Genomic DNA, 115,343 nt, shown 5'->3' with positions numbered 1-115,343 from the left:
CCGGAACGGTGGGGCTCACTCTCGATTTCGAAGGTGGCATGATACCGTCTATTGCCCGATTTTTCGCCAACTTCGGTGCCGCAGCGGTGCCGTACGCTGCCCTCTCCCAAACCCGAAACCCCTGGTATCTCTCATGGATGCGTTGAATCCTACGTCTGCCCCCGATCTGAATCGTGTACATGTAGTCTGTGCTGAGCCCTCGGTAGCTAACCACTTTCTGGCGGAGCTTCGTGATGTAGATGTGCAGCGCGACTCCCTGCGCTTCCGCCGCAACCTGCAGCGGCTGGGCGAAATCATGGCCTACCGCATCAGCTCCCAGCTTAGCTACACCACCAAAACGGTGCGCACGCCCCTGGGCCAGTCCAGCAGCATGCACCTCCACGATTTCCCGGTGCTGGCCACCGTGCTGCGCGCCGGGCTGCCGTTTCACCAAGGCTTTCTGAATTACTTTGATCAGTCTCCCTCCGCCTTTGCCGCGGCGTACCGCATTGAGGGCACCTCGCAGGTGCAGGTGCAGGTAGACTACCTCACGGCCCCCAGCCTGGATGAGCGGGTTCTGATTCTGGCCGACCCTATGCTGGCCTCCGGTAGGTCCCTGGTACAGACCTACCGGGCCATGCTGCGCTTTGGTACGCCCCGGCAGGTGCACATTGCCGCCGTTATTGCCAGCCCCGAAGGCGTAGCCTACGTAACACGGGAAATTCCGGAAGCTACGCTGTGGGTAGCGGCTATTGATGAAGGGCTGAATGAGCAGGCCTACATCGTGCCCGGCCTGGGTGATGCCGGCGACCTTTCCTACGGCAGCAAGCTGTAGGGAAATTGCCGAAAGCCGTTGGTTGAAAGCCTACCCTAAGCGGCTCCATCAGCCCCTGTCATCTGTTCATACATCATTTACAATCAGATGATCTGCCGGAACTATTCCGGCAGACTCAACCTGTTATCTTTAGTTGACGCTAGAATAGCTTTCTATTTCCATTCTCCGCACCGAAAACATCCGTGGTACCTCACGTTCTCAAATACGCTTCTGTTTTCCTGCTTAGCATGGTAAAATTCTTCGGCGGCCCGGTAGCGGGAGTTGCCGCCGGAGTGCCGTACATGGCCACCGTAGGCCTTACCGTAGCCGGTATGATGTCCAGCGTTATTCTGATATCGAGCATTGGCAAGGCCTGGGCCCTGCACCAGCGCCAAAAAAGGATTAAGAAGCGTAAGCCGTTGTTTTCCAAACGCTCCCGGCGCATCGTCATGATCTATTCCCGCTTTGGCATGGGCGGCATTGCGTTTCTCACGCCTATTCTGTTCAGCCCCATTGGTGGTACCGTTATTGCCACCCAGCTGCACGTGCCTCGCTTTAAAATTATGGTACACATGCTGTGGAGCGCCATTTTCTGGGGCTTTCTGTTTACCTCGTTGGCGGTCAGGTTCAGCCACCTGGCCATCTTTCAGCATTAAGCATCTTACACACAAAAAAAGCCGCTCCGGATATCCGGAGCGGCTTTTTTTGTGTGTCTGCAATCTACTTCCGACGCTTGGCCCGGGCCATGGCGGCTTTGGCGGCTTTCACGGCCGGCTTGGAGGCAGTCTTTTTAGAAGGATTGGCTTTGTTGCCCTTTTGGCTGCGGTTAGGCCCTTCCTTATAGGTTTTGCCGGTGCGCTTGTCAATGGTTACGCCGGGCTTTACATATTCCTTGCGCTCATGGAAAGCACCCAGGAAGGATGGGTCGTCGCGGCGGCGGCGCTCATCAATCTCCCGGTCCATGCCCTGCTGCTCGTCGAACTGGGTTTCCATCACCTTTACCTCCGGCGGCAGCGGCAGCAGCGGAATTTTCTGGTTGATGAGCTCCTCAATGCGGGCCATGTGGTGCATTTCGGCTTCGTTGGCGAAGGTGATGGCGGCACCCGTATGCTGGGCGCGGCCCGTGCGACCAATGCGGTGCACGTAATCATCATATATCAACGGCACGTCGAAGTTAATGACGTGGCTTACCTGGGGCACGTCGATGCCGCGGGCGGCTACATCGGTAGCCACCAAAAAGCGGATTTCCCCGGCTTTAAAGGCTTCCATGGCGTTGATGCGCACATTCTGACCCTTGTTGCCGTGAATGGCGCGCACCTCGCCGTGGGACTTGCGCTTCAGGAAGCTGGCCACGTTTTCGGCGTGCTCCTTAGTGCGGGTGAAAATCATGACCCGGTGGAAGGCATCCCAATCCAGGAACAGGTATTCCAGCAGGTTAATCTTGGTAAGCAGGTTGGGCACCTCATACAAGGACTGGGTCACGTTCTGGGCTGAGGTGGCGGCCGGCGTTACTTCCACCCGCACCGGAAATTCCAGGAATTCCTCGCTGAGCACCGATACTTTATCCGGCATGGTGGCAGAGAACAGCACATTCTGGCGCTTGCTTGGAATTACCTCCAGAATGCGGCGGATCTGGGGCATAAAGCCCATATCCATCATTTTGTCGGCCTCATCCAGCACCAGGGTTTTAATCTCCTTCAGCACCAGGTTGCCTTTCAGGTACAGCTCCATGAGGCGGCCGGGCGTGGCAATCAGAATGTCTACGCCCTTGGCAATGGTTTCAATCTGGGTTTTGGGGCCTAGTCCACCGTAAATGGCGAAAATGCGCAGGTCGGTGTGCACGGCCATCTTGCGTAGGTGGCTTTCCAGCTGCATGGCCAGCTCGCGGGTAGGGGCCAGAATCAGGGCCCTTGGGTTTACGCCTTGCGCGTATTTCACCTTCATGAGCAGCGGCAGGCCGAAAGCGGCGGTTTTGCCGGTGCCGGTCTGGGCAATGGCTAGCACGTCGTGGCCCGCCAGCAGCAGCGGAATGGTTTGCTCCTGCACGGGCGTAGGGTGCTCAAAGCCCGCTTCGGCTACGGCCGTGAGCAATTGCTTGTTGAGCTTGAAATCGGCAAACGCTGCCGGCTGGGGCGAATCAGACATAATCAGTAAAATGCTTTTGAATCTGCAAAGGTACGGGGAATACCGGCGGAAAGAGTCACAGAGGGTCAGCTTACTAGGCTTTTGCAATCAGCAAACCAGAAAAAAATCTACCGGAAACGCTTGTAATTTCTGCTTTAGGCGTTACTTTTGTCGCTCCATTACCAACCTGGTAGATATAGCTCAGCTGGTTAGAGCGTCGGATTGTGATTCCGAAGGTCGTGGGTTCGAGCCCCATTATTTACCCCAATGGAAGTCCCCGGAGAGAAATTTCCGGGGACTTTTTTGTTGATTAGAGCGTTGCCCCGGCAATGCACTCTTGCAGGCCTCACTTTATCCCTCCTTCTTATGAGTCTGGTTGTTATCGGCTCCGTGGCGTTTGATGCGCTGGAAACCCCCTTCGGCAAAACCGACAAGATTATTGGCGGCGCTGCTACCTATATCTCGCTGTCGGCGTCTTACTCGCTGAAGCCTGTGAAACTGGTAGCCGTGGTCGGCGACGACTTTCCGCAGTCAGATATCAGCCTGCTGGAAAAGCACGGAGTAGATACCGAAGGTCTGCAAATCAAGGAAGGGGAGAAGTCATTCTTCTGGTCGGGTAAGTATGCTAATGACCTGAACTCGCGCGAGACGCTGGTGACGGAGCTGAACGTGCTGGCCGATTTCGACCCCATTATTCCGGATGCTTACCAGGACTGCAAATACCTGATGCTGGGCAACCTGGCCCCGCAGGTGCAGCGCCTCGTTATTCAGCGCCTCGTGAACCGCCCCAAGCTCATTGTGATGGACACCATGAACTTCTGGATGGATGTGGCTCTGGATGAGCTCATCAGCACCATTGAAATGGTAGACGTGCTCAGCATCAATGATGAAGAAGCCCGCCAGCTTTCCGGTGAGTATTCTTTGGTGAAGGCGGCCCGCAAAATCATGGCCATGGGTCCCAAGTATCTCATCATCAAGAAAGGCGAGCACGGCGCGCTGCTCTTCCACAAGAGCAAGATTTTCTTTGCCCCAGCACTGCCGCTGGAGGAAGTATTTGACCCTACCGGCGCCGGCGACACCTTCGCGGGCGGCTTTATCGGCTACCTGGCCGCTACCGACGATATCAGCTTCGATAACATGAAGCGCGCCGTCATTCATGGCTCGGCCATGGCCTCGTTCTGCGTGGAGAAGTTTGGCACCGAGCGTTTGCTGCACCTCACGGATAAGGAAGTGGAAGCCCGCGAGCAGCAGTTTGCCGATCTGGTGAGCGTGATGCCTGTGGCTACGGTGTAACCAGAATTACCGGGCTGAGGAATCAGCCAACGGAAAACCCTGACCGGCCTTTTAGGCACCGGTCAGGGTTTTTTTATGCCCTGATTTTTGGCAACCTTTTACAAATGGTACGGTAGAAGGAATAGTCATTCACTTTAACAGTCAGTGCCATGAATAAGAAAGAATCGGACCTCGCCAACCAGAAAACGTCGGTGAACCCCGCTGCCAATACCAAGAAGAAAAGCACCCAGGTTCAGAACCCCAACGTGAGCAACGTGTCTACGCACGGTAATACCACCGATGGTAATACCCAAGGCAAAGACCCCGGCAAAAACGCCCATATCCGCAGCAACCCGCAAGGCAACAAGCCTATGTCGGTGGACGGCAACAGCAAAGTGGGCAAAGGTGGCGACTCGCGCCACTAATACCGGCTTATAGCCTTATCAAAAAAAGCCCCGTCAGTAATCCTGACGGGGCTTTTTTATGTTTGATAATCTGCAAAAGCTACGGCACCACGGCCAGGCGCATCACGCGGGTATCCACATCGCCATTGTCGAAGTAATCCTGCCCGAACAGGATGGTGCGGTTATCGAGCCAGCGCGGCTGGCTGAGGCCCCACTCCGTTTGGCGCTGCCAGAGCAGCCGCAGCTTCTGGCCCTGCACTTCCCATACCTGCAGGCCGCTGGGCTCGTAGCGGGCCAGCACATCGGAGTTGCCGCACACAAAATGCTGCCCGTCCGGGGATATAACCGGCGGGCTCCAGACTTTGGTACGGCGGCCCGTGTGCTGACTCACGAGCATGTAATATCCCCCTTCATACAAATGCACCGACACCAGCCATTGGCCAATGCTGGGAAGGGAAGCCACGTACTCAAAAGCAATATTGGTGTCATAGTCTTCGGCCGGATTATCCGTGAGGCGCACGGTGGCCCCACTGCTGGTACGCAGCAGCAGGCTGCGGCCCACCCGGCGGACGGTGGGGCCCGCCGTGCGCAGGCGGCGCTGCTCTTCCACGGATATATCCAGCTCGCCGTCATCTTCCGCGGCCGTGGCCGCCACCAGCCACGCAGGGTCGGGCAGGCGGTTGTAGACGGACGTAGGCGCGGGGTACAGCTTCAGCACCCGGCCACCTTCCAGCGTGAGGGTGTCTAGGTGGGCCCAGCGGTAGATGGGGCGGGGTTCCGCGCGCTTGAGAGAGGCGCCGCTGGGCTCGGGCTTGGCGTGCTCCTGGGGTTGTACCCGCAGGGAGCACGCCGCCAGCATACTCAGCGCCAGCCCCGACGAAAGGATGCGTACAGATGGCATCATAGGATCGAGAGCCAGTGCTTAAAAATCCTGCTTCAGCCACTGCCGGAAGCTGGCCTGCTGGGTGGGGGTGGCATCCGGCCGCTTCTCTACCGTAAGCTTCTGCCAGTAGCGCTGCTCCGGCTGGGCCTGCAGCGTAACCGTCAGCAGCTTGCTCTGCCGGAATACGGACACTTGGTACTGCATTTCCTGGTTGGCGGAAAGCAAGGACTGTAAGTTCATCGCTACGCGGCGGCCATTCACGGCCACAATCTCATCGTCTACGGTCAGCGCCGCCGCAGCCGGTGAGCCGGGTAAAATGTCGGTAACCTCGGTCCGCTCGTTTTTCACCACCGTCCGGAAGCCAAAAGTGCCTTCGGAGGCTGATGGATTTTCTTCGATCAGCAGCATACAGCCTACGGTAGCCAGGGCCTCCGCCAGCGGCTCTTCCAGCGCGGCGGTGCCGTACACGTAGTCGGAGAAATAGGCTTGCATATCCTGGCCGGCTACTTCAGTTACCACGCGCATGTAGTCCTGCTCAGTGTAGCCAATGCCTGGCTGGCCAAACTCCTGCCATAGGCGGCGCATCACATCATCCAGGCTGCGCTGGTGCTGGGAGACGTTCCGGATGGTGAGGTCGAGCAGCATGGCCACCAAAGCCCCTTTGTGGTACACGGATACTTTGCGGTCGGGTACGCCGGGCTTGTAGCCATCCAGCCAAAGGTCCATGCTGGCATCGGCCAGGGAAAGGTTGTAGCGGCCGTAATCGTCGTAATGCTTGCGCAGCACCGTGTTCAGCTCCTGGAAATACTGCTCCACAGTGCGGACGCCGCTGCGGGCCAGCAGATACTCACCGTAGTAGGTGGTAATGCCCTCAGCTATGTAGCAGGTGCGGAAGTAATTCTCGCGGGCGTAGTCGTACGGCTGCATCTCGGCGGGCCGAATGCTCTTGATATTCCAAGTATGGAACAGCTCGTGGCAGCTCACGCCCAAAAACTCCTTGTATAGCCCTTCCGTCATCAGCAGCTCCGCAGGACCCAGCGTAATTACGGTGGAGTTGCCGTGCTCTACGCCGTGGTAGTGCTTATAAGGCAGAATCTCATTCAGGAAATGATAGTCTGACACCGGAAAGCCCCCGAATAGGGTTAGCTGCTCTTCGGTGAAAGCGGCAAAGTCCTGCAGAATGCGGGACCAGTCCGGCGTACATTCACCCTGAATCCAAACGTAGAAGGGAATACCCTGCACTTGGTAGGTTTGATGCACCAGCGTAGGGCTGGCAATCAGGGGAGAGTCCACTAAATGGTCGAAGCTGCGGGCCTGGAGCGTGTTGGGGCCGCTTTGCGGGAGGCCGCAGGCAATTTGCCAGCCGGTAGGCAGGCCCAGCGTCAGCTGACAGGTTTCCTCCTGCCGCCCTTCTACGTACATCAGGCACTGCACCCCGTTCAGGTAGAGCTGGGTTTCATCCAGCCAGGAGCCGCCGGCATCCATCTGGTGGGCGTAGAAATTGTAGCGTACCCGCACGGTGCGACCAGCCGCGCCGCTTACTTCCCACCGGTCTTTGGTAAGCTTGCGGTAGGAGAGGAGCTCACTGGAAGTGGCATCTTCTACCACCACCCGCTGTATTTTCTGGGCGAAATTCTGCAGCTCGTAGCGGCCCGGCCGCCAGGCGGGTAATTGCAATTCCAGCGCGCCAGAGGCCGTATCGGGTACTTCAAAGGTTATCTGAACCTGCGCGTAGAACGTGAGCGGGTTCTCAAACGAAACGTAATAGTGAATCATGTAAGCGTGGGGGCGGCAGGGCAGAAAATCAGGAGTAAAGGTACGCCTATCCGGCTGATAAACGCGGGCTTACTTACGGGTTTGCCCGGCAGATAGTAGTACTTTTGTGAGGGACTTTTCCGGCATGCCGGGGAACTTGTTTGCGCTAATGCTGCAAAAAGCCGGTAGAAGCATTGCCATTTTCAAAACAAGGGCGTACCTTTGCCGGCCTTACCTGTTACTGAGTCACTTCACATATCATGAAACGTACTTTTCAGCCTTCGCAGCGCAAGCGCCGCAATAAGCACGGTTTCCGCTCGCGCATGGAAACCGCCAATGGCCGCCGTGTGCTGGCAGCCCGTCGTGCCAAAGGTCGCAAGCGCATCAGCGTATCCGACGAAGGCCGTCATAAGCGCTAAACCGCTGACGGCTGCCGCCGCTTTGCCCCCACCCATGGATGATACTACGTCGGGGGCGCGCTCTTATTCGTTTTCGAAAGAAGAACACTTGTGCCGAAAGAAGCTCATTGATGAGCTATTCGCGCGGGGTTCTTCTTTTGGTTTATACCCCCTGCGGCTGATATGGCTGCCTGTCCCCGCCGCTACTACTGCGCCGCCGCAGGTATTGGTAAGTGTATCCAAGCGCAACTTTAAGCGGGCCGTTGACCGGAACTACTTCAAGCGCCTGATGCGCGAAGCCTACCGGTTAAATAAATTTCGCCTCACGGAGGCAGCAGGAGGCCATAGCGTGGGCCTGCTGGCCATTATTTATACCGGCAAGGAAAAAAAGCCTTTTACGCTGGTCGAAAAAAAATTAATTTCAGGGCTAGAGCGTTTGTTGACAGATGCAACGCCGCAGGGCGGCGCGGTGTCTGGTTCGTAGGGTTGTTTACTTGCTACCTGCTCAGTCTATGCGTAAAAAATCTATTGCTGCCGGTCTTCTGCTTGGAGGCGCTGCTCTCCTCGTATCCTTTCGGTCAGCGTCCGACAACGAGCGCTACTTCGAAATTGCCAAGAACCTCGACATCTTCGCCACCTTGTTTAAGGAGGTGAATACCTACTATGTAGACGAGGTGCCGCCTTCCAAGCTGGTGAAAACCGGGATTGACGCCATGCTCAAGTCCCTGGACCCGTACACCAATTACATTCCCGAAGACGATATCGAGGATTTCCGCACCATGACCACCGGCCAGTACGGCGGCATTGGGGCCGTAGTGGTGAAGCGGGCCAACAAGACTGTTGTGCAGGCAGCGTATGAGGGCTACCCGGCCCAGAAAGCCGGCCTGCTGCCCGGCGACGAAATCCTGAACATCAACGGCGTGAGCCTCGAGAAAAAAACCAACTCCGATATCAGCAAGCTGCTGAAGGGGCAGGCCAACTCGCAGGTCAAGCTGATGGTGACCCGCTACGGGCAGGATGCGCCGGTAGAAGTGAACATCACCCGCGACAAGATTCAGGTAGACAACGTGCCTTACTATGGCATGCTCACCAGTGATATTGGCTATTTCCAGCTGGCCGGCTTTACGGTTGACGCCGGCAAGGAAGTTCGGCTGGCGGTAAGCAAGCTGAAAGAGCAGGGCGCCAAGAAAATTGTCTTCGATATCCGGGACAATCCCGGTGGACTGCTGAACGAGGCGGTGAATATCTCCAACCTGTTTGTGGATAAAGGCCTCGATATTGTCAGCACCAAAGGCAAAGTAACCGAGTGGAATAAGACCTATAAGGCCCTGGATACGCCGCTGGATACCCAGATACCCATTGCCATTATCACCAGCAACCGTTCCGCCTCGGCTTCCGAAATTGTGTCGGGGGTGTTGCAGGACTACGACCGGGCCGTGCTGGTAGGGGAGCGTACTTTCGGCAAAGGCCTGGTGCAGGCCACGCGCCCGCTCAGCTATAACTCCCAGCTGAAGGTAACCACCGCCAAATACTACATTCCCAGCGGCCGCTGCATTCAGGAAATCGACTATTCGCACCGCGCCGATGATGGCTCGCTGGGCAAATTCCCCGATTCCCTGCGCACTGCTTTCAAAACCCAAACCGGCCGCACCGTATTTGATGGTGGCGGAGTAGCGCCGGATGTGGAAGTACAGGAGCAGGATGTGGCCGAAATCACCCGCTTGCTGTTGCAGAAAAATTACGTCTTCGACTATGCCACGCGCTACCGCGCCGAGCATACCAGCATTCCACCAGCCCGCGACTTCAAGCTTTCCGATGCCGAGTACCAGAAATTTATTCAGTTTCTGCAGGGCAAAGACATCAGCTACAGCACCGAGGTAGAGAAAAGCCTGGCCGATGTAGTGAAGAAAGCCAAGGAGGAAAAGCACTACGACGACGTGAAGAACGAACTGGAAGCCATCCGGCGGAAAGTATCCACCAACAAAAGCAACGACCTGATTCGCTTTAAGCCCGAAATCCGGGAGTTTCTGGAGCAGGAAATTGTGTCGCGCTACTACTTCCAGAAAGGCAGCATTGAAGCCAGCTTTGATGATGACCCCAATATTCTGGCCGCCGTGCAGGTGCTGAATGAGCCCAACCGCTATGCGGCCTTGCTTAAGCCCGGCGGCAAAGCGGCCAGCGCTATGAAGAGTGCCGGTACGAAGTAAGGTTTGTTATACCTTTGTAATGAAAAGCAGACTCCTTATGAGTCTGCTTTTTTCATTCTGTGAGAGAAGTTGTTCTCCTCCGTTTTCGCTGCTTATGTCTTTTCTCATTCTCTCCCTCGAAACCTCATCCTCCATTTGCTCCGTGGCCCTGCACCGGGTAGCCGATGGTAGCCTGGTGGGGCAGTCGGAACTGCGGTTGGAGAAGTCGCACTCCTCGCACCTGAGCGTGCTGGTGAATCAGCTGCTGGAAAACTGCCAGTACACGTTGCAGGATGTGGCGGCCGTGGCGGTTTCTGATGGGCCGGGCTCCTACACCGGTTTGCGCATAGGAGCGGCCGCAGCAAAAGGCCTCTGCTTCGCGCTGGAAATTCCTTTGGTAGCTATCAGCACCCTGCAGGCGTTGGCTTATCAGGTAGCTTCCTACACGGCCCGGCCGGAGCAATACCTCTTTTGTCCCATGCTGGATGCCCGTCGTATGGAAGTATATGCCGCGCTCTACACCCACGAAGGCCAGGAAGTGCTGGCCCCCACACCACTGATTCTGGAGGAAACCACGCTGGCCGAACAATTAGCACACCACCGCTTGTTATGCTTTGGTAACGGCGCCGTTAAGTTTCAGCCGCTGGTGGCCGGTAATGCCCACGCCGATTTTCTGTCGGATATTCAGCCATCTGCGGTGGCAGTAGGGGCGCTGGCCGTGCAGGCTTTCCGGGAGCAGGACTTCCGGGATGTGGCCTACTACGAGCCGTTCTACTTAAAAGAAGTATACACCACTACCCCCAGGCCTAAGGCTTAGCACCAGGAGGCAAGCTGTCAAAAAATCTTTCCTCTAACGTCTATCAGCTATATAATGGAAGACACCCTTATCAACCGCGTCACGCAAAGTGCCCTCACTACGCTCAATCTGGAAGAATTTATTCATCCCGGTGAGCGGGTGGTATATGATATCAAGGAAAACCTGTTCCACGGCTTAATGCTGCGGGAAAAGGATTTCCGCGAGTTCATCAAAACCCACGACTGGAGCCAGTACGACGGCAAGAACGTAGCCATTATCTGCTCCGCCGATGCTATTGTACCTACTTGGGCGTACATGCTGCTGGCTTCCAAGCTGCAGGGCCATGCGCATCGGTATGTGTTCGGCAACCTGGAATCCTTGGAGCAGGAGCTGTTTCAGGAAGCCATTGCGGGCATTGATGCTGAACAGTACCGGGATGCAAAAATGGTGGTAAAAGGCTGTGGTGAGAAACCCGTGCCTACGTATGCTTACGTGGCTATTATGCAGAAACTTCTGCCGGTTGCCAGCAGCATTATGTATGGTGAGCCCTGCAGCACGGTACCGCTGTACAAGCGTCCGAAAGCCTGATTCGTCGGAAATTTTCCTGGCGAGGTCATCTAAAAGCTCCTGGCGTTATAAAACGGCAGGGGCTTTTTGCGTTGCTGAGGTTTGCATGGCCCCGCAGCAGGGTACTTCTGCATCGGCAAAAAGCAACTTTGCATCTTTGCCGGTAAATAGCTCTTATGACGCAACCCCAAAAAGCCGCTTACAAAATCAGTGTCATCACGGGCATTGCCATTGTTATTGCCAATATGGTGGGCACCGGCGTGTTTACCAGCCTAGGGTTTCAGATACTGGGCCTCAAAAGCGGGTTTGCGCTGCTGATGTTGTGGGCGGTGGGCGGACTCATTGCCTTATGCGGGGCGCTAAGCTATGGCGAACTGGCCGCGGCCATGCCCCGCTCGGGCGGCGAGTACCACTATCTCTCCAGGATTTACCACCCCGCGGTAGGCTTTCTGTCCGGTTGGGTATCGGCTACGGTTGGGTTTGCGGCTCCCACGGCGCTGGCGGCAATGGCTCTGGGAAAATATGCGCAAAATGTATGGCCCTCGGTGCAGCCGCAGGTGCTATCGGTGATGGTGGTCCTGCTGCTTACGGCAGTGCACGCCAGCAGCAGGCAGGCTGGCAGCCGCCTGCAGGTGCTGATTACGGCCATCAAAGTGCTGGTTTTGGTTGGTTTTATTGGCGCCGGGCTGCTGGCCGCTACCCCACAGCCCTTATCCTTTAGCCCCAGTGCGCTGGGCTGGCAGGAAGTGTTGAGCCCGGCCTTTGCCGTTTCCCTCATTTATGTGTCGTATGCCTATTCCGGCTGGAATGCCGCCGTGTATATGACGGGCGAAGTGGCCGATCCGCAACGGAATCTGCCGCGCATTTTGCTGATCGGTACCGCCGTGGTACTCCTATTATATATAGGGCTGAATTTCGTGTTCCTGTATTCCACCCCGCTCAATACTTTGGCAGGTCAGGTAGAAGTCGGTTTCGTGGCCGCCAATTCCCTGTTCGGTCCCGTTATTGGCCGCCTGATGGGCGGCGTTATTGCGGTACTGCTGGTATCCACCGTAAGCTCCATGATTTTTGCCGGGCCCCGCATTGTGCAGGTAATGGGGGAGGACCTCACCGGCCTGCGCACTTTGGCGCACGTCAGTAGGGCTGGCATACCGGTCCGGGCCATGCTGCTGCAAACCCTGCTCACCCTGGTCTTTATTCTGACGGCCACTTTTGAGCAGGTGCTTTTATACGCAGGCTTTGTATTGAGCCTTTTCACATTTCTCACCGTGCTGGGGCTGTTTATCCTCCGCTGGAAGCACCCGGCGCTGCCCCGGCCTTATCGGGCCTGGGGCTACCCCATTACGCCCCTGCTCTTTTTGGGCTTAAGCGGCTGGACGCTCCTTTTTCTGCTGCGCGATAAACCAATGGAGTCCCTGTACGGGTTGGCCACGGTGTTGCTGGGCCTGTTGGTCTATAAAGGCGTTAGTCGCCCGGCGAAGAAGCCAAACGCCGATGTTCCAATGCACTCTATATATAAGGAGTGAAAAAGCTGAAAAGCTAACTTGCCGCCCCATTCGTTTTTTCTTCCTAAGTACTCCCGCATGCGCATTTCCCTTTCTAGGCTTCTGGCTCCCTTCCTCTTCGTCGCGCTGACTGCCTGCTCTGAGCAAAAAACCACTGCCACCGAACCAGCGAAGCCCGCCTCGGCAGCTCCCGTTGACACTACAACGGCTCCAACCGTTGCGGCACCCGCCCCGGATACTACCGCTGTGCAGGATGTAGCGGCCTATCTGGCCGGCCAGCCCGTAAGCCAGCGCAGCGACCTGCGCCCACTTACGGCCCTTCCTGCCTGGCAGGCATTTGCCGCCGATGCCGATAAAAGCTGGACCAACTATCACAACACCCGCACCAACCGTATTCAGCAGTGGGCCGCCACCGAGCTGGATTCCGTACGCCGCAGCAGCTCCACCGTGTTCTACCCCTTTAGCGGGCCCGATTTGCTGAATGCCTATACCATGTTTCCCACGGCCCAAACCTATGTATTGGTAGGGCTGGAGCCAGTAGGCACAGTGCCCCGCCGCAGCACCCTGGAAAATCCTAAGCTGTTCAGCGCCATCAAAGCCTCTTTGTGGTCGGTGCTCAACTTTAGCTTTTTCCGCACTAATGATATGGCCGTCGACCTCAAATCAGTGGAGCTGGATGGGGCTTTGCCTTTGATGATGCTTTTCGCCACGCGCACCGGCAACCAGGTAACTGATATTCGCTACCTCCAGCTGAATACTCAGGGGCAGATGTCGGAAGCCGATACCATGACCATCCATCGGCCCGGTCCCAAAATCATTCCCGGCGTAGAAATGAAGCTGCGCGATGCCAAAGGCCAGGAGAAAACCGTGTACTACTTCTCCGCCGACCTTAGCGACTGGAAGCTGGGCACGACGAAAGACGCTATACTGCAGTATGTGCGCACGCTTGGGCCGGTAGTCACCTACATCAAATCGGCTACTTACCTCATGCACAAGCCCTATTTCAGCAAAGTGCGCAACCTGATTCTGGACCGCAGCAACTTTATCTTACAGGATGATTCGGGCATTGCCATGAAATACTTCCCCGCTTCCGACTGGCAATTCACCTACTACGGCACCTATAAGCGCCCCATCAACCTTTTCGCCAAGCATTATCAGCCCACGCTAACCCAGGTTTATACCGATTCGGTGCACCGGCCCCGCCCGCTGCCCTTCGGTACCGGCTACAACTGGCGGCAAAACGACTCCAACCTGCTATTAGCCCGCCGCACCAAAACGGTAGCGGAATAGCTTTCGGCCTACACTATATATATAGGAGTAGGCTGCGCAAATCCGGCAGCAAAAGAAAAGAGGCTGTGGCATGGTTGCCGCAGCCTCTTTTTGTTATTTAATGCCAGCAGGAGAGTAGTGGGATACCGTGCTTGCGTAAGGATCTATTGCCGTACTGGTCCTCGGTTCCATTATCCCTTTCCGGAATGTTTATGCCGCTAGCTTTTCGTCCATTCCTATTGTGGCTACTCCTATATATAGGGAGTACTTTCAATAGCCCTTCTAAATCTCCGGTTCCTCCAGGTTCCCTGGTACTACAAAGAGTCAACCGGCAGTTGCTCGACAGCCTGCTTCACAGCGATGCCCGCTTAGCGGAAGTGGTAACCCACGCCGATAAGTATGAGCTACAGATCATCTATACCCAAGTTAACCGCGACGCGCAGAACCGCCCGCACTTCACCCAGTACGATTACCACCTCAATGCCCGGCAGTACTTCAACCCCGCCAGCCTGGTGAAGCTGCCCACGGCTGCCTTGGCTCTGGAAAAGCTGAACCGCCTGCACCAACCCGGCCTCACCCGTCGCACACCTATGGCCACCGGCACCGCCTTCCGTTGCCAGACCCCCGCGCCATATATTCCTACCGCCGACTCCGACCAGGTAAACACAGTCGGCAACTACATCAAGCGCATGCTGCTCGTCAGCGACAACGTAGCCTATAACCGGCTCTACGAATTCCTGGGGCAGCGCCCGCTCAATGCGCGTTTGTGGGAGTTAGGTTACCCACAGGCACGCATCACCCGCCGCTTTGCTCCCTGTGATACGGCCGCCAACCGCCATACCAATCCTATAACTTTCCTCAATGCCACCACGGGGCAGGTTATCTATCAACAGCCCGCCGCCTTTAACCTACATTCTTTCCCCTTGCCATTAGGCAACATCCGAAAAGGCCGCGGCTACCAGGCCGGAGGCCGCATCATCTATCAACCCTACGATTTCACTACTGCCAACTACCTGCCGCTACAGAACGTGACGGATATGCTCAAGGCTGTTCTGTTCCCCGAAGCCACCCCGGCCGCCCAGCGTTTCCAGCTCACCCCCGATGATTATGCCTTCCTGCGCTATTATCTGCACAGTACGCCCCACGGCTCGGGTTTCTCGCGCTATCAAAGCCGCGCTTATTTCGATGCTTATAAGAAGTATCTCTACTACGGCCGCCAGCGCAACCAGCCAACTCAGCCCGGCTTACACCTATATAATATAGTAGGGATGTCGCATGGCTACCTATCCGATGTGGCCTATTTCGCCGATTCCACACACCAAAGCGAGTTTTTGCTCAGTGCAGTGCTCTACGTAAACCAGGATGGTATCCTCAACGATGGCGCTTATGAATACGAATCCATCGGACTGCCTTTCCTGAAAGCATTGGGGCAGGTACTCTATCAATACGAGGCCAGGCGCCCCCGCACGCACCATCCAGATCTGTCAGAACTCTTCGCTAAGGAAGTAGTCCGCTAGTTTTTGCTTCTCCTCGAAAATAGTCAGGTTATGCGAGAAGGGTGTAAAGTGCTGTTAGTCAGTTTTGATGAGGGTATCGTTCAGCTTCCCTAAGCTTGATAGTACCTGTTTCCATCAATTATTTGCTGTACGGGTTAGGAAATAGGGGAGAAGAGTCGCACTTTTGCACTCCCAAACCGGAACGCGGCAGGGCAAGCAGCTGAGAGGCTCCTGGAGAAAGTTTTGAAAAAGAAGTTGGAAATCTGGGAAAGGTTCTACTATCTTTGCAGCCCGCTTCAACCGGAAGCCGGGTACAATCCGAAAAAAAAGTTGTTTTCGGGCTTGCAAACGAAGAAAAGAAAAGCGTACCTTTGCCACCCGCTTCGACCGGAAGCCAGCAAGCAGCACGGAAAAGTTCAAAAAAGAAATTTCCTACTTCGCTTGCGAAACGAAAAAGGTTGCTTACCTTTGCAACCCGCTTCAACCGGAAGCGCTTGAGAGTGAAACAAGCCCAACCCGCTTCGAAAAAAACTTCGAAACCGGATTTGGAAAGCAGCAGAAAAGTTACTTACCTTTGCATCCCGCTTCAAACGGAAGGGGAAAACAAGTAAGGCAGACGAAAACGAAAGCTTCAAAATTATTTCGCTTTTCGCTTGTTAAACAGAAAAGGTTGTTTACCTTTGCATCCCGCTTCGAATGGAAGCCCGGACAGACTAACTAAAACACCCCGCTAGCCTGGCTAGCACACGGTTCTCGAAACGACGAGAGCACACGTTCTTTGAATGATTGGAATTGACAAATTTGGTAAGCGGTTTTCGAGCTTCGGCTTTGAAACCAACCAAGCGTAACAAACGAATAATAGCTCGTTAATACGGGTCGGATCAGCACTCGACATGGCTCTCTTTTCGAAGAGAGTAGCAAGTAATTTTACAATGGAGAGTTTGATCCTGGCTCAGGATGAACGCTAGCGGCAGGCCTAATACATGCAAGTCGAACGGGTGGTAGCAATACCACTAGTGGCGCACGGGTGCGTAACGCGTAACCAACCTGCCCTTGACTGGGGGATAGCCCGCCGAAAGGCGGATTAATACCGCATAAACCAACAGCCTGGCATCAGGCAATTGGTAAAGATTTATTGGTCAAGGATGGGGTTGCGTGACATTAGCTTGTTGGCGGGGTAACGGCCCACCAAGGCGACGATGTCTAGGGGACCTGAGAGGGTGATCCCCCACACTGGCACTGAGATACGGGCCAGACTCCTACGGGAGGCAGCAGTAGGGAATATTGGGCAATGGGCGAGAGCCTGACCCAGCCATGCCGCGTGCCGGATGAAGGCCTTCTGGGTTGTAAACGGCTTTTCTCAGGGAAGAAAAAGACCATGCGTGGTACACTGACGGTACCTGAGGAATAAGCACCGGCTAACTCCGTGCCAGCAGCCGCGGTAATACGGAGGGTGCAAGCGTTGTCCGGATTTATTGGGTTTAAAGGGTGCGTAGGTGGCCTTGTAAGTCCGTGGTGAAAGCCTCTCGCTTAACGAGAGAACTGCCATGGATACTGCAAGGCTTGAGTCCAGACGAGGTTGGCGGAATGGATGGTGTAGCGGTGAAATGCATAGATACCATCCAGAACCCCGATTGCGTAGGCAGCTGACTAGGCTGGTACTGACACTGAGGCACGAAAGCGTGGGGAGCGAACAGGATTAGATACCCTGGTAGTCCACGCCGTAAACGATGGATACTCGTTGCTAGCGATATACAGTTAGTGACTTAGCGAAAGCGTTAAGTATCCCACCTGGGGAGTACGCCCGCAAGGGTGAAACTCAAAGGAATTGACGGGGGCCCGCACAAGTGGTGGAGCATGTGGTTTAATTCGATGATACGCGAGGAACCTTACCTAGGCTAGAATGCGCGTGACCGGTTCAGAGATGAACCTTTCCTTCGGGACACAAAGCAAGGTGCTGCATGGCCGTCGTCAGCTCGTGCCGTGAGGTGTTGGGTTAAGTCCCGCAACGAGCGCAACCCCTACATTTAGTTGCCAGCGGATTATGCCGGGGACTCTAGATGGACTGCCTGCGCAAGCAGTGAGGAAGGCGGGGACGACGTCAGGTCATCATGGCCCTTACGCCTAGGGCTACACACGTGCTACAATGGACGGTACAGAGGGTCGCTACACAGTGATGTGACGCCAATCTCAAAAAACCGTTCTCAGTTCGGATCGAAGTCTGCAACTCGACTTCGTGAAGCTGGAATCACTAGTAATCGCGTATCAGCAATGACGCGGTGAATACGTTCCCGGGCCTTGTACACACCGCCCGTCAAGCCATGGAAGTCTGGTAGACCTGAAGCTGGTGCTCGTAATAGAAGCCAGTTAGGGTAGAACAGGTAACTGGGGCTAAGTCGTAACAAGGTAGCCGTACCGGAAGGTGCGGCTGGATCACCTCCTTTCTGGAGCGGTCCGACTCGTGAGTTGTTGCTCGCGTTACCTTTGGACTATCAAATTTGTCATTCCTTCATTCAAGATATTCACGGATTCGATGCCCTCATCGAAACCCGGGCTTGTAGCTCAGGTGGTTAGAGCGCTACACTGATAATGTAGAGGTCCCTGGTTCGAGTCCAGGCAGGCCCACTGTTCACAGTTGGGTAGGCCAACGGAACACGAAAATGGGGGATTAGCTCAGCTGGCTAGAGCACCTGCCTTGCACGCAGGGGGTCAACGGTTCGACTCCGTTATTCTCCACCAACACGAGACAGACCATTCGGGTCGTCTTCGGTGAGAATACCAACATATAGTAGTGTTTCTGGTAACAGGACAGTACTACGTTGTTTTCCAACTGGGAAAACAAACGTTCTTTGACGTAGTGTAACGAGTAAGAAAAAGTAATAAAGAGTGATTAACCTATGGTTAGTCACCCGAGCCCTCTCTAGCAATAGAGAGCTACAAGAAGTAAGCAAGGGCACACGGGGGATGCCTAGGCTCTCAGAGGCGATGAAGGACGTGATAAGCTGCGATAAGGCTAGGGGATGGGCACATACCAATTGATCCTAGCATTTCCGAATGGGGCAACCCCTTACAGTGAAGCTGTAAGACCTCGTGCATATAGCACCAGGGGCAAACCCGGGGAACTGAAACATCTAAGTACCCGGAGGAAAAGAAAATAACTAATGATTCCCCAAGTAGTGGCGAGCGAACGGGGACTAGCCCAAACCAGGGTGGTTACGGCCACCGTGGGGTTGTAGGACCACAACATCTGATTATCTAATCTTAGCTGAACGACGTGGGAAAGTCGGCCATAGACGGTGAGAGCCCGGTAAGCGACCTGATTAGGTACGGTAGTGGATTCCTGAGTAGGGCGGGACCAGAGAAATCCCGTCTGAATCCAGCGGTACCATCCGCTAAGGCTACATACTCCTGAGAGACCGATAGTGAACTAGTACCGTGAGGGAAAGGTGAAAAGAACCGGGAATACCGGAGTGAAAAGAACCTGAAACCGTGTGCTTACAAGCGGTCGGAGCCCTTTAGTGGGGTGACGGCGTGCCTTTTGCATAATGAGCCTACGAGTTACTCCTCTCTGGCAAGGTTAAATGCGTGGACGCATGGAGCCGCAGCGAAAGCGAGTCTGAATAGGGCGTAGAGTCAGAGGGGGTAGACGCGAAACTTTGTGATCTACCCATGGGCAGGGTGAAGGTTGGGTAAAACCAACTGGAGGCCCGAACCAGTTTCCGTTGAAAAGGATTTGGATGACCTGTGGGTAGGGGTGAAAGGCCAATCAAACTGAGAAATAGCTCGTACTCCCCGAAATGTATTTAGGTACAGCGTCGAGGTGAAGTTTCCAGGAGGTAGAGCTACCGATAGGACTAGGGGGTGTCACAGCCTACCGAATCCTGACGAACTCCGAATGCCTGGAAATATACTCGGCAGTGAGGCTTGGGGTGCTAAGGTCCCAGGCCGAGAGGGAAAGAACCCAGACCATCCGCTAAGGTCCCTAAATTCGGACTAAGTTGAACAAAGGAGGTCCAGTTGCTTTGACAGCCAGGATGTTGGCTTGGAAGCAGCCATTCATTTAAAGAGTGCGTAACAGCTCACTGGTCGAGCGACAGGGCATCGATAATACGCGGGCATCAAGTCCGGTACCGAAGCGATGGATTTGCACTATGTGCAAGTGGTAGGGGAGCATTCTAGCAGCGGTGAAGGTATCCTGTCAGGGGTGCTGGAGCGGCTAGAAAAGCAAATGTAGGCATGAGTAACGATAAGGCCGGTGAGAAACCGGCCCGCCGATAGACTAAGGTTTCCTGCTCAACGCTAATCGGAGCAGGGTTAGTCGGGACCTAAGGGTAAGCCGAAGGGCGAACACCGATGGACAGCTGGTTGATATTCCAGCACTTATGAAGTAGAGTGATGCAGTGACGCAGAAGTGAAAGTACCGCGGGCGGACGGAAGTGCCCGTTAAAGTGCGTAGGTATTGGGACAGTAGGCAAATCCGCTGACCTAGCTGAAACATGATAGTACCCCACGGCTTCGGCCACGGGGATAGTGTACCTAATCAGACTGCCAAGAAAACCTGCTAAGCGTTTACTGCTTTATAACCCGTACCGCAAACCGACACAGGTAGTCAAGGAGAGAATCCTGAGGCGCTCGAGTGAATCATGGCCAAGGAACTCGGCAAAATGGTCCTGTAACTTCGGGAGAAGGGACGCTTCCTCCAGCGATGGAGAAGCCGCAGTGAAAAGGCCCAGGCGACTGTTTAACAAAAACACATGGCTTTGCGAACGCGCAAGCGGAAGTATAAGGCCTGACACCTGCCCGGTGCCGGAAGGTTAAGAGGGGAACTTAGTCGCAAGGCGAAGGTTTGAATCGAAGCCCCGGTAAACGGCGGCCGTAACTATAACGGTCCTAAGGTAGCGAAATTCCTTGTCGGGTAAGTTCCGACCTGCACGAATGGTGTAACGATCTGGGCGCTGTCTCAGCCATGAGCTCGGTGAAATTGTAGTCTCGGTGAAGATGCCGAGTACCCGCCACGGGACGGAAAGACCCCGTGCACCTTTACTATAGGTTGACATTGACGCTGGGTAACACATGTGTAGGATAGGTGGGAGGCTATGAGCCAGCGGCGCCAGCCGTTGGGGAGCCAACGTTGAAATACCACCCTTGTGTTGCTTGGTGCCTAATCTTGAAAGGGAGACAGTGTCTGCTGGGTAGTTTGACTGGGGTGGTCGCCTCCAAAAAAGTATCGGAGGCTTTCAAAGGTCCGCTCAGTACGCTTGGTAACCGTACGCAGAGCGCAATAGCAGAAGCGGGCTTGACTGTGAGGCCGACAAGCCGAGCAGGGTCGAAAGACGGATATAGTGATCCGGTGGTTCCGCATGGAAGGGCCATCGCTCAAAGGATAAAAGGTACGCCGGGGATAACAGGCTGATCTCCCCCAAGAGCTCATATCGACGGGGAGGTTTGGCACCTCGATGTCGGCTCGTCACGTCCTGGGGCTGGAGAAGGTCCCAAGGGTTCGGCTGTTCGCCGATTAAAGTGGCACGCGAGCTGGGTTCAGAACGTCGTGAGACAGTTCGGTCCCTATCTGTGGTGGGCGTTGGATATTTGAGAGGACCTGTCCTTAGTACGAGAGGACCGGGATGGACCAGCCGCTAGTGCACCGGTTGTGGCGCCAGCTGCAGCGCCGGGTAGCTACGCTGGGATGAGATAAGCGCTGAAAGCATCTAAGTGCGAAACTCACCTCAAGATGAGATATCCCATACTAAGAGTCGTGGTAGATGACCACGTTGATAGGCACTAGGTCTAAAGCTAGAAATAGCACAGCCGAGGTGTACTAATGACTCGAACGCTTCTTGTGAAATAGCTCAACTCCTTTTTCTTACCCGTTACCTGCGTCAACGATTTGACAGCATACGTTTCACGTACTAGCTGACACCTTAATGGTGGCTTTAGCACGGGTGTTCACCTCTTCCCATTCCGAACAGAGCAGTTAAGCCCCGTAGCGCCCATGGTACTGCCTTCACCGGTGGGAGAGTAGGTCGCCGCCAACCTTTTTGATCAGAAGCCCCCCTCTGCGACCTTGTGCTGCGGAAGGGGGCTTCTGCCGTTTAACTGAGGTTCCTGCTTAGTCCAAGGCCAGGCGACACGGGAATCCTAGCGCTGTCTGGCTTCCGCCTGGGTGTGGGGGCGGACAGCACTTGGACTAATAATGCTAAGTAGATAGGCGGAGGCTATAAGCCATTAGCCTTTTCTTATTAAGTGCCATCACTCTATCCTGAAACCAAAAAGAGCCTTCCGCATCTATTGCTGCGGGAGGCTCTTTTTGGTTTGTACGCTGTGATGTTAGGATGATGCTGGACCAGCAATGACCTCAATCATATCAATTGGAGAAAGATATTGCTGGGCTAGTCGTTGGATTTGAGCAGCATCAATCGTGCTTATATCATGCAGGAAGTCAGTGTAGTAAGAGGCTGGTAGATTGAGGAAAACCAGGCTTTTATACTTATCACACTGTTCGAAAACCGTACTGAGCTCGTTGGCGAATTTGCCCTCCATGTAGTTCTTTACGGTTTTTAGCTCGTCAGCAGGCACTACTTTTTCTTGTAGTTTTCTGAGCTCATGATGAACTTCGGTGATGGTAGCCTGGGTACTCGCCGCATTTACATCTGTACCAATTACGAAGCTGGTGGCGTGCTCCCGGGGGCCTACGCTGGCGTAAATACCGTAGGTGAAGCCTTTATCCTCACGGATGTTTTTCATCAGGCGTGAGCCAAAATAGCCTCCCAGAATTTTAGCGAGTACCTGGAGCTTGTGCGTGTCTGGGTGGCTTGGGGCTGGCCACAGGCGTCCGATTCGCAGGGAGGATTGAATGCTAGCTACCGTCACATAATCATGCGGCAGGGAGGTTGACGGCGCAGTAAAGCCTGAAGCAGGTGCTTGGTCCTGGGTGATTGTGCTGCCTGTACCCACCATGGCCTGCACTTGTTCAATATGCTGTGCTTCAACATCACCACAAAGGAAAATTTCCGCTCCGGCTAACACGTAGGTTTGGTGGTGGAAGTTCTGAACATCACTTCCTTCAATGGCTTGAAAGCTGTTTTCATCGAAGACAACTCCATATGGATTAGTACTGCCAAATAGGTTGCGGGAGAACCGCTCGGCGGCCAGGTAGCTGGTCTTTTGGCGTTCTACCTGTACGTTCTGAATGGTGCGGGTTTTCAGCAGGCTTAAATCTGGCTCCGGAAAGGTAGGCTCGGTGAGCACATCGTTAACCAAGGGCAACAGCTTCTCTAAATGCCGTGTCAAGCAATAGAGCGTGAGCGTGGCCCGGTCGAAGCCCTGCTCGCATTCGAGAGAGGCACCATAGAAAGCAACCTCATCGGCAATCTGGCGGGCGGTGCGGGTACGCGTGCCTTCCAGCAGCATCCGGGCGGTGAGTAGGGAAATGCCGGGAGCAGGCTCGTACCATTTGCCGGCACGAAACACTACCTGGAGGCGTACAACGGGCTGGGCCGCGTTGTGGAGAACGTGCAGACGGCTGCCGTTAGGCAGTAAAAGCACGTCAGCCGCGGGCAGCGTTACACTGGCCAGCGGCTGAACGGGAGGGGCAACCAAGCGGTTGAGCATAGGCTAATTCGTGGGGGTCGGGGTGTCGGTGGCGCCGGTTGTGTTGGCGCCTTCGCCAAAGTTAAAGTGTAAAGAAAGCCGTAAGGTTTGGGAAAGGGGGTTATTCTTGTCGTTAGGGACCAGATAAGCCGCATCAACCCCAAACACCTGGTAGCGCAGGCCAGCACCTAAGCTGAGGTACTGCCGGGCCCCTTTCTGCGGGTTCTCATAGAAGTAGCCGGCACGAACGGCCAGCATATCTTTATACCAGTATTCTACCCCAGCAGAAAGGTTGATTTCCTGCATTTCTTCCTTAAAGCCGCCGGGAGCATCTGAAAAAGAGCCCAGAATGGCGCTTACAACACTTTTACCTGCTATTTCACGGTTCTTGGCATCAATCCGTACCTGCGAGGCTGAATCCGGATTCGCGCCCTCATAATAAGGGCTCGGTACCAGGAGCTTGTTGGCGTCGAAAGTAAAAGTAAGCTTGTTGTAGGGGTCCAGCTCTTTGGTAATGGCGGTACCTACTTTAAGATTGGTTGGCAGAAAGTTACCCTCCTGCGGATTGGTATAGGAAATCTTGTTGCCAATGTTGGAAATAGCGGCACCAAAGGCCAGGTTGTAATTCTGGGCGCCGATGGACACATCTTTGGTGTAGTATAGCCCCAGATCTACGGCAGCTGCATTACCAGGTTTGGTATCGGCATCACCGCCGGTGAGGTTGGAGTGGATAAAACGCGCCGCTACGCCTACCCCCAGGTTCTCGCTTAAGCGCTGGCCATAGGAAACGCTAAAGGCATATTCTTTCGGGTTGAAGTCGCCTTTTGAGTTGTTGTAAATATCCCGATACTGAATGCTGCCCAAATCGAAGTAAGTGAGCGAGGCACCAAAAGCGGAGCGCTGGCCTACCCGGTGATAAGCCGAAACATGCGCCAGGCCCATGTCATCAGTAATAGAGCGGAGCCAGGGCGTGTAGGAAGGGGATACGCTGGTATTGTACGGTACAAAGCCCAGTTTTCCGGCATTGTAGTACATGGAGTTGGCATCGGGCGAAATGGCGACTCCGGCTTCTCCTAACGCGGCGGAGCGGGAATCGGGGCTGAGCGTGAGAATGGGCACGGCCGTAGTAATGGCGTGGTCATCACGCTGCTGGGCCGAAGCGGCTACCGACAAGGTAAGCAGCCCGGTTGTGGTGAGAAAACTCAATCGCACAGTCAACTTCGACAACATATACATCAGAAAAGGTGGGTAATGGAGATGCAAGTAAGCAGGTTAACGCAAGAGCACAAGTTTTTCATACTTGCTTACCTGCGCGCCGTCGCGGGGTGAACGAACGTGAAGCCGATATAGATACACGCCGCGGGCAACTTGGTCATTAAATTCATCCCGGCCATCCCAACTGAGCGTACCTACGTGCGCGGGGCTGGCGGGGATTGACGTGGCCAGGGTCCGGATCAGCTTTCCCGTCACCGTGAAAATCTGTACCTGTACGTCCAGATCCTCGCCGTTGCGGTTGTGGTCAAAATGGAACGTGGTGGTGGTAGCAAACGGATTCGGGTAGTTCAGAATGTGCTTTAGCGCCAGCTTTTCGTTGCGGGCTACTATAAATTCCAGCTCCCGTTCCGTGGAGTTGTTGAACGTATCCCAGGCTTTAAACCGCAACACATGCGGGCCCGGCGCCAGGTCTTTTAACAGGTACCGTACGCGGCCGCTCCGAAAGTTATCGACATCGGCGGTATAATAGCTATTCAGCACTATAAGTTTGGAGGGGTCGTTGTCCAGCACCGCGGTTATTTCGTGGCCAATGCCGGCGCCGGCGGTGTTAATGCCGCTACTGTCGCTGAGCTGCGCCAGCAGCATGGTTTCGGAGCCGGTGAGGCCCCCAAACACGAAGGATTCAGAATCCAGGAACAGGCGCACCTGGGGCGGAATGGTATCGGCCTTGATATCGGAAGCCACGCTGCCCACCAGTACATCTTTGTTAGCGCCATGCGCATCAAGTCCCAGCTGGGGAGCGGCGGCGTATAAGCTGATTTTCCCGGGGCCTACGTTGTAGTTGATGTCGCGCGGGATTATGAACTCCAGCTGGAAGCGGCCGTCGCGCACGGTGGCTTTGCCATCGTACAGCACGCTTTCCTGTACCTGTATGGTTTGCTGCCCATCGTTGGGCTCATTGCCCAGGGTAAGCACGGGCGTCGGCTTATCGAGCACGGTTACCTGCACGGTGCCGGTAAAGGCCGTGGCCAGCGCACCGGTGCGGTCGGTTACGTCGCCGGCCAGCGCCACCTGGGACATGGCCTTGAGCGTATCGGTGGGCGTGGTGCTAAGGGTGCGGTGGTTCAGCTCACGCAGGGTGGCGGTATAGTTGGGGTAGGCCAGCCGCATGGAAGGGTCGCCAAGCAGGGCGAAGTTGCGGTTGTAAGCGCCCGAAACGCTCTGATTTTTCGTCCGGATCATTACCTCACCCAGGCGGGGCAGCCGGCCATTCTCTTCCTTGAAAACAGCATCGTAAAACTGCTGATTCAGGAGGGAGTTGTTGCCGGATAAAACCACGCGGGTAGTGGTCAGCAACCCAATGGCCCCACCGGCTACATCGGTCAGCGCTACCTCGCCGGCGGAGTCAAAACCGGGGTCATCATACGTGCTGAAATCGCAGGTGGCGGTGAGGAAAAAGGCCAGCCGCTGGGTGTTCTGCAGCTTTTTGATGGATTCGATGGTGAATATCTGTTCATCAGACCAAGCTTTGACGCCGCCGTGCCCGGTGTAGTTGACCAGCAGGGAGCCTTCTTCCAGACTTTGGTCGATGGCCCGGGCCGCTTCAGGGGAGCGTTGACCGCCGGCTACTGCCACCTGCGGATACATATCCAGGTACACCTTGTGCACATTGTAGGCCGGCTGTTTGGTGACAAGCTGATTGGCTAGCAGCTCGGCCCCGCGCAGGTGCAGATTAGTGTCGCCATCATCCGAAACGAAGGTGACGCGGTTGCGCCATTTCCCGAAGCTGGCGGGCTGATCGTAGGTAATCAGTTTATCCACTACCAGGCGGGCCTGGGCGGCGGAACGGGGCTGGTCGTTGGGCGTGCGCACCGGCAGGCGGCCGACGCCAATATCCAAGAGCTCGAAATCAGCATCCGAACTTTCCTTCCATTCGCCTTCCTCATCATCCAACAAGCCGAAATAGTCATCGGAAGAAAATGATATGCCCTCGTTAAAGGCCCGCGGAAAAATGCGGGCAAACGACTCATATGACTCGTAAACCGGTACGTAGTTCTGGTTATTCTTATCGGATATCTGCCGCTGGGACCAGTATTCGGGCAGAAACTTGGGGTCGTTGCCTGGGTCGGCTTTGTAATCGTAGGAAGCATCGCCGAAGAGCAGCAGCGCCATGCGGGCCGAGCCGGCAGGGCGCTGGTTGGTCTCGTAGACCATCTTCATAAAGTCGCGGATGGCGGTAATATCCTGCCCGCCGGAGCTGAACTCGTTGTATACCTGCTCGGTGGTGACGACCTGCACGTTCAGGCCATCGTGGCTGAGGCGGTGCGCGGCCAGGCGTTCTGCTTCGGCCCGGAACACGGGATGCGTCACGAAAACGGCATCCAGCTGATTGCCCTGGCTAAGGGCGTGCAGGTTCTGGTTGGCCACGCGGCCGAACAAGCGGGGCTGCGGAAAGCTGCTGCCGGTAAAGGCCACAAACTCCCGCAGCGAATCGGCGGGGGCGAGGAAGGTACTGTTGGAGAGGGGCCGCTCCTGGGGCCGGCGCGGGTTGGTGACGTCCCACACAGTAGCGCCCGTGGCATTGTCCAGGACAAACTCCTGCATACCGCCGGCAGTGGTGCTAGCCAGTGCCCGAAACTCCAGCGAGGGGCCGCTTAAGCGCAGCTTACGCCACGCCGTAATTTCCAGATAGTCGAGGTAGCCTTTCGCGGAGAAGTCGCCCCCGACATTATAGGTGAGACTTACCCGGAGCTCATTGGCGGTAGGAGTAGGGCTGCTGAAGGTGGATAGCTGCAGGTTGGCGGCCTCCGGAAAATAGTCGCCGCTGAGGCCCGGAACGGTTTGGGTGCCGATGGACTGCCCGTTGAGCGCCACCCGAAAGGCAGTGGCCCTATTGGCGGTGGCGGCGGTCAGGCTGGTCACCAAAACCGGCTCATTGGCCACCAGATCCGGAAAGGAAAAGCTGAATTCCTTTTGCACAGTGCTGGCATCAAACCCTTCGCCAAGCCATTGGCGGCCCGACTTCAGCAGGTTCACCAGATCAATTTCATGAAACTGATGATCGGGGAAGGTGGAGATGGTAGTGGTAGCGGGACCAGTGACGGGCGCGGCCGGTGCCACCCGCCGGCCGGGTGTGGCGCCTACCGTCAGGAAGTAATAGGCCGTATCGGTGTAGGTGTGGTAGAGGTGGCGGAAGGGACGCTGCTCGTTGGAGGTAGGCTCCCAGGTGTGCGGCCCGCGGGCGTAGAACAGCACGTATTCTTCGTCGCTAAGGGTGGCGTCGTTGTTGCCGGAAACGTAGATGGCATTTTCCACCAGGTCGTCGGGGCGAGGAGCGCTGTTCAGCTGGGGGAGCTGGCCAAAGGCGTTGCCATAGAGCTGCAGGCGGCGCGGGTCCAGGGTTTGCACATCCAGCCCCAGCGTGCGCAGCGTGGCTTTATCCAGCTTATAGATGCCGCTGGCCGGTACCCCAATCTTATACCATTGGCCCTGACTCAGGACTGAGTTGGCGGCGTAGACGTGGTGGCCGCCGCGGCGTGCCGCCACCGTTTCCCGGGTGGTATAGGAATAGGTAAACGAAACCAGCTTCTCCACCTGCCCGGTGCCGGCATTGCGCCGAAGAGGCGTGAGGGTAACCATGGTGCGCGCCTGCCGATTTTCCGTGCCGCTGGCGCGGCGAAGCTCGGGCGCGCCGGCAATAGTAGCAGCGCCCAGTACTTTGCTTTCGGCTGCCGTCAGCGGCTCATATACGGCATTCCGCAGCTCATCCGTCGCCACCCGACCATCGACACTAAACTGGTAGAAAGGCAGCAGGTGCCCGGGCCGAAAACCGGCTTCCGCAAACGTAGGAACCTGCCGGGTGCGGCCCTGGGGTAAATAAACGGTTTCGGTGCCTTGCCAATGCAGCGCTACCCGCAGCGCTTGGCCATCGGGAGACTGGGCCTGCCCGGCCCACGACCAGCCCAGCAGCATCCAGAGCAACAGCAACAGAGGACGACGGGGCATAAAAGTTTAGGTCAGCGGCAAAAGCAGGATAAAGGAAAAGGAAGAGGTGCTATGAACAGCGGCACCCGGCCGGCGGTTCATTCACCGCCGGTAGATAATAACTTCCTTCTCCGCAGAATATTGTGCGGCCTAGCTATAGCTGGGTTTCAGCATGGATAATGCTACATACAACAGCACAACCAGCGGAATGGCGGTAGCCTGAAGCAGCAGGATAAGCCCCACGGCCAGCAGCACAAAAATGAAGCGCAGAGAGTTATCCTGCCAGCTCATATTTTTGAATTTAAGGGCAAACAGAGGGATTTCGGCTACCAATAGATAAGACACCAGCAGCGTAAGCGGCAGCAGCACCCAGGCGTTCAGAATATAGGGCGTCAAACCAAAAGTATCATTGGCCAGGATAAGCGGGAGCGAAGCCACCAGCAGCGTATTGGCTGGCGTAGGCAAACCAATGAACGAAGTGGTCTGGCGGGTATCGTTGTTGAACTTAGCCAGCCGCAGCGCCGAAAATACTGTCACAATAAAGCCCGCGTACGCCAGCCACTGCGGCAGGCCAGCCGTGGGCAGCGCCTGCTGCAGCAGTATGAATAGGAATGCGCCCGGCACCACCCCAAACGACACCATATCGGCCAGCGAATCCAGGTCTTTGCCAATGGGCGAGCTGACGTGCAGGGCCCGCGCAATCAGGCCATCCACAAAATCAAACAGGGCCGCAATGCCCACCAGGTAAGCCGCCGCCTGCGGATTGCCCGCAAAAATCTGTACCAGCGCCAGGCAGCCCGCAAATAAATTAAGACAGGTTACGGCGTTGGGAAGGTGTCGTTTCAAGGGAAGAATCTTGGTGGTGGTAGAGGGTAGAGAGACAAGGGGAGCTCCTTACTGCAGGAACGGGTTGGAGCGGCGCTCCGCGCCAATGGTGGTAGCCGGGCCGTGGCCGGGGTACACCGTTACCTCATCGGGGAGGGAAAGTAGTTGGGTTTTGATGCTGCTGATAAGCGTGGCGTAGTCACCGCCCGGCAGGTCGGTGCGGCCAATACTGCCCTGGAACAGCACGTCGCCGCCAATGACGGTTTGCGTGGGGGCATGGTAGAACACCACGTGGCCGGGCGCGTGGCCGGGCGTGAAGCGTACCTGCAGCTCCGTGTTCCCAAAGCGGACGGGCTCTTCCGGCGTCAGGGTGCCGGTGGGCTCAGCGGGCTGGTATTGGGCAAAGCCATAAGATGGCGCATATGCCTCTACAGCGCGCAGGGTAGCAAAATCGGCCTCGTGCAGCAGGAAGGGTACTTTGTAAGTATCCAGCACAAACCGGTTGCCCAGCACGTGGTCGATGTGGGCGTGGGTATTCAGCAGCAATACCACGCGCAGCTTGTGCTCCTCAATATACTGCCGTAATGCCTGCTGTTCCTCGGTGGAGTAGCAGCCCGGATCTACGATGACGCACTCCCCGGTTTCATCCTGCAGGAGGTAAGTGTTTTCGGAAAAGGCGTTGAAAGTAAACCCGGAAACCAGCATGCGAAAAAGTCTGAAATCAGCCCAAAAACAGGCTCAATGGCGAGGTAAGTTACACATTCGGGCCGTACTTGTGTACCTTGGCCGCCATGAGAGAGTACTATGATTATCTGCTCATAGGCCACGGCCTGGCCGGTGCTACGCTGGCCACCGTGCTGCGCCGCCGCGGCCACCGGGTGCTGGTGCTGGATGCCGCCCCGGTAGATACTGCCTCCACCGTGGCCGCCGGACTGCTGAACCCCGTGGCCGGCAAGCGCCTGGCGCTGGGCTGGCGCGTGGCAGAATTTCTGCCGGCCGCCATTCGCTATTACCAAAGTCTGGAGCAGGAGCTGGGCGGGCAGTTTCTGCATCTGCTGCCTGTTCTGAAGCTGTTTTCCTCGGTAGCCGACCAGAACAATGCCATGGCCCGCAGCGCCGACCACCCCTGGCAGGAGTTTGTGGAAGAAGTTAGTGCCGAGCTGCCACCGCTGCCGGGCGTGCGGCAGGATTTCGGCGGCATGCGCATTCGTGGCGGAGGCTTTGTGCAGGTGCGCGAAATGCTGGCTGCGCAGGCCGAAAAAGGAGTGGCAGAAGGCTGGCTGCGCCGGGAAACTTTCGTGCCGGAACAGCTTGTTACCAATGCCACGGATGTCTGCTACGCCGATACGGTGCGGGCGGGCCGCGTTATCTTCTGCGAAGGTGCCGCGGCCGTGCACAACCCCTGGTTTAGCTGGCTGCCGCTGACCCCTAATCAGGGCGAGGTACTGGACGTGCACTGCCCGGGGTTAACTGAAGACCAGGTATTAAATAAAGGCGCTTACGTAGTACCGCTCGGCAACGCGCGGTTCCGGGTGGGGGCTACTTACCGCTGGCCGCCGTTTGCGGCGGGCACTACAGTGGAGGCCCGCACGGAGCTAAGCCAGCGCTTTGCGGAGGTAACCACATTGCCGTTTACCGTGTTGCAGCAATGGGCGGGCGTGCGCCCGGCCGTGCGCGACCGAAAACCCTTACTAGGCACGCATCCGGCGGAGCCTTTCCTGAGTATATGCAACGGTTTCGGTTCCAAGGGTGTGCTCATGGCGCCGCTGCTGGCCGAGCACTTCGCCGATGTGTTGGCGGGCACCACAGAAATGTGGGCCGAGGTCAATATTCGGCGCTTTCAATCGTTCTACTCTGCGGCCCATCCGGCAGCCGTAATATCTTCCTGATATTTTTTTGCTCTTTAGCTCGATGATGCACCTGTTTACTTCCTTTCGGCAACGGCAGCGCTTGCTCTCGATGGGCGGCTTGCTCACTGCCGTGTTGTGGCTGAGCACGCTCACCGGCACGGTGGCGCAAACGTCGCAGGAGCCGTTCGGACGGGTCCGGATTCAGTATAAAAAGTTTGACTGGAGCTATTTCTCCACCGCCAACTTCAACGTGTATTTCTACGCCGGCGGCGAGGCCACGGCCCGGCGCACGGCCGAGTACGCGGAAAAAGAGCTGCAGCGCATCACCTCGCTGCTTGGGTACTATCCCTACTCCAAAACCACGCTCATGCTCTACAACTCCGTCACGGATTTGCGGCAGAGCAACATCGGCCTGAACGATGACAAGTACCAGATGGGCGGCGAAACCGATTTGCTGCGCATGGACAAAGTGCAGATTGCCTTCCAGGGCCAGCAAACCCAGCTGAAGCGCGACGTAAGCTTTCAGGTAACGCGCGTGCTGCTGCACGACATGATGTATGGCGGCTCCCTGAAGGAAGTTATCCAGAGCAACTACCTGCTGCAGTTGCCCGATTGGTTTATCACCGGCGCGGCGGCCTACACCGCCGAAGGCTGGAGCGTGGAGATGGACGAGTACATGCGCGACATGACGCAGCAGATAGATGCCAACCGCCCGGCCCCGTTCTTTGCCCGCAGCCCTGAGCTGGCCGGGCAGAGCGTGTGGAACTACATTGCCGAGCGCTACGGCTACACCTCCATTCAAAATATTCTGAACCTCACGCGCATTACCCGCGACGTGGAAACCGGCATCAGCAGCTCGCTGAATGTGCCCTATAAAACCTTCCTGAAGGACTGGCTGGCTTACTACCGGCAGCTGAATGCGCAGCCTACCACGCCCTACACCACCCTGCCCGACGACAAATCCCGGCTGGTGAAGCGCAACCGGCATGAGGTGCAGTATTCGCAGGTTGCCCTCAGCCCCGACGGCCGGCAGCTGGCCTACGTGATGAACGACCGGGGCCGCTACCGGGTAATTGTGAGCAATGCTGCCACCGGCGGCAATCGGCACGTAGTACACCGCGGCGGCTACAAAACGCCCGATCAGCAGGTAGACCAACGCCTGCCCGTGCTGGCCTGGCGCAACAACAGCGAGCTGGCTGTGGCCGAAACCGATAGGGGAGTGATGAGCCTGCGGCTGCGTCCGGCCAATGCCGGGCCGGCCGGCCTTCTGGCGCGGGTGTGGGAAGGCCTGCCGTTTAGTGGGCGCGAAGGCTCTTCGATCTTAAGCCGATACACGCAGGTAATGGGCCTGCAATATTCCCCCGATGGCAAGTCTCTGGTATTTAGCGCGGCCGTAAATGGGCAGAATGACCTGTTTTTGCTGCGCAGCGGTAGCCGCACGCCCGAGCGCCTCACCAACGACCTGTTCGACGATGTGCAGCCCACGTTCCTGCCCAACGGGCAAGGCATCGTGTTCAGCTCCAACCGCTGGATGGACACTACCGGTCTGGCCAAAAACAACTTTGCCTACGTGGTGAATAACTACGACCTGTTCCTGTACCACCTGGATGGTCGTCCGCAGCCGGTAGAATCCCTGGTGGCTACCATTTCCAACGAAAGCGCCCCGCGGGCGCTGTCGAACAACGAAGTAGTGTTTCTGAGCGAAGAAAGCGGCGTGCGCAGCCTCTACCGCTACGACCTCACCACCAAACAACGTACGGCAGTTACCAACCTGCTGCCCAACCTGCGCAGCTACGACTACAGCGCCGTTTCCTCCACACTGGCGTATGTAGCCAATGACCGGGCCCGCCCCTTCGTCTTCTTAAATCCGGCCTACCCGCTGCCCACGGGCCTGCAGCTTTCCAAAACGGCGCGGCAGGAAATTCTGGAAGACCGCTCAAAGCCCGCGGCTCCCGCTCCGGCGCCCGCCCCGGGCGTGCAGGATACGGTGCCGCAGCCACTCGCCCCGGCCGACTCTACTCAGCAGCAACAGACGGCTCAACCACCCCAGGGGCAGGACTATCAGTATGAGGAAGACACGCCGGTTCGTACGCAGCAGCGCACGGCCCAGCAGGCCGGCACCGCACCACCCACCGATGGTATTGGCCTGGTAGGGCCCATCCGGTATGGCCGGCAGTTCAGCATCAACAAAGTAGTTTCCACAGTGTATGTTGACCCTTTGCTGGGCTGGGGGCTTATTGGGCAGGCTTCTATGTCTGACCTGTTTGAGGACCACCGCATCCGGGCGGGTATTTTCGCCCTCACCGATCTGCGCACCAGCAACATCTTCACGGAGTACTCCAACCTGCGCGGCCGCTACGACTGGGGCATGAGCTACCAGAAACAGTCTTACAGCGTGAGTACTGAACTGGGGGAAACCCGCTTTACCCGCCACGAGGTAGCCCCGCGCCTAGCCTACCCGCTGACGCCCAACCTGAGTGCACGGGTAGCGGCACGCTATGTAAATGTGCGCACCACGCGCCTGGATAAGCTTTCAGACCGGGACGTAGTAGAAAACTTCCTCGGCGGCAGCTCCGAGCTGGTGTTCGACAACGCCATTGCCACCGGCGTGAATATGTTGGAAGGCACCCGCATGAAAATCGGGGTGCAGATGCTGCACGCTACGCGGGATGCCAACCAGAGCTTCAACAAGTTCTTCGTGGATTTGCGGCACTACCAGAAAGTACACCGCCAGATTATCTGGGCCAACCGGGCCAGCTACGGCGAGTTCTTCGGTAAGTCGCCGAAAACCTTCCGGCTGGGTGGTATGGATAACTGGCTGAACAACAGCTACAATGGTCCGTCCGGTGAGGTATTCCGGGGCGAGCCCGCTAATGTGTTCTACCAGGAGTTTGTAACCAACATGCGGGGCTTTAACTACAATGCCCGCAGCGGCCCCAAATACGTGCTGTTCAACTCGGAGCTGCGCATCCCCATCATTCAGTACTTCACCAACAAGCCTATTGAGTCCGGTTTCTTCCGCAATCTGCAGCTCACAGGCTTTGCTGATGCCGGCAGTGCCTATTCCGGTGCCAACCCCTTCACGCAGGATAACTCTTACAACACCCAACTGCAGCCTAACCCCGGTAATGCCTTTTCGGCCACAGTGGTACGCTTCCGCAACCCGCTGCTGGTGGGCTACGGCGTGGGGGCCCGCAGCACCATTCTGGGCTTCTATGGCAAGCTGGATGTGGCGTGGGGAGAAGAGGATTTTGAGCAGAATGGCCCCAAGTTCTATTTCACGCTGGGGTATGATTTTTAACGGCTAAAGCCAGTGCCTCCGGAAAAATCCCTCGTCTGCCCCCGCAGGCGGGGGATTTTGGCTTTCTAGAGGGCAGCCGCTACATGACATTCGTCATAGGTAGCGTGGGGGTGCGGCCATCCGGGACTTGGGTTGTATCTTTGCCGTCCCGTTCACCACTCCTGTTGCCGTGCAGCTCATCCGTGAGATTTGGTATTTGATACAGAAGGACTTCCGTCTGGAATGGCGGCAGCGCGCGGCCCTGAGCGGCATGCTGCTGTACGTGGGCAGCACAGTGTTTGTGTGCTACATGAGCTTTGCCCTGCGCGGCGGCCAGTTGCCGGTACCCGCCTGGAACGCCCTGTTCTGGATTATTCTGCTCTTCACCGCCGTGAATGCCGTGGCGAAGGGCTTTCTGCAGGAAAGCCGCGGGCGCCAGCTCTACTATTATGCGCTGGTGCGGCCCCAGGCCGTTATTCTGGCTAAAATAGGCTACAACGCTATGCTGCTGCTGGGGCTTTCTACAGTAGGCTTTGGCGTGTATGCGCTGGTGCTGGGCAACCCCGTGCAGGACGTGCCGCTGTTTGTGGGCAACGTGCTGCTGGGCGCGCTGGGTTTTGCGGCCACGCTCACGCTGGTTTCCGGCATTGCCTCCAAAGCTACCAACAGTCACACACTCATGGCCGTGCTGGGTTTTCCAATTATGATTCCGATGCTGCTGTTGCTCATCAAAGTGTCAAAAAACGCCTTGGATGGGCTGGAGTGGGAAGCCAGCCGGGGCTCCATGCTCACGCTGGTTGCCCTGAATCTAATTGTGGGCGCGGTGTCCTATATCCTGTTTCCTTTTTTGTGGCGGTCATGAACCAGGCTGGCAGCTATAGGCTGTTGGCTTTTTGTTTTTATATATCCGAACTCTGTTGCCAGCTGTTATTCAACGTCTCTTTGCCCTCTTCACAAAAGGCTATTAGCCACTGGCTAACAGCTATCAGCTTATGATGAAAAAGAACTGGTGGAAAGTTTTGGCCGTGGTTCTGGTGCTGTACACCGCTATAGCGGGGCTGCTGATGCCGGTGCCGCGTCTGGCTATCCTCAACGAAACCATCCGCAACCTGTACTTCCACGTGCCCATGTGGTTCGGGATGACGATTATCCTGACGGCCTCCGTGGTGTTTTCCGTGCGCTACCTGCGCACGCCCACCAGCCGGCTGGATACTCTCTCGCATGAGTTTGCCAAGACTGGCATTCTGATGGGCCTCATTGGCCTGAGCACCGGCAGCATCTGGGCCCGCTTTACCTGGGGCACCTGGTGGACCAACGACCCCAAGCTGAACGGCGCGGCCATTGCCATGCTGATTTACGGCGCCTACCTGGTGCTGCGCTCTTCTTTTACGGATGAGCAGCAGCGCGCCCGGGTATCGGCCATTTACAACATCTTTGCTTTTGCCGCGGCCATGCCGCTGTTCTTTATTCTGCCCCGCCTTACCGATTCTCTCCACCCTGGTGCGGGCGGCAACCCGGCCTTTGCCCGCTACGACCTCGACAGTGATATGCGCCTGGTGTTCTACCCGGCCGTGATTGGCTGGACGCTGCTGGGCGTCTGGATTACGCAGCTGGCCGTGCGACTGTCGCTGCTCAAACAAAAAGTATATGAAAAACAGCTTGCGTAACGCCCTTCTGCTGGTGCTGGCTCTGTTGCTGCCTGTGCTGCATGCCGCCGCCCAAACTGCCACCGATACCCCCGAAATGGCCGATGCGCTGCGCCAGAGCGGGAAAATCTACGTGGTGGTAGCCGTCATCGTGGTTCTGCTGGGAGGCTTGTTTGCCTACCTCATTTCGCTGGACCGCAAACTAACCCGGCTGGAGAAAGAGGTAAAGTAGCTCTGAATCTGCTGGCGGCACGGAAGAATTCAAAGACAGAATTTGACTACTGCCAGATAGTAAATTATTCCGCCGGACCGACGGATTTATTCGGTCCTTTTTGGTTGTTCAGAAGAGTTGGCCCCGCAACGGCCGGCTTTGTGCTTTCCGCTCCGTAATACCATGAAAAAATCACACCTGCTTATCCTGACGGTCATTGCCATTGCCATCGGCATTCTGGTAACCACGGCCGGGGATGTAAGTCAATACGTGTCCTTCAAAGAGGCCCGCGACCTGGCCGCCGAAGGCAACAATACCAAAGTGCACGTAGTGGGCCGCCTGCCCCGCGACACCCAGAAAAATATCATGGGCCTGGAGTACAACCCCACGCTCGACCCCAATTATTTCGCCTTCACGCTGGTGGATACCAACCGCATTGCCCAGCGCGTGGTGTATTTCAACCCCAAGCCCCAGGACTTCGACAAATCGGAGCAGGTGGTGATTACCGGCGCCATGCGCAACGACGTGTTCGTGGCCGATAAGATCCTGCTGAAGTGCCCCTCGAAGTACGTGGAGAAAGACATCAAAGGCACTACCGCCGCACGGTAATTAGTAATTGATAATTAAGAATTCATAAGGGCGAAGCAAGTTTCTGTACAATGGTACAGTACCCCGGCGGCGACAATTCTTAATTACTGATTCTTAATTATTAATTAAGAAAATATGCTGAACACATTTATTGGCGACGCCGGACATCTGAGTGTCATTGTAGCGTTTGTGGCGGCCATTGTGGCTACCTATTCCTACTTCATGGCGGCCCGCGACCAGCCCCTGGGCTCGGCCGATGCCTCCTGGCTGCGGCTGGCGCGCGGGGCGTTTTTTGTACATGGTGCGGCGGTGTTCTCCATCATCATCTGCCTGTTCAATATCATTTATAACCACCGCTACGAGTACCACTACGCGTGGAGCCACGCCAGCAACCACCTGCCGGTGTACTACATGATTTCCTGCTTCTGGGAAGGGCAGGAGGGCTCGTTCCTGCTCTGGATTTTCTGGCACGTGCTGCTGGGCTTCGCCATTATGCGCTTCAACCGCCAGTGGGAAGCCCCGGTAATGGCCGTATTCGCGGGCGTGCAGCTGTTCCTCACGTCCATGATTCTGGGCGTGGTGGTGCTGGACCTGAAAATCGGCTCTTCGCCCTTTATCCTGCTGCGCGACTTCCTGACCGATGCGCCGGTGTTCCGCCTCAACCCCAACTTTGTGCCGACCGATGGTACCGGTTTGAACCCGCTGCTGCAGAACTACTGGATGGTGATTCACCCGCCGACGCTGTTCCTAGGCTTTGCCCTCACGCTGGTGCCGTTTGCCTTCGCCATTGCCGGCCTCTGGAAAAATGAGCTGACCAAGTGGGTGAAGCCGGCCATTACCTGGAGCCTGGTGGGCGGTGCCGTACTGGGCATTGGTATTATGATGGGCGCTTACTGGGCCTACGAAACCCTGAACTTTGGCGGCTTCTGGAACTGGGACCCGGTAGAAAATGCCGTGTACATTCCCTGGCTGGTGCTGGTGGCCGGGCTGCACGCCCTGGTGCTGTGGCAGCGCCGCCGCACGGGCCTGCGCACCGCGTTTGTACTGGTTATTTCCACCTTCCTGCTGATTCTCTACGCTACCTTCCTCACCCGCAGCGGTGTGCTGGGCAATGCCTCCGTGCACTCCTTCACCGACCTGGGCCTTTCCGGCCAACTGATTATTTACCTGGCTGCTTTTGTGGTGCTGGCGGTGGCTTTGCTGGTGGCTAAATGGAAGCAGATTCCGGTATCGAAAAAAGAGCTGACCACCTATAACCCGGAGCTGTGGGTATTCATTGGGGCTACGGTGCTGTGCCTGGGCGCGTTCCAGGTGCTGGTCACCACCAGCATTCCGGTGTATAATGCCTTCCTGGGTTTCCTGGGTATTAAATCGAATCTGGCGCTGCCCGCCGACCAGATTGCCCACTACACCAAATTCCAGCTGTGGATGGGCGTGGCTATTGCCTTCCTGTCCGGTCTGGGCCAGGTGATGTGGTGGCAGCGCAACGACAAGGAGAGCATGACCAACTCCCTTACCGTGCCGGTAGTGCTCACGCTGCTGGGCGCGGCCCTGGCTATGCTGCTGGTGCGCTACTTCGGGCACCCCATGAAGCCGGTGTATATAGTACTGGTAACGGCTGGTTTGTTTGGCGTGCTGGCTAACCTGAGCACTATTCTGATGCTGCTGAAGCGCCGGATCCAGCTTTCGGGCGGGGCCGTAGCGCACATTGGTATTGCCTTGATGCTGCTGGGTATTCTGGCCTCGTCCGGGTATTCCAACATTATTTCGCAGAACGTATCGGGACTGGTGTACTCCAAGGATTTCCCGGAGGACGTGAACCGCGACAACGTGCTGCTGTGGCGCAACGAAGCTGCCCCCATGCAGGGCTACGATGTCAGCTACACGGGCCAGTACTTTGATGTACCCGGCGTGCCCGAATACGTGAACAAAGACCTGCTTTTCCGCACCGACGACGAGTTCAAGGCCATTGCCCGCGCCGAGGTGAAACAGAACGACCGGGTGTACTATAAAGTAGGCGACACGCTCGAAATCCGGCCCGAAAACACCTACTACCGCGTGGAGTATAAAGAGCGGAAAACCGGCAAATCCTTCACGCTCTTCCCCCGGGCACAGGTAAACGAAGAAATGGGTGAGGGTCTGCTGGCTTCTCCCGACATCAAGAAGTTCTGGGACCACGACATCTACTCGCACATCAGCACCGTGCCGGACCCTTCCAAAGAGAAGGACTGGAGCGAAGTGAAAGAGCATGTGCTGGCCGTAGGCGACACCATTTACCTGAACGACTACTTTGCTGTGCTGCGCGCCATTGAGCCCGCCCACGAATCGGCTGGCCTGGGCCTGAAACCCGGGGACCTCGCTATTCAGGGCGACTTCATCGTGTCCGGTGAGAAAAAGCAGTACCATGTGCACCCCGTGTTTGTGGTGCGCGACAAAATGATTGGCCGTATTCCCGATGAGGTGGAAGACCTGGGCCTGCGCCTGTCCTTCAACAATGTAGACCCCACCAAAGGCAAGTTCACCTTCGGCGTGAGCACTACCCAGAAGGACTACATCATTCTGAAAGCCATGGAGAAGCCCTTCATCAACCTGCTCTGGAGCGGCACGCTGCTCATGGGCCTAGGCTTCCTGATAGCCCTGCGCCAGCGCAACCGGGAGCCCCACCGCCCCGAGGCTCCGGCCCGCCGCAAGCAGTCGGCCTCAGCGCAGGTAGCGTAGATTAAGCTGCACATTACTTTCAACAAAAAAGCCCGAACCACATTGGTTCGGGCTTTTCTGTTGCGCCTGCGTCAGAGATGCAGGCTAATAAATCAGTTAACAAAATACCTAGTGCTGCACCTGGATGGCCCGCACCGCGTAGCCATCGGCCGACTGCACTTTCAGAATGTAGCGGCCGGCAGCCAGGGAAGATACATTCAGGCGGGTGATGAAGTTGTCGCGGGCGGTGCCGGCGTACACGCGCTGGCCCAGCATATTCACGATTTCCACCTGCAGGGCGCCTTTGGCATTGGCACCGCGCACTTCCAGCAGCAGCTGGTCAGCCGCGGGGTTGGGGTAGGCACTGATAGCGCGGGCCAGGGCACTGGAGGCGGCCGTTACCTCAGCGGCTACCACCTGCACGTTCTTGACGTACATATGGAGGTGGCCCGTTTCAGTGGTTGTATGGAATCCCACGTGGTAGCTCCCGGTGGTAGCGGGCTCAATAACAGCCACACCCTCTGCGGGTACATACTCCTTGTTAGTAATATCAGTCTTGCTCCATAGCACTGTGTTCTGACTTTCCACCGTGGCGGCGCTGCCGTAGGAAACAGCCAGCGCATGAGCTAAAGAAGCGCTGAAACCATGGTAATCGAAGCTCACCAGATAACGGCTGCCGGCATTGAGCTGGAGTGGCGCGGTGAAAAACCAGTCGTCGGAAGGGCCAGTACCACCAGAAGTGGACTTCATAGCATTCTGGTAGTCCGCGGCGGGGTCCGGAGCTACTTCCCAGGTGTACTTGTATTCGTCCTGGTCGGGGTTGGCATTGAAAACAGTAACCCCGCATGGTAGCGTGCCCGCCGTCACTTTACTAAAATCGAGAATGTAGGGAATGGTAGCCGCTACTACGGGGCCGCATTCCGTTTGCACCGCAATGGGGCCTACAAAACCGCTGGTGCTGGTCTCGGAGCAGGCCGTGCGCACGTATACATCATACAGCGTACCGGCGGGCATGCCGGTCAGCTGGTAGGGGCTGGTCGTTACATTAGTAACAATAGTGCCTTGGCCGGTGCCGGGCATAAAGCCCTTCGGGCCATATTCTATGGCATAAGCAGGGGCGCCCTCCACAGTGGGGAAGGTCAGCGTTACGCCATCGGCGGTGATATCAGAAGCCGCCAGCTGTAAAGGCGCCAGGCAGGTGGGCACGTCTATGAGCTTACCCGTAATAACGAAGCGGCTGGTCAGGAACGGCAGGAGGTTGCTGCCATCCAGGGAAGCCTGAAAATAGGCATTGTCCCGCACCGGTGCTTCGGCCTGCTCCGCTACCACTTCGTAGCCAGCTTTACCTGTGAGAAGCGTTTGGGCTACTCCAAAGTAATAGTCCGTATTCGCGTCCATTTTGATAGGCGAATACAGGGTGAAAGTGTGCTCCAGCCCGAGGTCTTCGGCGGCAACCCGGTAGTTAGGCGAGCGGCCAATGATTTTGCCGGTAGCGTCCAGCACTACCCCGTACACCGTTTGGCCGGTGTTGAAGGTGCTGGTGCCCACCAGTATTTTGATGGCCTCAATAGCCTTCGGCTGTACCAGCGTGTGCCGTACCAGGGTAAGCCGCTCATCGTAGCGACGCGTGTTGACGAGGATTGGGGAATTATCGGAGTAGCTAAGCAGCGCGGGGGTTACCTCCTGCGTGAGCGTGAGCGTATTGCTGGTGTTATCATCATCGTTGGCGAGGCTTACCGTTACCTGGTTGGTGCCGCTCTGGGAAGGAGTATAGCCCTCAAACTCTACCAATGCCGATTCATACTGCGGCAAATCAATGGTGCGGGTGGTGGTAAATTCGGTGGCCCCGGTAACCGTCAGTGTCACTTTCAGGCCACTCAGAGCCTCTAAGCCCGTGTTGTTAATACGCGCAGTCACTTTGTGCGGCGATGCGCCGGTAAGGGGCAACTGACCCAGCGTATACACATTGAATACGGCGGCATCCTGCTGGGGCGTGGCTTTAAACTGATACGTGAGGCCAGCGGTGGGCAATTCCGTGCGGCGCATGCCAAAGGCATTGGCGTTGCTGGTGTACTTGGTATTGATGGCTTTGGCCGCTGCCCAGGTTGCCGTGCTGGTTTTGCCAACCATCACCTGCTGAAATTCCGCTATACCAGCACCCTTAATCCCCACACCGGCCAGCAGGGTGCTGACCGCATTACTGGTAGGTGTAATGGTGTCGTAGATAAACTCAATGGTATTGCTGGTTTCGTAGAGCTTTATCTGGAACGACAGGCTCTCATATTGGCGGAGCTTTAGTGCTCCTAGATCAGCTACGTTTTTCCACTGAATGGTGCATACCCGATTGGGTGCCGTGCCGGTGGTAGCCACGCGGTACTCAGGCGTTTTGGTAGAAGACCCGGCCAGACTTATGCTGAAGGGCGAAATCAGGTTGGTATCAGCAGGGTCTGAGCTGGTAATGGGTCCATTCGTGATACCTCCCTCAGTTTCTGCCCGGGAGGTTTTCGGCGGCTCAGTGCCGAGTCGCAGAAAACCGTTGGTATTAAAAATAAACTGGGTAAAAGTCTGCCCGTTAAACTGAAAGGCAAACCCAATCTCCTGCGGTGCCGAGTTAAAGGTTTCGGCATTGGGCAGCGTAATAACGGTGCCTTCGGTGCCCAGGTCAGTGTAAGTGCCCGCTAACAGGGAGAAACCGCGGCTGGAGTAGTTTAGCCGTTGGGCCCCGGCCGGCATAGCGGCCAGCAAAATCATCAGGCAGGTTACTGCCCGGCAGGAATGATGGAGTAAGGTGTACAGTTTCTTCATATAGCAAGAGAGTAGAGTTAGACTCAAATAAATCCTAAGCGCAAAGGTGCCGGTTTCACCCCGCATTCCCGCATAACTTTTTGCACCTTGTTAAGTTAGATAGGAAAATTCTGGGCTCAGAGAATAAGTTGATTCTTTCGGCGCAATTTTGTGCCCTCTATGACAAGCATTTCTGATTTTGAGCGGCGCGTGCTGGTAATAGGAGCGGGAAAGGTAGCCGCTCAGCTGGTACCGGCGCTGGCCCAGGCCGGCTGGGAGCTGGCCGGCGTATGGAGCCGCACGCCGGCCCATGCCGCCGCCGTGGCCGCCACCGTGCCCGGCACTCCCGCCCTTTCCTCTCTTGATTTTACCCTGCTGCCGCCCGCGGCCGTTTATCTGCTGGCCGTGCCCGATGCCGCTATTCCGGTGGTATTACAGCAGGCGCGGTTTCCGGCCGGGAGCGTGGTGGCGCATACCTCCGGTACGGTGCCGCTGGCGGTGTTTGCCGCCTACCCGTCCCTGCGCGGAGGCGTGCTTTACCCCTTACAAACCTTCAGCCCGGGCCGCAGCATCAACTGGGCACACGTGCCGCTATGCATAGAAGCCGCCGAGCCGGCCGCCGAGGCCCTGCTGCTGGCGCTGGGCCGCAGCCTGAGTCCTCAGCGTACCCAGCTGGTAGCCACACCGCAGCGCCAGGCCATTCATATAGCAGCGGTTTTCGCCTGCAACTTCACCAACCATTTGCTGGGCATCAGTCATCAGCTGTTGGCCGAGGCCGGGCTGCCTTTATTGCTGCTGGAGCCCCTGGTGCGCGAAACTATGGATAAAGCACTGAGCCATGCGCCCTTCAGCGTGCAAACCGGCCCGGCCATACGCCACGATGAGCCCACGCTGGCCGCGCACCGGGCGGCGTTGGCGGCCCATCCTGCCTGGCAGGAGCTGTATGCCCAGCTTACCCGGGACATTCAGCGCCAACATCCTCAGGGCCCGGGTATATCCAACGCGCAACTTTGATTCCGGGGGCTGCCTGCCTACCTTTGTGCCCGCAATTTGCCACTTTACCCCCACACCGTGAAAGCTGTTAATATCACCTTTAAATTCGAGGACGGACAGCCCGAGCAGACCCATGTGGCCGCGGAGGGAGAATCGGTGCTGGATGTTGCTCTGAACAATGGTATTCAGCTGCAGCACAACTGCGGCGGCGTTTGCGGCTGCAGCACCTGCCACGTATATGTGCTGCAGGGCGAGGCTGATCTGCCGGAAATCACCGACAAAGAAGAAGACTTCATCGACCGGGCCGCCAATCCTCGCATCAACTCCCGCCTGGGCTGCCAGTGCGTAGTACAGGGCCACGAAGACCTGGTTATTCTGGTGCCGCCGCAGGATTTTCTGGGCCACTAAATTTCAGTTTTTCATTCTGATTGGCCGGTTGCCCGTTTAGGCTGCGGGCCCCGGCCCATCAGCAACGGGCAACTGACCACTTTCAACCGAAATTAAGATGAATCATTTCGAGCCCCCCATCAAGTGGAGCGACCATGAGGATATTGCCATGGCGCTGTATGAGAAATTCGGCGACGACTTTTCCGAAGCCAAGATATACCGCATCCGCTTCACTGACCTGCTGGACTGGGTGCTGACCCTGCCCAACTTTGAAGGCACCCGCGAGCAGGCTACCGAAGGTCACCTGGAGCAGATTCAGGCCAAGTGGGTGTACGAGTGGCGCGACAACCAGAAATAAAAAGTCCGGGTCCGGCGCCTTTGTCCTGGCCTGGCAACCGTTGGTTGCTTTCCTAACCAGGACTTCGTTATCTTTTGCCAGGCTCTCCTTTGTTTATCCCGCTTGCATGTCAGTAGTTGTAGAAATGCCGGATCTATCGGCAGTGAAGGCCTTTATTTTGGATGTGGATGGGGTGCTGACCGATGGCACTCTGCTGGCGCTGAACTCCGGTGAGCAGGCCCGCGCCTTCCACATCCGCGACGGATTTGCTATCCGTCACGCCCTGCGCAAAGGCTACCGCATTGTGGTCATTTCCGGCCGCGAGGAAGAAGGCGTGCGCCGCCGGCTGGAGTCCCTGGACGTGCAGGATATTTACCTGGGGGTAGATGATAAGATGGTCATCTTCAACAAGTACATCAACCTGCACCGCCTGGACCCCGCCCACATTGCTTACATGGGTGACGATATGCCCGATGTGGAAGTAATGCGCCGTTGCGCCATTGCCGCCTGCCCCTCCGATGCCGCCACCGATGTGCGCGAAATCTGCAATTACATAGCCCAGCTACCCGGCGGCAAAGGCGCCGTGCGCGAGCTGGTGGAAAACGTAATGAAGTGCCAACAGACCTGGTAGAGAAGGTTTTATGGGTAGTTTTTGTGAATTTTTAGAGGTGAAAACACCAGTTGTGTTTTTATAAAATCCCTCTATCTTTACAAAATCATCCATTCACACTTTCTTATTCTTTTCATGAAAACAGGAACCGTAAAATTCTATAATGAGTCGAAGGGCTACGGCTTCATTACGGAAGACGGCACGAAGGAAGATTTCTTCGTCCATGTTACCGGCCTTAACGGGGGCCAGATTCAGCAAAATGACCGCGTGGAGTTTGAAACGCAGGAAGGCCGCAAAGGTGTTAATGCGGTGAATGTAAAGAAGGTGTAAGGCTCCGGCCTGACAAGTTTTTTGCTTACGGAAAGCCTCTCCAGTATGGGGAGGCTTTCCTTTTTTTGCGGCCGGCTGGTAGTACGCGGGTCATGTGGCATCTTTGTATCTTCCTCTGAGTTGCGTTTGCATATGGCTGCCTCGTTTCCTCCTGCTTCTGCCGCTACCGCGGCGCCTTCGGGTGCCGGGTTGCGGGAGCTATGGCGGCTGGTGCGCCTGCCCAACCTGCTCATCATCATGCTGTGCATGGTGCTGGTGCGCATTAGCCTGCTGCGGCCGCAGGTACCCCAGATAAAACCGCTGGACGTACCCTTTGCCCTCCTGATGCTGGCTACGGTATGCGTGGCGGCGGCCGGCTACATCATCAATGATTATTATGATGTAAAGATTGATGCCATCAACCGGCCCGAGCGCTTGGTGGTGGGCCGTGCCATCAACCGGCGCCACGCCATGCTCACCCACCTGATTTTGTCGGGGCTGGGTATTCTCATCAGCGGGGCGTTGTCTCCGCTGCTGGGGCTGGTGCACATGGGCTCGGCGCTGCTGCTGTGGGGCTACTCGGTGCGGTTTAAGCGGGTGGCTTTAGTAGGCAATGTGAGTATTGCTGCCCTCACGGCCGCCTCAGTACTGCTGCCGGAGCTGCAGCTGCGCACCGGCAACCAAGCCGTCTGGGCCTATGCGCTGGCCGCCTTTCTGCTCTCCGTGGTGCGCGAAATCATTAAGGATATTGAAGATATGCGCGGCGACGCGCAGCACGACTGCCGGACGCTGCCCATTGTGGCCGGCGTGGCGAAAGCCAAATGGGTGGCCGGCTTTTTCCTGCTGAACCTGGCCGTGCTCCTGACGGGAGCCATCTGGCAGAGCCTGCAGCTGCACCGCTGGGCGCTGGGTGCATGGTTGGGGGGCCTGGTGCTGCTGCCGCTGCTGGTTTTCTCCCGGCAGCTGGCCCGCGCCGACCGGAAGCAGCACTTTTCCCGGCTGAGCTTATGGTGCAAAATGCTCATGCTGGCCGGCATTCTCTCCATGCTGCTGGTGTAGGTAAGCTCAACCGTAAAACTTGGTTACGGCTGCTACGTTAGGAAAAGCGGCGGTGCCTTTTAGGTCCGGCTGCTCACCTTATGTATTCCCAAATCATGCGTAGAATTACCCTGTTGCTGGCTGCCCTGTGGCTGGCACCGGCCGCTTTTGCCCAAACAACTGCCCCTGCTTCCGATTCTCTCCAAGCAGCTCCGGCCGCGTCTGCCACCGGGCAGCCATCCGCCACGGCAGCTCCTACGCAGCCACCCAAAAATCCGGCAGACAAGCCCAGCTTTATTCCGGCCCCAGTGGCTTTCTATGAGCCGGAAACTGGCTTTGCGGTGGGCGCTACCTTCCTGCCCACCTGGCGGCACGGCCGCGACACCACCGTGCGCAAATCCAATGGCCGCCTGGGCGGCTGGTTTTCGCAGAAAAAGCAGCTGAACCTGCAGCTCTCGCACACCATCTTCACCCGCCAGGAGCGGTATCTGCTTATCGGCGACATTCAGTATTTCGACTACCCTATTTTCTTCTACGGTATCGGAAATGATACCCGCAAGGAGGATGAAAGCGAAATTTCCTACAAGCTTATCACCATCAGCCAGCGGGCGCTGAAGAGCATCCGGCCCTACACTTTTGTGGGCGCCCAGTACCGCTTTACCGATCTGCGCGATATTCAGTCAGACAGCCGCAATACCACCGATGGGCAGCGCCCCAACCTGCTGCGCACCCTGCCTAGGCGTGACACGCTGAAAACCCGCATTTCGGGCTTCGGGCCCACCTTTATCTATGATAGCCGGGACGTTATTCTCAGCACCTACAAGGGTCGCTATCTGGATTTGCAGGCCATCTTCAACACCAAAGGCCTGGGCAGCAACTACACCTTCACGCGCTACGTGCTAGATGGGCGCTACTTCCTGCCGCTGGGCTCCAATCGCACCATTTGGGCCAGCCAGGTAGTGGGTATGTTTCACAACGGCACCGTGCCCTTCCGGGAGCTGGCCAACCTGGGCGGCGTGAGCCTGCTGCGGGGAATTTACGAAGGCCGCTTCCGCGACCGGCAGCTGCTGGCAGCCCAAACCGAACTGCGCCATCATCTGTTCTGGCGCCTGAATGGTGCCGTGTTTGGCGGCATAGGGCAGGTAGCCCCCCATCTGAACGACATGTCCCTGGATGGTATCAAGCTGGCTGGCGGCGCGGGTATCCGCTTCCAGTTTAACCGCCGCGACCGGCTCAACATCCGCTTTGACTACGGCGTTGGCTCCGGCGGAAATAGCGGTTTGTATTTTGGCGTAAACGAAGCCTTTTAGAAACCGCGCAGGCAACGGCGGCGTGCAGTAGCTGGTCTGGGTTAAACCTGTACATTTAGCAACCTTCCCTCTCCCAACCACGCCCGCCGTATGCCCGCGTTTCAATTTGGGGCCGCGCTGCTGCTGAGTCTGCTCACGCTGTCCGCCGCTGCCCAGTCGCCCGCTACCGATTCGGTAGCCACCAGTGCCCCCATTAAAAAGCCGCGCCGCGTTAAAATTGCGGTGCTGCCCATCGTGTTTTCGCAACCGGAAACCGGGCTGGCCTACGGGGCCGCCGTGCTGCCCGTGTGGCGCTTTGGTGCCGATACCACCACCCGCAGCTCAAATGCCCGGGTGCTGGCCTACCGTACCCAGCGCAAGCAGTCCAGCGCCAGCCTCACCCATTCCATCTTTACCCCCGGCGAGCGGTGGTTTGTGGGCGGCGAGGCGCAGTACTTCAATTTCCCCATTTACTATTACGGCGTCGGCAACGACACCCGGAAAAGCGAGAAGAGCGACATTTCCTACGAGGTTTTTATCCTCAACCAGCGGGTGCTGAAACGCGTGCGGCCGGGCCTGTTTGTGGGCGGGCTGTATCGCCTCACCAACATGTATAATGTGCGGATTGACGATGCCCTCACCGACGACGGCACCCGCCCCAACTGGCTGCTGGAGCGTGACGCCCGCGAACGGCAGGCCACGCTTACCTCCGGCATTGGCCCCGCGCTGCTGTATGATACCCGCGACAATATCCTGAGTGCCCACCACGGCCGCTTCCTGGATGCCAGCGTGCTGTTCGCGGGCAAAACCCTGGGCAGCGACTATGGATTTACGCGCATGCAGTTTGATGCGCGGCAGTACTGGGTGCTCGGGCCGCTGGAAACCGAGCGCACTGTACTGGCCGGCCAGGTGCAGGGCATATTTCATAGCGGCGCGGTGCCCTTTCGGGAACTGGCCAACCTGGGCGGCGAGCGGATGATGCGCGGCATTTACGAAGGCCGCTTCCGCGACCGGCAAATGCTCTCGGCGCAGGCCGAGGTGCGGCAGCAGCTCTTCTGGCGGCTGCGCGGCGTGTTGTTTGGCGGGGTGGGGCAGGTGCAGCCCAAGGTCACTGATTTCCGCCCCGGCCAGTTTAACCTGGCCGGCGGCGCGGGTTTGCGCATCGATGTTAACCGCAAAGACCGGCTAAGCATCCGGATTGATTATGGCGTGGGCTCCGGCGAGTCCAGCGGACTGTATTTTGCCTTCAATGAGGCATTCTAGCGCGCCAGCCGCGTAAAATAGCAATCCAAAAACGGCTGATTGGCGTAAACCGAAGGTATGAACCTGGTGGCTTCCAATGTATTTCAGGAAAGCTGCGCCCTGCCTGAGCTGGCCGTGCCGGCATTGCAGCTTGAAGTGCGGCCTCATCCGGCTCTGGTTGCCAGTATTGTCATTCCGGCCAAAAACGAAGCGGAAACATTGCCCGCTACCCTTTCAGCCCTGGCTTCGCAGCTTGATCTGGAAGGTAAGGCCCTGACGCCGGCGCTATTTGAGATTATTGTGCTGGCCAATAATTGCGAAGATGCAACGGCGGCTGTGGCCCGGCAGTTTGCCGCCGCCCACCCCGCCCTGGCCGTGCACGTGGTAGAAGTACAGTTGCCGCCCTCGGAGGCGCACGTTGGGCGGGCGCGCCGTTTGCTGATGGATGCGGCCTGCCGCCGCCTAGAAGCCGTGCGGTGCCCGCAGGGCATCATTGTTTCTACTGATGCGGATACTATACCGGACCCCACCTGGCTGGCCACCACCCGGGCAGAAATAACAGTCGGGGCCGATGCCGTAGGTGGGCGGATTCTGGCGGCGGCTACCGCTCCGGTTGCCTGCCCCGTGCGGCGCTGCCATCTGCGTGACACGGCTTACCGCCTACTGCATGCCCGCCTGGAAAGCCTCCTCGACCCCAGCCCGACCGACCCCTGGCCCCGTCATCATCAGTTTTTTGGCGGCAGTATGGCCCTTACCCCCGCGGCCTATCGGCAGGTGGGCGGCTTGCCCGTGCTGCCCTATCTGGAAGACGAAGCCCTGCACCAGGCCCTTCTCTACCACGATTTGCGCGTGCGCCACAGCCCCTGGGTACGCGTGCACACCTCTGACCGGCAGGTGGGGCGCGTGCCTGTAGGCCTCTCCTGGCAATTGCGCGAATGGGCCCGGCTGAGCGGAGCCGGCACGGAGCCACTGGTGGAAAGTGGCCACTACCTCTACGCCAGTCTGGCGCTGCGGAGCCAACTGCGCCGTTTATGGCTTCGCCGCCCACCAGTGGCTCATGGCCCGCCCTACAATGCATGGTGGGTGGCAATGGCCGCCGCGCTGGCCTTTACTACCCCGGAGGTGATGCAGCAGTGTATGGCCGCGGAAACGTTTGGGCAGCTCTGGGAAATGGCCGGCGCGCAATGGCAGCGGCAACATCCGGCGGTGATGGTACCGTTACGGCAGGCCTTGTTGGAAGTGCGGCAGGTGGTGCAGCGGGAGGAGGCTAGGCTAACGGGGCCTTCTCCAGTAAATCAAGCCGGTAGGTTGCCTGCCGCTGCGCCAACAAATGCCGCCAGGGGCCAGAGTTCCCGGCATGCTGCAGAAAATAGTCATGCACCTGGTCGCCCGTAAGCGGATAATCATGCACCAGCGGTGTCCAGTGCACCAGCAGGAGATGCCCGCCAACGGGCAGCGCTGCCAGAATAGCCGCGGCGGCCTGCTCCAGATCAGGCACGGACCAGTAATAGCCTACTTCAGAAACCAAGATTAAATTGAAGCTGTCCTCCGGAAACTCCTCGGGCACCTGCATTCTCCGGATAGCTACTTGCGGCAGCCCGGCACAGCGGGCCCGGGCCTTGGCCAGCGCCGCCGCTGCTACATCCACTGCCAGCAAATAGCCGCAATACGTGGCCAGCTGAGCAGTAAGCACGCCAAGCGAACAGCCAATTTCAAACACCCGCTCATACCGGGCCCGGGGCAGCACTGCCAGCGTTGCCGCGTATTTCGCGTGCTCATAGGGACTGGTTTCGAAATCCCAGGGGTCGGTATTTGCCTGGTATACGGCATCAAAATAAGCCGGCGGCAGGCTGGCGTTAGGCGGGCTTTGAGCCATAGGGGAATGCATTTTCGGTGGGCGGTGGTACTTCCAGATAGGTTTCAAAAGGCTGCGCGAAGTGGGCCAGCATGGTGTCAGCCAGGGTAAAGCCAGTCGGGTCATCGTTAATGGGCCCGCCCGGCAGCTGGGAGGCGTGGGCTGCTATGGCCGCCTGTTTTTGCGCCAGCACCGATTGAATATCAAGCCGCCATCCGGTTACCTCTCCGGGCCGGGGTAAATCTTCCGGGGCCGCCCGCTCCCAGGCCCATACCAGATATTCTATTACCCGGAGAAGCGGGGTGAAACCGGCCAGGGCTAATTGCAATAGGGCATAGGCTGCCCGATGGTCGGGGTGGGGGTCGCGCCGCCACGGAACCAGTACTGTTTGCGGGGGCTGCGCGGCTAAAAATTGACGAATGGCCTGGGCCGGGGCCTCGGTTGCGGGGCCGGCACCGGGCACCGCCCCGTCCGGCAGGTTCAGGTACAACACCTGGGCCGGATTAACGCCCAGGCAGCGCAAAGAGGCTTCCAGCTCGGTTTTCCGCAGGGCCTGCCGGGCAGCGGGCGGAAATTTGCGGGAGTTGGGGTGCGACATGGTGCCATCACTCACCAAAACTACGCGTACGTCTTGCCCGGCCTGCCGCAACAGTGCCAGCAGCCCGCCGCAGCCCAAAGCTTCATCATCGGGGTGGGGTACTATAATAACGGTGGAGCCCAGCCCGGCCGCGTAAGCCGCCGGGTACAGCGGCAGGGAGCGAAATAGTGCGGTGGCGTCAGTCATGCCAGAGCTGGTAGATGGGTGTAGTATGCTGGAGCACATAGCGGCCGGCATCGGCCACGGCGGCATCGGGGGCGGGCTGGCGCAGGTAGTGCGTCAGGTCGCGGTGCAGGCGCTCAAAGGGCTCGGGCTGCAATAAGCCCCGGGCGCCCACACAGCGCTCGGCCAACTGCAGCACCCGCAGGCAGATTTCTTCCACGGCTGTGCGCACCAGGTTGGCATAGGCCACCGTAGCTTCTGCATCCGTTTCCGCCGCCGGGCGGGCGGCGTGGTGGGCGGCCCCGCTTAGCCACAGGTTACCGCTTTCGATGAGCATGGCCATTTCTCCCAGTCGCAGCCGCTGATAGGCGTCATCGGTGCGGCCCAGCTGCTGCAGAAAGCGGCGGGTTTCATCAAATACTGCCTCGGCCCCGCCCAATTGCACGGCCGCAAACCGAATAGCGCCGCCACTAAACCAGGGCTGTAGGTAATAGTCGCCGGGCTGGCCTACCAGCTCCTCCGGGCTGATTTCCAGATCAGAGAGGTCTGCGTGTAGGCTGGCGGTGGCCCGCATGCCCAGGGGCTGCCAGAAGGACGGATCGAGGACTGGTGACTGAATATCAGTAGGTAGCACAAACAACTGCCAGCCGCCCCCAGGCAGTGCCCCCGTAATAAGGGGGCGGGTGATGTGGCCGGCCCCCGAAGCAAAGGTTTTGCTGCCCTGCAGGCAGTAGCCGCCAGTGGGCAGGGGCTGCAGGTGCACGCCATCAGAAGCCTGGGTGTTCCAAACCCCGAATATATGGCCGGCTTGCGCGTCGCTCGCCCAGCGGGCTTGTTGCGCCGGGTGGGCAAAGCGCTGGATAAGCTGTAGGGCGTTGACGTGGCCCTCGTAGATACGTCCTACGGCCAGGTTGCCGCGCCCAACATGCTTTAGGATGTGTAGTAGGGTAAGGGTATGGGCGGGGGCCATCAGGTCAGCCCCGGCATAGGCCCGGGGCAGCGGGGCCGTAAGCAGACCGGCCGTGCGCAGCCAGTCAAACTCCTGGGAAGGAAACCTACCCACCTTATCAGTCTGCGGGGCCTGGGCGGCTAAGCGGGGCGCGAGGCGGGCGGCGGCGTCCAGTAGCGATTCCAGGGAAGGCAGAGGCGTCAGGGCGGGGGGTGAAGGGGAGGAAAGCATAGCGAAGTGCAGCAAAAGCCGCTACCCCGACTTCCTTGGGTAGCTCAACTATAACCTGAGAAAAGCCGCAAGGGTTGTGCAGCAGCGAAATAACCAGGGCAAGTGGGGGCTGCTTTACCCGAGGAGGGTTGATTTTCCTTGGCGCGGGAACAAATCGGGTAATGGCTTGCCCCACTAAGCCTGGGCTGCCTACCTTCGTGCCGTCGTTCAGCCCAACCTTTTCTTGTTATGATGCAGCCCATTCGCTCCGCCCTGGTTTCCGTGTATTACAAAGACCGGCTGGAACCCCTGATTGAGGTCCTCCGTCAGCATGGCGTGCAGCTGTACTCCACGGGCGGCACCCAGAAGTTTATTGAAGACCTGGGCGTTCCGGTTACGGCCGTGGAAAGCCTGACGGGCTTCCCCGAGGTATTTGGCGGCCGCGTGAAAACCCTGCACCCCAAGGTATTCGGTGGTATTCTGCAGCGCCGCCACGAAGCCAGTGACCGGCAGGAAGCCGAGCAGCACCAGATTCCGCCCATCGACCTGGTAATTGTGGATCTGTACCCCTTCGAGGAAACTGTAGCCTCCGGCGCGCCGGAGCAGGACGTCATCGAGAAAATCGATATTGGGGGCATCTCCCTGCTGCGCGCCGCCGCCAAGAACTTCCGCGACGTGCTGGTGGTAAGTAGCCGCGACCAGTATGCTGCCGTAACCGAGCTGCTGCGCGAAAAGAACGGCGCCACTGAGCTGGCCGACCGGAAACAGTACGCGGCGGCCGCTTTTGATGCCACTTCGCACTACGACACGGAAATCTTCCGCTACATGAGCCGCGGCACGGCCCTGGAAGGTACCGTTCTCAAAATCAGCCAAAAGCCTGCCACCGCCCTGCGCTACGGCGAAAACCCCCACCAGTCCGGCACTTTCTACGGCGACCTGAACGCTCTTTTCGACCAGCTTCACGGCAAGCAGCTCAGCTACAATAACCTGGTAGATGTGGATGCGGCCGTATTGCTGATGCAGGAGTTTGAGGCCGATGGCCCGGCGGCCTGCGCCATTCTCAAGCACACCAATGCCTGCGGCGTGGCCCAGGCGGAAACCCTGCAACAGGCCTATCTCAACGCCCTGGCCTGCGACCCGGTATCGGCCTTCGGGGGCGTCATCATCGTGAATAAGCCCGTGGACGCGGCCACCGCCGAGGAGCTGAACAAGCTGTTCTTTGAGGTGCTGATTGCGCCGGAGTTTGCGGCCGATGCCTTGCCCATCCTGCAAAGCAAAAAAAACCGCATTCTGCTGCGCCAGAAGCCGGTGCAGTTCTCCGCCAAGCAAGTGAAAACCCTGCTGAACGGCATGATTGAGCAGGACTTCGACCGCCAGACGGAAACCGCCCAGGATTTCCGCACGGTTACCAAATCGGCCCCCACGGCCGAGGAAACGGCGGCGCTGGAGTTTGCCCTGAAAGTGTGCAAGCACACCAAGAGCAATACCATTGTGCTGGCACGCCCCGGCCAGCTGCTGGCTTCCGGCGTGGGCCAGACCTCCCGCGTGGATGCGCTGCGCCAGGCCATTGAAAAAGCCCGCTCCTTTGGGTTTGACCTGCATGGGGCCGTTATGGCTTCTGATGCGTTTTTCCCCTTCCCCGACTGCGTGGAAATTGCCGGCGAAGCCGGCATTCGGGCAGTGGTGCAGCCCGGCGGCTCCATCAAAGACCAGGACAGCATCAACGCCTGCGACCAGTTGGGCATGGCCATGGTGCTGACGGGCGTGCGCCACTTCAAGCACTAGTAGAAAAAAAAGTTTCTGTCCTAAATTTCAGGAAACTACCTGATGAAAAGCCCCTGTTGCCCGTGCTGGCAGCAGGGGCTTTTTCACTTTCCGAAGCTTTAGGTGTTGCTCCGGCAGGAATGCAATGCTCTGCTCACAATGCCAAAGTACTATAAGCCGTTCTTCCCTGAAATCTGTTTACTTTTGCACCTCTTTTAACGGGCGCAACCCGCCCGTTTTCATTCATTTGCCGCTACTCAATGGGTTTCTTCAATTTCCTGACCAGTGACATTGCCATCGACCTGGGAACGGCCAACACCCTCATCATTCACAACGATAAAATCGTGGTGGATGAGCCGAGCATCATTGCTAAAGACCGCACCACCAATAAAGTAATTGCGGTAGGCCGCCAGGCCCAGCAAATGCACGAGAAAACCCACGATAACATCAAAACCATTCGTCCGCTGAAGGACGGCGTAATTGCCGACTTCCACGCCGCTGAGGAGATGATTAAGGGGATGATTAAAATGATTGATACCCGGAACCGGCTGTTTCAGCCGTCGCACCGCATGGTTATCTGCATTCCCTCGGGCATTACGGAAGTAGAAAAGCGCGCCGTACGTGACTCCGCCGAGCACGCCGGCGCCAAGGAAGTCTGGATGATTCAGGAGCCCATGGCCGCCGCCATTGGCATCGGTATCGACGTGGAGCAGCCCATCGGCTCCATGATCATCGACATAGGAGGTGGTACCACCGAAATTGCGGTTATTGCCCTGTCCGGTATTGTCTGCGACCAGTCCATTAAAACCGCCGGCGACGTGTTTAACCAGGATATTCTGGACTACATGCGCCGCCAGCACAACCTGCTGATTGGTGAGCGTTCCGCCGAGCGCATCAAGATTGAAGTAGGCGCCGCCCTCACGGAGCTGGATGAAACGCCCCCGGACTTCGAGGTGCGCGGCCGCGACCTGATGACCGGTATTCCCAAGGTTATCAAAGTAACCTCTTCCGAAATTGCCATTGCCCTGGATAAGTCGGTGGCCAAGATTGAAGAGGCGGTACTGAAGGCGCTGGAAATCTCCCCGCCCGAACTGTCGGCGGATATCTACGAAAACGGCATTCATCTCACCGGCGGTGGCGCCTTGCTGCGCGGCCTGGACAAGCGACTGGCTGCCAAAACCAAGCTGCCTATTCACATTGCCGAAGACCCCTTGCGCGCCGTAGTGCGCGGTACGGGCGCCGCCATTAAGGATATTCAGGCCTTCCGCAGCGTGCTGCTTACCTAATTCTGAGGATTGAAGTATGAGTTCTGAATTGACTGTTTATGTAGTCAGAGGCTAGGGCCAGATCTGATGACTGGTCAATTCAGAACTCACTTTTTCTACTTCAGGAGTACCCCATGAGAAATCTTTTCACCTTCCTTTTCCGCTATCGGGGGGCGCTGGTATTTGTGCTGCTGGAGGTGATAAGCGTGTTTCTGCTGCTGCGCAACAGCTCGTATCAGCGGGCGGCCTTCTTCAACTCGGCCAATGAGTACACCGGCCAGATGCTGGCCCTGCGCACGCAGGTGTATGATTACTTCCGGCTGCTGGATGTAAACCGCGCGCTGGTGGCCGAAAATGCGGATCTGCGCGAGCAGCTGTATCCCACCACTTTATCGCGCCGCGAAGCCCCCGTGCTGCCCGTCAGCCAGGACAGCATCACGCAGGCCCGCCTGCAGGCCAAAGGCCGGCCCGATTCGCTGCTTTTGGGCATGCGCAACCTGCCGGTCGCCGACCCGGAGTACCCGCTTACGCCGGCCCGCGTCATCAGCAATACCCTGCAGCGCGTGGATAACTACCTGACTCTGAACGTAGGCAACCGCGAAGGCATCAAGCCGGGCATGGGTGTTATTGCGGCTTCGGGCGTGGTAGGACGGGTGAAAGTGGTCAGTGAGCACTATGCTACGGTAACGTCCCTGCTGCATTCCAAAACCACCATCTCGGCCAAAATACTGCGCGACGGCACCTTTGGCAGCATCAAGTGGCTGGGCGACGACCCCAAGCACGCCCTGCTGGACTACATCCCGCGCCAGAACAAGCTCATGCGCGGCGATACTATCGTGACCTCGGGCTACAATGCCGTGTTCCCGGAGGGCGTGATGATTGGAACGATAGATGGTTTCCGGCAGGAGCCGGATAAGAACTTCTGGACGGTGCAGGTACGCCTGGCCACCGATTTCTCAAACCTGACCTACGTGTACGTAGTGGGTAGCCGCTCGCAGGCCGAGCGGGACACGCTGGCCGTACACGCGGGCATAAAGCCGGAAGGAGCTACCCGCTGATGCAAGGAGCCGTTGGTACCATCATTATTCAGCTGCTGCGGTTTGCGCTTTACCTGGCGCTGCAGGTATTTGTAGTAAGCCGGCTGGCGCCCGATGGCCTGTTTGGCCTGGGCTGGTGCTTTCTGTACCTGGGCTTTCTGCTGTTTCTGCCCATCAACACGCCCATTGTACTGCAACTGGTGCTGGGCTTTCTGATGGGTATTTCGCTCGATATTTTCTTTGATACCGGTGGCGTGCACGCGGTGGCCTCCGTGCTGGTAGCGTACCTGCGGCCGTGGGTGCTGCGCCTGCTCACCCCGCGTGATGGCTACGATGCCGCCGACTCCGTGAATATCCACCGCATGGGGTGGCAGTGGTTTATGGTTTACACGGTATTGCTACTGGGGATTCATAATGCCGCCTTCTTCTTTGTAGAGCTGGGCGGCCTGCGTTCCATTGGCCTCACCCTGGGGAAGATTATCGTCAGCACCCTTTTTACAGGAATTGTGCTACTCATTATCCAGCTGGTTTTCTTCTCTACTCGGCGCAGCAGCCGGTAAGCCTACCGGCTTTGTGGGCTGTTTGGCTCCTGGGAACTGAGGAGGGGGTGCTGACCGTTATGCAGAGGAAATTTGCTGTTGATTGTGTTGTATGCCCCCATTCTGCCTGCTTGCCGGCTAAGTATTGTTACCTGCTAAGCGGCCACCGCTTACCTTTGTAAATCCGGCCATTAGGCCGTTGCTGCGTACCGTTAGTTTTCTCTGTTTTGCAATATCTCGAAGGCCGCAAATACGTGGTTCTGGCCATCTTCCTGGCCGTAGCATCGATATTTGGCGCCCGCCTTTTCTACATTCAGGTGCTGGACGGCAGCTACAAGCTGGCCGCCGACCGGAATACGTTGCAGCGCATCGTACAAACGCCCTATCGGGGCCTGATTTACGACCGCAACGGCAAAATACTGGTGCAGAACACGCCGGTGTACGACCTGATGGTGGTGCCGCGCGAAGTAAAAACCCTGGATACCGCCCGGTTTTGCCAGCTCCTCCAGCTACCCGTAGAAGAGCTGCGGGAAGCGCTGCTGGCCGCCAAAATCTACTCCCGCGTGAAGGCCTCACCGCTGGTGCAGAACCTGAGCACGCCTGAGCTGGCCGCCATTCAGGATAACCTGATGGATTTCCCCGGCTTCAGCATTAAAGCCCGCATGGCGCGCTCCTACCAGGATACCCTGATGGCCCATGCCCTGGGCTACGTGGGGCCGGTGTCGCCGGCCATGCTGGAGAAGCCAAAATACGCCAAGTACCAGGCCGGCGACAACCTGGGCATCAGTGGTCTGGAATCGTTTTACGAAAACGAGCTGATGGGCCGCCGGGGTGTGCAGTACCGCATGGTGAATGTGCGCGGCATTGAGAAAGGCGCTTTCCGGGGCGGCGAGTTTGATACGCTTTCTGTGGCCGGGCAGGACCTGCACACCAGCATCGACCTGGAGCTGCAGCGCTACGGCGAGCAGCTGATGAAGGGCAAGCGTGGCTCCGTGGTGGCCATCGACCCCAAAACCGGCGAGATTCTGGCCTTCGTCTCGGCCCCGTTCTACAATCCTACCCAACTCACGGGCAAGGGCTTGGGCAACCGCTATATGGACCTGCTAAATAACCCCGAGCGGCCCCTGTTCAACCGCCCACTGATGGCTACCTACCCGCCGGGCTCGGTGTTTAAGCTGGTGAATGAGCTGATTGCCCTGCAGGAAGGGGTGGTGACGCCCTCTACCGGCTTTCCCTGCAACTGGAAGCTGGTGCGCTGCACCCACCGCCACGAGAACCCCAGCAACCTGAGCATTGCCATTAAAAACAGCTGCAACCCCTACTTCTACCAGGTAATGCGTGCTACTGTGATGCGCGGCCGCTCCAGCAAGAAAAACCAGGATGCGGCCCTGGGCCTGGCCGACTGGCGGCAGAACGTAGTCAGCTTTGGCTTGGCCCAGCACCTGGGCGTGGATTTGCCGGGAGAGCGAATGGGCCTGATTCCTTCCCCCAATTTCTACGACAAGCGCTACGGCAAAAACCACTGGAACTTCCGCACCGTGTACTCCCTGGCCATTGGGCAGGGCGAAATTGGAATTACGGGCCTGCAAATGGCCAATATTCTGGCCACCATTGCCAACCGGGGCTATTATTACCCGCCGCACTTTGTGCGGAGAATTGGGAAAGGCGGTCCGCGGCCAGAGTATCAGGTAAAGCACGTGACCACCGTAGACCCCCAGTATTTTGAGGCGCTCATTCCCGGCATGCAGGCCGTGGTGGATGGGGGCCGGGGCGCTACCGGCAGCTTTGCCAGCCTGGCCAGCCTGGGGATTTCCGTGGCCGGTAAAACGGGTACCGTGCAAAACCCCCACGGCGAAGACCACGCCACGTTTGCAGCGTTTGCCCCGGCCGAAGACCCCAAGATTGCTATTGCCGTGTTTATCGAAAACGCCGGCTTTGGCGGGGTTTCGGCCGCGCCGCTGGCTTCGCTCATGATGGAAAAATACCTGCGCGGCAGCGTGTCTCCGGGGCGTAAGCCGTGGGAATACTGGGTGATGAACGGCAAATTCATCAGCAAAAAGAAACACTAACGATTCCGGCCGGCAACGGCTTCTTTTCTCTTCAGCTTTCCATTGTTATGCCCGCACCGGCGCGCTATTCTCGCAGTATAGATTGGGTTACCGTGGGGCTGTATGCCTTCATGGTGCTGCTAGGCTGGCTGAACGTGTACGCGGCCAGCTACTCGCCCGACGCGCCCAGTGGCCTCTTCAATTTCGACTTCAACTACGGCAAGCAGCTGGTCTGGATTGGTACTGCCGTGGTGCTGATTGTTATCCTGCTGGTCATCGACTACAAAGCCTACGACACGCTGGCCTACGTGCTCTATGGGGGCATGATTCTGCTGCTGCTGCTCACGCTGTTCATTGCCCGGCCCATTGCCGGGTCGCGCTCCTGGCTAGAGCTGGGGCCGGTGCGCCTGCAGCCCGCGGAATTTGCCAAGTTTACCACGGCCCTGGCCGTTTCGCGCTATATGGCCAGCATCAACCTGCGCCACCAGAACTGGCGCGACCAGCTGATCTTGGCCGGTATGACGCTGCTGCCCGTGGTGCTCATCATTGCATCTAATGAAACCGGCCAGGCGCTGGTGTACGGCGCCCTACTGCTGGCCTATTTCCGCGAGGGCATGTCGCCTCTGATTCTGATTATCCTGGCCTCGGCCGGCATCATTCTGATACTGGCGCTGCTGGTGCCCACCCTATGGCTGCTGGGGGCTTTTACCCTGATTCTGGTGCTGGTGTTCGTGTTTAACACGCGCATTTTCCGGCACCATCTGCCGGTAGCGCTCAGCGTGTGGGCCATTGTAATTGGGATGGTGTTTGGGGTGAACTACTTCTTCAACAGCGTGCTGCACGACTACCAGCGCAAGCGCATTGAGGTGCTGCTGAACCCCTCCGCCGACCCCTTGGGCGTGGGCTGGAACGTGACGCAGTCCAAAATTGCCATTGGCTCCGGCGGCTTCACCGGCAAAGGCTTCCTGCAAGGCACCCAAACCAAGTTCGACTTCGTGCCGGAGCAAAGCACCGACTTCATTTTCTGCACCGTAGGGGAGGAGTGGGGCTGGCTGGGCACCATTACCGTAGTCATTCTCTTCGTGGCGCTGCTGTCGCGCATTCTGTACGTGGCCGAGCGGCAGAAATCGGTATTTGGGCGTACGTATGGGTACTGCGTGGCCAGTATTATCTTCTTCCACTTCAGTATCAACATTGGCATGACCATTGGCCTGGCGCCGGTGGTGGGCATTCCGCTGCCGTTTTTCAGCTACGGCGGCTCATCGTTGTGGTCGTTTACTATACTGCTGTTTATTCTGCTGGCTATTGATGCCTACCGCAAGCAGGATCTGAACCGGTAGTAGGGCACAGGCTGCCCGGCGAATCAGGATCAGAGGCGCGTTTGTGCGGCCCGCTGCACCCTGGTAAGCACCAGCGCCAGGGCAACCGTGAAGGCTGGCGCCATCAGGTAGGCCATCCGGGCCAGCTCGCCGGAAAGCATCATGTGTACCGCCACTACCGCGCCCAGCATCGCGCCGGCCCAACCCAGCGGCCGGGCCCATTCCCGGGCCGGCACCAGCAGCAAAGCCAGCGTGGCAAACCCAAACACGCTGAACATTTCGCCTACTCCCTTCACCGAAAACAGCCGACCCAGCGAATAAGCCACGTTTTCAAAGTGGCTTAAAGCATTGTGCACGCTGGCGCTGGCGGGGGTGCCGGCGCCAGCGTCAATCCAGTGCCGTACCGCCAGGGTAAGCGCACCGGCTACCGCCAGCCAGGCTAGCTGCACCGGCCAACGGCCAGCGCCGCGCCCAAACACCAGCAACCAAGGCACCAGAAACACGAACGATTCCTTGGCCAGCGGCCCCAGCAGTATACAGGCCACCAGTGCCGCCCGCGAGTGGCTCACGGCCGCGTAGAACCCCAGCGCGAATACCAGCAGATACAGGCTATCCACCATGGGCAGGCCGGCAGTGTACACGGCCCAGCGGCTGCTCAGCACCAGCGCCGCGGCCAGCGCGGCGGATTCCCGGGTAACGCCATAGCAGCGGCTGCTGCGGTACCAGAAGAGGCCCGCGGCAGCCAGCACCAGAGTATTCACCACGTAAAAAGCCAGTCGCAAGGGCCACTCCGAGGCGGCCCGCTGCGGCCACACGCGGGCATACACGCGCTCCAGAGGCCAGGCCATGGCCGCCGCCACGGCGGGCACCAGCACCCGGTAGCGGCGCGTGATGCTTACGCCCCGAAACTCGCCCCGGGCCACGCTCAGGTAGCTGCGCGTGTCAGGGGAGTGCGAGAAATCGTAGTGCACGTACATGGTGTAAGCGGGGCCGGCCAGCACGCCCACGGCCAGCCCATACACCAGCAACAGCCGCTGCCAATGACGCCGCAGCAGGTAGGGCCAGCCCAGCGCCGACGTTTCCATCGGGCCGGCGTGCCTATTCAAACTTCCGGTCTATCAGCCGCAGAAGCTTGTTTACGTGCTCTTCCTTGCGCACCCAGCCGTATTGCTGGGCCAGGTCTTCCTGCACGAAGCGGCGGGCAGTGGCCGCGTCGGGCATGGCATCCAGCTTCTGAATGGCGGCATGGTATTCCATGTTCTCGCCATTGAACAACTCATTGATGAAGCCAAAACGCTGGTTGATGGAAATAGCCTCCCGCAAAGACTCTACTTTGGGCGCTTTCTCCGCCAGGGTAGCCGCCGTACGCTCCGTGCGCAGCGTTTCAGACAAAGGTGGCGAGGTACGCTCCGTTTTCAGCTTTTCATAGAGCGGCTTTTCGGCGGCGGCTGGAGCCAGGGTTTCCGCCGCCACCTCAGGGCGCTCTGGTTCCGGCTTGGGAACTGCCGGGGGCTCTGACGCTGCAACCTGGGGAGCCGGCGCCGGCGCAACCGGGGGCACCGGCGTGGGCTGGGGCGCTACGGGTGGGGTAGCGGCTACCGGTGCCGCCGGGGTAGGCATAGTGGCTTCTTCTTCCCGCAAGTCTATTTCCGACAAAGGCAGCAAGGCACTTAGCTCATTTACCACGGTTTCCAGCGGGTGCAGGGTCTGGTAGTTGGCCTCCTGATACTGGCGGAACTGCTTGAGCAGCTCTTCCCGCGGCAGGGCAGTAGTAGCGGGCAGACTCTCCAGAAAACCCTGAAAAAGGGGCTTTTCTACCTCCATGTAGCGCACACCTTCCAGAAGTTGCTCCCGGGTAGCGGCCGTGCGGCCATGCAGCAGCTTTTCATCAAAGCCCACCACCGGGTCAGCGGCTATGCGCAGGGTATCCGTCACGGCCCGGGCTAACAGAGGCTCAAATACCTCCCGGCCCAGCCGGATGCGGCGGGAAAGCACGTTCATAAACTGGGTAAGCGCCTGCCGCACCTCCGCATCTTCAAAATCGAAGTAGGGGCTGCGCAGATTGGCCATTTCCTCCGTCCATTTGGCCAGCAGCTGCTGCACCACAAAGAGGTTTACCTGCCGCACCGGCGTAAAACGCAGCACGGCCGGCCCATCCAGCAGGGCCCCCGGCTGGGGACCAAAATATCGTTCACAGAGCAGGGCGGCCAGGCGGCGGCCGTACTCTTCGAGTTTGGGTTGGCTATATTTGTCCTTCATCGCAAGCCTTGTTCAGGCGGGAAAGTTAGAGAAAGATGCCCACACTGACGGTGCAAAATATGCCCGGCGCCACGCTGGAGGTGCCAGCCGGCGCTACATTACTGGCAGCCTTGCAGGCCGCCGGCCACGATTGGATGCATGCTTGTGGGGCGAAAGGGCGCTGTACTACCTGCCGCATTATGGTGCAGGAAGGGGCTGACCTCCTAACGCCGCCAACCGATGCGGAGTTGCGTTACCGGGCTGCCGGCCGCCTGCTTGCCACCGAGCGCCTCACCTGCCAGGCACGCCTGCCCGCCGGCCACGTAACGGGCCGCGTGCCCCTGGCTACCCAACTGCCCCACCAGCAGTATACTAAGTAGCGAAGAAGTAGCGCGAAGCTCCGGCTTCGCGTATGAGCGAAGCGAGTAGCAGGCATCTGCTCAACGCGTAGGAACTCGCGTTGCTCGTACGCAAAGCTCCAGCTTCGCGCTACTCTGCGCGCTACAATTCACTTTGCATCTTACGTCCTGTTACTCTGACCGTAAGCGGAGGCCGGGGTATTTTCCGTTTGAGCTTAGCCGCTGAAAGCCGTACTTTAGAGTTCCGAGAGCTGTCAGGCCACTGACAACCGCCCACCGAAAACTGAATACTCTGTGTTTATTGAACCCCGTGTCGGCAATGCCCGTGAAACGCCCCGCCGGGGCTGGATTGAAGTTGTGTGCGGCTCTATGTTTTCGGGCAAAACGGAGGAGCTGATCCGGCGCCTGAACCGCGCCCGCATTGCGCGGCAGCACGTCGAAATCTTTAAACCCGCCCTCGATACCCGCTATCATGAGCTGGATGTGGTATCGCACAACGCCAACAGCATCCGCTCTACGCCGGTGCAGCTGCCAGAGGAAATGCTGCTGCTGGCCAGCGGCTGCGACGTGGTGGGGATTGATGAGGCCCAGTTCTTTGATGCCTCCGTGGTAGACGTCTGCATTCAGCTGGCCAACCACGGCAAGCGCGTAATTGTGGCGGGCCTGGATATGGATTACATGGGCAAACCCTTTGGCGCCATGCCCGCCCTCATGGCCGTGGCCGAGTACGTTACCAAGGTGCACGCCGTGTGTGTGCGCTGCGGCGAAATTGCCAGCTATTCCTTCCGCATTGCGGCCTCCGAAGATAAAATTCTGCTGGGCGAAACCGACTCCTACGAAGCCCGCTGCCGCCACTGCTTTCTGGAAGGCCTGAAGGATAAGTCGGAAGAAGCCGAGGCTACGGGCACGACCATCAAGCACCAATAGCCGGCTGCTTTACGTTCTTCTGGTTTTTTCCTCACGCTTGCTGCCTTTGCTGATGCTGCACTTTGTACACTGCCTGCGTTGGGTTTTTGCCGGACTGGTAGCCAGTCTGCTGGCCGCCGGCGGAGCGCTGGGGCAGAGTGCAGTAGGATTCGGCGACTGGCAACTGCACCTGCCGACCAACCGGGCTAATGCGGTGGCCGATGCCGGCAACCGCGTGTATGTGGCCACCGATGACGCCTTCCTGCTGTTTGATAAGGAGCTGAAAAGCATCCGGCTGCTTTCCCGCCGCGACGGCCTGCATGAGGTAGGCGTGCGCACGGTAGCCTATGATTCCCTGACGCAGTCGGTGCTGGTGGTGTACCGCAACGGCAACCTGGATTTGCTGCGGCCCGATGGTTCCATCCACAACCTCACCGACATTCTGCGCAAGCAGCTGCCCGGCGAAAAAGTCATCAACAGCGTCTATTTCAATGCCCGGCGGGCGTACCTGTCCGGCAGCTTTGGGCTGGTAGTGGTGGATATGAACCGGCTGGAAGTGCGCGATACCTACACCAATATTGGCCCGGGCGGCGAGGCAGTGCGCGTGTTTGCCACCACCGTGCTGCACGATTCACTGTACGCTGCCACCTCCCACGGTTTGCTGCGCGGCCGCCTGACCGATAACCTGGTAGACTACCATAGCTGGCGCACCGATGCCGGCGGCTCTGCCCGCCCCGGCGAGCCATACCGCACCCTAGCCACCCAGGATGAGCAGGTGTACGCGGGCGTAAACAACATCGGCCTACACCGCTTCACCGGCAAGGAGTGGGTGCCGCTGGGGCCGCTGGCCGGCCATGAGTACCGGCAGTTGACGCCTTCCGCCGCGGGGCTGCTGGTCGTCAGCAATGTGGGGGTGGCATTGCTGGACCGCAATGGCCAGGCGCGTTCGTATACGCATGCCCTGATCCAGAACCCGCAGGCCATAAGCCGGGCCCGCGACGGAGTGCTGTACATAGCCGATAACGGCAATGGTCTGCTAGCTGTGACGCCCGATGGTCAGCAGGTGAACAGCTATGTCACCAACGCTCCGGCCTCCGTGCGGGCATTCAGTATTCTGACGGAGCCCAACGGGCGCGTCACCGTATTTTCGGGCGGATACGGCGACCGGTATCTGCAGGCCGAAATCTACGATGGGTTTTACGAGTATGCAGATGGCCGCTGGCAAAGCACCACGCCCCAAACCCTGCCTGATCTGGCCCAGTACCCCCGCCCCAAAGACCTGACGCGCGGCGTGCGCACCCCCGATGGCACCTTATATATCGGCAGCTACGGCAACGGGCTGCTGGAATGGAAGGGGCCGGGCAGGTTCCGGCTGTTTAACCCGGTCAGCAATCAGCCTAACCCCTTGCTCAGCGTTATTGCCGACCCCAACTATACCCGCATAACTGATGTGGCGCTGGATGCCGATGGCAACGTGTGGGTAGTGAACCGGCACGAAGCCCCCAACACTTCGGGGCTGTTCCTGTACCAGCCCGCCACCCAGCAGTGGACGACGATACCGTATTTTTCCGGCGCCGAAAACCTGGACCGTATTGCCATTGATGACAACGGCTATGCCTGGCTGACCGAGGCCCGCAAGAATGGCCGGGGGCTGGTGGTGTATGATCGGAAAACCCAGGCCCGCCGACTCTTTACCAAGGAAGATGGCGGCCTGCCCGCCTTGGAGCTGTATGATGTGGTGAAAGACCGGGCCGGTGATATTTGGGTAGCCACCATTTCGGGCGTGGTCGTGTACAACGACCCCAGCCAGGTGTTTCTGCCCGGCAGCCCGGGGCTCCGGAAACCCCTTGTGCGCCGTGGAGATGGCAGCGGTTATGATTTGCTCTTCACGGAAGTGGTAAAAACCATTGCCGTAGATGGCGGCAACCGCAAATGGTTTGGTACCGATAACGGCCTCTGGCTGTTCAATGCTGACGGCGACGAGGCCCTGCAGCACTTCACCACCGCCAACAGCCCGCTGCCCTCTAACCGTATTGTGGATGTGGCCGTGAATGATAAAACCGGGGAAGTATTTGTAGCTACCGAAGCCGGGCTGGTAAGCTTCCGGGGCTCGGCTACCGTAACGGAGGGCGCCCCCAGCTGCGCCAGGGTATTTCCCAACCCGGTACGCCGTAATTTCACGGGCCAGGTGGGTATTTCCGGGCTGGCCAACAATGCCGTGGTTAAGATTACGGATGTGGCCGGGCAGCTGGTGTACCAAACGCGCGCCAGCGGCGGCACCGTGGTCTGGAACCTGCAGGACTACAATGGCCGCCGGGTACAGTCGGGCGTCTATCTGGTGCTCAGCTCCGATGCCGACGGCCAGAATGGCTGCATCAGCAAAGTAGCTGTGGTGGAGAAGTAATTCCGGAAATAGAACGAATGAGCTGAATGCCAAGCGCCGGAGTTTTGTTATAGTATACTAAGCCCGTAAATGCCTGTAATAGGCAGGCTCTGCTATTATTTATATTCTTCTGATTTTCAACCTGCTGTATGCTCATTAAAACCCGTGGCATTGTCCTAGGCTATATCCGCTACCGCGAAACGTCCATTATTGCCCGCGTGTATACCGAGCGGCTGGGGCTGCAGACGTACGTGGTCAATGGCGTGCGCAAGGCCAAGCCGCCCGGGCGTATTGCGCTGTTTCAGCCCTTTACCATGCTGGAGCTGGTGGCGTACACCTCCCGCACGGGCGGCATCACGCGCCTGTCGGAGTTTCGGTGCGCGGAATCGTTTTCGTCTATTCCTTATGATGTGCGCAAGAGCAGCGTGGCGCTGTTTCTATCAGAGGTACTAAGCCGCACGGTGCTGGAGGAGGAGGAAAACGTGCCCCTGTTCACCTTCCTGCACGATTCTATCCTGGCCTTCGACCAGCAAAAGGAGGGCTTTGAGAACTTTGCCCTGGCCTTTCTGCTGCGCCTGGCTTCCTACCTGGGTTTTGGGGCCGAATCGGGCCAGGAAATCACCTCTCAGGTGGCCTTTGCCGGCGCCGCACCCACTACCGCCGCCGACTCCGGCCCAACCGTTCTGCGCTTTCAGGAGTTCGACCAGTATTTTGATGAGCTGATGCGCGACCCCGGCAGTGCCTCCGTGCCCAACGGCCGCATACGCCGGGAGCTGCTCCTGGTGCTTATTCGCTACTATCAGCTGCACATTGAGAAGCTGGGTGAGATACGCTCCCTGGCCGTACTTTCCGAAGTGCTGGCCGAGTAAATCCGGAACGGAAGTCCGTTAGAGGTCCTGATGATTTCTAGCTCATCTTCCATAAAAAAGCCCCGCTATAGAAACAGCGGGGCTTTTTTGTGTTTGAATTTTCTTCTGGTCAGACTACTTCACCTTAACTACCTGCAGCTCAAAGCCGAGGTTGGTGTTGGGGGGAATGAGGTAGCGTTGCTGCTCATCGTCGGGCAGGAGCACGCCCTTTTTGCCGTAAGCCAGCGGAGCCGGGATATATACCCAGGCCCGGGTGCCCTCCGGCAGCAGCGCCAGTACTTCCTCCCAGCCGGCAATTACCTCTTTCCGGCCCAGCCGCAGGCGCACCGGCTTCCCTTCTTCCGCCGAGGACTCGAACATGCGCCCACTGGGCAGAAAGCCAGTGTAGTGCACATAGACTACCTGCCCCTTGTTAGGAACGGCACCCGTGCCGCGCTCATGCACCACGTAGCGCACGCCGCTGGCCAGTTTCACGGTGTCAGCGGCAGTACCTGGAGTCTGAGCGGAGCTCAGGCGGGCAAGGAGCAGGAGAAAGACCAGCAGGGCCAGTCTTCCGGTAATCCGGCAGATGCGCATGGCTTAGCGCTGGCTGAGCAGCTGCATATCAAATACCAAAGGCGAATCAGGAGGAATGTTGCCTCTTGCAGTAGCGCCGTAGGCCAGGTAAGAAGGGATGAGCACCAGCTTGTGGTCACCTTTTTCGTCGCCTTTGCCATCCTGGCTGTCACTGGCTGCTTTCATCAGGAGCACGGCCTCTTCCCAGCCGGGGATAACCCCGCCGGCGCCTACCATAAAGCTAAAGCAGCCGCATACCGAACCATTATCAAACGAGCTGTCGAACTTAGTGCCATCCAGCAGCTTGCCAATGTACTGTACCTGCAGGGTTTTGCCCTTCACTACGGCTGGGCCGGTACCGGCTTCCAGCGTTACAATGGAAATGCCTGACTCCGTGGTCTGTACCTGGGAAGCAGAGTAATTGTTGGTGGTGAGCCATGCCTGAATGGAGGCCATATCAGCCACTTTCTGCTCCTCCTGGTGCTTCTTGGCGGCTTTAATGTAATCCGGCTCGGAGCTACCGCAACCGGAAAGTAGGGGCATAGCGGCTGCCAGCAGCATCACCAGCGAACGGAGAAGGAAGGAGCTTTTCAAGGAAAAGGAGCGTGCCATAGTATGAAGAAAAAAGCCGCGCCGCTAGTAGGCGGCGCGGATATGAGATTCTACTAACCCAGGAGGGGCAGCTTAGCGGCCCATAGCCGGACCGCCCTGTGGAGCAGCCGGTGCGTTCTGAATGTCTACCAGCTCCACATCGAAGCGCAGGGGAGCATCAGCAGGAATATCGGTGCCAGCGCCGCGCTGCCCGTAGGCCAACGACGAAGGAATGAGCAGGGTGCCTTTGGTGCCTTTGCTGAGCAGGGCAATGCCCTTATCCCAGCCTGGAATTACCTGACCCACGCCCAAGGGGAACTGAATTGGCTTGCCCTGGTTGCTCTTGGCCGAAGAGTCAAACTCTTTGCCATCGAGCAGGGTGCCTTTGTACTGCACCGATACCAACTGACCGGTTTTAGGCTTGGCGCCCGTGCCGGCGGTGTTTACAATGTAGTAGATGCCATCGGGGCTTTTCTGCGCCTTCAGGTTGTTCTTCTTGATGTAGTCCTGCAGAATTACGTCGTCCTTCTTGAGCTGCTGCTCAGCGTAGGCCATCATTTTCTGCTGCTGCTCGGCCATCATCTTCTGCTGCTCTACCATGGCTTCGTCGCGCGTCATCAGCTTAACAGCCTTGGCGTACACAGTCATGGTGTTGCCGGCTTTCTTCATGAAAGGCGGAACGGGAGTTTTGAAGGAGCGCGCAAAAATGGTATCCAAGTTAAAGCGGAACACGCCGCTGTCGCCGGGCTGCAGCATGGAAATAGCTTCTTCCAGGCCGCCTTTGGTGGTAACCTCCTGCAGCGGCACCATAACTGGTACGCCCTGCTGCTTGCGGGAGTTGAACAGTACCGAGTCTTTGGCAGTGCGGTACTCTACTTCCAGGGAAATGATTTTTCCGATCCGGCCTTTGTAAGTCGTGTCGCTTTCACTTAGCTCTTTGGAAGTGAATTTACCGCCCTCATTCTTGAAAAGCTTGTATTCAACTCCTGATTTGGTTTTGGCAAAGTCCCCGCTGCCTTTGTTGCAGGAGTATAGGCTAATAGTACCGGCAGCCAGGGCGAGGTACAGAAATTGGCTGGTAGAGCGCATGAAAAGGAAAAGAGGATGGAGAATAAATTTCAGGCAAGTTACGCCGAAGGCGGCGCAACTGCCAAAGGACTCGTGACGAGCTGTGTCTGGTATTGCGGCAGCAGGTCGAGGAAGCGTTTTACGGTGGGTTCCAGGGGCTCGTAGCTGATGCCGCCGGCGGCATTGTGGTGGCCGCCGCCGTTGAAATGCTTGCGGGCAAACTCGTTCACGGAGAAATCACCCACGGAGCGGAAGGAAATCTTCACGGCCTGGCCCCGGTCAATGAGAATGGCGGCAAATACCACGCCTTCAATGCTTAAGGCGAAGTTAACCAGGCCTTCGGTGTCGCCGGTTTTGGAGTCGTACTGGCGCAGCTCGTCCTGGGTAATGGCAATGTAGGCCGTGTTGTATTCGCGCAGTACCGTGAGCTTGTCCTTGAGCACAAAGCCCAGGAAGCGCAGGCGCATTTCGGAGTGCGAGTCGTAGATGCGGCGGTGCACGTCGCTCAGATTAATGCCGGCGTTCAGCAGCTCAGCAATAATCAGGTGCACGTTGCGGGAGGTGCTGGGGTGGCGGAACGAGCCCGTGTCCGTCATAATGCCCGCGTAGAGGCACTCGCCAATGCCTACGTCAATCAGGTTCTGGTCGCCCAGGTCCCGGATTACTTCAAACACCAGCTCGGCCGTAGCGGCAGCTTTGGGGTTGGAGAAATCCAGGTCGGCAAACTGCTCGGGCTCCAGGTGGTGGTCGATAAGCACTTTGGTGCCGGGGGCGTGGCGGATGTACTCGCCCATCTCATTGATGCGGCCCAGGCAGCTGAAATCGAGGCAGAAAATAACCTCGGCGCGGTTGATGATGTCCCGCACCTGGGCATCGTTCTGGTTGCGCTCATAAATGATTACGTCCTCGTTGCCGGGCATCCAGGCCAGGAAGTTGGGGTAATCAGAGGGCGTAACCACCGTAACGTGGTGGCCTTTTTTGCGCAGGTAGCCAGCCAGGCCCAAAGACGAGCCCAGGGCGTCGGCGTCGGGTTTGTGGTGGGTGGTGATAAATATCTGCCTGGGCTGGGCTAACAGCTCCCGCAGAGCGTTTATATCGTGCATTTGCTGCTGATAGGTGGCTGAAATCCGGTGATTTACGCCGTGTACAAGGGGGCAAAAATCGGAAATAATCCGGGTTTCAACAAACCGGCCTCCTGATTGGTGCGTCAACACAGCACAATACGGGTAGCCAAATAATAATTGAACCGGGTGACCGAGGCGCAAAGGTAGTCAGGAAAGGGGCTGCGTGTTCTGCCGGGGCCATTCTCCCGGCCAACAGCAGGGGCCGCCGGGCAGGGGGGCGGGCCGGAGATTTTTACGCATGATGCATTCTTCGTTTTCAATCGGCTACTTTTGCGGCCGCAAACTTCTTTGCTTGCCCCCTGTCAATTCATTTTAACCCAACCATAAGAAACCACATGGCCACGAACCGCACGTTCACGATGATTAAGCCCGATGCCACCCAGGAAAACCACATTGGTGGCATCCTGAACATGATGGAAGAAGGCGGGTTCCGCATCGTAGCCCTGAAAAAAGTTCTCCTCACGCCAGAGCGTGCCGGTGAGTTCTACGCCGTACACAAAGAGCGCCCCTTCTACGCCGACCTGGTGAAGTACATGTCGTCGGGCCCCATCGTAGCTGCTATTCTGGAGAAGGATAACGCCGTTGCTGATTTCCGCACGCTCATCGGGGCTACCAACCCAGCTCAAGCTGCTGAAGGCACCATCCGTAAGAAATACGCCAAAAGCATTGAGGCCAACGCCGTACACGGCTCTGACTCCGATGAAAACGCGCAGATTGAAGGTGACTTCTTCTTCGCTGCCAACGAGCAGTTCTAGGCTTAGCCGCAGAAGCTGACTACAGCACTCTGTTTTGGCTTCACTATAGCTGAATCAAACAAAAAACCCGTCTGGCAAGCCGCCAGACGGGTTTTTTGTTTGCTGAAAACAGGCTGTTTATAAACTGGTTTTATACCGATTTAAAACTGGGTTATCCAGAAAGCTGCTTCTGATTCAGGGAAGCTGTATTCTCTCAAGCCAGCTGCAAAAGCTGCCGTCAGCGGGAGGAAAGATAGTAGTTGAAACTATGCCTGCTCCACTGTAAGCAGAGGTTCCACTTTTGTGGTATCAACAGCGTGCGGGTCGTGCTTGTGTTTGAACATAATGACGAACAGCACCGCAATAACCAAGGAGTAGCCGGCGAAAGAAAGCCAGATGCCGGGCCAGTCTTTAGTGTTGTCGGGGTTGGTGAAGAAGTGCTGGATAACCAGGCCGCTGACGGAGCTGCCCAATACCGCTCCAAAACCGTTGGTCATCATCATAAACAAACCCTGAGCACTGGCCCGGATGGCCGGCTTGGTTTGCGTCTCCACGAACAGGGAGCCCGAGATGTTGAAGAAATCGAAGGCCATGCCGTACACGATGCACGAGAGGATAATCATCCAGAGGCCGGAGCCGGGGTTGCCGTAGGCGAACAGGCCAAAACGCAGTACCCAGGCAATCATGCTGAAAAACATCACCTGCTTGATGCCAAAGCGCCGCAGGAAGAACGGAATAGCCAGGATAAACAGCGTTTCCGAAATCTGCGAAATCGACATGATGATGGCCGGGTATCGCACGGCCAGCGTGCCGTTGTAAGCAGAGTTCTGATCGAAATCGTGCAGGAATACGTCGCCGTAGGCATTGGTGAGCTGCAAGGCCGCGCCCAGCAGCAGCGCGAAGAGGAAGAAAACAGCCATCTTCCGGTCCTTCAGCAGCGCAAAGGAGTGTAGTCCCAGCGCATCGGCCAGCGACTTGCTGGACTGATTAGCGCCCTGCGGCGGGCAGGCGGGCAGCGTAAACGAGTAAATGCCCAGCAGGAAAGCCGCTCCGGCTGCCACGTAAAACTGGCTGGCGGAAGTTTCAATATGCAGCAGGCTCACCGTCCACATGGCCACAATAAAACCCACGGTGCCCCATACCCGGATAGGCGGATAGTCCTTTACAACATCCAGGCCTTCCTTTTTCAATACCGAGTACGACACGGCAATGGACAAGGCCAGCGTGGGCATGTAGAAAATCATGTTCAGCAGCATCACCCAGAACATGGTGCCGGGGTCGTTGACGGAAGGTACCATCATCAGCACGGCTCCGCCCAGAATGTGCAGAATGCCGAAAAGCTTTTCGGCGTTGAAGTACTTATCGGCCAGAATGCCCATGAGCGAGGGCATAAAAATGGCCGCAATACCCATGGTAGAGAAAATGGCCCCAAACTCAGCTCCCGACCATTCTTTGGTTTTAAACCAATATGCCCCAATGGTTATCAACCACGAACCCCAAATAAAGAATTGCAAGAAACTCAATACAATAAGACGCAGCTTAGTGTTCATGCGGGGCAGTTTTGGGGAAAGTAGGAGGTACGTTTTGCACCTAAAGATACAAGAAAACTTCCCAGAGCCGACAAAACAAACCCCGGTAGAAAGGGCTATTTAGGAGCAAAAGCAGCGGTTCTATCTCATGGCTTCCTGTGGGTTCAGGCAGCGTTTTACCGGCGCGGTGAGCAAAAGAAAAGCCCTTCTACCAGGGGTAGAAGGGCTTTTCGGGCTTAATAAGCCAGGTGGTTAGCGCGCAGCCTCCGTTTCAGCCAGCACCGGGTAGTCGGTGTAGCCCTGGTGGAAGCCCTCGGGGCCGGGGGCATAGAACGTAGCCTGGTCGGCCTGGGCCAGCTCAGTGCCCTGCTCCAGTCGCTCCGTGAAGTCGGGGTTGGCAATGAAGCCCCGGCCGAAAGCTACGAGGTCGGCGCGGCCGCTCTGCAGGTCGGCTTCGGCCCGCTCTACATCGTAGCCACCGCTCAAAATGAGGGTGTTCGTGAATTGCTCGCGGATGCTGGTAACCAGGGCGGCGGGCACCTCCGGGGCGCCCATGCTGCTGTGGTCGGCCAGGTGCAGGTACACCAGGTCCAGCTTTTGCAGCTCAGTGGCCAAGTGCAGGTACAGGTCGTTGAGGTCGTCGTAATTAGAGGCTACGTCGTTCATACCGCCGTGGGGCGAGAGGCGGATGCCGGTGCGCGCGGCGCCGATGGCTGCTACCGTAGCCTGGGCAATTTCCAGGGCAAAGCGGGCGCGGTTTTCGGTGCTGCCACCGTACTCATCGGTGCGCTGGTTGCTCTGGGGGTTCAGGAACTGGTCAATCAGATAGCCGTTGGCGCCGTGGATTTCCACGCCGTCGAAACCAGCTTCGATAGCCAGCTTAGCCGAGGTTACATATTCCTGCACTGCCTGCTTTACTTCCTCGGTGGTGAGGGCGCGGGGCGTTGGCTGTGGCTTCATCTGCTCCTGGTCGGTCCACATGTCGCCGGCGGCAGCAATGGCCGAAGGGGCAATGATTTCCGCGTCAGCAGCCATGTTCAGGGGGTGCGAAATGCGGCCGGTGTGCATCAGTTGTACAAAAACGCGGCCGCCTTTGGCGTGCACGGCATCGGTTACCAGCTTCCAGCCGGCTACCTGCTCCGGGGTAAACAGCCCGGGAATACGGGCATAGCCCAGGCCGTTGGCGGAAGGCGCAGTACCTTCGGTAATGATAAGGCCGGCCGAGGCACGCTGGGCGTAATATTCTGCCATCAGGGCATTGGGCACGTTACCCAGCGCGCGGCTGCGCGTCATGGGAGCCATAACTATATGATTAGAGAGGGTAAGCTGGCCCAGCTGGGCGGGCGAAAAAAGCTTAGAAGCCATATCGGAAAGTCAAAGGTTAGTTAGAATACAGACGCTATAAAGCATCAATTCATTCAAATGTTTGGATGAATTACGGGAAATTTTTTTTCAGGTTTCAGCTCAGGCCTCCTAAAAACGAAGCCAGCTCCTGCATAGCCCCCCGGTTCAGGGTTACGCTCACGCAGCGGCCGTTTTTTTGCAGCAGCACCAGGCCGCTATCGGCCAGAATTTTCAGGTGATGGGATACGCAGGGCTGCGACAGGCCCGTGAGCTCCTGTACCTGCGCAAAGGGCAGCGTGGGCTGCTGGCTCAGAGCCAGCACAATGCTAAGACGGTATTTATCAGACAGCGCCCCTGCCGATTTGGCCACAAGTTGGGTATCCATAGGGAAGAAAGATATACTGAAATGGAAAAGGATAAACGGCTATAGCTACAGGCAATAAGGGAAAGGTAAGCTTCTAATATTTTGATAAAGTTGTAGTAAGCAGAGCAACAATCACACCGAATGTTTGGTGCATAAGTGCTGCCTTTTCAGAACCTGAAAGTACAAGGAAAGTACGACGAGAACGATAAAATCTACCGGCGGGGTTCAGCGCAGACAGCGCTGAACAGAAAAACGGACCCGGCCGCATGCGCAGGCCGGGTCCGTTTATAAGTCCGCAGAAATCATCCGCAGCGGCGGATTAACCTGCCTCAGCGAAGCGGCGGTTTACTTCATCCCAGTTAATGAGATTGTAGAAGGCGGAAATATAGTCGGGACGACGGTTCTGGTAGTGCAGGTAGTAGGCGTGCTCCCACACGTCCAGGCCCAGTACCGGAATGCCTTTGCAGCCGGTGTCGGGCATTAGCGGGTTGTCCTGGTTGGGGGTAGAGCAGATTTGCACCGAGCCATCGGGCTGCTTGCACAGCCACGCCCAGCCGGAGCCGAAACGGCCCACCGCGGCTTTGGTGAATTCTTCTTTGAACTTCTCGTAGCTGCCGAAAGCCGAGGTAATGGCCTGGGCAATAGCGCCGGTAGGCTCACCGCCGCCGTTGGGGCTCATAATAGTCCAGAACATCGAGTGGTTCCAGTGGCCACCGCCGTTGTTGCGCACGGCTACCGGAGCGGCCGCAATGTTGTGCATCAACTCTTCCAACGAATGGTTTTCCAACTCCGTGCCGGCAATGGCGTTGTTGAGGTTGGTTACATAAGCCTGATGGTGCTTGGTATGGTGGATTTCCATGGTCCGGGCATCAATGTGCGGCTCAAGGGCATCGTAGGCGTAGGGTAGCGAGGGCAGTTCGAAAGCCATAGGGTAAGGAGTTTTAGTGAAGGATGGAGGGAATTAACTACTAACCGCCGCCGGGCCCTTAGGGTTACGGTGGGCGGGCAGCGGCAACGCCAAAAGTAGATTATTTACGCTTGCGGGCGAAAAACTCCTGCATCAGCGCCGCGCACTCATTAGCCATAATGCCGCTGACCAGCTCTGTGCGCGGGTGCAGCAGGTTTCCGTGCCGCCGGAAGCCGCGCTTGTCCTCGGGGGCGCCGTACACCACGCGCTTTACCTGGGCCCAGAAGCTGGCCCCGGCACACATCACGCAGGGCTCTACGGTAACGTACAGGGTGCAGTCGGAAAGGTATTTGTTGCCCACGTGGTTGGCGGCGGCCGTGAGGGCCAGCATTTCGGCGTGGGCGGTAACGTCGCGCAGCTTTTCCGTCTGGTTGTAGGCGCGGGCAATAATCTGCCGGTCCATCACCACCACGGCGCCAATCGGAATTTCCTCTTCCACCAGGGCATACTGCGCCTGCTTGAGCGCTTCCCGCATGTACTGCTCGTCAGAATAAAGGGAAAGAGTCACGGAAAAAGGATGTGGATAAGTATTGTGGATATGTGGATAATTGACAGAATAAATTTTCACATAGCAGGAAAATATTCTGCTTATCCACAAGCGGCCGGGGGCTATTTCATGGAAATGCTCTGCATAACGGCCTGCGCCGTAGGCTGCCATTTGGCCTGATCATCGGCCGGCGCCGTGAAGGTGAAGACTGTCAGCTGGTCGCCATCAATGGCATACTGCACCATCTGGTAGCGCCGGATGGGGGCCAGGTTGCCATTGCGGCGCGTGTCGGAGAGCGTAGAAACGAATTCCAGTACCACAAAGTCGCGCTTGTTGATGGTGCGGACATCTTCGGCCAGAAACTCCACCTTGGTGTACATATTCTGAATGCTGGCCTTGTAGATTTTCAGCAGCAGGCCATAGTCCTGGCTGGTGAAGGGCGTTTGCTTCTGAGCCACGCTCAGATCGATGCGGCCGCTGGGGTCGCTGAACACGGCCAGGGGCTTGCGCGGGGCCGGAAACTTGGCGGCAATGCCTTCATCAGGTAGCGGAATAAACCCAGCGGGCACGCCCAGACTAATACGGTTATTAACAGCGGTTTTCTTGAGCTTGGGACGAGGGCCGGCTAAAGCGGTCAGCGTGAGCAGCAAAACCAGGAACAGAGACGAAAAAAGACGAAGTTTCATAAGACAGGAAAGAGGAAGATGCCAGGCGGCCAAGCGCTGCGGTGCTGCAATCTGGGTGAAAAACGGGAAAAGCAGGTGCGGGCATGCGCCTTGCTAAAGAAAAGCCTCCGCAACCAGGCTGGCTGCGGAGGCTGAAAAATCGGTAACTGAAACGGTTAGCGGCGGTTCTTTTTCTTTTTGGTGTTGCTGCTGGCTACGGTGGGGTATTTAATGCGCACTTTCTTCCAGTACACGTAGTTGCCGGTTTTGGCTTCTACCAGGTAGGTGCCGGCCGGAATACGGCCCAGGTCTACGGGCTGGCCGGTGTTGTTGGCAGGGTCCAGCGGGGTGGTGTAAATCGGCTCGTTTTTGTAGTTGGTCATCACCAGCGTGCCGGGCACCGTGAACTGCTGCGTAAAGCTGAGCAGAATGGTGTTGGTACCGGCGTTGGGGTACACATCAATGCCGGAGAGGGTTTCTACTCGCCGCACGGGCCCGTTGAGCACCACGGAATCATTGCCGGAGCTCTTCGATTTTACGGAAGCATCTTCGTCCTTGGCCTTGGTTTTAATTTTGGTCTGAGCCTGTGCGGCAGAGAAGCTGAGAGCAGTAGCGAGAGCGAGAAGTGCGAAACGTTTCATAATAAGTAGAGAAGGCTAAGGAAGCGGGCATGCACCCGTACACAGCCCTTTGCAGAAGTCGGGCCAAACTTGAAAAAGTAGCTTTTTTAAGCGTATACGCTAATATTTCAACAAGTGTGACTAAGATGGCATACAACAGAAAGCCCAGTCCGTAACGACTGGGCTTTCTATCAGGTTCCGGATTCTGGTTTATACCTTTTTCTCGGTGGGCGCTTTCACGTTGTCATCGGGGTTGCGGTCTATCAGCTTATTGAATGGGTCGATGCCCACGCGCTCCGGTTTCTGGGGGGTGGTGAACTCCAGATGGTTGAGGCCGGGCTTGAGGCGCTGCTTCTGCACCAGCAGGGGCACATCCAGCCACTTGCCTTTTACTTTTTTGCGGCCCAGCACGCCCACCTCAATCAGGTCACGGGACTTCAGGTCGGCCGTTTCATTGCCGAGGGAGTCGGCGTAGAGCTTCTTGGTATCCACGGTAAACTGCACGCGGTACTGGCCGTTGGGCAGCTTGCGGTAGGAGGCCGAGTCTACCTTGTTTTCATAAAGCGTGATGCGCTCAAACAGGTCCGTCACCAAATACTGCAGCGAATCGGGCGTGTGCTTGCGCAGGTAACCCACAAACTCTACCGAGTTGGTGAACGGGGCGCGCTGGTAAGCCACTTTGTCGCGGTATTCCTTAATGGCGGCATTCACGGCCGCTTCGCCGATGTAGTCCTGCAGGGCATACATCACCAGGGAGCCTTTGCGGTAGTGGATGTAGGGCTGGTTTTCTACCAGATACAGCGGCACTTCTTTTTTGCGCTCCGTGCTGCGGCCCACCAGGTAGGTGTTCAGTTCAAACCGCAGAAACTTCTTCATTTTCTCCTCGCCGTAGAGGTGCTTCATCACCATGAGAGCCCCGTACTGGCTCAGCGTTTCCGACATAAGCGTGCCGCCCTGCACGTTGCCGCCGATAATCTGGTGGGCAAACCACTGGTGGGCCACCTCGTGGGCCGTAACGTAGAGCGGGTAATCAATGTCTTTGGGGTCGGTGGAGTCTACATCGGCAATAAAGCCGATGCTCTCGGAGAAGGGAATGGTGTTAGGAAAGCTTTGGGCGAAAGAGCTGTAGCCGGGAAACTCCAGAATGCGCACCTGCCGGTGCTGGTAGGGGCCAAAGTGCGTGGTGTAGTACTCCAGGCCCTTTTTCACGCCGGAGGCCATGCGCTTCAGGTTATACTCGTGGCCCGGCTGGTAGTAGATTTCAATGGGAATATTCTGCCACTGGTCCTTATACACGGCGTAGCGCGCCGAGAGGAAGGAGTAGAAGTTGAGGATGGGCGCATCCATCTTGTAGTGGAAATACCGGCGGCCATCTTTCGTCCACTCTTTCTGCAGGTAGCCCGGGGCAATGGCAATCTGGTCGGGCGTGGTGCTTATGGTGGCTTCAAACCGAATCCAGTCCCCGTCGTTGCCGATGTAGGTGTTCATGCGGGCCAGCGAATCGTTTACCCCGGCCATGCGGGCCTTCGGCAGCAGGCCCTGCTCTTTGCGGGTGTCATCGGAGCTCAGCTCCACGGCATCCTGGTAGCCAATGTGGGGCAGCATCTGGGAGTTGTTCACGAAGGTGCCGTTGTACACCACGTTGGTGCTGAGCTCTTCGTTTTTGAAGCCGGGATTGGTGTACGCCAAATCGAAGTTAAGCTGCACGGAGTCGCCGGGCTGCAGGGCCTGGGCCAGGCGCACAATGCGGTAATCGATGTCGCCAATCTGGTCGTGCAGCACTTCCTTGCCGGCGCGGCCCAGGGCCAGCTGCTTTATCTCGGCTTCCGAACTGCTGACGAGGTGCACCGAGTCGATGGGCTGCCCGGAGCGGTTGAGCAGCCAGTAGGAGCCCCGGAAGCGGATGTCGCGCTCCTGCGGAAACAAATCGGCCTGAATATTCACCGCCACAATGCGCGGCTGGGGCCGTTTGGCGTAGCGCTTGTAGGTTTTCTCATAGCGGGCCGTCAGCGCCTCCTCCTCATCCGAGGTGCGGTAAGAGTTGAGCACGTTGGTGTTGTAGAAGATATAAGCGCCCAGGCCGGCAAAGGCCAGCAGCGCTACACCCGCTACCACGCGCAGGGCCGGCGAAAAGCTGGAGCGCACCTGCTGCCAGCGCCAGGAAAAGCGGGTTTCGGTGCCGCGGGGCCAGAGCAGGGAGCTGGCCAGGGCCAGCAACACGGCAAACATGGCCCAGTACGCTTTAAAGGTCAGGAACGGCAGCACAAAGTGCCCGTAGCCGTTCATGGCCGAGTATGGCGTGCCGGGGGCCGAGTTGAAGGAGTACAGGTTATGCTCCAGCCCCAGCGTGCTCTGAAACAGGTTGAAGGCATAATACAGAATCATGATGAAGTGCCCGAGGTACTTGTTGTTGGCCAGCACCTGCACCAGCATGGCCAGCACGCACAACATCAGCATGCCAACCAGCCGGAAGCCGAACAGCTCTTTCAGGTACACATCCAGCTCATAGTTGAAGTAGCCTTTCAGCGTCTGCAGCAGCAGTCCGCACACCAGCACCACGGCCAGCAGCACCACCTGAATGAGCATGAGCGCGCCCAGCTTGGCCACAAACGGCACCCAACTGGGCATGGGCATGGCATCGTAAATCTGATGCACGTTGGAGTCCCGCTCGCGCCACACCAGCTCGCCGGCGTAGAAGGTGATAATGATGAGCTGAAACAGGGCAAACGTGCCGGCCAGCAGCTGCACCACCACGGGCGTAACCGGGAAGGTATTGGTGCCATACATCTTGCCCACCTGCATGCCGGAAATCAGCAAAAACAACACCCCGGCGCCTACAATACCCATAAAGTACACGCTGCGGATGGTGCTGAAAAACTCCAGCCGCACCAGGCGGCCCAGCTGGGCCCAGGCCAGGCCCGGCGTGAAAAGGGGCGTTACCTGCGGTAGCGTCAGCTGGTTGGGCCGGGCGGCCACGCCCAGGGCCTCGCCGGCCTTGGGCCGGGGGCCGGAGTCGGCTTTGTTGGCGAAGGAAAAGCGGAAGAAAACGTAGCAGGCCACCAGCGTCAGCACGCCCACGCTCATCCAGAGCAGGCGGTTTTGCAGGATGTAGGTGCTCCAGGGCATCAGCAGGGTGTTACGCTCGGCTGTTGTCCAATAGCGCTGGGTCAGGTCAATGGCGGCACCGCCCAGGGGGTCGAGCAGGCTGCGCAGGGTTTCGTTATCCATATCCTGCTGCAGGCTGCCGCTGATGGAGTACAACACCAGAAACAGCACACCGCCCAGGTAGATAGCCAGCGCCGAGCGGGTAAGCGTAGCCGCCGTAAAGAAGATGGCGCCCGTCAGAAACAGGTTGGGAATCACAATCTGCAGGTAAGGGTGCAGATAGGCCGCCAGCATGTTAGGCCCCAGCTTATCGGGGAGCATGGTGGGCCAGTACGTAGCCAGCCAGGCGCCCAGGGCTCCACCCAGAAAAACGGCCACCGTTACGATAAACGAGCCCAGAAAACGCCCGCCCAGATAGCCGGCTTTGCTGATGGGGGCGGTGTAGTAGAGGGAGTGGGTGCGGTGGTCGAAGTCCCGGTATACCGGGGTGCCCATCATGGAGGAGGTGATGAACACGCCAAACAGGCTTACCACCGTGAGAATGGTGTTTACCTGATAGGCGGAGTTGGCCAGCACCTTGCCGCTTGCGCCGCCAATGGTCACATTGGCCCCAAACACGCCACCCAAGGCCAGCATGAACAGGAAGCCCATCAGGGCCATCAAAAAGAAATAGATATAGGTTGCCGGCCGTTTCAGACGGTAACGAAGCTCAAAAAGGAAGATTTCGAGGAACATGGATTGAAGTATTCAGGGTCATGCAGAGGCGTAGCCGAAGCATCTCGCGTGCTGATGTTGCTAAACTATTTACCACACTGGCCGGCTGCATCGGCGGCGCCTCTGCATGCCGGTCTTACTAGTGCCTTTTTAGCCTTTTAGTACTTCCGAAGCCACGTTTTCGGCCGCGTGAATGCGGGCAAAGTACACGTCTTCCAGCGTCGGCTCCACGCCCTCAAAACCGTTGCCGGGCTGGGACAGGCTGTGCACGTGAATAATGGTCTGGCCGGCAAACAGGCGCGAGGAAATCACGGAAAACTGCTGTTGATACGCGGCCAGCTCATCCTTGCGGATGGTGCGCCGCCAGATCTGGTTGCGCATTTCCTCAATGGCCTGCAGCGGGTCGCCGGTGTACAGCACCTGCCCTTTGTTGATGATGGCAAACTGCCGGCACAGGTCCGATACATCGGACACAATGTGGGTGCTCAGAATCACAATGCGGTCCTCGCCAATTTCTGCCAGCAGGTTGTGGAAGCGGTTGCGCTCGGTAGGGTCCAGGCCGGCCGTGGGCTCATCCACAATGATAAGCCGGGGGTTGCCGAGCAGGGCCTGCGCAATGCCGAAACGCTGCTTCATGCCGCCGGAGTAGCCGCCCAGATTCTTGTTGCGCACATTGTAGAGGTTGGTCTGGTGCAGCAAGGCATCCACTACCTGCCGCCGCTCACTTTTATTGCTGATGCCTTTGAGCACCGCAAAGTGCTCCAGCAGCTCGGCCGCCGTTACTTTGGGGTATACGCCAAACTCCTGGGGCAGGTAGCCCAGCACCTGTCGTACTCTCTCCGGCTGGTGCAGCACATCAATATCGCCCAGCTGAATGCTGCCGGCATCGGCCTCCTGCAAGGTGGAAATGGTGCGCATCAACGAGGACTTGCCCGCTCCGTTGGGGCCCAGCAGGCCAAACATACCCGGCTCAATGCGTAGGGAAACATTGTTGAGGGCCTTGGTGCCGTTGGGGTACGTCTTGGAGAGGTGGTCGATAACCAGTTCCATAGTTTATAAAAGTGTTAGGGTTGAGGAGCGGGAGAAGGAGACGAGGAACTGATAATAGGTTGCAGCCACTAATAGGCTAGGATAATGGAAGTTCCCGGCAAACATAGGGAATTGTATATGCCTTCTGCAGCTTTTTTTGCCTATTTCATCTAAGAATAACTACACCACCAGGTGGCAAAGCGGAAAAGGGCCCGGCGCCAGGTAAAATGTGCCTGCTTGCCAGCCGGGGTGTGGTGCGCCCGCCCCGGTCTTCTATCTTTGCGGTGGGCCGCCGGCTCTTTTCATCTGAATATCTCTATTATGCTCCGTACGCACACCTGCGGCGAACTTCGCCCCGACCATATTGGCCAAACCGTTACGCTCTGTGGCTGGGTACAGCGCACCCGCGACGCTGGCGGTATTTTCTGGATTGTGCTGCGCGACCGGTATGGCCTCACCCAGCTGGCTCTGGAAGAAGGCGTGGAGAGCGAAGAAATCCGCGCGAAAGGCCGGGAGCTGGGCCGCGAATTCGTGATTAGCGTGACGGGCAAAGTGGCCGAGCGCTACTCCAAAAACGACAAAATGCCCACCGGGGCCATTGAAATCAGGGTGGAGCAGCTGGAGGTGCTGAACCCCGCCAAGCTGCCGCCTTTCCTGATTGAAGACGAAACCGACGGCGGCGACGACCTGCGGATGAAATACCGCTACCTGGACCTGCGCCGCAACCCCGTGCGCCAGAACCTGATGCTGCGCCACCGCGTGGCCCAGGCCACCCGCCGCTACCTCGATGGCCAGGAGTTCATCGAAGTGGAAACCCCCGTGCTCATCAAAAGCACCCCGGAAGGCGCCCGCGACTTTGTGGTGCCCTCCCGCATGAACCCCGGCGAGTTTTACGCCCTGCCGCAGTCGCCCCAGACGTTCAAGCAGCTGCTGATGGTGTCGGGCTTCGACCGCTACTTCCAGATTGTAAAATGCTTCCGCGACGAAGACCTGCGCGCTGACCGCCAGCCGGAGTTCACGCAGATTGACTGCGAAATGTCCTTTGTGGAGCAGGAAGACATCCTCAACACGTTTGAAGGGCTGGTGCAGTACCTGTTCCAGGAAGTGAAAGGCCTCGATATTGGCACCCTGCCCCGCATGACCTACGCCGATGCCATGCGCTATTACGGCAACGACAAGCCCGACACCCGCTTCGAAATGAAGTTTGTGGAGCTGAATGACCTGGTAAAGGGCCAGGGTTTCCCAGTGTTCGATAACGCCGGTCTGGTAGTAGGCATCAACGCCATCAACTCCGCCGTGTACACCCGCAAGCAGCTGGATGAGCTGACGGATTTCGTGAAGCGCCCGCAGGTGGGCGCCACCGGCCTGGTGTACGCCCGCATCGAGCCCGATGGCGCCGTGAAATCATCGGTTGACAAGTTCTATTCCCAGGAAGAGCTTCAGAAGTGGAAAGCCGCTTTCAACGCCAACCCCGGCGACCTGCTGCTGATTCTGGCCGGCGACCCCAACAAAACCCGCAAAGCCCTAAGCGAGCTGCGCCTGGAAATGGGCCAGCGCATGGGCCTGCGCGACAAAGACACTTTCTCGGCTCTGTGGGTAGTTGATTTTCCGCTGCTGGAATACATTGAGGAGGAAGGCCGCTACTTCGCCATGCACCACCCCTTCACTTCGCCCAAGCCCGAGGACGTAGCGCTGCTCGATAACCCCGACACCATCGGGGAAGTACGCGCCAACGCCTACGACATGGTGATTAACGGCGTAGAAGTGGGCGGCGGCTCCATCCGTATTCACGACCGCGCCGTGCAGGCCCGCATGTTCTCGCTGCTGGGCTTCTCCGATGAGGAAGCCAAAGCGCAGTTCGGCTTCCTACTCGATGCCTTTGAGTATGGCGCGCCACCCCACGGCGGCATTGCCTTCGGCTTCGACCGCCTCTGCTCGCTCTTCGGCGGCGCCGATTCCATCCGGGACTTCATTGCCTTCCCCAAAAACAACTCCGGCCGCGACGTCATGATTGATTCGCCTTCCCAGATTTCGGAGGCGCAGTTGAAGGAGCTGAGTATTAAGACGGCGGTGGTAGCCAAGTAGCCCTTGCTGTTGCAGTAAAACAGGCTAAAAGCCCGGCTAAAAATTTAGTCGGGCTTTTTGTTGCGTAGTTGAAAAACATTTAGACATTTGCCTAAATAACTAATCAATCTTGAACGCACTCTTCAAAGCTCTTAATGACCCCACGCGCCGCGCCATTCTGGAGCTGCTGCGCGAACAGCCGCGCACGGCCGGGGAAATAGCCAACCACTTCCAGTTCTCGAAGCCCACCATCAGCCACCACCTCGATTTGCTACGGCAGGCCGACCTGGTGAGCAGCGAAAAGCAGGGGCAGTTTATCCGCTACACCTTAAACATGACGGTGATGGATGAGCTGCTGGGCTGGCTTTTGCAATTCAAATCATAACTCTGTTTCGTATCCCATGAAAGCTGCCTTTTCCATCTGGAGTCTGTTTACGCTGTTGCTTGTGCTGCTGCCTTCGCTCTATTTGTTTTATACCTGGCCCAGCCTGCCGGCGCATATTCCCACGCACTTTGGTATGGGAGGCAATGCTAATGGCTATACCAATAAAGAAAACATGTGGCTGCTATGCACCTTGGCGCCCCTTGGCATCTGCCTTCTACTCTGGTTTACCCCGCGCTTAGACCCTAAGCGGCGTCTGAATGCCGGCAGTGCCAATTACCAGAAGCTGATGTTGGCCTTGGTAGGTTTTATGAGCGGTTTGCTGGTTTACATTTTGTATCTGGCAATTCATCCGCAGGAAAAGGCAGGGCAGGGTATGGCCATTCTCATGGGGTTATTCTTTATGTTGATGGGAAACTACCTGACTACCGTGCCGCCCAACTATTTTATGGGCTTTAAAACCCCGTGGGCCCTGGAGTTTCCCCTGATTTGGGCCCGTATTCATCGGGTAGGGGGCTGGATGTTTTGTGTAACCGGCTTGCTTAGCTCCCTGCTGGCCGTGTTATGGTCGGTGCCGGTAGCTACGGGAGTATTAATTGCCGGGGTGCTGGCAACGGTTATAGTGGTCTATGGCTACTCTTATTACTTATATCAACAGGTAGGTAAAGCAGCCTAAGGCACTACTAAGCAGGCAAGTTGGCCTGATAGCAGAATAGGAAAACCCTTGGGGAGCAGGAGTAGCGCTAGTCGCCTATTTTGCTAGCTTTGGCAAGCCTGGCCGGCACTGGGGGCAGGTTTGCCAAATCTGCATGAACCGTAGCTTTCTACCTGTTCTCTTTTTGTCTTTTCTGGTCCTGTTGGCGGGTATTGCCACTGCCCAACCCGCCATGCCCCTCACGTTCCGCACGCTTACGGCCGAGCAGGGCCTGTCGGAAAACAGCGTGTACAGCATGGCCCAGGACCGGCGCGGCTTTCTATGGCTGGGCACGCAGGATGGCCTGAACCGATACGATGGCAGCACCTTCAAAGTCTTCCGCAACGACCCGCAACAGATTGGCAGCCTGAGCAGCAACTTCATTCTGGCGCTGACCGTGGATGCGCAGGGTGCCCTGTGGATTGGCACCGGCGGGGGCGGCCTCAACCGCTTCGACCCCGTAACCGGCAAATTCCGGGTGTTCAAGCACCAGGAAGGCCAGCCCGGCACCCTGACGGACGACTTTGTGCGCACCGTTTTCTGCGACCAGGCCGGCACGATATGGGCCGGCACCGAAGGCGGCCTGCATCGCTACAACCCCAAAACCGGCCGTTTTCAGCTGTTTAAGCAACCGGGCAGCACTTCTACTAACCCGCGTATTAACTCTATCCGGGCTATTGAGCAGGATGCGCAGGGCCGGATCTGGGTAGGCACCGGGGCCGGCCAGGTGGCCCACCTGGATATGCAAAGGCAGCAGTTAGCGGTGCACCCGGCATGGTCTTCGGCTTCCTCCGTCACCTCCCTGCACCCCGACCGGGCCGGCATGCTCTGGATTGGTACTGAAACCAACGGCCTGCGCCGGGTTTCGCTCACCGGCAACCAGCCCATGAGCACCTGGCGGGTGGAAGCCGGCAACCCCCGCAGCCTTCGCAGCAATGAGGTGCGGGCTCTGATTGAAGACCGGCAGGGCCGCCTGTGGGTGGGTACCACCGAAGGTCTGCATCTGCTGAATCGGGCAACTAACGATTTTACCGTCTATCAGCAGCGCCCCGGCAATAACTTCTCGCTGCCCAATAATACGGTGCAGGCACTGTTTCAGGACCGGAACGGGCTGCTTTGGGTGGGTACCGATGCCGGCGTCAGCTCGTTTGCGCCCCGGCCCAACGCCTTTGTGCCCGTGCCCATTACTACGGGGCCCGAGCCCGTTTGGGCGGTAGCCGAAGATGCCCGGCGTCGCCTCTGGGCTGCTACTGAAAATCAGGGGGTTATCTGCTATGATCCGGCCACCGGGCAGCGGCAGGCTTACCGGCACAAAGCCCGGCAGCCGCAAAGCCTGAGTGAGGATTTTGTGCGGGCGCTGTGCTTTGATGCCGAAGGGCGTCTGTGGATAGGCACCCAGCGCAGCGGCCTCGACTGTCTGAACCCCACCACCGGTAAAATCACCCACTTCCGCCATCAGCCCGCCAACCCGCATAGCCTGAGCGATAATGCGGTGCGGGCCATCAGCCGCGCCAGTGGGGGCCGGCTCTGGGTGAGTACGGAAGGCGGTCTGAACCTGCTGGACCCCACCACCGGCAACTGCACCATATTCCGCGACAACCCCCAGCAGCCTGCCACCAGCCTGGGTACCAACTACGTGCGCCTGGCGTACCAGGACCGCCAGCAGCGCCTGTGGGTAGGCACTGGGGGCGGCGGACTGGTGCTGCTGGATGCCGCCACCGGCCGGTGCGTGCCCTACCGCAACATTCCCGGGAAAACCCGCAGCCTGAGCAGCAACTTTGTGCGGTGCATTCTCCAGGACCGCAAAGGCACCCTGTGGGTAGGAACCGAAGGCGGCGGCCTCAACCGGCTGGATGACGCCCGGCGCGGCCTGTTCACCACCTTCCGGGAGCCCCAGGGCCTGCCCAATGACGTGGTGTATGGCATGCTGGAAGATGAGCGCGGCAACATCTGGGTTTCTACCAACCTGGGCATAGCCTGCTTTACCCCCGCCACGCAACGCTTCCGCACCTTTGATACCCGCGACGGCCTGCTGCAGGATGAGTTCAACGCCGGCTCCTACCTGCGGGGCGCCGATGGGCAACTGTATTTTGGGGGCAGCAATGGGCTGCTCAGCTTCCGGCCCGCTACGGTGCCGGCCAATACGGTAGCCCCGCCGGTAGTGCTCACCGAGTTTCGGAAATTCAACCGGCCCGTACCTCTGGATACCAGCATTACCGAGCGGCGCACCCTGCGCCTGGGCCCGCACGATAACTTCTTCTCCATCGGGTTTGCGGCCTTAAACTATCAGCTGCCCACAAAAAACAGCTTCCAGTATAAGCTGCACGGCTTTGATGAGAAGTGGATTGAGGCCGGCGCCCGCCAGGAGGCTACCTACACCAACCTGGACCCCGGCACCTACACCTTTCAGGTGCGCGCGGCCAATAATGATGGCGTCTGGAACCAGCAGGGGGCCCGGCTGAAAATCATGGTTACGCCCCCGTGGTACCAGACGTGGTGGTTTCGGGTGGTAGCCAGCTGGGCGGCTATTGCCTTGCTGTTTCTTTTGTACCGGGTGCGGGTGCGGCAGCTGCTGGCTCTGGAGCGGGTGCGCCACCACATTGCCCGCGACCTGCACGATGACATGGGCTCCACGCTCAGCAGCATTTCCATTTTAAGCCAGCTGGCCCGCAACCATCAGCATGAAAACCGCCCGGACCAGGCAGCCGCCCTGCTGGACCAAATTGGGGAAAGCTCGCGCCGGATGCTGGATTCCATGGATGACATTGTGTGGGCCATCAACCCGGCCCACGACTCTATGGAGGCCGTGACCACCCGCATGCGCATTTTTGCCTCCGAGGTGCTGGAAGCCCGGGGCATCGACTTCTCCTTTACCGTAACGCCCGAGGTGCAGGGCCTGCGCCTGCAGATGCGGGCCCGCCGGGAGTTTTATCTGCTCTTTAAAGAAGCCATCAACAACCTGGCTAAGTATGCCCGGTGCCAGCACGCTACCATTCACCTCGACCACCAGCACAACCGCCTGCTCCTGACCGTGCGCGACGACGGCGTAGGGTTTGATATGAAAGCGCCGGCCCAGGGCAGCGGCAACGGCCTGGCCAATATGCGGGCCCGCGCGGCGGCGCTCCACGGCAAACTTGAAATTAAAACGGCCCCCGGCCAAGGCACCGAGCTGCGGCTGAGCGTGCCCTTAAGCAGCTAAACCGGCCGGTAGCTCACATTATTATGTGAAACCGCCCCGGCGGCCGATCCAGTATCTTCGATAAAATCTCTGTCCGCACTTACTTTCCTCTTTGCCATGGATAAGCCCACCCGCGTTCTGATTTATGAAGACAACGCCGACCTGCGCGCCAGCCTGAGTCAGCTGTTGGGGGGCTCGCCGGGGCTGGAACTGGCCGGAGCCCTGAGCAACTGCACCCAGGCCGAGGCCGATATGGCCCGCCTGCTGCCGGATGTGGTGCTGATGGATATTGACATGCCCGGCATTACGGGCATTGAAGGGCTGCGCCGCATTAAAGCCACTACCCCTCAGGTAAATGTGGTGATGCTCACCGTATTCGATGAAAACGACCGAGTATTCGATGCCATCTGTGCCGGAGCCGATGGGTATTTGCTGAAGAAAACGCCGCCGGCCAAACTTCTGGAAGCCATTGGCGAGGTAAGGGCCGGCGGGGCGCCCATGACGCCTGCCATTGCCCGGCAGGTGCTCAAGCTGTTTCCGCGCGTGCTGCCCCGCGCCGTGGCCGAGGAGTCGCCGGCCAACCTGAGCGCCCGGGAGCAGGAGATTCTGGGGTTGCTGGTGGAAGGCTACAGCTACAAAATGATTGCCGCCGACCGCGGCATCAGCCTGGATACTGTCCGCTCGCACATCAAGAAAATCTACGAAAAGCTGCACGTACGCTCCATGACGGAGGCCGTAAGCAAGGCGCTCCGCCAGGGCCTGACCTAAACAGGGGAGCAGCGTATCACATGTTCATGTGATTGACAAAGCCAATAAAGAAGCTCAACTTACCCTTACCACTGGCTCCGGCAAATCCGGGTCGTAACGGAGGGTTCCGGAGCCGGTGGACTTGCCTATGAAACCAGCCACTTCGTCCGCGTCTAGTACCATTGCCATCATGTTACTAGGCTTGTGGATGCTGCATAAGCCTGCCCTGGCCTAGCTGCCCGGCCGCCTTTTGCTTGAAGTGACCCCGGTACCGGTGGGCACTCCACCCGTACGCCCGGCTCAGGACGAGTATCTTGAGCCGGGCGTTTCTGTGTTATCAGATGGAGGCGGTTACCGGGCCAGCACCAGCCGGCTATGGTAGAGCTGGTCGTTTATTTTCAGCTCGCACACATACAGGCCATTGTCCAGCCCGGCACCGTTAAGCTCCAGCTCATGCTGGCCGGCCGGTAGCTGGCGGGCGGGCACCTCCCGCACCAGGCGGCCCCCCAGGGCAAAGAGGCGAACGGCCACGGAGGAGGGTTCCGCTACATTCAAGTGCAGGATGGCGGATGTGGAGAAAGGATTGGGGAAAAAGCTGAAGACTACATTCCAATTAAAGCCCGGGTGCGACGGTTGGCCAACCTGGGGTTCGCCCGGCATAGCGCCCACAAAGAAGGAGCGCATCATATCATGGTCTTCGTGGGAGAGAATATGGCAGTGCCAGGCGTATAGCCCGGGTCTGTCAAAGGTGGCCACCAGGCGGGTAACCTCGCCGGGGCGTATGGGGTAGGTGTCCTTTTTGCCGGCCTGCCCGCTTTCCGGCAGCTTCAGCGGCCCTTGCAGCTGCACCTGAGAGAGGGCGCCGTTTTCCGGATTGATGGTGCCCGTAAATGCCTGGGAGCTGAGCACCCGGAATGACACCAGGTGCAAATGAATGGGGTGGGCATCTTCCGTCAGGTTATAAATCTCCCAGATTTCTGTGCTGTTCAGGGCCGGGTTTTCCGTAATCGGGTCATCGAATTCCATAACCCCGCCCTCCATGGTGCCCAGCATGGGTTTGAGGCGACCATATTCATCTTCGCCCTCAAACAGAATCAGCTTTCTGACATTCGTAGCGGTGGGAATGCCGGGCAGCGGGCTGCGCAGGGATGCCGGCACGGGCGTGAGCGGATAGGCCGTGTTCAGGGGCACACAAACCTTAAACGCCATAATCTGCGCCGGGGCATCATCCGCATCTACCGGGTCGCCGTCCGGGAAAGGTATGGCGGCATTGTTGGTGATGATGATGGTCTGGCCCCGCAAGGCGGCCGCGGAGAAATCCAGGATAACTTCCTTCCGCTCGCCGGGGGCCAGCAGCAGCTCGCTCTGCTCCACGGGTTTCGGCAGCAGGCCATTGTCGGAGCCGATTTGCCACATCTTCAGGCCCTGCGTCAGCTGCATATTATAGAAGCGGGAGTCGGAGCCGTTCAGCAGCCGGAAGCGGTACTGCCGGGGTTCCACTTTCAGAAGGGGCCAGGCTTTACCGTTTACCAGAATAATATCCCCAAAAAACTCGGGCAGGACGCTGGGCGCGGGTTGCCCGGGCTCCTCCGGCTCCGATGGATAAAACAGCTGCCCATCCGCGGTAAACAGCCGGTCCTGAATAGCCAGGCCGATATCATAGGGGCTAGCCGGCAGCTGGTTGCTTTTTTGCAGCCCTTGTTCCACCTCATCGGTCAGCAGATAGAAGCCGGCCAGGCCCGCATACACGTTCAGGCGGGTGAGGCCCTGGGCGTGGTCGTGGTACCACAGGGTGGCCGCCTCCTGGCTGTTATCATAGGTATACGGTATCTGCTCACCCTTCCGGTAAATGGGGCCTTTGCTGCGGGCATAAGGCGTGTACCAGGCCTGGGAGAGGCCGTCGCTGACTGATTCGGTGTGGCCGCCGTGCAGGTGCGTCACAATGGGTACGCCCGGCGTAGGCGGCGCGGCCCACTCAATGGATTTATCGATGGGTAGTAAGTGGGGCAGCGGCTCTCCGTTGGCCTTTACCAGCCGGTTGAGCCACCTTACCCGGATGGGCTGGCCTTTTTTGGCCAGCAGGGTGGGGCCGGGATACTGGTGGTTATAGCCCCATACGGTAGTCCGGATGGGCTGGCCGTTGTCATCCTTCAGGCCCAGGCCTAGGTCCTGCTGAAACTGCGAAATGGTCATAGTCACAACCCCATCCCTCGGGCCGGTTGCATTAATGACGGTAGGAATGGGCAGCGGGTTAACAAATTTTGGCACCGCGGCCGGGGAAAGGAGGGGTTGTGCCTGCCCCGCCGCGCCCAATAGCAGATAGGCCAGCAGAAGTAACAGGCCCCGGCGAATAGGTTGATGATGTAGCGGTTGCATTTTTAATACCTGATTAAATTTTGTACATATCACGTCATCAGTTAATTACAGGAATCTCCTGTGCGGTTAGGGAGAGTATATTTAAAATATATAATAAATAGTATATAGTAAATGATATAAATCATGGCAAAGGCTGGTTGGGGTGGGCCGCATGGCCCGGAGCCATGGCTAGCGCTGCCTGGCTGCCTGGCCGCGCCTGAGGCAGTAGCCGTGTGCTTCTGGAAACGGGCGCTGGTGGGCAGGCGGGCCGCGGCAGAATTTTTAGCGTGCAGCTTGCTAAAAAAAGTATCTTCGGAATCCGAATACCGTTAGCCGTGCCCGTTATGCAGATTCTGCACAAAGTTTCCCTTGATCAGCTCTTCGTTCTGGATATTGAAACGGTGCCCTGCGTGGGTTGCCACGATGAGCTGAATGACATGCTGCGGCTATTGTGGGAGCATAAATGCCATGCCCTGCGCCGGGAAAAAGGCTGGCACTCCAGCGCCGCCGACGTCACGGAAATGCCCGACCACCTGCACCCGTCTTCTTTGTTTGAGCAGGCCGGGATTTACGCCGAGTTTGGGAAAGTGGTGTGCATTTCCGTGGGCTGCTTCTTCTTTGATAAGGAGGAAGAGCGGTGGCGCTTCCGGGTGAAAAGCTTCGCCGACCACGACGAGAAAACCATGATGCGGGAGTTTGCCGCCCTGCTGGCCCGCAAGCCCAACTACCTGCTCTGTGCCCACAACGGAAAGGAATTCGACTTTCCCTACCTGGGCCGCCGCCTGCTCATCAACGGTCTGCAACTGCCGCCGCAGCTGGATGTGGCCGGCAAAAAGCCTTGGGAAATCAACCACCTTGATACCATGGAGCTGTGGAAGTTTGGTGACCGGAAATCCTTTACCTCCCTGGCGCTACTAGCCGCCATGTTCGGTATTCCCACGCCCAAAGACGATATCAGCGGGGCCGATGTAGCCCGGGTTTATTATAACGAGAAGGATCTGCCGCGCATCGTGCACTACTGCCAGAAGGATATAATCACCACGGCCCGCGTGCTGCAGAAATTCCGGGGCGAAGAGCCCTTCAGTGACGAGGCTATTGTGTATGCCGATGAGGCAGCGGCAGTTATGCGCCGCGTCTGAGTCATGGCCGGTTATGATTTTATGACCAAATGAAGATTAAAATTTGGATATAAACATGAGAATTTAGTCTTATATATAGTCATTTGATTATGGTGCTACGTAAGCAGGGGGATTCCTAACTCTAAACCCTCCCTGCTATGAGCCAGAACTTACTGGAGCTTGTTGAAAATTACTTCAGCAGCGACACGGTGCACCAAACCAGCACTGCGCTGGGCGAAAGTGAAAGTAGTATTGGTACTGCCCTGCGCAGCGTTATCCCCCTGGCCCTGGCGGCCCTGTTTGGCCGCTCCCAGCAGCCTGGCGGCATGGCCGATGTATATGGTATGGCCCGCCAGGCCCACAGCACCGGCATTCTAGGTAACCTGGGCGACTTGCTGGGCGGCATGAGCCGGGGCAGCACCGCCACGGCAGATGCGGATGGCGGCCTGCTAAACCGCGGTGCCGAGCTTCTGCGCTCCATATTGGGCACTAACTATACCACCGCAGTAGAGCAGGTAGGGCAGCAGGCCGGCGTAAAAAGCTCTTCTATTAATAGCCTGTTAAGTATGGCTGTGCCGGTAGGGCTGGGACTGATGGGCCGCCACGCGGCGCAGAATAATCTGGATGAAGCCGGCTTTGGCACCTATATCAATAGCCAGCACAGTAGTCTGGCCGGCGCTTTAAGCCGCCTGCCGGGTGGTTTAGGCAATATGCTGGCCGGCCTGAGCCTGGGCGCTGCCGGAGCTGCCGCCAGCGTGGGCAATGCCGCGGCCGGTGCGGCGCGCAATGTGGGCAGTACCATGTCGACGGCTGCCCGCAATCCATCTGATACCAACCGGGATGCCGCTTACGTGCCGGAGCGGACGGCCACCCCTGCCCGCTGGCCGTGGCTGCTATTGGCCCTGCTGGCCCTGGCCGCGCTCTGGTACTTCATGCGGGGCTGCAACCGGGAGCCGGACACCACCACTACGACCACGGAAACCCCGATGGATACCACCAGCCGGATGGCTCCGGCCGCACCTGTTACTGGTCCCACAGGGCGCTACGATGAGGCCACCGGCAACTACATCTATGATACCGGCTCTACTTCGGAAATAAGGCTTGCGGATGGCACCGTGCTCAATGTAGGAGCCAACTCCACGGAAGCCCGCCTGTACAACTTCCTCAACGACGCCAACATGACGGTGAGCGACGACAAGACCCAGGGCTGGTTCAGCCTGGATCGGGTGTATTTCAACACCGGTAAGTCTACGCTCACGGCCGAGTCGCAGGCGCAGTTGAAGAACATGGCGGCCATTCTGAAGGCCTTCCCCAATGCGGCCATCAAGTTCGGTGGCTACACCGATAACATAGGCAAGGCTGACATGAACCTGACGCTTAGCGCCGACCGCGCCAATGCGGCCCGCAAAGCCCTGATGAATAATGGTATTGATGCCGGCCGTGTAGCGGCGGAGGGCTATGGGCAGGAGCATCCCATTGCCTCCAATGATACCCCCGAAGGCCGCGCCCAGAACCGCCGCGTAGATGTGCGCGTGACCAAAAAGTAGTGTCGGCTTTTCTGACAAGTTCTAAAAACGTACTTACCACATAATAAAAGAGCGGCCCCGATAGGCCGCTCTTTTATTATGTGGTATCAGCCTGGACTTGATCTACAAAATACCGCTTACCAAGCCGGGCAGCACACCCAGTACCACCGTCAGCAACGCCAGCAGCAGAAGGGCCGCAGACTGGAAGCCTCCCACAAAAACGGGTTCAGCAGTATCGGCGTCCGTATCGCGCATGTACATGGCAATAATGGGACGCAGGTAGTAGTAAATGCTTACCATCGACATAACCACGGCAAACACCACCAGCCAGATATAGCCATTCTCCACGGCCGCCGAGAAAATGAAGAACTTACCAAAGAAGCCACCCGTGAGCGGAATACCGGCCAGGGAAAGCATGGCTACCGTCATCACAAACGCCAGCAGCGGATTGGTTTTGGCCAGGCCGTTCAGGCCGTTGTAGTCCTCGCGCTGGCGGGCATCGGCCACCAGTTTCAGCACCCCGAAGGCGGCCACCGTAGCTACCGAGTAAGCCAGCGAATAGAAGAAAATACCGTTGGCGGAAGCACCCTGCAGCTGCCCGTTGAAAGCCACCAGACCAATCAGCAGATAGCCGGCGTGCGATACGCTGGAGTAGGCCAGCATGCGCTTTACGCTGTTTTGGGCCACCGCGCCTACGTTACCGATAAGCAGCGTAAGCACGCACATGGCGGTAAGGGTAGGCAGCCACAAACCCTGGGCCGCGGCCGCGGGGAAAGCCTGCACCAGCAGCTTTAGGAAAGCCGCAAAGCCGGCAGTTTTCACCACTGTGCTCATAAAGGCGGCAAAGAAGGTAGGCGTACCCTCATACACATCGGGCGTCCAGAAGTGGAACGGCGCCGCCGATACTTTAAAGCCAATACCAATCAGCATCAGCAGCATGCCGATGTACAGCATGGGTGTGAGCGAAGCATTGGTAGGGGCCTGCACCGCCGCGCTGATTTTCGCCAGCTCAAACGTGCCGGTAGCACCATACACCAGCGCCATACCAAAGAGCAGCACGCCGGTGAAGAATGCACCCATCAGGAAATACTTCAGGGCGGCTTCGTTGGAGCGCAGATTGCGCTTATCGGAGCCGGCCAGCACGTACATGGCTACGCTCAGGATTTCGATGCCCAGGAACAGCATGAGCAGGTGGTTGTAGCTCACCATCATAATGGCGCCCACCAGCGAGAACAGCAGCAACGAGTAGTACTCCGCCAGGTTGGCTTCGCCGTCGCGCACGTATTTCTGGGAGAAGGGTATCAGCAGCAGCGCCGTGAGCACGACAATACCAGTGAAAGCCACCGAGAAATTGTCGACGACCAGCATGCCGCTGAAGAACGATTGGGTGCCGGTGTTCCAGTCGATAAGGTTGACCCCAAACACCACCGCTAGCATGAGCATGGCGGCAGGTAGCAGGAGCCGGTTAGAGCGCAGGAACCCGAGGAACAGATTCGCGAGGCCCAGAACGGAAAGTAGAATGATGGAATTCATAGTCGGCTGATTGTAGCGCGAAGCTCCAGCTTCGCGTATCGTTGAACGAATTCGTCGAACGATACTCGTTATGACGGTGCGTAGGAGGCGCGAAGCTGGAGCTTCGCGCTACAAGCCAATTAGCGTTTTACTACCTCGTTCAGAATGCCCAGTACACTGCCTTCCGACAGGTGCAGGAACGTGTTCGGGAACAGGCCAATCCAGAAAACCAGTACAATGAGTGGTACCAGCAAGGCCAGCTCAGCGCCGGTCAGGTCGGTGAAGGTAGCGGTGTGGGCGGAGTCGGGGCCCAGCATTACGCGCTGGAACATACGCAGCAGGTACACGGCACCCAGAATGATGGTAACACCGGCTACAGCACCCATCCAGGCGTTGTACTGGTACACGCCGGCCAGCAGCAGGAACTCACCCACGAAGCCGTTGGTGAGTGGCAAAGCTACCGTGCCCAGCAGCAGCACCAGGAAGCAAACCGTGAGTACGGGTGCCTGCCGCGTCAGACCACCGAGGTCGGGAATCAGGCGGGTACCGGTGCGGCGCTCAATGGCATCGGCAATGAAGAACATGCCCACCACGTTCACACCGTGGGCCAGCATCTGAATGCTGGCACCCTGCATGCCGATCTGCGTGAGCGAGAATACGCCGGCCGCCATCAGTCCCACGTGCGAGAGAGACGAATAGGCAATCAGACGCTTCATGTCCTGCTGGCGAATGGCAATGATAGCGCCGTAGATGATGCCGATGATGGAGAGAATCAAAACCAGATTCTGCCACTGGCTTACACCCATGGGCACTACCGGCAGCAGCCAGCGCATGGTACCATAAATACCCATTTTCAGCATGATGCCCGAGAGCAGCATGGTAGCCGGAGCGGGCGCTTCGGTGTAGGTATCGGGCTGCCAGGTGTGGAAGGGGAAGATGGGCATCTTCACGGCGAAGGCCGCAAAAATGAGCCAGAACAGCCAGGACTGGGTTTCGGCCGGCAGGTTCAGGTTATAGAACGAGGCTAGCTCTGAGTTGTGCGCCGCAAGACCGTTGGCGGCGGGGCCGGTCTGGAAATACAGGTACACGAAGCCCGCCAGCATAAACAGCGAGCCGACGATGGTGTAGAGGAAGAACTTGAAGGTGACGCGGGCCCGGTTGACACCGCCCCAAACCCCGGCCAGGAAGTAAATCGGAATCAGGGCTACTTCCCAGAAGAAGTAGAACAGGAAAGCATCCTGGGCCGTGAATACGCCAATCAGGCCGGTCTGCATGAACAGCACCAGCGCATAAAACACCGACTCATTCTCGAAGTTGCGGCGGAAGGAAGCCAGCAGAATAATTGGCACCAGGAAAGCTGTCAGCAGTACCAGCAGGAGGCTCAGGCCATCCATACCCACGTGGAAGTTGATGCCCGCGGAGACAATCCAGTCGTGGTTGAAGGAGAGCTGACTGGTGTTGTTATTACTGAAGAGCACGGCCGCATACGCTGCCAGAACAAATTCAATCAGGGCCGCGCCCAGCGCCGCCACCCGGGCAGCTCTGCCTTTGAAAAAGTGCAGCAGCAGGGCGGCCGCCAGGGGCCAGAGTAGGAGTAAGACAGTCAGCATACGTAATCTGGATGCGGAAGAAGCCGGTGGAAAAATGCCCGGCCCGGCCGTCAGAATAGAATTAGAATTTCACGAAGTTCAGCGCCAGCACCAGCACGATACCCACCACCATCAGGATGAGGTAGGTTTCCACGGAGCCGGTTTGCACGTAGCGTAGCAGCTGTCCGCCGCCCATAGTCACGCGGCCGAAGCCGTTTACCACCGGGTCGATGATGCCTTGTTCCACGAAGCGGTACAGGCCGCGCGAGAGCCACATGATGGGGCGCACGAACAGAGCGTTGTACAGCTCGTCGATGTAGTACTTGTGATAAATCAAGTTTTCGAGGAAGCCGCGCGACTCGCCATCTTCCACCGGGCGCACACCGCGGCTCACGTACTGCACGTAGGCCAGCAGGATACCCAGCACGCCCGCACCCACGGAGAGGCCGATGAGCATGTACTCGGTAGCATGGTCAACCTCGGCGCCGAAAGCGGCCGGGTTTAGCTTCTGCGAGTAAGTGAAGAGGGGAGCCAGATAATCGGCGAGATAATGCTTGCCTAAAATCATGGGAGCACCCATGAAACCACCCACGGCGGCCAGAATAGCTAGGATAATGAGCGGCAGCGTCATGCTGGCCGGCGACTCGTGCAGGTGGTGCTTCTGCTCCTCGGTGCCCCGGAACTCGCCGAAGAAGGTAAGGAACAGCAGACGGAACATGTAGAAGGCCGTCAGGAAGGCGGTGAACAGGCCCACGGCGTACAGCACTTTGTTGTGCTCGTACACGTGCAGCAGGACTTCATCTTTCGAGAAGAAGCCCGCGAAGGGTGGGATACCGGCAATGGCCAGGCAGCCAATCAGGAAGGTAATGAAGGTGATGGGCAGCGCCTTGCGCAGGCCACCCATGCGGCGCATGTCCTGCTCATTGCTCATGGCGTGAATCACGGAGCCCGCGCCCAGGAACATCAGCGCCTTGAAGAAGGCGTGGGTCAACACGTGGAAAAGGCTGGTGCTGTAGCCCATAACGCCCAGCGCCAGGAACATGTAGCCCAGCTGCGACACGGTGGAGTAGGCCAGTACCTTCTTAATATCATTCTGAGCCAGACCAATAGTAGCGGCAAACAGCGCCGTGGCCACCCCAATAATGGCAATAACTTCCAGCGTATGGGGAGCCAACGTGAAGAGCACGTTGGCACGCAGAATCATGTAGATACCTGCCGTAACCATGGTGGCAGCGTGAATCAGGGCCGAAACCGGAGTGGGGCCAGCCATAGCATCGGGCAGCCAGGTGTAGAGCGGCAGCTGGGCCGATTTACCGGCGGCCCCCACGAACAGCAGCAGTGTAATGGCCGTCACGGTCATGGTGCCAATCTGCAGGGTGCTGGCCTTCTGAAATACCTCGGCGTATTGCACCGAGTCGAAGGTGAGGTAAATCAGGAAGATACCGAGCAGGAAGCCCAGGTCACCGATGCGGTTGATGATGAAGGCTTTCTTGGCGGCGTTGTTGTAGCTGGTGTTCTTGTTCCAGAAGCCGATAAGCAGGTAGGAGCACAGCCCCACGCCTTCCCAGCCGATAAACAGAATCACGAAGTTGGCCCCCAGCACCAGCACCAGCATCGAGAAAACGAACAGGTTCAGGAAGGAGAAGAACTTGCCCACGTTCTCATCGTGGTGCATGTAGCCAATGCTGTACACGTGAATCAGGAAGCCCACGCCCGTTACCAGCAGCAGCATAATCAGGCTGAGCTGGTCAATCTGGTAGGAGAAGGGAATCTGCAGGGAGCCGACGGAAATCCAGTCGAACAGCGTGACGGTGTACTGATACTGAAAATTCAGGAACAGAAACACCGAAATGGCAAAGGAGCCCAGTACGGTGGCGCTGCCAATGAGGCCGGCCACGGTGCCGGAGAGCCGGCGGTTGAGCAGGCCGTTAATCAAGAAGCCCAGGAACGGCAACAGCGGAATGAGTACGTACAGCAAAGCAGAGTACGGGGCGCCGGCAGCGGGTATAACAGTTTCTTGCATAAGAGAGATGCAGAATTGTTTCAGTCCTGCGGAGCAGCGTAGGGAGCCTTAGGAGAGCTTCCGGCTGCTGGGCAGAGCAGAAGCGAAATCAGAACTTCAGGCGGTTAAGCAGATTTACGTCAGTATTCTGCAGGTTCCGGTAAATCATTACAATAATAGCCAGCCCCACAGCCACTTCGGCCGCGGCCACGGCCATAATGAAGAACACGAATACCTGCCCGTTGGGGTCGGCGCGGTAAGCCGAGAAGGCCGTCAGCAGCACGTTTACGGCGTTCAGCATCAGCTCCACGCACATAAAGATGATAATGGCATTGCGCCGGGTAAGTACGCCCAGCACGCCGATAGAAAACAGGGCAGTAGCGAAGAAGACGTAGTACTGAAGAGGAACCGTTTGGATAACCTGCGGTATGTTCTGATCCATGCGGGAAGGCTGACGGCGGAACGAAGCCCCGCACTACCTGGGCAGGGCGGGGCAATTAGCTGGCAAAGGTATCCTGAAAATCGGGAAATCCATACCGTAAGCCTGTTGCTTTTGCCTGACTAGCACATTAGCGGGATAAACCAATAGAAGCGGGGTTTTAATGAAGCCACTATTTTGAACTTTGCTGGGATACAAAGAGTTAGTGACTTTCTTTTACAGCGCTGGAGCCTGCAGCAGTATCAAAGTGTAAGGTCAGCTCATTACGTCTGAATGTAAAATTATACTTGCATTATGGTAATTTAATTCATGATTAAAATAATAAAAAATAGAAAAAATTATAATTTAATTGCGCTGTACTATACCAAGGTATATGTTATCAAAAGGAATGTCCCCAACTTGCGCTCCTGATCTGACTTTGACTTTTCTACTTTCACTTACCTATTGCTTATGAGAAGATTACTTACTCTGTTGCTACTGATTCTCAGTAGTACATTGGTGCATGCAGCTACCTATTACACTTATGTAGGAGGCGGCACAAACGGGAACTGGACGAATGATAATGGAGCCAATCCTAAGACTTGGACAACGGACCCTACCGGGCAAACCCTTACGGGTACACCTATTGGCGCTCCTGCTGCCACTGATGCGGTTGTGATTTTGAATGGTTTTACGGTCAACCTAACCGGAGACGTAACTACCAATGGCCATAGCATCAACATTCAAACCGGGGGCGTATTAGATCAGCGCACCTTTAGTTTTACTAGCAACACTGCCGTCACTACCTTAACAGGTGCCGGTAAACTGCGTCTTGCTAGTGTAAGCTTCCCTAAAAAAACGAATACAACGTTTGCGGACGCTACCACTCTAACAGTAGAGTACTATGACCTGCCTACGGCTACTTTACCAGATATCACAACGTATAAGAATCTACTGATTAGTAAAAGCACGGCATCCAATACAACTGTCTCCCTTGCCGTCAACACCATCATAACTGGTACATTAACCACCACCCGAACTGGTACCGGCACCCTGACGGTAGCTGCTGGCGGGAATACACTGACACTAGGTGGAACCACTATTATAGGCAGCGGTACGACGCTAACCACAAGTACTGGCATTAGCAGCACTAGTAATGTTACCAACAACGGCACGATCAGTAGCTCTGCGGATATTACCTTCTCAGGGGCTTCAAATCGCTCGTTTGCTATAAATGGTACTACCCAGTTCCGTTCTATAATTATTAATAAAGGAACGAATGCGCAGTACACGCTGACAATGGCGGCCAATGCCGCCAACCTACTGACGTTAACTAACTCTGGAAATAATAATCCTACAATCAGTGTGCTGAATGGCACAGTTAAATTAGGTAGCAATATTGGTAGCAGTGCCTCCCCGTTACAATTGATGACGTCGGGTAATGGTAACAATGGCTACAATATTCCTGCAACCGGAGGCGTGTGGATTTCCGGTGCTCATGTTAGCTTACCTCCCGCCGTTAAAGGTGGTATGATTTCCCTGGGTAATTTCCGCATCAGCAGCGGTTCCTTCACCTCCATCGATAATGATGGTACTGTCATTGGTGATGTAGGAAGCTACACAATAGAGGGGGGAACTATTAATACGGAAAAGTTTAGCCCGGTACGCACTGGTACGCCAGTGGGCAGCTTTACAATGTCAGGTGGTATACTGAATATATTGTATAACACATCCAATCTGAATAACCAGAAAGCATTTGCCCGCTTCTCGGTGCCCTATGAAACCCAAACGTTCACCATGAGTGGAGGGGTTATTAACATATACAATGCGGAGGGTAACGGCAGCGCCGTAAGCTCTGGTTTTGAAGTAGGCGTTAAGGAAGGTAACTACTCGGTAACCGGAGGCACCGTTAATATTATCCTGCCTGGTGCTGCACAGGACGAGCGTGAATTCCGACTGGCCAGCACTGCGCCGTTCTGGAATCTGAATATCTCCCGTCGGGCCACTGGTCTTGCTACTACCGTTGTATCGGTAGCCGCCAATGAAAATGTTACTGTAAAGCCTCTGGTGGTATTAAACAACCTGACTCTGACAGGGCCTAACTATACCCCAACGCTTCAGGCTAATGGGCAAAGCGTAACGGTGCAGGGAAACTTTACCATTGGCTCCGGGACGCTTTACCTTCCAGGAAATAACCTCACCAGCTTCACGGGTGGTAATAACCAGACGTTGCAGATAGATGGTACGATAGGCACAGCTCCCAACTTGGGTTTGTATCAGATGCTGATGAATAAGGTGAATGGTACGCTCATATTGGGTGGCTCGGCTACTAGCTCCATGCGCGTACTTAATACCCTTACCCTGATGAAAGGCGTCTTCAACGACGCTGGTAAGGTTCTGACAGTACTGGGGGACGTCGCTAACTCGGGTACGCATACCAGCAGCGGCACCACTACCGGTAGCATTACGCTGGCAGGAACTTCGCTGCAGACGGTTTCCGGTGATGGCAATGGTATTTTTGGTAACCTGGTTCTTAACAATGCTACGGTAACCACTAATAACATCACGGTTCAGGCTACCGCTGACCAAACGATCAGCGGTACGCTGACGCTTAACCAAGACCGCCTTTTTGATATTGGCACGCGTCGGTTATATGTAACCTCGATAAGCAAGGACGCCATTTCAGCTGGTGCGGGTGCATTCTCCAATACACGTATGATTCTGACTACCGGTAATCAGTCTGATGGCGGTATTCGCAAAACGTATGGCTCACTGGATACTTTCGTATTCCCAATGGGGACCAAAGTGAGCGGTGTGTATTACTACACCCCCGCCGCTATTGGCCTGTTAGCAGCTCCGGCTAAATATGGTAAGGTGAATGTGGCCCCGGTTAACGTGGTAAACCCATTCTCTACCGATAAAAATAAAGCCCTGCAGTACTATTGGAAGGTAGCTGAATATGACTTTGCGGGCTTAGCTGCTAATAAGGTATCCCATAAGTATACAGCCCCCAACGCACTAATAGCAGGCGATAAAAGCTTCTATGTAGCAGCTTACTATGATCCAAGCACGGTTACGTGGAAAACCACTAACCTCGCCTCGGATGTGGTGAAAAATGCCAGCACTATCGATATCAATTTTGCAGCCGTTAATCTGACGGGTGAATACACCGCTGGTGATTATCGTACTGCCTTCGGCGAAATCAAGAAATTCTTTAGCCGCATGAGCGGCAACTGGCATACTCCCGGTACCTGGTCACGGACGGGCTATGATGGCGCAGCCACTACGGAAATCCCCAACGCTGGCAACCCAGTCTTCATCGGAAACAATTATACCGTAACGGTAGCTCAGAATAACGCAGCCTCCGGTAGTCTGCAAATTGATCTGGGTGCTGTGCTGGACCTAGGTACTACTACCGGTCACAACTTTGGCTCCTTGCCTGAGGAGGTGGTGAAAGGCTCTGGTACGTTACGCATATCTACCACCGCTGCCACGGCTATATTCCCCGGTGGTGACTTCGCCAATTTCCTGGGGGCCCAAGGCGGTACGGTAGAATACTACACGACAGGCACGAACTTCATGCTGCCAGCTAATTCGGTAGCTTCCTATTATAACCTGGTGTTGAACTCCGGTTCAGGGCGTACGCTTACTCTGCCTAACCAGAACCTGCGTGTTTATGGAGACCTGAGCGCAGGTACGCTGACTGGTTTTACTGGTTTAGCTCAGATGAGCGCCGGTATAAACGGCAATTTGGTAATAGACGGTGGAATTGATGTGCAGCAGGGAAGCCTACTGTATGGTAGTGCAACGCGCAGCGTAACAGCAGGGAATAATGTGCAGGTAGGAACTGGAGCCACGTTTGGTATTGGCAACGGCACTACGGCAAACACCCTGCAGATTGGCGGTAGCGTTATCAATAATGGTACGTTTGCACTGGCTCCAACGGCTGCCACTGGCAAAGTCGATGTAACCTTCACCGGTGCTACAGATCAAAAGATAACGGGTACTGGTACAACGACTACACTCAATACCGTTACGGTAAACAAAGGCACTTCTCGCACCCCCATGCTCACGCTGGATGTAGCAGGTACTCTCACAGTGCCGGATGCCACCGAAAACTGGCTGGTGCTGAGCAATGGTACCTTTAGCTTTGCGAAGGCGAATGCCACGATTAAAGTAAATACCGGGGTATATACCATTGGAAATACGGCTGGTCTGGCCGTGAATGGCACTGGTGCAGTTATTAATCTGGCTACTGCAGCAAACCTGCAATTGGATGGTCGCCTGAGTGCCTTGCTGGGCACCATTAACGTGGGCAACAGCATTGAATATTCGGGCGCTACGCAACCAGAAATTGAAGTAGTAGCCGGCACGCTTAATGTCGCAGGTCAGATTCGTCGTCCTACTACTACTACGCAAGGCTCCCTTACCTACACTCAGAGCGGAGGCTCAGCAGTAGTAAGCGGCACAACATTCAATACCAGCCGGGCTATGTTTGAAGTGCTCAACTCGGGCAGCTTCACTATGACGGGTGGAACACTTACCGTGCTGAAAACTTTGGGAGCTGCTGCTACAGCTGATGTTTATCTGCACCCGGCCACGAGCTCGGTAACTGGCGGTGAAATTGTACTGGGTAACCCTGGTGCTACTACTGCGGCCATTCTTAAGTTGGATACCACTGTACCGCTGTTTAGCCTGAAGGTTGCTAATGGCAACACCAACACTAACACGGCTCAGCTGTTGCAAAACGCACTGACGCTAAAGGGTAACCTGACAATCGGCAACTCCAACTCCATCTTCGATACCAATCAGTTGGACGTTTTGGTAGCGGGTAATTTCAGCAATGGAAACTCTGCTGCTACTACCGGCCTGACTACGGGCGGCTACCGCGCTGGAATTGCTACTCAAACCACTACACTGAATGGCACTGCTGGCAACCAAACGTTAACCGGCGCCACCGGCAACCTAACCAACTTTGGTAATCTGGTGGTGAATAACACCTACGCAAGTGGTAAAGTAACCTTACAAAACAACACCGCACTGCGTGTTGCTGGCCAGCTAACCTTGACAAAGGGTGAACTAGCCGATGGCGGCAATACCATTACAGTACTGGGCAATGTGGCCAACTCAGCAGTGCATAGTGGAACAGGCAAGATACTGCTGACGAATACGACTGCGCAGAATATCAGCGGTAATGGCTCCGGCATTTTCGGAAACCTTACGCTTGATAACACGGTGGGAGTCACGATGTCGGCAGGCCAGCAGGTGAATGGGGTGTTAACGTTTACGAATGGCACCCTGAGCATTGGTTCTAACTTGTTAAAGCTGAACAACACCAGCAGCGCAGCAATTGTAGGAGCTACCAACGCCAAGTACATTATAACCAATGGCTCCGTGGCAGATGAGGGTGTACAGAAGTCTTTCGCAACAGGCACCAGTACGGTATTTACATTCCCGGTTGGGTCCGCTGGTAAGTACACGCCAGCATTGTACACCATTAGTGCCAATACTGCTCCCGGTACCATTACAGTAGCGCCGGTAAATTCAGCGCACCCTTCTACAACTGATGCCGCTGCATTGGAACTGAAGTACTACTGGCGCGTGAGCAGCACGGGCTTCAATGGCCTGCAGGCAACCCATCAGTATGTATATGATGATGCTCAGGTTTCGGGAACCGAAAGCCGTTACGTAGCGGGGCGCTTCCTGATTAATAAGTGGGAGCCGAACGGTGGTATCAGCAACACGGTTACAGCAAACACCAACACCATTACCCTGACAAATGTAAACTACCTGAGCGGCGACTATACCGCTGCTACTGCAACGAATAGCCCTTCCTATACAACCTCCAGCGAATTTGGTGCTGTAAGTATCTATTACAGCCGCAATGCTGCTCCTGATATTACCACACTGGGTGCCGATTGGGATGCACCTACTTCCTGGACATTTAGTGCTGATGGATCTGGTACTGCTGCTGGTGTTCCTAATGCTGGCAATCCGGTGGTGATTCTGCCAGGTCATATCATTAAGACATCACAAGTGGGCCGCATTTCTTCTTCCCTAACCCTGGGGGGAACTTTGAACATCAGCAACTTTACCTCTAATAATTTCGGGGTAGTAACTGGTAAGGGACGTTTGAAAATCAACTCCTCCACATTCCCTGCCGGTAACTATACTGACTTTACCAGCAGCACGGGCGGCACGGTAGAATACACCGGTTCCATTGTGACGCTGCCACCCCGCTCCCTATACAACAACCTGGTTTTCTCCGGTACGGGTGCAACCAAGTCGCTGGGCAACGTATCGTTGCAGCTGAACGGCTACATGCTGATAGAGGCAGGCAATACAGTAAACAACAATGATAACATTGATGTCACGCTGCTTGATGCTGCGCAGAGCTTCACCAACAACGGTATTGTCAACTTGGGTGATGGTAGCCTGACCGTTGCTGGTTCACTGGCCAATAACACCGGAGCAAGCCTGACACTGGGTGGTGGTAACACTATCATTGGTACTACCCTAAGTAATGCGGGTATTATGACTTCTGATGAAGGCAGCGTAGCGGTAGGTAGCACATTGGTTAACACCGGCACTTACAACACCGGTGCTGGTGCACTGCAGGTAACGGCTGATCTGACTAACTCCAACACCTTTAACGCGGAGAACCAGAGTGGTGCTATTACGGTAGGCGGTAACCTGACGACTACCAATACCTTCCGGGCCGGCAACGGTAACCTGACGGTAACTGGCAACGTGTCAAACTCGGGTGCTTACTACGCCAACGCGAACCTGCTCACCATTGGGGGCGACTTTGCTAACTTGGGCGCTGGTAATTTCAACGCGGGCACCGGTACTACCGATCTGCAAGGCAACTGGACCAACTCGGCTACGTTCACTCCCAACCTGGGTACGGTACGTTTCCTGAGTAATGTAGCCCGTGTGCTGGGTGGTACGCAGCCTACTGCGTTCTACACAGTTTACAAGCAGGGCACCGGTTCGTTGACTATGTCACAGAACGTGACGATTGGCAACGTGCTCAACCTGATAAATGGTAACATTATTACGGGAACCAACACGCTGGCCCTCACTAATGCGGCTACGCAACCAGTGACGGGAGAGAGCCTGAATGCCTACATTTTGGGTAAACTGGCCATTACGTTCCCCACTACCTCGTTTGCTACACGTACCTTCCCCGTAGGTAACTTCAAGCCGGGCGATACGTCCATCAACTTCTATCGTCCGGTGACTATTGTGGCCCAGGGTGGAAGCACCGCGGGTACACAAGTTCAGGTAGAAATGGTGCAGACTTCGGCTACCGGCCAGGTAGCAGCAGGTTCCGGCATCTCCAACCTGTCGCGGGTGCGCTACTATAGCATCACGGCGCTGAGTGGAGCTATCAACAACCCAACGGTGCAGCTTAGCTTTAACACCAACATCAACGATGAAGAGATTAACGTGCCCAGCAACCTGCGCGTAGCGCGGGCCACGGCGGCCGGCGGTACCTGGACGAATGAAGGCGGTGCCGGTGTATTCTCTCCGGCGGCTCCTGCCGGTTACGTTACCTCGGGTATTACCAGCATTACTAACAACTCGCTGTTTGCCCTGGCCTCTACCAACCTGGTCGATAATCCACTCAACAACTCCTACACCCCGCTGCCGGTAGAACTGGTTGCCTTTATGGCTAAAGTCGTTGGCTCTACCGTACGGGTAAACTGGGCTACTTCCATGGAGCGCAACAGCGCCTACTTCGTAGTAGAACGCTCCCTGAACGGTAAGGCATTTGAAGCAGTAGCGCAGGTGGCCGCTCAGGGTACCAGCACTACCCGCTTTGAGTATGCTGCCACCGATGCACGTCCGTTCCAGGGGCAGTCGTACTACCGCCTGCGCCAAGTGGATAACGACGGCCGCACGGCGTATAGCCCCGTTGTAGTGGTGAAGATGGCGGGCATTGCCAAAGCGGCACTGCAGGCTTATCCTAACCCGGCGCAGGGCACCCAGTTCAATGTACTGGTACAGGGCCTGAAAGGCACCGCCGGCACGCTGCGCATCACCGACGGCTTCGGCCGCGAGGTGTACCAGAAAGCGGTAAACCTGACGCTGGATCAGCAGGACATGATGGTGAAGCCCGCTGCCAAGCTGGCTGCCGGAATGTACATCGTTACGCTGCAAACGGCCGATGGACGCTTCACCCAGAAACTGGTGGTGGAGTAAACAACTTCCAATTATTGCCTAAAAAGGCGGCTCCTCCTGGGGCCGCCTTTTTTCATTAGCTCAGGTACGTGTCAGGCCTCATCCTACCTTCACTTAAAACGAGCGGAAAAGCCTAAGCTCTCTGCACAGGCATTGAAGTTAAGTTTGGCCGTAAGCCTGATACATAGTACTGTACTACCTCTCGAGCGTCTCAACTAAACCGCGCATGCCAGACGTTTTTGTGAGTATTGATGCGAACGGGGCTGTGGGAAACCCATACCTTAGCCCACCTAATCACCCCAACTTTTCAATGAGTATCATTACCATCAGCAGCCTGGCTGAGCTGGCCCAGCACGAAGGCCAGGATCTGGGCGTATCCGGTTACCATACCATCACGCAGGAGCAAATCAACCGCTTCGCCGACGCCACCCTGGACCACCAGTGGATACATCTGGACGCGGAACGGGCCAAAACCGAGTCGCCGTTTGGGGCTACTATTGCCCACGGGTACCTGACTGTATCGTTGTTGCCATATTTGTGGTGTCAGATTGTGGCTATCGAGAACCTGAAAATGCAGGTGAACTATGAAATCGAAAGCCTGCGCTTTAATCAGGCGGTGCTGGTGAACAGCGAGGTGCGTTTGCATGCCAAGCTGCTTTCGGTAAAAGATTTGCGCGGCATTGCCAAGGCCCGCATAGAGGTAACCCTGGAAATCAAAGACAGCAAAAAACCTGCCTATACCGGGGTTATTACCTTCCTGTACCACTTTCAATAGTATCAGCCGCAGAGAAACCATCGACTGAAAAAATGACTTGGTAAGCCATCAAAAAGAAAGGCATCGGCTGTATAGTCCTTGCCTTTCTTTTTGAGGTCGAATAAAAAATGCGCATCCGTCCATAAAGTATTTTCTTCGCCTGTCCGTCTGTATCAGCAGAATGGCAACACTACCTCTCACCATCGACGACGCCTCCTTCATGACGGCCGGGCACCAGGATCAGCAGATACAGGAGGCCGTGCGCGCGCAACGCGGCCGGCTGCTGTCGTTCATCCGCCGACGCATTCCGGATGAGGCCGATGCGGAAGACGTACTGCAGGACGTGTTCTACGAGCTAGTGCAGAGCTACCGTATGGTGAAGCCTGTAGAGCAGGTGGCGGCCTGGCTATTCCGCGTGGCCCGCAACAAAATCATCGACCGGTACCGCCGCCCCAAAACCTCTTCCCTGGAAGAAGCCGCCGCCTACCACGCCACCCAGGACCCGGAAGAATCGCTGCTGCTGGCCGATGTGCTGCCCGCCGCCGACTCTTCCACCGAAACAGCCCTGGCCCGCGAAGCCATTATGGAAGCCATTCTGGATGCCCTGGATGAGCTGCCGCCCGCCCAACGCCAGGTATTTGTGTGGCACGAGTTCGAAGGCAAAACCTTCCGGCAGATGGAGGAAGAAACCGGCGTACAGCTCAAAACCCTGATTTCGCGCAAGCACTACGCCGTGCAGCAGCTCCGCACCAAACTGCAGGACCTCTACACCGACCTCTTTACCGATTAAACACCCGGCCGCCAATTACGCGGCTCCCTATAACTCCCACTCGCACCCCCCCACATCAAACGATATATGAACCGTTCCTTCTGGCTGCTCCGCGGCCTAAAATTTGTCCTCCTCGTAGCGCTGTTTATTGCGCTAGCCGGCTTCGTGGTGATGAGCCTCTGGAACTGGCTGATGCCGGCCATCTTCGGCCTGCCACTACTCTCATTCGGGCAGTCCCTGGGGCTGCTGATCCTGAGCCGCATTCTATTCGGCGGTTTTCACAAAGGTGGTGGAGGCGGCGCCTGGAAAGCCCGCGCCCAGGAACACTGGCGCAACAAAATGGAAAACCGCATGCAGGGCATGACGGAAGAAGAGCGGGAGAAATTCCGCCAGAAAATGCGCACCAGCTGCGGCCCACCGTGGATGCGCATGCCCGCTGAGCAACCTCAGTCTGCTTCCCAAGCCCAGTAAAAGAAAAGCGGCGACTGAGATATCAGTCGCCGCTTTTGTATATCTAATCAGAAAAACTACTACCTAGAAATTCCGCTCTCCTAGTTCGCGCTTGCCCAGCATTACGGCGCCCACCATAGCCACCAGGAACAGCACCGAAGCCAGCTCAAATGGCAGCAGATACTGCGTATAAAGCACCATGCCCAGCTTATCTACCATGCCAATCTGCGAGTTGAACGTAGCGGCATCGTAACCAGCGGGCTGCACGTCTTTCATGGCGGCAACCATGATGAGCAGCAGCGAGCCACCGGCTACGGCGGCGGCAATTTTTGCCAGCGCGGGCTTGTGCGGCTCCGTGTCCACGTTCAGGTTCAGGAACATAATCACGAACAGGAACAGCACCATAATAGCGCCAGCGTACACAATGATGTTCACGGCAGCCAGAAACTGCGCGTTCAGCAGCAGGTAGTGTCCCGACAGCGAGAAGAACGTCAGAATCAGGAACAGCACGCTGTGTACCGGGTTTTTGGCGAATACCACACCCAGCGCGCTCAGCAGCGCTACAAAAGCCAGAAAAAGAAAGAGTGGAGACATAGGAGAAAGCAAGAAAACTAGTTTCCCTCCTCAGATAAGGAGGGGCTAGGGGTGGTTGATGCTGGCAGAACGATAACTAGCTCTAGTCTTTTAGTTCTAGTTAACCACCCCGCCCTTTGGGCACCCCTCCTTGAAAAAAGGAGGGGAATTGACGTTCTACTACGCCAGATTTGCGCGCAGCGCCTTGGCCTGCTCCGGCGTCAGCTGAATACCGCGGATAGAGCGTGCATCTGGCGACACGGGCTCTACCAGCCGGTCTTTGCCGTAGATGAACTCGTCGCGCTCATAGCGGGGCGGGGCCATTTTATCGGGCTGCAGGTATACGGCGGCTTTCGGGCAGGCTTCCTCGCAGAGGCCGCAGAAAATGCACCGCAGCATGTTGATTTCGTAGCTGACGGCGTACTTCTCCTCGCGGTAGAGGCCTTCTTCACCTTTCTTCCGCTCGCCGGCTACCATGGTAATGGCTTCGGCGGGACAGGCTACGGCGCAGAGGCCGCAGGCAGTGCACCGCTCCCGGCCCTGCTCGTCGCGCTTGAGCACGTGCAGGCCACGGAAGATGGGGGAGAAGGGACGCGTTTCTTCGGGGTAGCGGATGGTGGCCTTCTTCATGAAGAAGTGCCGCATCGTGATGCTTAGCCCCTGGAAAATAGCCGGCAGGTAAGCCCGTTCGGCCAGCGTCATCGGTTTTTTCTCCAGTATCTTGGCTCGGTTGGTGAGTTGCATATAATCAGTTGCGAAAACTGTCCGTACTAGCGTTTGTCATGTCGAGCGAAGTCGAGACATCTCGCGTGCTGAGGTTGTGGCGCTAACTATTTACCACACTAGCAAGATGTCTCGACTTCGCTCGACATGACAAGCGAGAGAGATGTAAATTACTAAATCACGCCGAACAGGATGAGCCCGCCGGTGATGAGGATGTTTATCACGGCCAGCGGAATGAGAATGGTCCAGCCCAGGCGCATCAGTTGGTCGTAGCGGAAGCGCGGGAGAGTCCAGCGAATCCACATGAAGAAGAAGATAAAGGCAAAGATCTTCAGGAACAGACCCGCCGTACCCAGGAAGGTAATCAGGTTCTGCGCCGAAGCTAGCGTCCAGTCGTGGTTGCTCACCAGCCAGTCGCGCAGCTCGTACTGGAAGGGAAAGTTGAAGCCGCCGAAGTACAGCACGCTCATCACGGCCGAAACCACGAAGATGTTCACGTACTCCGAGAACAGGTACAGGCCCAGCTTCATGGAGGAATACTCCGTGTGATAGCCGCCTACCAGCTCCGTTTCGCACTCGGGCAAGTCAAAAGGCGTACGGTTGGTTTCCGCGAAAGCGCACACCAGGAAGATGATAAAGCCCAAAGGCTGCTTCACGATGTTCCAGAAATGCCATTCACCGGCAATGGACTGCTGTAGGGTGATTTCGCGCAGCGACAAGGTGCCGGAAATCATCAGCACCGCAATCAGCGACATGCCCATGGCCAGCTCGTAGCTGATGTTCTGCGAAGCCGCCCGGATAGCGCCCAGCAGGGAGAACTTGTTGTTGGAAGCCCAGCCGCCAATCATCACACCATAAACCCCCAGCGAAACCACGCCGAAAATCCACAGCATGCCGATGTTCACCTCAATACCCTGCAGGAAGAAAAGGTTGTTGCCAAAGCTCACGTTGTTGCCGAACGGAATAACCGCCGACGACATCAGAGCCGTGGTCATGGCCAGGCAGGGGCCAAAGATGAACAGGGCCTTATTGGCGCCACCGGGGAAAAATTCTTCCTTCGTGAACATCTTCACGGCATCGGCCAGGGGTTGGGCCAAGCCATAGGGGCCGGCACGGTCCGGGCCTACGCGGTCCTGCAGAAACGCGGCAATGACCCGCTCAGCGTAAGTGCAATATGTAGCAATCAGCAGCGAAAGCGCGAATACAACGAAGATGACGATGGATTGCCAGCCCAGGGTTGGTATTTCTATCATGGGAGAGTTGCTTGCTTAAAATCACCCTCAAAAAAGGGTGGCAGAACCGTATATACTCAGCTTAGTTACCCAGTTTCATGGGTGGATTCTGCTCCAGATCCCGCACGGAGCTCTCGGGCAAATCGGCAATAACCTGCGGGTTCACCACCGGCAGCTCATAGTGGTTGGCCGAAATTACCGAAGAACGGTCGATGTGAGCCGGGCCTTCGATGGTCCAGTCAGCGGTTTCCTTTTTGTCGAAACGGCAGGTGTTGCAGATCCACTCTTTTACCTCGCCGTACTCGTCCTTGCGGGCCGTTACGCGGAGCACGTCTTTGCCTTTGTACCAGAGTACCACGCGGCCTCCACACTTCTCGTTCTCACAGTCGCGGTGCGCATTCACGGGCTTCGTGAACCAAACGCGCTGCTTAAAGCGGAATGTTTTATCGGTCAGAGCGCCTACCGGGCATACGTCGATAACGTTGCCGGAGAAGTCGTTGTCGATGATGTTCTCGATGTAGGTGCCGATTTCAGCGGCGTCGCCGCGGCCCAGTACGCCGTGCACGCGCTTGTCGGTCAGCTGGTCGGCGGTGTACACGCAGCGGTAGCACAGAATGCAGCGCGTCATGTGCAACTGAATCAGCGGGCCGATGTCGATTTTCTCGAAAGTGCGGCGCTCCTCTACGTAGCGGGTGGTGCTCACGCCATGCTCGTAGGCGAAGTTCTGCAGGTCACACTCCCCGGCCTGGTCGCACACGGGGCAGTCCAGCGGGTGGTTGATGAGCAGCATCTCCACAATGCCTTTGCGCACGTCCATCACCTGCTCAGACGTAGTGTTTTCCACTATCATGCCATCCTGCACGGGCGTGACGCACGAGGCCACCAGCTTGGGCATGGGGCGCGGGTCCTTGGCCGAGCCGGCGGCTACGCGCACCAAGCAGGCGCGGCACTTGCCGCCCGAGCCTTTCAGGGGCGTGTAGTAGCACATAGCCGGGGGCACAATGCTGCCGCCAATCTGGCGGGCTGCGTTGAGGATGGTGGTTCCGTCCGGAACTTCAACCTCGATGCCGTCGAAGGTTATTTTAGCCATTATTCAAAGCTTCCGTGAGGGAAGAGAAAGTCAATTACCAGAAAATTAAACCAGCACAGCCTTGCCGGGGAAGACCGCGCCGGGCTGCACGGCTTCTTTGGCGTTGGTCACGTGCCATTCAAACTCCTCGCGGAAGTGGCGCACGGCGGCAGCTACCGGCCAGGCAGCCGCTTCGCCCAGCGGGCAAATGGTGTTGCCTTCAATTTGCTTGGCTACACTCACCAGCAGGTCGATGTCTTCCATGCGGCCGTGGCCGTACTCCAAGCGGTGGAGCACTTTCTCCAGCCAGCCCGTACCCTCACGGCAGGGCGAGCATTGCCCGCACGACTCGTGATGGTAGAAGCGGGAGAAGTTCCAGGTGTTGCGCACAATGCAGGTTGTCTCGTCCATGGCAATAAAGCCACCCGAGCCCAGCATGGTACCCGTCACGAAACCACCATCCGAGAGTGACTCGTAGGTCATGAGGCGGTTTTCACCGGCGGCCGTTTTCAGGATCAGTTCTTTGGGCAGAATCGGCACGGAAGAGCCACCGGCTACTACGGCCTTCAGCTCCCGGCCTTTCCAGATGCCGCCGCAGTACTCATCGGAATAGATGAACTCCTCAACGGGCAGACCCAACTCAATTTCGTAGATACCGGGCTTGTTGAGGTGGCCGCAGGCCGAAATCAGCTTGGTACCGGTGCTCCGGCCAATGCCAATTTTAGCGTACTCGTCGCCACCTTCGTTTACAATAACCGGAATGGCGGCAATGGATTCTACGTTGTTAACCACCGTGGGGCGGGCGTACAGGCCCTGCACCGCCGGGAATGGCGGCTTGTTGCGCGGGTTGCCACGCTTGCCTTCCAGGGATTCCAGCAGCGCCGTTTCCTCACCGCAGATGTAGGCGCCGCCACCGGGGTGCAAGTACAGGTCCAGATCGTAGCCCGAGCCGAGGATGTTCTTGCCCAGGTAACCGGCCGCGTAGGCTTCGGCAATGGCTTTTTCCAGGATGCGCAGCACGTACAACAACTCGCCGCGGATGTAGATGTACGAGGTGTTGGCGCCCAGCGCGTAGGAGCTCGTAATCATGCCCTCGATGAGCAGATGCGGCAGCTTGGACATCAGCTGGCGGTCCTTGAAGGTGCCCGGCTCCGATTCGTCGGCGTTGCAGACGAGGTAGCGCGGCACGCCCTCGGGTTTGGCCAGGAAGCTCCACTTCATGCCCGTGGGGAAGCCAGCGCCGCCGCGGCCCCGCAGGCCCGACTTCTTCACTTCTTCCACCACCTCTTCGGGCGTCATGGTTTTGATGGCCTTCTCCACCGAGCGGTACCCGCCATGCTTGCGGTATACCTCCAGGGTGTCGATGCCTTCAACGTTAATATGTTCGGTCAGCAGTTTGCGTCCCATAAGTTCTGAGCGGTAAGCTGAAAGACGTTAGTTGTTGGCCAGCGCGTTCGGGAGGCCGTTTTCTTCCCACGGCAGCGCCGGGCGGTGTACCTGTTTGCGCAGCTCCGAGAGCATAGCATCCACGGCTTCCTGGGTGTCCAGCTGCTCGTAGTACTTCTCGCGCACCTGCACAATGGGGGCAAAGCCGCAGGCGGCCAGGCACTCCACTTCCTTCAGGGTAAACAAACCATCGGCTGATGGCGGGCCACCTACCATAGCGCCGGTGATGCGCTCCAGATGTGCAGTCAGCTCATCGGAGCCGCGCAGCATGCAGGGGCCCGTGCGGCAGATTTCCAGCACGTGCTTGCCTACCGGCCTCAGGTTGAACATGGTGTAGAACGTCGACACCTCGTACACCTCAATCGGGGCCAGGCCCAGTGCTTCGGCCACTAGGTCCTGTACTTCGGGGCTTACCCAGCCGCCAAATTCCGCCTGGGCAATGTGCAGCACGGGCAGCAGGGCCGACTTGCGGCGCTCTTCAGGATATTGCTTGCAGATGCGCGCAATTTCGGCCTTCGCAGCTTCAGAAAATTGCGGCTTAGCGGGCGCAGTAGTCGGTTCCATATCAGTCAAATTCAGCAAAAAACTACGCGTCCAGCTCGCCGGCAATAACGTTCATCGATGACAGAGTCACGATGGCGTCGGAGAGGGTTGAGCCCACCACCATTTCGGGGTAAGCCTGGTAGTAGATAAAGCAAGGGCGGCGGAAATGCAGGCGGTAGGGCGTGCGACCCCCGTCGGAAACGAGGTAGAAGCCCAGCTCGCCGTTGCCGCCTTCCACGGAGTGGTACACTTCACCCACCGGCGCTTCAATCTCACCCATGATGATTTTGAA

90 protein-coding genes, 3 tRNA genes, 3 rRNA genes and 1 pseudogene (2 of these 97 only partly in view) are annotated in these 115,343 nt (G+C 57.3%); 58 read left to right on the top strand and 39 right to left on the bottom strand.

Annotated elements, in window-relative coordinates; translation table 11 throughout:
- The 3 genes from AM218_RS12075 to AM218_RS12065 form a co-directional block, all read left to right on the top strand.
- A protein-coding gene (locus tag AM218_RS12075) for a GNAT family N-acetyltransferase (RefSeq protein ID WP_054414087.1) crosses the window boundary here: on the top strand, positions 1-146 show its final stretch. 802 nt of this gene lie to the left of the window's left edge; the window shows 146 of its 948 coding nt (coding positions 803-948); its start codon lies off the left edge, out of view; it ends in the stop codon at positions 144-146.
- A complete protein-coding gene (gene upp / locus AM218_RS12070) occupies positions 134-814 on the top strand; it encodes a uracil phosphoribosyltransferase (protein WP_054414086.1) in 681 nt (226 codons plus the stop codon). The genes AM218_RS12075 and upp overlap by 13 nt, the downstream gene beginning before the upstream one ends.
- A gap of 227 nt (positions 815-1,041) precedes the next feature.
- Positions 1,042-1,449 (top strand): hypothetical protein, encoded by a 408-nt coding sequence (locus tag AM218_RS12065; protein ID WP_054414085.1) that lies wholly within the window; start codon positions 1,042-1,044, stop codon positions 1,447-1,449.
- 64 nt (positions 1,450-1,513) lie between these two features.
- Here the strand turns inward: AM218_RS12065 and AM218_RS12060 are convergent, their stop codons facing one another.
- Complete coding sequence (locus tag AM218_RS12060; protein WP_054414084.1) at positions 1,514-2,938, bottom strand: DEAD/DEAH box helicase; 1,425 nt, start codon at positions 2,936-2,938, stop codon at positions 1,514-1,516.
- A 169-nt stretch (positions 2,939-3,107) separates the two neighbouring features.
- Between AM218_RS12060 and AM218_RS12055 the strand changes: the two genes are divergently transcribed.
- The 3 genes from AM218_RS12055 to AM218_RS12045 all read left to right on the top strand — a co-directional run bounded on the left by AM218_RS12055 (position 3,108) and on the right by AM218_RS12045 (position 4,614).
- Positions 3,108-3,184 (top strand) — tRNA-His (locus AM218_RS12055).
- Between the two features lie 99 nt (positions 3,185-3,283).
- On the top strand, positions 3,284-4,210 hold the full coding sequence (locus AM218_RS12050; RefSeq protein ID WP_054414083.1) for a PfkB family carbohydrate kinase: 927 nt from the start codon (positions 3,284-3,286) through the stop codon (positions 4,208-4,210).
- Between the two features lie 149 nt (positions 4,211-4,359).
- Entirely contained in the window at positions 4,360-4,614 is a 255-nt protein-coding gene (locus AM218_RS12045) for a hypothetical protein (protein WP_054414082.1), read from the top strand.
- Positions 4,615-4,693: 79 nt separating this feature from the next.
- Here AM218_RS12045 and AM218_RS12040 read toward each other — a convergent pair whose 3' ends face one another.
- Together AM218_RS12040 and AM218_RS12035 are read right to left on the bottom strand one after the other, a co-directional pair.
- Entirely contained in the window at positions 4,694-5,497 is an 804-nt protein-coding gene (locus AM218_RS12040) for a hypothetical protein (protein WP_157547648.1), read from the bottom strand.
- A gap of 18 nt (positions 5,498-5,515) precedes the next feature.
- Positions 5,516-7,252 (bottom strand): M61 family metallopeptidase, encoded by a 1,737-nt coding sequence (locus AM218_RS12035; RefSeq protein WP_054414080.1) that lies wholly within the window; start codon positions 7,250-7,252, stop codon positions 5,516-5,518.
- Between the two features lie 239 nt (positions 7,253-7,491).
- On the opposite strand from AM218_RS12035, the gene rpmH reads away from it, so the two are divergent.
- From rpmH to rrf, 14 genes are all read left to right on the top strand, one after another.
- Positions 7,492-7,650, top strand: a complete 159-nt coding sequence (gene rpmH / locus AM218_RS12030) for a 50S ribosomal protein L34 (RefSeq protein WP_044511719.1) — start codon at positions 7,492-7,494, stop codon at positions 7,648-7,650.
- Positions 7,651-7,684: 34 nt separating this feature from the next.
- Entirely contained in the window at positions 7,685-8,113 is a 429-nt protein-coding gene (locus AM218_RS12025; RefSeq protein WP_054414079.1) for a ribonuclease P protein component, read from the top strand.
- Positions 8,114-8,141: 28 nt separating this feature from the next.
- The gene (locus tag AM218_RS12020; protein WP_054414078.1) at positions 8,142-9,836 is read left to right on the top strand and encodes a S41 family peptidase; all 1,695 of its coding nucleotides are present in this window, start codon (positions 8,142-8,144) and stop codon (positions 9,834-9,836) included.
- Between the two features lie 94 nt (positions 9,837-9,930).
- Positions 9,931-10,632 (top strand): tRNA (adenosine(37)-N6)-threonylcarbamoyltransferase complex dimerization subunit type 1 TsaB, encoded by a 702-nt coding sequence (gene tsaB, locus AM218_RS12015; RefSeq protein ID WP_054414077.1) that lies wholly within the window; start codon positions 9,931-9,933, stop codon positions 10,630-10,632.
- Between the two features lie 54 nt (positions 10,633-10,686).
- Positions 10,687-11,199, top strand: a complete 513-nt coding sequence (locus tag AM218_RS12010; protein WP_054414076.1) for a DUF2480 family protein — start codon at positions 10,687-10,689, stop codon at positions 11,197-11,199.
- Positions 11,200-11,354: 155 nt separating this feature from the next.
- Positions 11,355-12,704 (top strand): APC family permease, encoded by a 1,350-nt coding sequence (locus AM218_RS12005; protein WP_054414075.1) that lies wholly within the window; start codon positions 11,355-11,357, stop codon positions 12,702-12,704.
- A 57-nt stretch (positions 12,705-12,761) separates the two neighbouring features.
- The gene (locus tag AM218_RS12000; protein WP_157547647.1) at positions 12,762-13,973 is read left to right on the top strand and encodes a hypothetical protein; all 1,212 of its coding nucleotides are present in this window, start codon (positions 12,762-12,764) and stop codon (positions 13,971-13,973) included.
- Positions 13,974-14,287: 314 nt separating this feature from the next.
- Entirely contained in the window at positions 14,288-15,469 is a 1,182-nt protein-coding gene (locus tag AM218_RS11995; protein ID WP_054414073.1) for a serine hydrolase, read from the top strand.
- 263 nt (positions 15,470-15,732) lie between these two features.
- Complete coding sequence (locus AM218_RS16830; RefSeq protein WP_157547497.1) at positions 15,733-16,059, top strand: hypothetical protein; 327 nt, start codon at positions 15,733-15,735, stop codon at positions 16,057-16,059.
- 318 nt (positions 16,060-16,377) lie between these two features.
- Positions 16,378-17,892: ribosomal RNA gene (locus tag AM218_RS11990) — 16S ribosomal RNA — on the top strand.
- Positions 17,893-17,999: 107 nt separating this feature from the next.
- Positions 18,000-18,073, top strand: a tRNA-Ile gene (locus AM218_RS11985).
- A gap of 37 nt (positions 18,074-18,110) precedes the next feature.
- Positions 18,111-18,187: transfer RNA gene (locus tag AM218_RS11980), tRNA-Ala, on the top strand.
- 198 nt (positions 18,188-18,385) lie between these two features.
- A 23S ribosomal RNA gene (locus AM218_RS11975) occupies positions 18,386-21,290 on the top strand.
- Positions 21,291-21,371: 81 nt separating this feature from the next.
- Positions 21,372-21,483, top strand: a 5S ribosomal RNA gene (gene rrf, locus AM218_RS11970).
- The 16S, 23S and 5S rRNA genes sit together here with 2 tRNA genes alongside, the layout of an rRNA operon.
- Positions 21,484-21,775: 292 nt before the next feature.
- On the opposite strand, the gene AM218_RS11965 is transcribed toward rrf, so the two are convergent.
- From AM218_RS11965 to AM218_RS11945, 5 genes are all read right to left on the bottom strand, one after another.
- Positions 21,776-22,993: a M16 family metallopeptidase gene (locus AM218_RS11965; RefSeq protein WP_197273962.1), complete on the bottom strand. Its 1,218-nt coding sequence runs from the start codon at positions 22,991-22,993 to the stop codon at positions 21,776-21,778.
- Between the two features lie 69 nt (positions 22,994-23,062).
- Positions 23,063-24,250 (bottom strand): type IX secretion system outer membrane channel protein PorV, encoded by a 1,188-nt coding sequence (gene porV, locus AM218_RS11960; protein WP_410471223.1) that lies wholly within the window; start codon positions 24,248-24,250, stop codon positions 23,063-23,065.
- Between the two features lie 60 nt (positions 24,251-24,310).
- Positions 24,311-28,258 carry a type IX secretion system sortase PorU gene (gene porU / locus AM218_RS11955; RefSeq protein ID WP_082318205.1) on the bottom strand — a complete coding sequence of 1,316 codons (3,948 nt, stop codon included), beginning with the start codon at positions 28,256-28,258 and terminating at the stop codon, positions 24,311-24,313.
- Positions 28,259-28,387: 129 nt separating this feature from the next.
- Positions 28,388-29,083 carry a CDP-alcohol phosphatidyltransferase family protein gene (locus AM218_RS11950; protein WP_054414070.1) on the bottom strand — a complete coding sequence of 232 codons (696 nt, stop codon included), beginning with the start codon at positions 29,081-29,083 and terminating at the stop codon, positions 28,388-28,390.
- A 48-nt stretch (positions 29,084-29,131) separates the two neighbouring features.
- Positions 29,132-29,767, bottom strand: coding sequence for an MBL fold metallo-hydrolase (locus AM218_RS11945; RefSeq protein WP_054414069.1), 636 nt, complete (start codon positions 29,765-29,767; stop codon positions 29,132-29,134).
- A gap of 86 nt (positions 29,768-29,853) precedes the next feature.
- Between AM218_RS11945 and AM218_RS11940 the strand changes: the two genes are divergently transcribed.
- The 7 genes from AM218_RS11940 to ccsA all read left to right on the top strand — a co-directional run bounded on the left by AM218_RS11940 (position 29,854) and on the right by ccsA (position 39,355).
- Positions 29,854-30,951 (top strand): NAD(P)/FAD-dependent oxidoreductase, encoded by a 1,098-nt coding sequence (locus AM218_RS11940; RefSeq protein WP_054414068.1) that lies wholly within the window; start codon positions 29,854-29,856, stop codon positions 30,949-30,951.
- Between the two features lie 22 nt (positions 30,952-30,973).
- Positions 30,974-34,213 carry a PD40 domain-containing protein gene (locus AM218_RS11935; RefSeq protein ID WP_054414067.1) on the top strand — a complete coding sequence of 1,080 codons (3,240 nt, stop codon included), beginning with the start codon at positions 30,974-30,976 and terminating at the stop codon, positions 34,211-34,213.
- 199 nt (positions 34,214-34,412) lie between these two features.
- Positions 34,413-35,054, top strand: a complete 642-nt coding sequence (locus AM218_RS11930; RefSeq protein WP_054415557.1) for a heme exporter protein CcmB — start codon at positions 34,413-34,415, stop codon at positions 35,052-35,054.
- Between the two features lie 133 nt (positions 35,055-35,187).
- Complete coding sequence (locus AM218_RS11925) at positions 35,188-35,859, top strand: cytochrome c biogenesis protein (RefSeq protein ID WP_054415556.1); 672 nt, start codon at positions 35,188-35,190, stop codon at positions 35,857-35,859.
- The gene (locus AM218_RS11920; protein WP_054414066.1) at positions 35,840-36,070 is read left to right on the top strand and encodes a CcmD family protein; all 231 of its coding nucleotides are present in this window, start codon (positions 35,840-35,842) and stop codon (positions 36,068-36,070) included. Before AM218_RS11925 ends, AM218_RS11920 begins: the two co-directional genes overlap by 20 nt.
- 162 nt (positions 36,071-36,232) lie before the next feature.
- On the top strand, positions 36,233-36,658 hold the full coding sequence (locus AM218_RS11915; protein ID WP_054414065.1) for a cytochrome c maturation protein CcmE domain-containing protein: 426 nt from the start codon (positions 36,233-36,235) through the stop codon (positions 36,656-36,658).
- A 114-nt stretch (positions 36,659-36,772) separates the two neighbouring features.
- Positions 36,773-39,355 carry a cytochrome c biogenesis protein CcsA gene (ccsA, locus tag AM218_RS11910; protein WP_054414064.1) on the top strand — a complete coding sequence of 861 codons (2,583 nt, stop codon included), beginning with the start codon at positions 36,773-36,775 and terminating at the stop codon, positions 39,353-39,355.
- 108 nt (positions 39,356-39,463) lie between these two features.
- Here ccsA and AM218_RS11905 read toward each other — a convergent pair whose 3' ends face one another.
- A complete protein-coding gene (locus AM218_RS11905; RefSeq protein WP_197273961.1) occupies positions 39,464-42,139 on the bottom strand; it encodes a T9SS type A sorting domain-containing protein in 2,676 nt (891 codons plus the stop codon).
- A 159-nt stretch (positions 42,140-42,298) separates the two neighbouring features.
- Between AM218_RS11905 and AM218_RS11900 the strand changes: the two genes are divergently transcribed.
- The 9 genes and pseudogenes from AM218_RS11900 to AM218_RS17070 form a co-directional block, all read left to right on the top strand.
- On the top strand, positions 42,299-43,132 hold the full coding sequence (locus AM218_RS11900; RefSeq protein WP_054414062.1) for a Rossmann-like and DUF2520 domain-containing protein: 834 nt from the start codon (positions 42,299-42,301) through the stop codon (positions 43,130-43,132).
- 57 nt (positions 43,133-43,189) lie between these two features.
- A complete protein-coding gene (locus AM218_RS11895; protein ID WP_054415554.1) occupies positions 43,190-43,519 on the top strand; it encodes a 2Fe-2S iron-sulfur cluster-binding protein in 330 nt (109 codons plus the stop codon).
- Between the two features lie 97 nt (positions 43,520-43,616).
- A complete protein-coding gene (gene iscX, locus AM218_RS11890) occupies positions 43,617-43,856 on the top strand; it encodes a Fe-S cluster assembly protein IscX (RefSeq protein ID WP_044511769.1) in 240 nt (79 codons plus the stop codon).
- Between the two features lie 106 nt (positions 43,857-43,962).
- Positions 43,963-44,466, top strand: coding sequence for a KdsC family phosphatase (locus AM218_RS11885; RefSeq protein ID WP_054414061.1), 504 nt, complete (start codon positions 43,963-43,965; stop codon positions 44,464-44,466).
- 114 nt (positions 44,467-44,580) lie between these two features.
- Positions 44,581-44,775, top strand: coding sequence for a cold-shock protein (locus AM218_RS11880; protein WP_054414060.1), 195 nt, complete (start codon positions 44,581-44,583; stop codon positions 44,773-44,775).
- Between the two features lie 132 nt (positions 44,776-44,907).
- Complete coding sequence (locus AM218_RS11875; protein ID WP_231717481.1) at positions 44,908-45,813, top strand: geranylgeranylglycerol-phosphate geranylgeranyltransferase; 906 nt, start codon at positions 44,908-44,910, stop codon at positions 45,811-45,813.
- A 95-nt stretch (positions 45,814-45,908) separates the two neighbouring features.
- Complete coding sequence (locus tag AM218_RS11870) at positions 45,909-47,102, top strand: BamA/TamA family outer membrane protein (protein WP_197273960.1); 1,194 nt, start codon at positions 45,909-45,911, stop codon at positions 47,100-47,102.
- Positions 47,103-47,192: 90 nt separating this feature from the next.
- Positions 47,193-48,344: a BamA/TamA family outer membrane protein gene (locus AM218_RS11865; protein ID WP_054414057.1), complete on the top strand. Its 1,152-nt coding sequence runs from the start codon at positions 47,193-47,195 to the stop codon at positions 48,342-48,344.
- 57 nt (positions 48,345-48,401) lie between these two features.
- A pseudogene (locus AM218_RS17070) lies at positions 48,402-48,947 on the top strand (glycosyltransferase family 2 protein); the annotation flags it as partial.
- Between the two features lie 643 nt (positions 48,948-49,590).
- Here the strand turns inward: AM218_RS17070 and AM218_RS16405 are convergent.
- Genes AM218_RS16405 through AM218_RS11850 form a run of 3 tightly spaced genes read right to left on the bottom strand, consistent with a single transcriptional unit; the run spans position 49,591 to position 52,118 of the window.
- On the bottom strand, positions 49,591-50,199 hold the full coding sequence (locus AM218_RS16405; RefSeq protein ID WP_071843774.1) for an SAM-dependent methyltransferase: 609 nt from the start codon (positions 50,197-50,199) through the stop codon (positions 49,591-49,593).
- Entirely contained in the window at positions 50,180-50,962 is a 783-nt protein-coding gene (locus AM218_RS11855; protein WP_054414055.1) for a PIG-L deacetylase family protein, read from the bottom strand. Before AM218_RS11855 ends, AM218_RS16405 begins: the two co-directional genes overlap by 20 nt.
- Positions 50,955-52,118: an acyl-CoA dehydrogenase family protein gene (locus AM218_RS11850; RefSeq protein ID WP_054414054.1), complete on the bottom strand. Its 1,164-nt coding sequence runs from the start codon at positions 52,116-52,118 to the stop codon at positions 50,955-50,957. Before AM218_RS11850 ends, AM218_RS11855 begins: the two co-directional genes overlap by 8 nt.
- A gap of 228 nt (positions 52,119-52,346) precedes the next feature.
- Between AM218_RS11850 and purH the strand changes: the two genes are divergently transcribed.
- The 6 genes from purH to rodA all read left to right on the top strand — a co-directional run bounded on the left by purH (position 52,347) and on the right by rodA (position 60,090).
- Positions 52,347-53,882 carry a bifunctional phosphoribosylaminoimidazolecarboxamide formyltransferase/IMP cyclohydrolase gene (gene purH, locus AM218_RS11845; protein WP_054414053.1) on the top strand — a complete coding sequence of 512 codons (1,536 nt, stop codon included), beginning with the start codon at positions 52,347-52,349 and terminating at the stop codon, positions 53,880-53,882.
- A gap of 239 nt (positions 53,883-54,121) precedes the next feature.
- Positions 54,122-55,147, top strand: coding sequence for a rod shape-determining protein (locus AM218_RS11840; RefSeq protein ID WP_044511790.1), 1,026 nt, complete (start codon positions 54,122-54,124; stop codon positions 55,145-55,147).
- Positions 55,148-55,260: 113 nt separating this feature from the next.
- Entirely contained in the window at positions 55,261-56,184 is a 924-nt protein-coding gene (gene mreC / locus AM218_RS11835; RefSeq protein ID WP_054414052.1) for a rod shape-determining protein MreC, read from the top strand.
- A complete protein-coding gene (locus tag AM218_RS11830; RefSeq protein WP_054414051.1) occupies positions 56,184-56,723 on the top strand; it encodes a hypothetical protein in 540 nt (179 codons plus the stop codon). The genes mreC and AM218_RS11830 overlap by 1 nt, the downstream gene beginning before the upstream one ends.
- A gap of 206 nt (positions 56,724-56,929) precedes the next feature.
- The gene (gene mrdA / locus AM218_RS11825) at positions 56,930-58,771 is read left to right on the top strand and encodes a penicillin-binding protein 2 (RefSeq protein ID WP_054414050.1); all 1,842 of its coding nucleotides are present in this window, start codon (positions 56,930-56,932) and stop codon (positions 58,769-58,771) included.
- Positions 58,772-58,818: 47 nt separating this feature from the next.
- A complete protein-coding gene (gene rodA, locus AM218_RS11820) occupies positions 58,819-60,090 on the top strand; it encodes a rod shape-determining protein RodA (RefSeq protein ID WP_054414049.1) in 1,272 nt (423 codons plus the stop codon).
- A gap of 29 nt (positions 60,091-60,119) precedes the next feature.
- On the opposite strand, the gene AM218_RS11815 is transcribed toward rodA, so the two are convergent.
- Positions 60,120-61,175 (bottom strand): hypothetical protein, encoded by a 1,056-nt coding sequence (locus tag AM218_RS11815; RefSeq protein ID WP_157547646.1) that lies wholly within the window; start codon positions 61,173-61,175, stop codon positions 60,120-60,122.
- Entirely contained in the window at positions 61,168-62,328 is a 1,161-nt protein-coding gene (locus tag AM218_RS11810; protein WP_054414047.1) for a DUF8457 domain-containing protein, read from the bottom strand. The genes AM218_RS11815 and AM218_RS11810 overlap by 8 nt, the downstream gene beginning before the upstream one ends.
- A gap of 35 nt (positions 62,329-62,363) precedes the next feature.
- Here AM218_RS11810 and AM218_RS11805 point away from each other — a divergent pair, with 35 nt between their 5' ends.
- The 4 genes from AM218_RS11805 to recO all read left to right on the top strand — a co-directional run bounded on the left by AM218_RS11805 (position 62,364) and on the right by recO (position 66,824).
- A complete protein-coding gene (locus tag AM218_RS11805; protein WP_054414046.1) occupies positions 62,364-62,687 on the top strand; it encodes a 2Fe-2S iron-sulfur cluster-binding protein in 324 nt (107 codons plus the stop codon).
- Positions 62,688-62,960: 273 nt separating this feature from the next.
- On the top strand, positions 62,961-63,593 hold the full coding sequence (locus tag AM218_RS11800; RefSeq protein ID WP_054414045.1) for a thymidine kinase: 633 nt from the start codon (positions 62,961-62,963) through the stop codon (positions 63,591-63,593).
- Positions 63,594-63,645: 52 nt separating this feature from the next.
- A complete protein-coding gene (porZ, locus tag AM218_RS11795; protein WP_157547645.1) occupies positions 63,646-65,976 on the top strand; it encodes a type IX secretion system anionic LPS delivery protein PorZ in 2,331 nt (776 codons plus the stop codon).
- A gap of 128 nt (positions 65,977-66,104) precedes the next feature.
- A complete protein-coding gene (recO, locus tag AM218_RS11790; protein WP_054414043.1) occupies positions 66,105-66,824 on the top strand; it encodes a DNA repair protein RecO in 720 nt (239 codons plus the stop codon).
- A 114-nt stretch (positions 66,825-66,938) separates the two neighbouring features.
- On the opposite strand, the gene AM218_RS11785 is transcribed toward recO, so the two are convergent.
- The 4 genes from AM218_RS11785 to AM218_RS11770 all read right to left on the bottom strand — a co-directional run bounded on the left by AM218_RS11785 (position 66,939) and on the right by AM218_RS11770 (position 70,141).
- Positions 66,939-67,400: an FKBP-type peptidyl-prolyl cis-trans isomerase gene (locus AM218_RS11785; RefSeq protein ID WP_054414042.1), complete on the bottom strand. Its 462-nt coding sequence runs from the start codon at positions 67,398-67,400 to the stop codon at positions 66,939-66,941.
- Positions 67,401-67,403: 3 nt separating this feature from the next.
- Complete coding sequence (locus AM218_RS11780) at positions 67,404-67,991, bottom strand: FKBP-type peptidyl-prolyl cis-trans isomerase (protein ID WP_054414041.1); 588 nt, start codon at positions 67,989-67,991, stop codon at positions 67,404-67,406.
- Positions 67,992-68,063: 72 nt separating this feature from the next.
- Positions 68,064-69,059 carry an FKBP-type peptidyl-prolyl cis-trans isomerase gene (locus AM218_RS11775; protein WP_054414040.1) on the bottom strand — a complete coding sequence of 332 codons (996 nt, stop codon included), beginning with the start codon at positions 69,057-69,059 and terminating at the stop codon, positions 68,064-68,066.
- A 38-nt stretch (positions 69,060-69,097) separates the two neighbouring features.
- Positions 69,098-70,141: a DHH family phosphoesterase gene (locus AM218_RS11770; RefSeq protein ID WP_054415552.1), complete on the bottom strand. Its 1,044-nt coding sequence runs from the start codon at positions 70,139-70,141 to the stop codon at positions 69,098-69,100.
- Positions 70,142-70,497: 356 nt separating this feature from the next.
- Here AM218_RS11770 and AM218_RS11765 point away from each other — a divergent pair, with 356 nt between their 5' ends.
- On the top strand, positions 70,498-70,917 hold the full coding sequence (locus tag AM218_RS11765; RefSeq protein ID WP_054414039.1) for a nucleoside-diphosphate kinase: 420 nt from the start codon (positions 70,498-70,500) through the stop codon (positions 70,915-70,917).
- Positions 70,918-71,162: 245 nt separating this feature from the next.
- Here AM218_RS11765 and AM218_RS11760 read toward each other — a convergent pair whose 3' ends face one another.
- From AM218_RS11760 to AM218_RS11720, 9 genes are all read right to left on the bottom strand, one after another.
- Positions 71,163-72,446 (bottom strand): nucleoside permease, encoded by a 1,284-nt coding sequence (locus AM218_RS11760; protein ID WP_054414038.1) that lies wholly within the window; start codon positions 72,444-72,446, stop codon positions 71,163-71,165.
- A gap of 231 nt (positions 72,447-72,677) precedes the next feature.
- Positions 72,678-73,790, bottom strand: a complete 1,113-nt coding sequence (locus AM218_RS11755; protein WP_054414037.1) for an alkene reductase — start codon at positions 73,788-73,790, stop codon at positions 72,678-72,680.
- A 94-nt stretch (positions 73,791-73,884) separates the two neighbouring features.
- The gene (locus AM218_RS11750) at positions 73,885-74,154 is read right to left on the bottom strand and encodes an ArsR/SmtB family transcription factor (protein WP_054414036.1); all 270 of its coding nucleotides are present in this window, start codon (positions 74,152-74,154) and stop codon (positions 73,885-73,887) included.
- 298 nt (positions 74,155-74,452) lie between these two features.
- Positions 74,453-75,061, bottom strand: coding sequence for a superoxide dismutase (locus AM218_RS11745; RefSeq protein WP_054414035.1), 609 nt, complete (start codon positions 75,059-75,061; stop codon positions 74,453-74,455).
- Positions 75,062-75,161: 100 nt separating this feature from the next.
- Positions 75,162-75,608, bottom strand: coding sequence for a nucleoside deaminase (locus tag AM218_RS11740; protein WP_262489774.1), 447 nt, complete (start codon positions 75,606-75,608; stop codon positions 75,162-75,164).
- A gap of 101 nt (positions 75,609-75,709) precedes the next feature.
- On the bottom strand, positions 75,710-76,273 hold the full coding sequence (locus tag AM218_RS11735) for a DcrB/PsbP domain-containing protein (protein ID WP_071843773.1): 564 nt from the start codon (positions 76,271-76,273) through the stop codon (positions 75,710-75,712).
- Positions 76,274-76,428: 155 nt separating this feature from the next.
- Positions 76,429-76,893, bottom strand: a complete 465-nt coding sequence (locus AM218_RS11730; protein WP_054414032.1) for a T9SS type A sorting domain-containing protein — start codon at positions 76,891-76,893, stop codon at positions 76,429-76,431.
- 189 nt (positions 76,894-77,082) lie between these two features.
- Positions 77,083-80,712, bottom strand: coding sequence for a M1 family aminopeptidase (locus tag AM218_RS11725; protein ID WP_054414031.1), 3,630 nt, complete (start codon positions 80,710-80,712; stop codon positions 77,083-77,085).
- A 129-nt stretch (positions 80,713-80,841) separates the two neighbouring features.
- Positions 80,842-81,741: an ABC transporter ATP-binding protein gene (locus AM218_RS11720; protein ID WP_054414030.1), complete on the bottom strand. Its 900-nt coding sequence runs from the start codon at positions 81,739-81,741 to the stop codon at positions 80,842-80,844.
- 300 nt (positions 81,742-82,041) lie between these two features.
- On the opposite strand from AM218_RS11720, the gene aspS reads away from it, so the two are divergent.
- The 5 genes from aspS to AM218_RS11695 all read left to right on the top strand — a co-directional run bounded on the left by aspS (position 82,042) and on the right by AM218_RS11695 (position 88,806).
- Positions 82,042-83,805, top strand: a complete 1,764-nt coding sequence (gene aspS / locus AM218_RS11715; RefSeq protein ID WP_054415550.1) for an aspartate--tRNA ligase — start codon at positions 82,042-82,044, stop codon at positions 83,803-83,805.
- 109 nt (positions 83,806-83,914) lie between these two features.
- Positions 83,915-84,169, top strand: coding sequence for an autorepressor SdpR family transcription factor (locus tag AM218_RS11710; RefSeq protein ID WP_054414029.1), 255 nt, complete (start codon positions 83,915-83,917; stop codon positions 84,167-84,169).
- A gap of 16 nt (positions 84,170-84,185) precedes the next feature.
- Positions 84,186-84,842, top strand: coding sequence for an SdpI family protein (locus tag AM218_RS11705; RefSeq protein ID WP_054414028.1), 657 nt, complete (start codon positions 84,186-84,188; stop codon positions 84,840-84,842).
- Between the two features lie 163 nt (positions 84,843-85,005).
- Positions 85,006-88,059, top strand: coding sequence for a sensor histidine kinase (locus AM218_RS11700; RefSeq protein ID WP_054414027.1), 3,054 nt, complete (start codon positions 85,006-85,008; stop codon positions 88,057-88,059).
- Between the two features lie 96 nt (positions 88,060-88,155).
- A complete protein-coding gene (locus AM218_RS11695) occupies positions 88,156-88,806 on the top strand; it encodes a response regulator (RefSeq protein WP_054414026.1) in 651 nt (216 codons plus the stop codon).
- A 330-nt stretch (positions 88,807-89,136) separates the two neighbouring features.
- On the opposite strand, the gene AM218_RS11690 is transcribed toward AM218_RS11695, so the two are convergent.
- Positions 89,137-91,161, bottom strand: a complete 2,025-nt coding sequence (locus AM218_RS11690) for a multicopper oxidase domain-containing protein (protein ID WP_054414025.1) — start codon at positions 91,159-91,161, stop codon at positions 89,137-89,139.
- Between the two features lie 323 nt (positions 91,162-91,484).
- On the opposite strand from AM218_RS11690, the gene AM218_RS11685 reads away from it, so the two are divergent.
- Positions 91,485-92,279 (top strand): 3'-5' exonuclease, encoded by a 795-nt coding sequence (locus AM218_RS11685; RefSeq protein WP_197273959.1) that lies wholly within the window; start codon positions 91,485-91,487, stop codon positions 92,277-92,279.
- 137 nt (positions 92,280-92,416) lie between these two features.
- A complete protein-coding gene (locus AM218_RS11680; RefSeq protein WP_054414024.1) occupies positions 92,417-93,805 on the top strand; it encodes an OmpA family protein in 1,389 nt (462 codons plus the stop codon).
- Between the two features lie 102 nt (positions 93,806-93,907).
- Here AM218_RS11680 and AM218_RS11675 read toward each other — a convergent pair whose 3' ends face one another.
- The 4 genes from AM218_RS11675 to nuoK all read right to left on the bottom strand — a co-directional run bounded on the left by AM218_RS11675 (position 93,908) and on the right by nuoK (position 99,329).
- Positions 93,908-95,317 (bottom strand): NADH-quinone oxidoreductase subunit N, encoded by a 1,410-nt coding sequence (locus AM218_RS11675; RefSeq protein WP_054414023.1) that lies wholly within the window; start codon positions 95,315-95,317, stop codon positions 93,908-93,910.
- A gap of 119 nt (positions 95,318-95,436) precedes the next feature.
- Positions 95,437-96,906, bottom strand: a complete 1,470-nt coding sequence (locus AM218_RS11670; protein WP_054414022.1) for a complex I subunit 4 family protein — start codon at positions 96,904-96,906, stop codon at positions 95,437-95,439.
- Positions 96,907-96,967: 61 nt separating this feature from the next.
- The gene (nuoL, locus tag AM218_RS11665) at positions 96,968-98,908 is read right to left on the bottom strand and encodes an NADH-quinone oxidoreductase subunit L (RefSeq protein ID WP_054414021.1); all 1,941 of its coding nucleotides are present in this window, start codon (positions 98,906-98,908) and stop codon (positions 96,968-96,970) included.
- Positions 98,909-98,996: 88 nt separating this feature from the next.
- Positions 98,997-99,329: an NADH-quinone oxidoreductase subunit NuoK gene (gene nuoK, locus AM218_RS11660; protein WP_044511864.1), complete on the bottom strand. Its 333-nt coding sequence runs from the start codon at positions 99,327-99,329 to the stop codon at positions 98,997-98,999.
- A gap of 1,695 nt (positions 99,330-101,024) precedes the next feature.
- Between nuoK and AM218_RS11655 the strand changes: the two genes are divergently transcribed.
- The 4 genes from AM218_RS11655 (at position 101,025) to AM218_RS11640 (ending at position 109,486) form a co-directional block, all read left to right on the top strand.
- Positions 101,025-107,513 (top strand): T9SS type A sorting domain-containing protein, encoded by a 6,489-nt coding sequence (locus AM218_RS11655; protein ID WP_197273958.1) that lies wholly within the window; start codon positions 101,025-101,027, stop codon positions 107,511-107,513.
- A gap of 289 nt (positions 107,514-107,802) precedes the next feature.
- Positions 107,803-108,267: a MaoC family dehydratase gene (locus AM218_RS11650; RefSeq protein WP_054414019.1), complete on the top strand. Its 465-nt coding sequence runs from the start codon at positions 107,803-107,805 to the stop codon at positions 108,265-108,267.
- 160 nt (positions 108,268-108,427) lie between these two features.
- Entirely contained in the window at positions 108,428-109,036 is a 609-nt protein-coding gene (locus AM218_RS11645; RefSeq protein ID WP_197273957.1) for an RNA polymerase sigma factor, read from the top strand.
- A gap of 66 nt (positions 109,037-109,102) precedes the next feature.
- Positions 109,103-109,486: a hypothetical protein gene (locus tag AM218_RS11640; protein WP_071843772.1), complete on the top strand. Its 384-nt coding sequence runs from the start codon at positions 109,103-109,105 to the stop codon at positions 109,484-109,486.
- A gap of 63 nt (positions 109,487-109,549) precedes the next feature.
- On the opposite strand, the gene AM218_RS11635 is transcribed toward AM218_RS11640, so the two are convergent.
- The 7 genes from AM218_RS11635 to nuoD form a co-directional block, all read right to left on the bottom strand.
- On the bottom strand, positions 109,550-110,059 hold the full coding sequence (locus AM218_RS11635) for an NADH-quinone oxidoreductase subunit J family protein (RefSeq protein WP_054414017.1): 510 nt from the start codon (positions 110,057-110,059) through the stop codon (positions 109,550-109,552).
- 159 nt (positions 110,060-110,218) lie between these two features.
- Positions 110,219-110,782, bottom strand: coding sequence for a NuoI/complex I 23 kDa subunit family protein (locus AM218_RS11630; protein WP_054414016.1), 564 nt, complete (start codon positions 110,780-110,782; stop codon positions 110,219-110,221).
- 152 nt (positions 110,783-110,934) lie between these two features.
- Entirely contained in the window at positions 110,935-112,014 is a 1,080-nt protein-coding gene (gene nuoH / locus AM218_RS11625; protein WP_054414015.1) for an NADH-quinone oxidoreductase subunit NuoH, read from the bottom strand.
- Between the two features lie 61 nt (positions 112,015-112,075).
- Entirely contained in the window at positions 112,076-113,083 is a 1,008-nt protein-coding gene (locus tag AM218_RS11620) for an NADH-quinone oxidoreductase subunit G (RefSeq protein ID WP_054414014.1), read from the bottom strand.
- A 45-nt stretch (positions 113,084-113,128) separates the two neighbouring features.
- The gene (gene nuoF / locus AM218_RS11615; RefSeq protein ID WP_054414013.1) at positions 113,129-114,469 is read right to left on the bottom strand and encodes an NADH-quinone oxidoreductase subunit NuoF; all 1,341 of its coding nucleotides are present in this window, start codon (positions 114,467-114,469) and stop codon (positions 113,129-113,131) included.
- A gap of 27 nt (positions 114,470-114,496) precedes the next feature.
- Positions 114,497-115,072: an NADH-quinone oxidoreductase subunit NuoE family protein gene (locus AM218_RS11610; RefSeq protein ID WP_054414012.1), complete on the bottom strand. Its 576-nt coding sequence runs from the start codon at positions 115,070-115,072 to the stop codon at positions 114,497-114,499.
- Positions 115,073-115,094: 22 nt separating this feature from the next.
- A protein-coding gene (gene nuoD, locus AM218_RS11605; RefSeq protein WP_054415544.1) for an NADH dehydrogenase (quinone) subunit D crosses the window boundary here: on the bottom strand, positions 115,095-115,343 show its end. 942 nt of this gene lie beyond the right edge of the window; the window shows 249 of its 1,191 coding nt (coding positions 943-1,191); its start codon lies beyond the right edge, outside the window; its stop codon occupies positions 115,095-115,097.

The sequence above is a fragment of the Hymenobacter sp. DG25A genome (genome assembly GCF_001280305.1).
GTDB lineage: Bacteria > Bacteroidota > Bacteroidia > Cytophagales > Hymenobacteraceae > Hymenobacter.
This window is presented reverse-complemented; position numbering and strand designations above follow the sequence as displayed.

Coding starts and splice junctions, on each gene's coding strand:
- AM218_RS11850 (WP_054414054.1), bottom strand. CDS start 52,118: ATGCTTTCCTCCCCTTCACCCCCCGCCCTGACGCCTCTGCCTTCCCTG.
- AM218_RS11760 (WP_054414038.1), bottom strand. CDS start 72,446: ATGAACACTAAGCTGCGTCTTATTGTATTGAGTTTCTTGCAATTCTTT.
- purH (WP_054414053.1), top strand. CDS start 52,347: ATGATGCAGCCCATTCGCTCCGCCCTGGTTTCCGTGTATTACAAAGAC.
- AM218_RS12040 (WP_157547648.1), bottom strand. CDS start 5,497: ATGATGCCATCTGTACGCATCCTTTCGTCGGGGCTGGCGCTGAGTATG.
- AM218_RS11705 (WP_054414028.1), top strand. CDS start 84,186: ATGAAAGCTGCCTTTTCCATCTGGAGTCTGTTTACGCTGTTGCTTGTG.
- AM218_RS12000 (WP_157547647.1), top strand. CDS start 12,762: ATGCGCATTTCCCTTTCTAGGCTTCTGGCTCCCTTCCTCTTCGTCGCG.
- AM218_RS11905 (WP_197273961.1), bottom strand. CDS start 42,139: ATGAAGAAACTGTACACCTTACTCCATCATTCCTGCCGGGCAGTAACC.
- AM218_RS11865 (WP_054414057.1), top strand. CDS start 47,193: ATGCCCGCGTTTCAATTTGGGGCCGCGCTGCTGCTGAGTCTGCTCACG.
- AM218_RS11610 (WP_054414012.1), bottom strand. CDS start 115,072: ATGGAACCGACTACTGCGCCCGCTAAGCCGCAATTTTCTGAAGCTGCG.
- AM218_RS12005 (WP_054414075.1), top strand. CDS start 11,355: ATGACGCAACCCCAAAAAGCCGCTTACAAAATCAGTGTCATCACGGGC.
- AM218_RS11765 (WP_054414039.1), top strand. CDS start 70,498: ATGGCCACGAACCGCACGTTCACGATGATTAAGCCCGATGCCACCCAG.
- AM218_RS11855 (WP_054414055.1), bottom strand. CDS start 50,962: ATGACTGACGCCACCGCACTATTTCGCTCCCTGCCGCTGTACCCGGCG.
- AM218_RS11810 (WP_054414047.1), bottom strand. CDS start 62,328: ATGAAGGACAAATATAGCCAACCCAAACTCGAAGAGTACGGCCGCCGC.
- AM218_RS11695 (WP_054414026.1), top strand. CDS start 88,156: ATGGATAAGCCCACCCGCGTTCTGATTTATGAAGACAACGCCGACCTG.
- AM218_RS11915 (WP_054414065.1), top strand. CDS start 36,233: ATGAAAAAATCACACCTGCTTATCCTGACGGTCATTGCCATTGCCATC.
- AM218_RS11840 (WP_044511790.1), top strand. CDS start 54,122: ATGGGTTTCTTCAATTTCCTGACCAGTGACATTGCCATCGACCTGGGA.
- AM218_RS11725 (WP_054414031.1), bottom strand. CDS start 80,712: ATGTTCCTCGAAATCTTCCTTTTTGAGCTTCGTTACCGTCTGAAACGG.
- AM218_RS12020 (WP_054414078.1), top strand. CDS start 8,142: ATGCGTAAAAAATCTATTGCTGCCGGTCTTCTGCTTGGAGGCGCTGCT.
- nuoF (WP_054414013.1), bottom strand. CDS start 114,469: ATGGGACGCAAACTGCTGACCGAACATATTAACGTTGAAGGCATCGAC.
- porU (WP_082318205.1), bottom strand. CDS start 28,258: ATGCCCCGTCGTCCTCTGTTGCTGTTGCTCTGGATGCTGCTGGGCTGG.
- AM218_RS11675 (WP_054414023.1), bottom strand. CDS start 95,317: ATGAATTCCATCATTCTACTTTCCGTTCTGGGCCTCGCGAATCTGTTC.
- AM218_RS11640 (WP_071843772.1), top strand. CDS start 109,103: ATGAACCGTTCCTTCTGGCTGCTCCGCGGCCTAAAATTTGTCCTCCTC.
- AM218_RS11805 (WP_054414046.1), top strand. CDS start 62,364: ATGCCCACACTGACGGTGCAAAATATGCCCGGCGCCACGCTGGAGGTG.
- AM218_RS11870 (WP_197273960.1), top strand. CDS start 45,909: ATGCGTAGAATTACCCTGTTGCTGGCTGCCCTGTGGCTGGCACCGGCC.
- nuoL (WP_054414021.1), bottom strand. CDS start 98,908: ATGCAAGAAACTGTTATACCCGCTGCCGGCGCCCCGTACTCTGCTTTG.
- AM218_RS11875 (WP_231717481.1), top strand. CDS start 44,908: ATGGCTGCCTCGTTTCCTCCTGCTTCTGCCGCTACCGCGGCGCCTTCG.
- AM218_RS12035 (WP_054414080.1), bottom strand. CDS start 7,252: ATGATTCACTATTACGTTTCGTTTGAGAACCCGCTCACGTTCTACGCG.
- recO (WP_054414043.1), top strand. CDS start 66,105: ATGCTCATTAAAACCCGTGGCATTGTCCTAGGCTATATCCGCTACCGC.
- AM218_RS11630 (WP_054414016.1), bottom strand. CDS start 110,782: ATGCAACTCACCAACCGAGCCAAGATACTGGAGAAAAAACCGATGACG.
- AM218_RS11780 (WP_054414041.1), bottom strand. CDS start 67,991: ATGGCACGCTCCTTTTCCTTGAAAAGCTCCTTCCTTCTCCGTTCGCTG.
- AM218_RS12060 (WP_054414084.1), bottom strand. CDS start 2,938: ATGTCTGATTCGCCCCAGCCGGCAGCGTTTGCCGATTTCAAGCTCAAC.
- AM218_RS11680 (WP_054414024.1), top strand. CDS start 92,417: ATGAGCCAGAACTTACTGGAGCTTGTTGAAAATTACTTCAGCAGCGAC.
- AM218_RS12010 (WP_054414076.1), top strand. CDS start 10,687: ATGGAAGACACCCTTATCAACCGCGTCACGCAAAGTGCCCTCACTACG.
- porZ (WP_157547645.1), top strand. CDS start 63,646: ATGCTGCACTTTGTACACTGCCTGCGTTGGGTTTTTGCCGGACTGGTA.
- AM218_RS16405 (WP_071843774.1), bottom strand. CDS start 50,199: ATGGCTCAAAGCCCGCCTAACGCCAGCCTGCCGCCGGCTTATTTTGAT.
- AM218_RS11775 (WP_054414040.1), bottom strand. CDS start 69,059: ATGCGCTCTACCAGCCAATTTCTGTACCTCGCCCTGGCTGCCGGTACT.
- AM218_RS11770 (WP_054415552.1), bottom strand. CDS start 70,141: ATGCACGATATAAACGCTCTGCGGGAGCTGTTAGCCCAGCCCAGGCAG.
- AM218_RS11650 (WP_054414019.1), top strand. CDS start 107,803: ATGAGTATCATTACCATCAGCAGCCTGGCTGAGCTGGCCCAGCACGAA.
- AM218_RS11925 (WP_054415556.1), top strand. CDS start 35,188: ATGAAAAAGAACTGGTGGAAAGTTTTGGCCGTGGTTCTGGTGCTGTAC.
- AM218_RS11900 (WP_054414062.1), top strand. CDS start 42,299: ATGACAAGCATTTCTGATTTTGAGCGGCGCGTGCTGGTAATAGGAGCG.
- mreC (WP_054414052.1), top strand. CDS start 55,261: ATGAGAAATCTTTTCACCTTCCTTTTCCGCTATCGGGGGGCGCTGGTA.
- AM218_RS11785 (WP_054414042.1), bottom strand. CDS start 67,400: ATGCGCATCTGCCGGATTACCGGAAGACTGGCCCTGCTGGTCTTTCTC.
- AM218_RS11730 (WP_054414032.1), bottom strand. CDS start 76,893: ATGAAACGTTTCGCACTTCTCGCTCTCGCTACTGCTCTCAGCTTCTCT.
- AM218_RS11745 (WP_054414035.1), bottom strand. CDS start 75,061: ATGGCTTTCGAACTGCCCTCGCTACCCTACGCCTACGATGCCCTTGAG.
- nuoK (WP_044511864.1), bottom strand. CDS start 99,329: ATGGATCAGAACATACCGCAGGTTATCCAAACGGTTCCTCTTCAGTAC.
- AM218_RS11720 (WP_054414030.1), bottom strand. CDS start 81,741: ATGGAACTGGTTATCGACCACCTCTCCAAGACGTACCCCAACGGCACC.
- AM218_RS12025 (WP_054414079.1), top strand. CDS start 7,685: ATGGATGATACTACGTCGGGGGCGCGCTCTTATTCGTTTTCGAAAGAA.
- AM218_RS11755 (WP_054414037.1), bottom strand. CDS start 73,790: ATGGCTTCTAAGCTTTTTTCGCCCGCCCAGCTGGGCCAGCTTACCCTC.
- tsaB (WP_054414077.1), top strand. CDS start 9,931: ATGTCTTTTCTCATTCTCTCCCTCGAAACCTCATCCTCCATTTGCTCC.
- ccsA (WP_054414064.1), top strand. CDS start 36,773: ATGCTGAACACATTTATTGGCGACGCCGGACATCTGAGTGTCATTGTA.
- rodA (WP_054414049.1), top strand. CDS start 58,819: ATGCCCGCACCGGCGCGCTATTCTCGCAGTATAGATTGGGTTACCGTG.
- AM218_RS11735 (WP_071843773.1), bottom strand. CDS start 76,273: ATGAAACTTCGTCTTTTTTCGTCTCTGTTCCTGGTTTTGCTGCTCACG.
- AM218_RS12065 (WP_054414085.1), top strand. CDS start 1,042: ATGGTAAAATTCTTCGGCGGCCCGGTAGCGGGAGTTGCCGCCGGAGTG.
- AM218_RS12050 (WP_054414083.1), top strand. CDS start 3,284: ATGAGTCTGGTTGTTATCGGCTCCGTGGCGTTTGATGCGCTGGAAACC.
- nuoH (WP_054414015.1), bottom strand. CDS start 112,014: ATGATAGAAATACCAACCCTGGGCTGGCAATCCATCGTCATCTTCGTT.
- AM218_RS11645 (WP_197273957.1), top strand. CDS start 108,428: ATGGCAACACTACCTCTCACCATCGACGACGCCTCCTTCATGACGGCC.
- upp (WP_054414086.1), top strand. CDS start 134: ATGGATGCGTTGAATCCTACGTCTGCCCCCGATCTGAATCGTGTACAT.
- AM218_RS11620 (WP_054414014.1), bottom strand. CDS start 113,083: ATGGCTAAAATAACCTTCGACGGCATCGAGGTTGAAGTTCCGGACGGA.
- AM218_RS11920 (WP_054414066.1), top strand. CDS start 35,840: ATGAAAAACAGCTTGCGTAACGCCCTTCTGCTGGTGCTGGCTCTGTTG.
- AM218_RS11885 (WP_054414061.1), top strand. CDS start 43,963: ATGTCAGTAGTTGTAGAAATGCCGGATCTATCGGCAGTGAAGGCCTTT.
- aspS (WP_054415550.1), top strand. CDS start 82,042: ATGCTCCGTACGCACACCTGCGGCGAACTTCGCCCCGACCATATTGGC.
- AM218_RS12045 (WP_054414082.1), top strand. CDS start 4,360: ATGAATAAGAAAGAATCGGACCTCGCCAACCAGAAAACGTCGGTGAAC.
- iscX (WP_044511769.1), top strand. CDS start 43,617: ATGAATCATTTCGAGCCCCCCATCAAGTGGAGCGACCATGAGGATATT.
- AM218_RS11880 (WP_054414060.1), top strand. CDS start 44,581: ATGAAAACAGGAACCGTAAAATTCTATAATGAGTCGAAGGGCTACGGC.
- AM218_RS11635 (WP_054414017.1), bottom strand. CDS start 110,059: ATGTCTCCACTCTTTCTTTTTCTGGCTTTTGTAGCGCTGCTGAGCGCG.
- AM218_RS11685 (WP_197273959.1), top strand. CDS start 91,485: ATGCAGATTCTGCACAAAGTTTCCCTTGATCAGCTCTTCGTTCTGGAT.
- AM218_RS11945 (WP_054414069.1), bottom strand. CDS start 29,767: ATGCTGGTTTCCGGGTTTACTTTCAACGCCTTTTCCGAAAACACTTAC.
- AM218_RS11690 (WP_054414025.1), bottom strand. CDS start 91,161: ATGCAACCGCTACATCATCAACCTATTCGCCGGGGCCTGTTACTTCTG.
- AM218_RS11750 (WP_054414036.1), bottom strand. CDS start 74,154: ATGGATACCCAACTTGTGGCCAAATCGGCAGGGGCGCTGTCTGATAAA.
- AM218_RS11935 (WP_054414067.1), top strand. CDS start 30,974: ATGATGCACCTGTTTACTTCCTTTCGGCAACGGCAGCGCTTGCTCTCG.
- AM218_RS11830 (WP_054414051.1), top strand. CDS start 56,184: ATGCAAGGAGCCGTTGGTACCATCATTATTCAGCTGCTGCGGTTTGCG.
- AM218_RS11670 (WP_054414022.1), bottom strand. CDS start 96,906: ATGCTGACTGTCTTACTCCTACTCTGGCCCCTGGCGGCCGCCCTGCTG.
- AM218_RS11940 (WP_054414068.1), top strand. CDS start 29,854: ATGAGAGAGTACTATGATTATCTGCTCATAGGCCACGGCCTGGCCGGT.
- rpmH (WP_044511719.1), top strand. CDS start 7,492: ATGAAACGTACTTTTCAGCCTTCGCAGCGCAAGCGCCGCAATAAGCAC.